The organism is Gimesia aquarii, assembly GCF_007748195.1.
Lineage (GTDB): Bacteria > Planctomycetota > Planctomycetia > Planctomycetales > Planctomycetaceae > Gimesia > Gimesia aquarii.
Map to the genome: position 1 here is coordinate 2141200 of NZ_CP037920.1, position 115343 is coordinate 2256542.

At 44.6% G+C, this 115343-nt stretch carries 90 protein-coding genes and 1 tRNA gene (2 of these 91 only partly in view); 54 read left to right on the plus strand and 37 right to left on the minus strand.

Going from position 1 to position 115343, the window contains the following annotated elements; translation table 11 throughout:
- Nucleotides 1–1821, minus strand: partial view of a choice-of-anchor Q domain-containing protein gene (locus V144x_RS08540; RefSeq protein WP_144984222.1) — the 5' portion only. 2928 nt of this gene lie to the left of the window's left edge; 1821 of the gene's 4749 nt are visible here — the first part of the coding sequence; it begins with the start codon at nucleotides 1819–1821; the stop codon falls past the left edge of the window.
- 651 nt (nucleotides 1822–2472) lie between these two features.
- Here V144x_RS08540 and V144x_RS08545 point away from each other — a divergent pair.
- Nucleotides 2473–4413: a preprotein translocase subunit SecA gene (locus tag V144x_RS08545; protein WP_144984225.1), complete on the plus strand. Its 1941-nt coding sequence runs from the start codon at nucleotides 2473–2475 to the stop codon at nucleotides 4411–4413.
- An 8-nt stretch (nucleotides 4414–4421) separates the two neighbouring features.
- Here V144x_RS08545 and V144x_RS08550 read toward each other — a convergent pair whose 3' ends face one another.
- The 5 genes from V144x_RS08550 to V144x_RS08570 form a co-directional block, all read right to left on the minus strand.
- Nucleotides 4422–5201, minus strand: a complete 780-nt coding sequence (locus tag V144x_RS08550) for an amidohydrolase family protein (protein ID WP_144984228.1) — start codon at nucleotides 5199–5201, stop codon at nucleotides 4422–4424.
- Complete coding sequence (locus tag V144x_RS08555) at nucleotides 5198–5980, minus strand: amidohydrolase family protein (protein ID WP_144984230.1); 783 nt, start codon at nucleotides 5978–5980, stop codon at nucleotides 5198–5200. The genes V144x_RS08550 and V144x_RS08555 overlap by 4 nt, the downstream gene beginning before the upstream one ends.
- Before the next feature lie 19 nt (nucleotides 5981–5999).
- Nucleotides 6000–7271, minus strand: coding sequence for a DUF6807 domain-containing protein (locus V144x_RS08560; RefSeq protein WP_197998828.1), 1272 nt, complete (start codon nucleotides 7269–7271; stop codon nucleotides 6000–6002).
- Between the two features lie 136 nt (nucleotides 7272–7407).
- A complete protein-coding gene (locus tag V144x_RS08565) occupies nucleotides 7408–8886 on the minus strand; it encodes an alkaline phosphatase D family protein (RefSeq protein ID WP_232102765.1) in 1479 nt (492 codons plus the stop codon).
- A gap of 101 nt (nucleotides 8887–8987) precedes the next feature.
- Nucleotides 8988–10679, minus strand: a complete 1692-nt coding sequence (locus tag V144x_RS08570) for a DUF11 domain-containing protein (protein ID WP_144984236.1) — start codon at nucleotides 10677–10679, stop codon at nucleotides 8988–8990.
- A gap of 261 nt (nucleotides 10680–10940) precedes the next feature.
- Here V144x_RS08570 and V144x_RS08575 point away from each other — a divergent pair, with 261 nt between their 5' ends.
- Nucleotides 10941–11912, plus strand: a complete 972-nt coding sequence (locus V144x_RS08575; RefSeq protein ID WP_144984239.1) for an amidohydrolase family protein — start codon at nucleotides 10941–10943, stop codon at nucleotides 11910–11912.
- Between the two features lie 14 nt (nucleotides 11913–11926).
- Here V144x_RS08575 and V144x_RS08580 read toward each other — a convergent pair whose 3' ends face one another.
- Entirely contained in the window at nucleotides 11927–13363 is a 1437-nt protein-coding gene (locus V144x_RS08580; protein ID WP_144984242.1) for an APC family permease, read from the minus strand.
- A 55-nt stretch (nucleotides 13364–13418) separates the two neighbouring features.
- Complete coding sequence (locus V144x_RS08585) at nucleotides 13419–14081, minus strand: class I SAM-dependent methyltransferase (protein WP_144984245.1); 663 nt, start codon at nucleotides 14079–14081, stop codon at nucleotides 13419–13421.
- Between the two features lie 267 nt (nucleotides 14082–14348).
- Here V144x_RS08585 and glgC point away from each other — a divergent pair, with 267 nt between their 5' ends.
- Nucleotides 14349–15635 carry a glucose-1-phosphate adenylyltransferase gene (glgC, locus tag V144x_RS08590; protein ID WP_144984248.1) on the plus strand — a complete coding sequence of 429 codons (1287 nt, stop codon included), beginning with the start codon at nucleotides 14349–14351 and terminating at the stop codon, nucleotides 15633–15635.
- A 495-nt stretch (nucleotides 15636–16130) separates the two neighbouring features.
- Nucleotides 16131–17552, plus strand: coding sequence for an arylsulfatase (locus V144x_RS08595; protein WP_144984251.1), 1422 nt, complete (start codon nucleotides 16131–16133; stop codon nucleotides 17550–17552).
- 80 nt (nucleotides 17553–17632) lie between these two features.
- Here the strand turns inward: V144x_RS08595 and V144x_RS08600 are convergent, their stop codons facing one another.
- A complete protein-coding gene (locus V144x_RS08600; RefSeq protein ID WP_144984254.1) occupies nucleotides 17633–19519 on the minus strand; it encodes a DUF1598 domain-containing protein in 1887 nt (628 codons plus the stop codon).
- A gap of 266 nt (nucleotides 19520–19785) precedes the next feature.
- On the opposite strand from V144x_RS08600, the gene mutM reads away from it, so the two are divergent.
- The 5 genes from mutM (at nucleotide 19786) to V144x_RS08625 (ending at nucleotide 27234) form a co-directional block, all read left to right on the plus strand.
- The gene (gene mutM / locus V144x_RS08605; protein WP_144984257.1) at nucleotides 19786–20634 is read left to right on the plus strand and encodes a bifunctional DNA-formamidopyrimidine glycosylase/DNA-(apurinic or apyrimidinic site) lyase; all 849 of its coding nucleotides are present in this window, start codon (nucleotides 19786–19788) and stop codon (nucleotides 20632–20634) included.
- A gap of 187 nt (nucleotides 20635–20821) precedes the next feature.
- Nucleotides 20822–22549, plus strand: coding sequence for an ATP-binding protein (locus tag V144x_RS08610; RefSeq protein ID WP_144984260.1), 1728 nt, complete (start codon nucleotides 20822–20824; stop codon nucleotides 22547–22549).
- A 92-nt stretch (nucleotides 22550–22641) separates the two neighbouring features.
- Nucleotides 22642–23400, plus strand: a complete 759-nt coding sequence (gene rlmB, locus V144x_RS08615) for a 23S rRNA (guanosine(2251)-2'-O)-methyltransferase RlmB (protein WP_144984263.1) — start codon at nucleotides 22642–22644, stop codon at nucleotides 23398–23400.
- A gap of 389 nt (nucleotides 23401–23789) precedes the next feature.
- Nucleotides 23790–24764, plus strand: coding sequence for an SDR family oxidoreductase (locus tag V144x_RS08620; protein WP_144984266.1), 975 nt, complete (start codon nucleotides 23790–23792; stop codon nucleotides 24762–24764).
- A 91-nt stretch (nucleotides 24765–24855) separates the two neighbouring features.
- Nucleotides 24856–27234, plus strand: coding sequence for a polysaccharide biosynthesis tyrosine autokinase (locus V144x_RS08625; protein WP_144984269.1), 2379 nt, complete (start codon nucleotides 24856–24858; stop codon nucleotides 27232–27234).
- A gap of 12 nt (nucleotides 27235–27246) precedes the next feature.
- Here V144x_RS08625 and V144x_RS08630 read toward each other — a convergent pair whose 3' ends face one another.
- The gene (locus V144x_RS08630) at nucleotides 27247–28602 is read right to left on the minus strand and encodes a sigma-54-dependent transcriptional regulator (protein WP_144984272.1); all 1356 of its coding nucleotides are present in this window, start codon (nucleotides 28600–28602) and stop codon (nucleotides 27247–27249) included.
- 24 nt (nucleotides 28603–28626) lie between these two features.
- Nucleotides 28627–30090: a sensor histidine kinase gene (locus V144x_RS08635; protein ID WP_144984275.1), complete on the minus strand. Its 1464-nt coding sequence runs from the start codon at nucleotides 30088–30090 to the stop codon at nucleotides 28627–28629.
- A 470-nt stretch (nucleotides 30091–30560) separates the two neighbouring features.
- Here V144x_RS08635 and glgA point away from each other — a divergent pair, with 470 nt between their 5' ends.
- The 3 genes from glgA (at nucleotide 30561) to V144x_RS08650 (ending at nucleotide 35706) form a co-directional block, all read left to right on the plus strand.
- Nucleotides 30561–32072, plus strand: coding sequence for a glycogen synthase GlgA (gene glgA / locus V144x_RS08640; RefSeq protein ID WP_144984278.1), 1512 nt, complete (start codon nucleotides 30561–30563; stop codon nucleotides 32070–32072).
- A 51-nt stretch (nucleotides 32073–32123) separates the two neighbouring features.
- Nucleotides 32124–33119, plus strand: coding sequence for a galactose-1-phosphate uridylyltransferase (locus V144x_RS08645; protein ID WP_144984281.1), 996 nt, complete (start codon nucleotides 32124–32126; stop codon nucleotides 33117–33119).
- A 391-nt stretch (nucleotides 33120–33510) separates the two neighbouring features.
- The gene (locus V144x_RS08650; protein WP_144984284.1) at nucleotides 33511–35706 is read left to right on the plus strand and encodes an alpha-amylase/4-alpha-glucanotransferase domain-containing protein; all 2196 of its coding nucleotides are present in this window, start codon (nucleotides 33511–33513) and stop codon (nucleotides 35704–35706) included.
- Between the two features lie 44 nt (nucleotides 35707–35750).
- On the opposite strand, the gene V144x_RS08655 is transcribed toward V144x_RS08650, so the two are convergent.
- Entirely contained in the window at nucleotides 35751–37031 is a 1281-nt protein-coding gene (locus V144x_RS08655; protein ID WP_144984287.1) for a DUF1501 domain-containing protein, read from the minus strand.
- Between the two features lie 77 nt (nucleotides 37032–37108).
- A complete protein-coding gene (locus tag V144x_RS08660) occupies nucleotides 37109–38974 on the minus strand; it encodes a DUF1549 domain-containing protein (RefSeq protein ID WP_144984290.1) in 1866 nt (621 codons plus the stop codon).
- 178 nt (nucleotides 38975–39152) lie between these two features.
- Here V144x_RS08660 and V144x_RS08665 point away from each other — a divergent pair, with 178 nt between their 5' ends.
- The 11 genes from V144x_RS08665 to V144x_RS08715 all read left to right on the plus strand — a co-directional run bounded on the left by V144x_RS08665 (nucleotide 39153) and on the right by V144x_RS08715 (nucleotide 48384).
- Nucleotides 39153–40856 carry a GntP family permease gene (locus V144x_RS08665; protein WP_144984293.1) on the plus strand — a complete coding sequence of 568 codons (1704 nt, stop codon included), beginning with the start codon at nucleotides 39153–39155 and terminating at the stop codon, nucleotides 40854–40856.
- 75 nt (nucleotides 40857–40931) lie between these two features.
- Nucleotides 40932–42377, plus strand: a complete 1446-nt coding sequence (locus V144x_RS08670; RefSeq protein WP_144984296.1) for a hypothetical protein — start codon at nucleotides 40932–40934, stop codon at nucleotides 42375–42377.
- Between the two features lie 47 nt (nucleotides 42378–42424).
- Nucleotides 42425–42802 (plus strand): iron chaperone, encoded by a 378-nt coding sequence (locus tag V144x_RS08675; protein WP_144984299.1) that lies wholly within the window; start codon nucleotides 42425–42427, stop codon nucleotides 42800–42802.
- 67 nt (nucleotides 42803–42869) lie between these two features.
- Nucleotides 42870–43415: a DUF5946 family protein gene (locus V144x_RS08680; protein WP_144984302.1), complete on the plus strand. Its 546-nt coding sequence runs from the start codon at nucleotides 42870–42872 to the stop codon at nucleotides 43413–43415.
- A gap of 74 nt (nucleotides 43416–43489) precedes the next feature.
- On the plus strand, nucleotides 43490–44233 hold the full coding sequence (locus V144x_RS08685; protein ID WP_144984305.1) for a GNAT family N-acetyltransferase: 744 nt from the start codon (nucleotides 43490–43492) through the stop codon (nucleotides 44231–44233).
- A gap of 34 nt (nucleotides 44234–44267) precedes the next feature.
- Nucleotides 44268–44654: a VOC family protein gene (locus tag V144x_RS08690; protein WP_144984308.1), complete on the plus strand. Its 387-nt coding sequence runs from the start codon at nucleotides 44268–44270 to the stop codon at nucleotides 44652–44654.
- A 79-nt stretch (nucleotides 44655–44733) separates the two neighbouring features.
- Nucleotides 44734–45255, plus strand: a complete 522-nt coding sequence (locus tag V144x_RS08695) for a hypothetical protein (protein WP_144984311.1) — start codon at nucleotides 44734–44736, stop codon at nucleotides 45253–45255.
- Nucleotides 45256–45667: 412 nt separating this feature from the next.
- Nucleotides 45668–46078 carry a hypothetical protein gene (locus V144x_RS08700; protein ID WP_144984314.1) on the plus strand — a complete coding sequence of 137 codons (411 nt, stop codon included), beginning with the start codon at nucleotides 45668–45670 and terminating at the stop codon, nucleotides 46076–46078.
- Nucleotides 46071–46712, plus strand: coding sequence for a CDP-alcohol phosphatidyltransferase family protein (locus V144x_RS08705; RefSeq protein ID WP_144984317.1), 642 nt, complete (start codon nucleotides 46071–46073; stop codon nucleotides 46710–46712). The genes V144x_RS08700 and V144x_RS08705 overlap by 8 nt, the downstream gene beginning before the upstream one ends.
- Before the next feature lie 2 nt (nucleotides 46713–46714).
- On the plus strand, nucleotides 46715–47647 hold the full coding sequence (locus V144x_RS08710; RefSeq protein ID WP_144984321.1) for a phosphatidate cytidylyltransferase: 933 nt from the start codon (nucleotides 46715–46717) through the stop codon (nucleotides 47645–47647).
- A 95-nt stretch (nucleotides 47648–47742) separates the two neighbouring features.
- Entirely contained in the window at nucleotides 47743–48384 is a 642-nt protein-coding gene (locus V144x_RS08715; RefSeq protein ID WP_144984324.1) for a lysophospholipid acyltransferase family protein, read from the plus strand.
- A 72-nt stretch (nucleotides 48385–48456) separates the two neighbouring features.
- Here V144x_RS08715 and V144x_RS08720 read toward each other — a convergent pair whose 3' ends face one another.
- The 5 genes from V144x_RS08720 to V144x_RS08740 form a co-directional block, all read right to left on the minus strand.
- Nucleotides 48457–48864: a hypothetical protein gene (locus tag V144x_RS08720; protein ID WP_144984327.1), complete on the minus strand. Its 408-nt coding sequence runs from the start codon at nucleotides 48862–48864 to the stop codon at nucleotides 48457–48459.
- A gap of 138 nt (nucleotides 48865–49002) precedes the next feature.
- On the minus strand, nucleotides 49003–49956 hold the full coding sequence (locus V144x_RS08725; protein ID WP_144984330.1) for a DUF1559 domain-containing protein: 954 nt from the start codon (nucleotides 49954–49956) through the stop codon (nucleotides 49003–49005).
- Between the two features lie 694 nt (nucleotides 49957–50650).
- On the minus strand, nucleotides 50651–53794 hold the full coding sequence (locus tag V144x_RS08730; protein WP_144984333.1) for a spermidine synthase: 3144 nt from the start codon (nucleotides 53792–53794) through the stop codon (nucleotides 50651–50653).
- A gap of 388 nt (nucleotides 53795–54182) precedes the next feature.
- Nucleotides 54183–55631 (minus strand): hypothetical protein, encoded by a 1449-nt coding sequence (locus V144x_RS08735; RefSeq protein WP_144984336.1) that lies wholly within the window; start codon nucleotides 55629–55631, stop codon nucleotides 54183–54185.
- Between the two features lie 154 nt (nucleotides 55632–55785).
- The gene (locus V144x_RS08740; protein ID WP_144984339.1) at nucleotides 55786–56754 is read right to left on the minus strand and encodes a C-terminal binding protein; all 969 of its coding nucleotides are present in this window, start codon (nucleotides 56752–56754) and stop codon (nucleotides 55786–55788) included.
- A gap of 344 nt (nucleotides 56755–57098) precedes the next feature.
- Here V144x_RS08740 and V144x_RS08745 point away from each other — a divergent pair, with 344 nt between their 5' ends.
- The 11 genes from V144x_RS08745 to V144x_RS08795 all read left to right on the plus strand — a co-directional run bounded on the left by V144x_RS08745 (nucleotide 57099) and on the right by V144x_RS08795 (nucleotide 72182).
- The gene (locus V144x_RS08745) at nucleotides 57099–57551 is read left to right on the plus strand and encodes a hypothetical protein (RefSeq protein ID WP_144984342.1); all 453 of its coding nucleotides are present in this window, start codon (nucleotides 57099–57101) and stop codon (nucleotides 57549–57551) included.
- A 151-nt stretch (nucleotides 57552–57702) separates the two neighbouring features.
- Nucleotides 57703–59181, plus strand: coding sequence for an efflux RND transporter periplasmic adaptor subunit (locus tag V144x_RS08750; protein ID WP_232102766.1), 1479 nt, complete (start codon nucleotides 57703–57705; stop codon nucleotides 59179–59181).
- A 71-nt stretch (nucleotides 59182–59252) separates the two neighbouring features.
- A complete protein-coding gene (locus V144x_RS08755) occupies nucleotides 59253–62477 on the plus strand; it encodes an efflux RND transporter permease subunit (protein WP_144984345.1) in 3225 nt (1074 codons plus the stop codon).
- Nucleotides 62478–62560: 83 nt separating this feature from the next.
- Nucleotides 62561–63091, plus strand: a complete 531-nt coding sequence (locus V144x_RS08760) for a hypothetical protein (protein WP_144984348.1) — start codon at nucleotides 62561–62563, stop codon at nucleotides 63089–63091.
- Between the two features lie 237 nt (nucleotides 63092–63328).
- Nucleotides 63329–63763, plus strand: a complete 435-nt coding sequence (locus V144x_RS08765; protein WP_144984351.1) for a hypothetical protein — start codon at nucleotides 63329–63331, stop codon at nucleotides 63761–63763.
- Between the two features lie 144 nt (nucleotides 63764–63907).
- The gene (locus tag V144x_RS08770; RefSeq protein ID WP_144984354.1) at nucleotides 63908–64669 is read left to right on the plus strand and encodes an RNA polymerase sigma factor; all 762 of its coding nucleotides are present in this window, start codon (nucleotides 63908–63910) and stop codon (nucleotides 64667–64669) included.
- Nucleotides 64666–66822, plus strand: a complete 2157-nt coding sequence (locus V144x_RS08775) for a hypothetical protein (protein ID WP_144984357.1) — start codon at nucleotides 64666–64668, stop codon at nucleotides 66820–66822. Before V144x_RS08770 ends, V144x_RS08775 begins: the two co-directional genes overlap by 4 nt.
- 352 nt (nucleotides 66823–67174) lie before the next feature.
- Nucleotides 67175–68497 (plus strand): tetratricopeptide repeat protein, encoded by a 1323-nt coding sequence (locus tag V144x_RS08780; RefSeq protein ID WP_144984360.1) that lies wholly within the window; start codon nucleotides 67175–67177, stop codon nucleotides 68495–68497.
- A 115-nt stretch (nucleotides 68498–68612) separates the two neighbouring features.
- A complete protein-coding gene (locus tag V144x_RS08785) occupies nucleotides 68613–70226 on the plus strand; it encodes a CRTAC1 family protein (protein WP_197998829.1) in 1614 nt (537 codons plus the stop codon).
- Nucleotides 70227–70663: 437 nt separating this feature from the next.
- On the plus strand, nucleotides 70664–71665 hold the full coding sequence (locus V144x_RS08790) for a DUF1559 domain-containing protein (protein ID WP_144984365.1): 1002 nt from the start codon (nucleotides 70664–70666) through the stop codon (nucleotides 71663–71665).
- A 187-nt stretch (nucleotides 71666–71852) separates the two neighbouring features.
- Complete coding sequence (locus tag V144x_RS08795) at nucleotides 71853–72182, plus strand: hypothetical protein (protein ID WP_144984368.1); 330 nt, start codon at nucleotides 71853–71855, stop codon at nucleotides 72180–72182.
- Between the two features lie 165 nt (nucleotides 72183–72347).
- On the opposite strand, the gene V144x_RS08800 is transcribed toward V144x_RS08795, so the two are convergent.
- A complete protein-coding gene (locus V144x_RS08800) occupies nucleotides 72348–73637 on the minus strand; it encodes an outer membrane protein assembly factor BamB family protein (protein ID WP_144984371.1) in 1290 nt (429 codons plus the stop codon).
- A 68-nt stretch (nucleotides 73638–73705) separates the two neighbouring features.
- A complete protein-coding gene (locus V144x_RS08805; protein ID WP_144984374.1) occupies nucleotides 73706–74701 on the minus strand; it encodes an NAD(P)H-dependent glycerol-3-phosphate dehydrogenase in 996 nt (331 codons plus the stop codon).
- A gap of 390 nt (nucleotides 74702–75091) precedes the next feature.
- On the opposite strand from V144x_RS08805, the gene V144x_RS08810 reads away from it, so the two are divergent.
- From V144x_RS08810 to V144x_RS08855, 10 genes are all read left to right on the plus strand, one after another.
- The gene (locus tag V144x_RS08810) at nucleotides 75092–75331 is read left to right on the plus strand and encodes a hypothetical protein (RefSeq protein WP_144984377.1); all 240 of its coding nucleotides are present in this window, start codon (nucleotides 75092–75094) and stop codon (nucleotides 75329–75331) included.
- Between the two features lie 617 nt (nucleotides 75332–75948).
- Nucleotides 75949–77088 carry a hypothetical protein gene (locus tag V144x_RS08815; RefSeq protein WP_144984380.1) on the plus strand — a complete coding sequence of 380 codons (1140 nt, stop codon included), beginning with the start codon at nucleotides 75949–75951 and terminating at the stop codon, nucleotides 77086–77088.
- A gap of 56 nt (nucleotides 77089–77144) precedes the next feature.
- A complete protein-coding gene (locus V144x_RS08820) occupies nucleotides 77145–77891 on the plus strand; it encodes an NTP transferase domain-containing protein (protein WP_144984382.1) in 747 nt (248 codons plus the stop codon).
- A gap of 218 nt (nucleotides 77892–78109) precedes the next feature.
- Nucleotides 78110–79057, plus strand: coding sequence for a ribose-phosphate diphosphokinase (locus V144x_RS08825; RefSeq protein WP_144984384.1), 948 nt, complete (start codon nucleotides 78110–78112; stop codon nucleotides 79055–79057).
- A gap of 65 nt (nucleotides 79058–79122) precedes the next feature.
- A complete protein-coding gene (locus V144x_RS08830; RefSeq protein ID WP_144984388.1) occupies nucleotides 79123–79623 on the plus strand; it encodes a hypothetical protein in 501 nt (166 codons plus the stop codon).
- Between the two features lie 50 nt (nucleotides 79624–79673).
- Nucleotides 79674–80597 carry an SDR family oxidoreductase gene (locus V144x_RS08835; protein WP_144984391.1) on the plus strand — a complete coding sequence of 308 codons (924 nt, stop codon included), beginning with the start codon at nucleotides 79674–79676 and terminating at the stop codon, nucleotides 80595–80597.
- 124 nt (nucleotides 80598–80721) lie between these two features.
- Nucleotides 80722–82008 (plus strand): 3-phosphoshikimate 1-carboxyvinyltransferase, encoded by a 1287-nt coding sequence (aroA, locus tag V144x_RS08840; RefSeq protein WP_144984394.1) that lies wholly within the window; start codon nucleotides 80722–80724, stop codon nucleotides 82006–82008.
- Nucleotides 81990–83423 carry a 16S rRNA (cytosine(967)-C(5))-methyltransferase RsmB gene (rsmB, locus tag V144x_RS08845; protein WP_144984397.1) on the plus strand — a complete coding sequence of 478 codons (1434 nt, stop codon included), beginning with the start codon at nucleotides 81990–81992 and terminating at the stop codon, nucleotides 83421–83423. The genes aroA and rsmB overlap by 19 nt, the downstream gene beginning before the upstream one ends.
- 215 nt (nucleotides 83424–83638) lie before the next feature.
- Nucleotides 83639–84964, plus strand: coding sequence for a DNA-directed RNA polymerase subunit alpha C-terminal domain-containing protein (locus tag V144x_RS08850; RefSeq protein ID WP_232102767.1), 1326 nt, complete (start codon nucleotides 83639–83641; stop codon nucleotides 84962–84964).
- A 143-nt stretch (nucleotides 84965–85107) separates the two neighbouring features.
- A tRNA-Gln gene (locus V144x_RS08855) sits at nucleotides 85108–85178 on the plus strand.
- Between the two features lie 86 nt (nucleotides 85179–85264).
- On the opposite strand, the gene argS is transcribed toward V144x_RS08855, so the two are convergent.
- The 9 genes from argS to V144x_RS08900 all read right to left on the minus strand — a co-directional run bounded on the left by argS (nucleotide 85265) and on the right by V144x_RS08900 (nucleotide 95311).
- Entirely contained in the window at nucleotides 85265–87229 is a 1965-nt protein-coding gene (argS, locus tag V144x_RS08860) for an arginine--tRNA ligase (protein ID WP_144984400.1), read from the minus strand.
- Between the two features lie 117 nt (nucleotides 87230–87346).
- Entirely contained in the window at nucleotides 87347–87739 is a 393-nt protein-coding gene (rsfS, locus tag V144x_RS08865) for a ribosome silencing factor (RefSeq protein WP_315852422.1), read from the minus strand.
- 29 nt (nucleotides 87740–87768) lie between these two features.
- Nucleotides 87769–90381 (minus strand): sodium-translocating pyrophosphatase, encoded by a 2613-nt coding sequence (locus V144x_RS08870; protein WP_232102768.1) that lies wholly within the window; start codon nucleotides 90379–90381, stop codon nucleotides 87769–87771.
- 271 nt (nucleotides 90382–90652) lie between these two features.
- Entirely contained in the window at nucleotides 90653–91069 is a 417-nt protein-coding gene (locus V144x_RS08875; protein WP_232102769.1) for a Minf_1886 family protein, read from the minus strand.
- Nucleotides 91070–91266: 197 nt separating this feature from the next.
- On the minus strand, nucleotides 91267–92118 hold the full coding sequence (locus V144x_RS08880; protein ID WP_144984409.1) for a PSP1 domain-containing protein: 852 nt from the start codon (nucleotides 92116–92118) through the stop codon (nucleotides 91267–91269).
- Between the two features lie 198 nt (nucleotides 92119–92316).
- Nucleotides 92317–93372: a DNA polymerase III subunit delta' gene (gene holB, locus V144x_RS08885; RefSeq protein WP_144984412.1), complete on the minus strand. Its 1056-nt coding sequence runs from the start codon at nucleotides 93370–93372 to the stop codon at nucleotides 92317–92319.
- A gap of 39 nt (nucleotides 93373–93411) precedes the next feature.
- The gene (locus tag V144x_RS08890; RefSeq protein ID WP_144984415.1) at nucleotides 93412–93678 is read right to left on the minus strand and encodes a lipoyl domain-containing protein; all 267 of its coding nucleotides are present in this window, start codon (nucleotides 93676–93678) and stop codon (nucleotides 93412–93414) included.
- A complete protein-coding gene (lipA, locus tag V144x_RS08895) occupies nucleotides 93679–94578 on the minus strand; it encodes a lipoyl synthase (protein ID WP_144984418.1) in 900 nt (299 codons plus the stop codon).
- Nucleotides 94565–95311 carry a lipoyl(octanoyl) transferase LipB gene (locus tag V144x_RS08900; protein WP_144984421.1) on the minus strand — a complete coding sequence of 249 codons (747 nt, stop codon included), beginning with the start codon at nucleotides 95309–95311 and terminating at the stop codon, nucleotides 94565–94567. The genes lipA and V144x_RS08900 overlap by 14 nt, the downstream gene beginning before the upstream one ends.
- Nucleotides 95312–95816: 505 nt before the next feature.
- Here V144x_RS08900 and V144x_RS08905 point away from each other — a divergent pair.
- On the plus strand, nucleotides 95817–97940 hold the full coding sequence (locus V144x_RS08905) for a DUF11 domain-containing protein (RefSeq protein WP_197998830.1): 2124 nt from the start codon (nucleotides 95817–95819) through the stop codon (nucleotides 97938–97940).
- 103 nt (nucleotides 97941–98043) lie between these two features.
- On the opposite strand, the gene V144x_RS08910 is transcribed toward V144x_RS08905, so the two are convergent.
- Together V144x_RS08910 and V144x_RS08915 are read right to left on the minus strand one after the other, a co-directional pair.
- The gene (locus tag V144x_RS08910; protein ID WP_144984427.1) at nucleotides 98044–99585 is read right to left on the minus strand and encodes a trypsin-like peptidase domain-containing protein; all 1542 of its coding nucleotides are present in this window, start codon (nucleotides 99583–99585) and stop codon (nucleotides 98044–98046) included.
- 287 nt (nucleotides 99586–99872) lie between these two features.
- A complete protein-coding gene (locus tag V144x_RS08915; protein WP_144984430.1) occupies nucleotides 99873–100325 on the minus strand; it encodes a TraR/DksA family transcriptional regulator in 453 nt (150 codons plus the stop codon).
- Between the two features lie 448 nt (nucleotides 100326–100773).
- On the opposite strand from V144x_RS08915, the gene V144x_RS08920 reads away from it, so the two are divergent.
- On the plus strand, nucleotides 100774–101892 hold the full coding sequence (locus tag V144x_RS08920; RefSeq protein WP_144984433.1) for an LptF/LptG family permease: 1119 nt from the start codon (nucleotides 100774–100776) through the stop codon (nucleotides 101890–101892).
- 19 nt (nucleotides 101893–101911) lie between these two features.
- On the opposite strand, the gene recG is transcribed toward V144x_RS08920, so the two are convergent.
- From recG to infA, 3 genes are all read right to left on the minus strand, one after another.
- A complete protein-coding gene (gene recG, locus V144x_RS08925) occupies nucleotides 101912–103987 on the minus strand; it encodes an ATP-dependent DNA helicase RecG (protein WP_144984436.1) in 2076 nt (691 codons plus the stop codon).
- Between the two features lie 20 nt (nucleotides 103988–104007).
- Complete coding sequence (gene rnhA / locus V144x_RS08930; RefSeq protein ID WP_144984439.1) at nucleotides 104008–104502, minus strand: ribonuclease HI; 495 nt, start codon at nucleotides 104500–104502, stop codon at nucleotides 104008–104010.
- 140 nt (nucleotides 104503–104642) lie between these two features.
- A complete protein-coding gene (infA, locus tag V144x_RS08935) occupies nucleotides 104643–104861 on the minus strand; it encodes a translation initiation factor IF-1 (RefSeq protein ID WP_002643979.1) in 219 nt (72 codons plus the stop codon).
- Between the two features lie 385 nt (nucleotides 104862–105246).
- Between infA and V144x_RS08940 the strand changes: the two genes are divergently transcribed.
- The 3 genes from V144x_RS08940 to V144x_RS08950 all read left to right on the plus strand — a co-directional run bounded on the left by V144x_RS08940 (nucleotide 105247) and on the right by V144x_RS08950 (nucleotide 107838).
- On the plus strand, nucleotides 105247–105417 hold the full coding sequence (locus V144x_RS08940; RefSeq protein WP_144984442.1) for a Flp family type IVb pilin: 171 nt from the start codon (nucleotides 105247–105249) through the stop codon (nucleotides 105415–105417).
- Between the two features lie 202 nt (nucleotides 105418–105619).
- Entirely contained in the window at nucleotides 105620–106357 is a 738-nt protein-coding gene (gene folK / locus V144x_RS08945) for a 2-amino-4-hydroxy-6-hydroxymethyldihydropteridine diphosphokinase (RefSeq protein ID WP_144984445.1), read from the plus strand.
- A 137-nt stretch (nucleotides 106358–106494) separates the two neighbouring features.
- Nucleotides 106495–107838 carry a DUF1501 domain-containing protein gene (locus V144x_RS08950; protein WP_144984448.1) on the plus strand — a complete coding sequence of 448 codons (1344 nt, stop codon included), beginning with the start codon at nucleotides 106495–106497 and terminating at the stop codon, nucleotides 107836–107838.
- A gap of 14 nt (nucleotides 107839–107852) precedes the next feature.
- Here the strand turns inward: V144x_RS08950 and V144x_RS08955 are convergent, their stop codons facing one another.
- Complete coding sequence (locus V144x_RS08955) at nucleotides 107853–108284, minus strand: hypothetical protein (protein ID WP_144984451.1); 432 nt, start codon at nucleotides 108282–108284, stop codon at nucleotides 107853–107855.
- Between V144x_RS08955 and V144x_RS08960 the strand changes: the two genes are divergently transcribed.
- Entirely contained in the window at nucleotides 108283–108777 is a 495-nt protein-coding gene (locus tag V144x_RS08960; protein ID WP_144984454.1) for a hypothetical protein, read from the plus strand. The genes V144x_RS08955 and V144x_RS08960 overlap by 2 nt on opposite strands.
- Before the next feature lie 537 nt (nucleotides 108778–109314).
- Here the strand turns inward: V144x_RS08960 and V144x_RS08965 are convergent.
- Nucleotides 109315–109833, minus strand: a complete 519-nt coding sequence (locus V144x_RS08965) for a DUF4269 domain-containing protein (protein ID WP_144984457.1) — start codon at nucleotides 109831–109833, stop codon at nucleotides 109315–109317.
- A gap of 847 nt (nucleotides 109834–110680) precedes the next feature.
- Here V144x_RS08965 and V144x_RS08970 point away from each other — a divergent pair.
- The 4 genes from V144x_RS08970 to V144x_RS08985 all read left to right on the plus strand — a co-directional run bounded on the left by V144x_RS08970 (nucleotide 110681) and on the right by V144x_RS08985 (nucleotide 114240).
- Nucleotides 110681–111748 (plus strand): prepilin peptidase, encoded by a 1068-nt coding sequence (locus V144x_RS08970; RefSeq protein WP_144984460.1) that lies wholly within the window; start codon nucleotides 110681–110683, stop codon nucleotides 111746–111748.
- Nucleotides 111749–111936: 188 nt separating this feature from the next.
- Nucleotides 111937–112143, plus strand: a complete 207-nt coding sequence (locus tag V144x_RS08975; RefSeq protein ID WP_144984463.1) for a CobW C-terminal domain-containing protein — start codon at nucleotides 111937–111939, stop codon at nucleotides 112141–112143.
- Nucleotides 112144–112475: 332 nt separating this feature from the next.
- A complete protein-coding gene (locus tag V144x_RS08980; protein ID WP_144984466.1) occupies nucleotides 112476–113696 on the plus strand; it encodes a DUF1559 domain-containing protein in 1221 nt (406 codons plus the stop codon).
- A 22-nt stretch (nucleotides 113697–113718) separates the two neighbouring features.
- A complete protein-coding gene (locus tag V144x_RS08985; RefSeq protein ID WP_144984469.1) occupies nucleotides 113719–114240 on the plus strand; it encodes a hypothetical protein in 522 nt (173 codons plus the stop codon).
- Nucleotides 114241–114341: 101 nt separating this feature from the next.
- Here V144x_RS08985 and V144x_RS08990 read toward each other — a convergent pair whose 3' ends face one another.
- On the minus strand, nucleotides 114342–115343 hold the 3' portion of the coding sequence (locus tag V144x_RS08990; protein WP_144984472.1) for a dipeptidase. It continues 372 nt past the right edge of the window; 1002 of the gene's 1374 nt are visible here — the last part of the coding sequence; its start codon lies beyond the right edge, outside the window; its stop codon occupies nucleotides 114342–114344.

Sequence of the window (115343 nt, forward strand, 5' to 3'; positions counted from 1 at the left end):
GGCGATATAATTCACAGTACCATCTGCATTTGTAGTGATTGTTCCATGAGCAGGTTGATCTACAATTTCAACAGATGTGAGATCGAGTGTACCATCAGAATCTGTATCATTTGATAGAATATTGATTGGCCCAGGTGTTGCACCTTGTAGTGCAAAAAAATCATCGTTGGCAACCGGAGGATCACCGACTCTGACTGTGATGACTTGATAATCTTGAAGTTCTAAGAACTCTTCAGCTACACCGTTGGGAAACGTTTGATTGATCCCAACAGCAACGGTGATCTCATAAATACCTGGTACCAGATCAACCGAGGGACTAACAGTGAGTAATCCGGTAAATTGGTTAACGTTATAAAAAAGTCCTTGTTGGGCTGGTGCGGGGATAGCCAGAGCAGACTGTTGAAGTCTTGATTGATCAAAGTAAACAAAGTCTTCTGCAAGATTGCCGTTAGGAGCACCAAGATCGATATCAATTGCTTCCAACTGATATTCTACCGAGGAACCTGGGCTGACCTGAATATCCGGGATATCAGCTAAGAAGGGATTAGCGTTTTCAGGTTTAGTATCGTCAGTAATTAGATCCGGAGTGACATTAACTTCGAATTGGCGTTGTTGTGTGTTGCCATCCTGATCTTGTACAGTAACCGTAATCGTCGACGATCCTGTATATCCTTCTGGTGCAGTCAAAACCAGTGTGGCATTTTCTGAATCTGTGAAGACATCTATCGTTTCGATGGTAACGGTATAGTTGGGAATATCGTCGCTTACCGCTATATTGCTAATGGCCTCGCGAACTTCTTCTCCTTCAATGAGGTATCCAAATATCGTATTTTGAAAATCGTTAATTCTTTTTGGTCCGTCGGTGATCATGAATTGAGCATCATTTTCATCATCATGAGTTTCGCCAAGTATAATATTATTAGGATCTGTAATGTCGCCCGGTTTTCCAGTCTGTTTATACATTGTGAGCAAACCAGATTGCACATGTTGTAATTCCGCGTGAAACTGGTCATCAAAAAATCCTAGATTCGTACCTGCTGGTCCATTTTCTCCAACCGCGCCACCTCGAATCAAACCATCAATAATTTGATGAAACTCGACATCGTAGTTTTCATTTTGATCGTAATAATTATTTTCAGCCAGAAAAATAATTCGTTCTGTTGCACGAGAGGCTCTGCCTTCAAACAATTCGAAGACCATATCTCCATAACCTTCCACGGAGATGCGGATACTACGATTGCCAGATAGAATCCGCGCTCCTACATCAGAGTTACTGCTTTCCACGGTATAAGTCAGTGGACCATTTTCAGGATCAAAACCATCTAGCGCGACATGCAAAGCAGTTCCAGAAAGGAGATTTTGATCTGAAATTTCTTTCAGAAAAGGATCTTCGGATACTGGAATGTCGATACCTAATTCTGTAGAGAGTTCCTGGATCGAGTTGATCTGATTCCCTTCAATCAGTGTTCCATCACTGAGCCTCCAGAGGGGGCGTAAGTTGGCTAATGAATCGATTCCTACTATGCTTGCGTTAGCATTTAACACTCGGTTAGCATCAGTGACTTCTTCAAATTGAAGAAATTGTGCGCCATCTTCAAAAAGTGATTTTTGTGCTGTGGTATCTGCGTCCCATGCTGCGCCGTAGAGCTTTACATCTGCAGCTGTTAAGGCTTGTGCGAATGCGATTAGATCCAACCCAGTCAAAAGTGTCCGATCTTCCAGCTTTTCAGTAGCGACGAGTGGAGTTTTGGCCTGTTTTTTTCGACGGTGGTGTCTACTACTTCGAGGATGCCACATGTTGTCCATGAATTTAGAAATCATTGGGTTGGTATCTTTATGTCTTCTACTGGTCTTCAAGGGTGAGAGATTTCAACACTCAAGCACGTCTCAATACCTCTAGGTCAATAAATTGCTGAATGTTCAGCTACCGATTTTAAAGAGGAACACATACCTAAAAAAACAGGTAATTTGGAATGTTTCCAATGTTTAGTAGAATTGAGCGGTTTGCATGATTTGGTTCTATCCAGCATACTCAAAAAACAACCTGCACCAAAAATGACGATTGGTTCAGATTAATCTAACATTTCAGACATTAACTTGCCCAATCATGTTGATTTAAGTCAACACACTGTAACAACTTACTATTGCAGGCTCTTTTTCAGGATCTGAAAGAGAATTCACGATTAAAAAATTGTGATGAATATGGTTGTTAAATTAAAATACTGTGACTTTGTAGACAATCTGAAAGAGCATGGGATGCAAGTCTATTTATTACAATAGTTTATGAGATGTTGTTTTTTGTGGTTTCGCTTTGTGATACCGTACTCTATTCTTTTGTGAATTTTCTTTTCTGCCGTTACATTTCAGATATTTGTCCGTCATAATTATTGAGCTATTGTCACACTGCCTTGAGTAGTTTCATTAATAACCAGATTTCTATTGTATGATTTATTGAGCGTTCCTGGAGGCACTTTGGGCGTCGCATCTCATAGCTATCATTGGATGAAGACCGGTTTTCGTCCCGCGAAATCACGAATTTCTCGTTGGAGAGTTGAAGCCAATCGGATCATTAAGCGTTGCGAATCGCTTAAAAAAATGACCGATGATCGGCTGGAACGGTATTCATTAGAATTGCGCTGGCGTGCAAAATCTGGCGAACCTTTGAAGAAAATTCTTCCCGAAGCATATGCGTTGGCGCGGGAATCTGCATGGCGTACCTTGAAAATGGAGCATTTCCCTGTGCAACTTATGGGGGGGATGGCTCTGTTTGAAGGTGGTATTGCGGAAATGCAGACGGGGGAAGGTAAAACCCTGACTGCCGTGTTGCCTGCCTACCTGCGTGCTCTGATGGGAAAAGGCTGTCACGTGATCACCGTCAATGATTATCTGGCACAACGTGATGCGGAAATTATGTCGCCGGTCTTCAATAAGTTGGGACTCTCCGTGGGGACGATTACTTCAGATTTGGAAGATGAAGATCGTCGTACAGCGTACGCTTGTGACATTACTTATGGCACAGCCAATGAAATGGGATTTGATTTTCTACGCGACCGAATTAGAATTGGTGCCAGTGCACCTGGGCAGTTAGAGCAGGCGATTTCCAATCATAAAACATCGGGCAAAGAACCACTGGTTCAGCGCGGGAACTATTTTGCATTAATCGACGAAGCCGATAGTGTTCTAATTGATGAAGCGCGTACACCTCTGATTATTGGTTTGATCCAGCCGAACGATGCTGCTTCAGTGAATTTGTTTCGTTGGAGTAATCGAGCCACCCACCGGTTGGAGTCAGAAGAAGACTTTGTTTATGAGCCCAAAAAGCGTTCTGCTTATCTGACCGATCAAGGTTGTCGAAAAGTATTGTTAATGCCCAAACCTTCGCTGCTTGATTCTATTGATACCGAACGGATCTATAAACAGGTTGAACAATCTCTAGTTGCGCGTTTTGGATTTCTGAAAGATCGTGATTACGTGGTCGTGGATGAGGAAGTGGTGATCGTCGACGAATCGACGGGTCGCATGATGGATGGACGCAAGTGGCAAGATGGGCTTCATCAATCGATCGAAGCACAGGAGCATGTTCCCGTGACCGCTTCAACAGGACAGGCAGCTCGTATCACGGTGCAAAGTTTCTTTCAAAATTACTCACATCTCGCAGGAATGACTGGTACTGCCGCTCTTGCTGAGAAAGAAATTCGCAAAACATATAAAGTCTCGGTGACTTCAGTTCCCACACATCGTCCCTGTTTAAGAATCGGTGATCCGCCTCGTCTGTTCAAAACAGTGCAAGCCAAACGCATGGCCGTAGTTGAGGAAATAGAACGTATCCGATTAAAACGATGCCCTGTTCTGGTGGGAACGCCTTCTGTAGAAGCCTCCGAAACATTGGGTGATTTGTTGGCGATGAAAGCGATTCCTCACCAGATTCTGAATGCCAAGTATCACGAACAAGAAGCAGCAATTGTGAAGAAAGCCGGTGAGCCATCACGTGTGACGATCGCTACCAATATGGCGGGACGTGGAACCGACATTCTGCTCACCGATGAAGTGCGTGAAAATGGAGGTTTGCATGTCATTGCAACTGAGATGCATACATCCGCACGGATCGACCGCCAATTGATTGGTCGGTCTGCCCGGCAGGGAGACCCCGGGCAGTATCAGTTCTTTCTTTCTCTAGAAGATGAACTCTTACGTTGTCTGGAAACGCATCAACTCGAAAGAATCATCGAGTCTGCCAAAGCAGATGAGAACGGTGAGCTTGCTCCGAGTTGGATTTCCTTCTTCAATAATACTCAGTCATTTCTGGAAAAACTGCACCGAAAACAACGCCGTGATATGTTGAAGCAGGAAAAGCACCGGATCGAAATGTTTCATAAGATGGGGCTCGATCCCTATCTGGAATGGACCGAGTAACGCAGTTACTATGAGTCAGTCACAAAAAATCGCTTTCGTGCATTCTGCCAGATGATTTGCTGTTCGATTTCCATTCCCAGGTTGGATTCTTTCAGTTTATTCAGGCTGGATTCCAAGTAGAAAAAAGGAGCATATGATCCGAAGAGAATCTGCTGATATGGGACTTGTTTCATCAGCTTTTCAATCCCGCCGACTCCCTCCAACATCGCAATTTCAACGGTGAGGTTTGGGCTTTCTGTCAGACTGGTTAATTTCGCACCTCTCAATGATTTCATTCCGTTGAGAATTGTTACCTGCAGTTGATCGTGTTGTTTCATCAGGTCTGGCAGGGCTTCAAATTTGACATCCGGAATTCTCATCAGCGGATGATGCGTGCGATCATCTTCCATTCTCATCGCGATTTGAATGAAGAGCTTTCGTTCTGCAGCCATAGCAAACAGCTTTTTCACTTTATCATCACTCAACTGGTATTGATGATAATTGGGGTGTAGACGCAAGCCAGGCATCGCAAGTTCTTCATGGCAGGTAATCACATCTGCTTCCCAGTTCGGAAGGTTGAGATTAATACTTCCTATGGGGATCAGTGTGCCTGAACCAAAAGACTTACAGTCGTCAGACAGACGTTGATTGACGGATCGGATATCTTTATGCAGGAGCCCGTCAAAACTACCAGCAAAGCCCTGACTGATTTGATTCTGCTTTAACTTCTTAATGAGCGCGGGAGTCTCATCATTCGGCAATCGTCGGAAGGGCCACCGGGAAAGGTACACGTTCGTATCGAAAATCATACATTGATCCCCTTCGTGTTCAAAATGGGAGTCAACAATCGTTTGAGGTTGCCCCCCAGAATTAATCGCTTGGAAACTTCAGGAATGTCGGCACCCTGTACTTTGGCCAGTTGAGACGAAAAACTGCGACCACCAATATCGCTGCCATAAATGATCCGATCTGCTCCCAGAGTGCGGACTGCCATTTCAGTAGCGCCGGCTGTGGGATCAAATCCGCCGAATCCCGCGTACACATTAGGGCTATTCTGAATGGCACGAATTCCCAGTTCCCAGTCACCACCCGTGTGCCCGGCGATAAGAGGAACCTTCGGATGTCGTTTCGCCATGAGCGCCAAGTCGCTGGTTGTCGATTCGCCGACCAGGTTACCACCTGTTTTGAACCAAGTATGTTGATAAATTAACGCGTTTAATGCTCCTGCGCGTTTGATAATCGGATCGATTTTCGGATCGTTACATCTCGTGGCTACCCACAGCTTCACTCCCACCATCGGCCCGTTCTTTACACAACGATCTAATTCTATGAGACTTTCCTCAACATATTTTGCATTGAGATAGACAAAGCCAAATGCCCGGTCATGCCAATGGCTGATCGCTTGCATCACATCATCATTTTGTTTTCGAAATTCTTGGGGAGTTGGATCTGTCAAAAAAGGCCACCCCATAAAAAAGACGAGTCTTTCGACTCCCATGCGGTCGGCATAATCCATCAACTGGGCGATACGTTCATCGACCGTTTTTCCATCCACTCCAGATAGATGACAGTGTAAGTCCCAAATCATTGGTTATTCTCTCAGCGGTTTAATTATTTTTTGTGACTAGCTGTAACGTAGTTTGTGGTGGGTAGGCATAAATATGCCAAATTTGTTCTGTCTCTTGAAGCGTTGGACCATCGTGTACCAGAAAACGATATCGACTGATGTTTGGCTGCTCTGGTGTAATTTTCCAGTCACCCAAAGCACTGGGGGTAAACACCATATATGGCATCGATGGATGAATGCGCACAGGTTCGGGATGACGAAAATTAGTACGATGACTCAGGATTGTAAAACCACTCCAGGGAGTTTCAGCAGTGGGTCTTCCATAGATATCACACCAGTGTGCGCGATCATGATTCCCATCTTTTCGTGTCTTTCCATTGGAAGTCAAAAAGCGGCAATTGTTTTTATCCCAGCCACGCCCTCCACGAATTGCCATACCACCATAATGATATTTGGGAAGGAGTAAAGGACTCTCCGAGGCACAACGTGCTTCTGAGGAAATGTCATACATCCAGAATTTCGGTTGTTTTGCTATCTGATTCCAGACTCGAATCGTCCAGGTTTCCAGTAAAGCAACTTTTTCTTCAGAGCCGGTGAGATCGACGTGTTCCTGTTTCACTTTCAGTTCGGCAAACACAGGCCCTGACTGTTGTGAGACCAGCTTATGAAAACGGACACGCCCTTTATTACTTTTGATTTCCCAGAAATTCGTGACTCGTCCTTCGAATAAACAATTGGTATAAGCCAGAAATTGCCCGCTCTGATGTGCATGATCGGGAGGAAATTCATCGGAAACGATTTTGCCACTGGGCGTCCAGATAGGATGGATATGCGCGCTGCGCCCATAAAGCGGATGCAAAAGTTTAGGTGCCGCTCTATGTTTGTAATTGTAATTTAATACGGGACGATTCCCGATGCGTATCTGGAATGCTTCGCCACTATCTTTTATCGAAACGCCATTTTCGAAAGTCGTTTGTCCTATCTTGATCTCAAATACTCGTGAGGTATCAGCTGTTGTTTTACCCGGTGGAATGAACCAGAGACGGTTGGCTGCATTTTTCCTGTTTTCGATTTGTGCGGGGATCGTTTTTGTGCCAGCAGATGACTTCTCTAGAAGATAAACGGTAGTGTCAGGAAAGCCTGTTTCTGGAAGTAGTACAAAAACCGGTTCGTCGGTAATTACGTGCTTTCCCGACTTAAGTGTGATTTGACCAATGGTTGGATCTGCGGCGTGGATTGCGCTTAGCATCCCGATCCATGGAAAGGTCAATGCTAGAACCAGCCGTTGAAAATAGGGTACGAATCGTTTCATCAGAGTCTTTCTGTAAGGGACAAACATACTTTCGTATGATCATTAAACAGATTCTCTCTATGCTACCGCTTTACTTGAACCTCTTGCAATAATTTGTCTGTTGATTATGAAAGATCGACGAGAATGAAAGTCAGAATCATGGATCAATCGTTCGTTCTTTTTGGACCCGGTGTAACAGCTTTCCTTGCTCATCATAGAACTGAAATGATGCGGTTCCCGTATTTCCGTCTTGAGCGGGTTTCACAGTGACATACAGAAAGCCGCCCGAGGCGGGATTTGACGTATAGGGTTGTCTGATTTGTGCGTCAGGGTCGGTTCCTTTTTTGGCTCCCGGTTTGATCCCTAAACGGGAATTCGCATCGACGAGTGCGCCAGTGGAGAACTCTTCAATACCAGAGGGATCAATCGAGTGGTATTGCCAATGCCGGTCTCCGCAGATCAGATAGAGACCCTGCTGGTCCAGTTTCTCTTGTTTGATCCATTGAAAAAACTCATCTCGTTCCTGTCGAAATCCACCAATGTTGGTGTGGTTATCCTTTTTCGATTTATCATCGGGACCAATCATGGGAGTAGGAGAGATAATCAGTTTGAACGTTGCGTCTGACTTCTTGAGCGTCTCTTTAAGCCAGTTACGTTGTTTGGCTCCCCAGATCGTTTTTTCTGGTCCATCAGGTGAACGATTGGGACTGCGATAATCACGATTTTCTGTAAACCAAACCTGTAATAGTTTTCCCATACGCTGTGTACGATAAGTAATCGGGTTTTGGTCTTTCGGATCAACAATGGGAACCTGCTCGAGAAACATACGCAGTCCAAGTTCGTTCGCAGGAGCTTTGCTGCCAGTCAGATCACAATCATTGTAACGAAAGTCATGATCGTCTTTTTCCCAGTAGGTGGGAACCTGAGCAAAGAGATCGATGAATCGCTGTTGCACAAATTGTTCATGCCATTTCTTTCTGAGCGCTTCTGCTGTTTGCGCTGAGTTTTGGCGTGGGTGATCATAGTAAACGTTATCGCCAGTCCCCACAAAAAAATCGGGTTGCAATTTCAAAATACTTACCAGTGCCGGGAATCCTAATTGTTTGTCCTTTCCCTGGTAAGCAGGACGTTTTTTACCAGCACCATGATGAAAGAAGTGATAGTTCATACCTGTCACCACAGCAAAATTGATTTCTGCGACTCGTCCAGCAGCGGGAAGGGTTTGGAAGGTATTCGTGGGGCCGGTTTGAATGGATGCTTTATCAGATCCGTATTGGAGTCGGTAATAATAACGCGTTCCTGGCTTCAATTCCGAAACCAGTATCTTCACGATATAATCATGCTCGGGTTTTGCGGCGAGCCATTCAGTAAAAAACGCATTCTGAAAATCTTTCCGAGTGGAAAGCTCAAAGCGGGCGATACCGGGTCTTCCTAGAAGGTCTCCGGTTTCATCTAACTCCGGTGCTGTTAGTCTTGATTGGAGAATGACTGAATCAGAGCTGAGTTCTCCTGCTATTTCGCCTTGCCTGCGCTCTGGCTGTTGGGCGAAAGTCAGAGAGGAATAGATGAGTATGCAAACGCTAACCATTGCGTAGTGGAATGAGAAACGTAGATTCATTCGCTGAAACAGTATCATATCAGTTCTCTCTACGGTGATTCAGGGGGCCAGAATTCAAACGAAAAAATACTCGTTCGATGGTAACCGAATGTGGGAGAGTGATTCAACTCAATGGTCCATCAGGGGACCAGATAGATGACCGGGGGAAGATAGACGGGCTGGCACGGGCAGAACTGAGGCGGCGCGGTTGACTTGAGAGGCGTTTTCGACTGGGCAGGCGTTTGTTGAGAGTTCATTGGTTGGGATTCAGTTTTTCTCTCAACAATCTTTTGTTTTAACGAGGTCTGTTCGTGTGAGATGCCTTGTGCTGCCAGCGTAGCTTGTGATGTGACGAGCCCTGATTTCGTGGCTTTTACGCGCGCACGTAATGTACGGGATTCGCGGGCAGCCAATTGGTCGATTTTCAATGTGAGTCGTTGGCCTTCTGCGTGTTCCAGCCCTTCAGGCAGGTCCAGATTTAATGCAACTTCACGTTGGTCATGTCGTCCTTGATTACTGACGATGAAATCGAGTGGAAAGATTTCTCCTTCTGTTACCACGTCAGGACCTGTCATTTGTACTGCCAGTCTAGGGGCAGAGATGTCAGTAGAAGCGGTGACTTTGGACGCGAGTCTGATAATGGAATTGGTTTTCGCATTACCTTCTTGATCAAGGAAGACTTTAATTTTGAGCTCCCGCTCTTCATCAGGATCAAGTCGGGCAATATTCCAATACAGATGATTTTGTTTGACTTCAGCGGAGGGAGAAACATCTACCAGACTCGTGGCAGGCGAGAGTTCTTCATCGATTTGAACATTGTAGGCAGGGCTGGTTCCCTGGTTTTTTACCAGGAGGGAGTAAGTCAGCAGATTTTGTACGGTTCCGTTTTGAGGTATCCGTTTGCGAATTTCAATATTTAACTGGTCTGACTGCTGAGGAGCCGTCACACGTGTCAGTCGGTCGAGTTGGCTACGATCAAGGGGTTGTTCCTGACCCACCTGTAAATGTTCCCCTCCAGGAAACCGCTCGCGATACAGAGTGGGGCGAATTGTTTGTTGAGTTCGAGTTTCCGCTCTGACTAGATCAAAGAGTTTCCAGTTTTGATCGAATAAAAGGAGTTCTGCAGGATCAAGTCGGCTTTCCATTTCGACTGGAGAGGGCTGTGATTTCAGGACAAAGGACTCGTCGATTGCCGGATCCAGAATTTCTCTTTCAATGATTCTGATTTTTTGTACGTCCATGACAATTGCGGGAGCTTTTGCTGTCTCTGGATTCTTATTGAACTCGGGTAGTTTGAATGGTGTCTCCGCTCTTTCTTCGAGGACGACGACTTCGGAGATTGGTTTTTGAAACTCTCCGAAAGAGACATACAGAGGCTCTGATCCTACTTCGACCCAGGCATAAGGCGAGGGAACTTCAACATCAATGCGTGAATCAATGGGTTCAGAGTCGGGCAGTTTTGCGATTTCGGCTTCAGGTGCGGTAATATGATCGGCAACTTGTTTCACTTTATCCTCTGGCATCGCCAGGAGCAAAATGACCGTGAGAATAATGGCAACACATCCAACAGCAGAGGCAAAAGACCATTCAGGATCGCTACTAAAAAACGATCTGAGCTTTTGCAGCCAGACAGGCGCGTAGTCTTCAAATTTGAGTGAGAAATCAAATTCTTCCAGTTCGGCATTGCTGGCATTCAAACCAGACTCTGGTTCAATCCCTTCCTCTGAAAGTGTGCCTTCAAGATCCGTTGGCCAGCCTTCATCCGTTTCGCTCTCAGGAGCGAGTGGTTCATGACGATTCCAACTCGAGTTTTGGTCATCTGACTCGGGCATCACAGTTCAAGTCCGTTGAATTTGCTTGAAGCCTATCCTGGCAACGAGATTGTCATACATATGAAGAATTAAAGTAAAGATACGTAGTACGTGAAAATTAGCAAAAAAGGCAATGAAAAGGAAGTGCGATTCTGATTTCAGCAGAGCAGACAAAATTCATTGTGAAAATAGATAGATATAGCAGACTAAGAGGTCTTTGATATGTTATGATAGGATCACCCATTTAAGAGCAAATTTTGATTACTACAGAGGAACATCAGAATGGAAGCCATCAATCGTCGTACATTTCTCAAATCCGCTTCTGCAAGTGTGGTTGCCGCTCAGTCAGCAATCAGTCTCAGTGCAGACAAAAAATCACCAATCAATCTACCCGCCAAAGTTGTCGATACGCATACGCATTTTTATGATCCCACGCGCCCGGAAGGCGTTCCCTGGCCGAGCAAAGGTTCATCCCTTTATCGCACAGTATTGCCAAAAGATTTTGTTGCGCTAAAAAAGTATCAACCTGTGAATGCGACGGTGGTTGTCGAAGCCAGTAAATTGGTGGAAGACAATCAATGGATATTGGATCTGGTAAAAGAGAACCCCGTAATTATTGGTTTCGTGGGGCGATTGACACCCGGCGAAGCGATGTTTCGAACACATCTCAAACGATTTTCCAAAAACCCAATCTTCAAAGGCATCCGCGTCAATCATCATTTAATTCAGTCTGGGTTATCGCAGCCGCGGTTTGTCGACGATTTAAAAATGCTGGCTGACTTAGGATTGCAAGTTGATCTCAATGGCCCGCCTGCGACGTTAGAGAGTGCACGCCGTGTTACAAAGCTAGTTCCAGACTTACGAATTGTTGTCGATCATATTGGTAACGTGGTCATCAAAGGAGACGAGATCGATCCCAAATGGAAACAGGCCTTGGAATCATTGTCAGACCAAAAGCAGGTCTATATCAAAATCTCTGCGCTGGTCGAAGGGGCGTCACGGCATCGACCGAACAATGTCCCCTCAGATGTTGCATACTACCGTCCCACATTGGACGTCATCTGGAACCAGATCGGAGTCGACCGCATGATCTTCGGCAGCAACTGGCCTGTTTCAGAACGAGCCGCCGACTACGTCACCCTGCAAAAGATTCTTGTCGATTATTTGCAAGACAAAGGCCAGTCAGCGTTAGACAAAGTTTTCTGGAAAAATTCCAAACTGGCTTACCGGTGGGACCGTTATCCTGAAGAGTAATTAGGCTGCGATAATTATTTTGTGTTATGAGAGACACGGCTCATTAAATAAAGAGGGATGCCTATCAATACAGGGATCAATCCCAGTGCGGTCAGACCTCCCGCATAAGTGAGACTGGAATAGAGCATGTATAATGAAGTGATGCAGAATAGAATGGGGGTTAGCGGGTAGAAGGGAACGCGGAAGGGGCGTTCCAGAGAAGGGAGTTTGAACCGTAAGACGATCAGGCTGAGACCTGTCATTAAGAAGAAGATCCAGAACAGGGGCGCCGAGGCGGCGATGAGCGTATCAAAGCCACCGGCGTATTTCTCCCAGTTGATAAATTTATGTTGAATCAATTCAAAGGGTTTTTCCAGTATGTGTTGTCCGGTTTTTGTTCCGATCAATACGATCATGCTCACTGAAATCATTCCCTGTGTGATGAGCGAATAGATTGGCGCATTGACACGATAATTCCAGCGTGCCAGTACAGCGAATAGCGGGTGGTCCATTCCCAGGCGAACGTTGACTCGCGAACCTGTCAGAATCAAGCCATTGATGGCACCTAAGGATGAGATCATGATGACGAGACTGATTGCAGTTTTTCCTGTTGTGCCCCAGACTCGCTCCAGTAAGTCAGCTGCTGGTGCTGGTGAGTTTAGCAGACCTTCATAACCAAGCCCCCACAAGTAGGCACAGTTGATAAGAAGATAGATGACCATGATTCCCACCGTTCCCATGATCAAAGCTTTAGGAATATTCTTTCCTGGCTGTTTCACTTCAGCGGCAACGAAAGCCGCATCGTTCCACCCACCATAGGCATACAGTACAAACACCATTGACAAACCAAAGTTAGCCGTAGAATTTGAGCCACCTGGTATGGCAGATGGGACAGTGGTTGTATTCTTTATACCGAGATAAAATCCAGTCAAAGCGATAGCTACCAAACCGATGACTTTGGCGAGCGTCAGTATATTTTGTGCTCGTTTACCAACCATCAGTCCGAGCAAATTTAAAAAGATCAGAATGCAGACAGATGAAGCAGCAAGCAGTACCGACCAGTCATCTGAGACTCCCAGGAATGAGACCGCGTATTGGGCAAAGACATAGGACATGATCCCGATATTACCTGGATTGATGGCGACAAATTGAGCCCATCCAAAGAGAAAACCGGCGCCCGTTCCATATGTTCGAGAGAGAAACACATAATCTCCCCCGGTTTCAGGCATAGCAGAAGCCAGCTCAGCGTAGCAGAGCGCACCGGCTAACATCAAAAAACCACCGAGGCACCAGACTGCCAAGCCCGCTTCAATCGATCCCGCATTGGCAAACACCAGACTTGGAACCTTAAAAATCGAAACCCCAATCACAATACCAATGATGATGTTCACGGTATCCCAGAGTGTCAGTTTTTTCTGATAACGTTCTGTTTCTTCCTGAACCGCCATTGGTTGCCGTTGATCTGCTGGCATGTAAAATTGATTCCCAATAAAGCGGGTTCCGAAAGAGGAAAATAGTTGATGAGGATCAGGTGGGAGTTGTTCCCACAAGCACTGCCACGGGCATGGTCCAGATATTCAAATCGAGTTCTTCTTTGATTGAAAATCCAGCATTTTTCAGAAAACCAACAGCATCGATCGGCTGACAGTCAACTATATGTGGAAAATGCTGGTGCATCCATTTGTAGGTCTTTTCTAGAAAACTGTCTTTTTCTCCTTCTTTAGGCAAGGCCATCGAAACCACACCCAAACGTCCTCCCGGCTTCAGTACACGTTTGATTTCTTCGAGAACAGCGGGAATCGTTTCCAGGGGGAAGAGTTCCAGTGTAAAGCTCATCGAAACGACATCGAACGTCTGATCCTCAAAAGGCAAAGGAGGAGTGATTGCTACAGACAGGTTCACACGATCGGCAACTCCCGCTTCTGTGACTCGTTTTTCAGAGACTTTCTGCATTCCATCAGAAATGTCGACTCCATAAACAGAGCCTGTTGTTCCCACTGATTCAGCGAGTGCTACAAGTGAATGTCCGGTTCCATAACCTATTTCCAGGACTTTTTCGCCTTCAGCGATACTCAAAGCGGCAAGCCCTTTTTCACGAGCGACATGTTCGTTGGAGTCCGCAATCAGGTCATAAGAATGACTGATACGATCGTAAAATGATTTGGTCAATTTTTCATCAGAGGAATTCATGGATGCGTTCTCCCAACAGATTGATACAAGTCGAATGTTTAGAATTATAAATTGATTAATTCGCCGAGAGAAGTCGGAAGCATAAAAACAATCTGAACTTCATGAATTTGCAAATGGAAATAAAATATGGGTAATTTGTGTTATTAACAAATTACGTAATTTTTAGAAGAAAATGTAAGATCATTAAAACGGATCTAATTTGAATTCCTTTCATGACCAAAGCATGCTAAAACATATAAAGAAAATGAGAGAACATCTTGTTGGTGAATAAAGGGATTATTTCACGAAGATCATGATGTCTATAAGGAGAGAACAATAATGCGAAATGTGTTGGCTTTGATTCTGGCAGGTGGTAAAGGATCTCGTCTGGAACCACTTACCAGAGATCGAGCGAAGCCTGCAGTTCCGTTTGGAGGCGGGTATCGAATTATCGATTTTACACTTTCCAATTGCATCAATAGTGGCTTACGTCGGATTTTGATTCTGACTCAATATAAAGCGGCCAGTCTCGATCGACATATCAATCTTGGTTGGCGATTTCTTTGCCGTGAACTGAATGAATTTGTTGATGTCTTGCCACCACAGCAGCGAATTGACGAACAGTGGTATCAGGGAACCGCGGATGCCGTTTATCAGAATATTTACACGATTGAACGCGCCAGATCAGATTACATTCTGATCCTTTCTGGTGACCATATCTATAAGATGGATTATTCTAAACTGATTCGTGATCATAAGGAATCCGGGGCTGAAGCGACGATTGGATGTATTCCTGTAGATCGAACAGAAGCAAGCCAGTTTGGAGTGATGGCCGTTGATGATGACATGCGCGTCGTGAAATTTGAAGAAAAACCGGCGGCTCCAGCTTCGATGCCTAATCATCCTGATAAAAGTCTGGCGTCGATGGGGATCTATGTGTTTAATACGAACTTTCTGTTTGAACGACTGTGTTACGATGCAACACAGTTAGATAGTTCGCATGACTTCGGAAAAAATATTATCCCTTCTATTATCGATGATCATCTGGTACGCGCTTATCCTTTTCAGGATAAAAATACGGGAGATGGATATTATTGGCGAGATGTAGGAACTATTGATTCCTATTATGAAGCAAATATGGATTTGATCTCGGTTCATCCACAGTTAAATTTGTATGATCAAACCTGGCCGATCAGATCCTATCAGCCACCGGATCCTCCGCCGAAGTTTGTCTTTGCTCAAAGTGAAGGCTCTAAACCTCGTGTGGGGCAGGCTGTGGATAGTACTGTCTGCCCGGGGTCGATCATTTCAGGGGGGCGTGTAAGTCAATCTATCATTTCATCAAATGTCCGGATTAATAGCTGGGCGGAAGTCGATAATTCCATTCTGTTTTCAGGTGTGAATATCGGTAGACACGCGAAAATTCGAAACGCGATCATCGATAAAGGAGTTTCAATCCCCAAGAATTGTGAAATCGGTTATGACCTTGCCAAAGACAAGGGGCGTGGGTTTACTGTTTCCGAATCGGGAATTGTTGTGATTGGCAAAATGGATGGATTTCCCGGAGAGAGCTAATTCTACGACATTCCCAATTTACAAATGATTCAGATCAGCGCATAAAAATTCCCGGAAGCAGTAGCCCAGGGGGGGAAAGGACTTGTACCACTTCCGGGAGGCGATTGTACGCCTGATTGTTCATTACGATTACTATTACGCCTCAGATAAAATCGCTCTATTTCCTTTTTAAAAAGATCGGAGCCGCGGCATCCGTGCGTTGGACACTCGATCTTTCCATTGAGAGAATGAAATCACTCAACGGACACCGGTATGTGTTTGAAGGTTGAAAAAGAGAATGATAACTGTCATTCTGAGGTGTGATGTTACCAGGAATTGTTTTCTTGAATTTTTCACATCAGCTTGATTACTAATGTTGCGGGGAGAATAAAAGTTAAAAGAAATTCGGTCAACCCCAATCTAAAACTATTTCCAAAATGAGTTGAGTGAATCAATTCCTACATGTAAATATTTCAAAAAACTGAAGAAATACAAAAATTGAAAGGTTATGGCATCATGAATCAACGGTTATTTTTTATTCTGGCAGTGCTATGTGGGGTGAGTTTGTTTGCCTCAGATGTTTCACAAGCTTACGCAAAACAAAAACCAAACATTATTTTGATTATGGCCGATGATTTGGGCTACGCTGAGTTGGGGTGTTATGGTCAAACAAAAATCAAAACGCCCCATATAGATCAACTGGCAGCAGAGGGGATGAAATTCACACAGGCTTATGCGGGTTCCATGGTTTGTCAGCCTTCGCGAAGCGTTTTAATGACGGGACAACATACCGGTCATACTGCTGTTCGCGCAAACGACCTGAACCAACTACTTTACGGGCAAGATAAAACCGTCGCAGAAGTACTAAAAGATGCTGGCTATGCAACGGGCATCTTTGGAAAGTGGGGGCTCGGTTACGAAGGGACTCCAGGCCATCCCAATCGTCAGGGATTTGATCAATTCACCGGACAATTACTCCAGGTACATGCTCATTTTTATTACCCCTTTTGGATATGGAGAAATGATAAAAAAGTAATGCTTCCCGAAAACGAAAATAATCAACGGGGAAATTACATTCATGATTTAATCCATGAAGATGCGAAAGATTTTATTCGCAAAAATCAAAATCAACCTTTCTTTGCTTATCTACCCTACATCATCCCGCACGTAGAGCTGGTTGTACCAGAAGAGTCCGAGCATCCTTATCGTGGGAAATTTCCTAAAACACAAATCCTTGATCCACGTCCTGGCTATATTGGATCAGATGATGGGTTGGTAACGTTTGCAGGGATGGTCTCTCGATTAGACGATCATGTGGGTGAGATCGTAGAGATGTTGGAAGAAATGGGAATACGAGATAATACTTTGATTATCTTTACATCAGACAATGGCGGGCAGGGGGGCACCTGGAAGGGCATGACTGACTTCTTTAACGGAAACGCACCACTTAAAGGTTATAAAGGAACAATGTATGAAGGTGGTTTGCGTGTACCTTTTGTTGTCAATTGGCCTGGCAAAGTCGCTCCCGGAACAACCTCAGATCTGCAAATTGCGTTTTGGGATATCCTGCCTACCTTTGCACAGATTGCCGGGACTAATGTTCCAAAAGGAGTCGATATCGATGGGATTTCTTTTCTGCCAACTCTGTTAGGCAAGGGAAATCAGAAAAAACACAAATACCTTTATTGGGAATATACCAAAGGTGAAATGCGTTCGAGAGCACTTCGGATGGGAGATTGGAAGGCTGTTCAAAACCGAATGAAAAATTCGATAGAACTCTATGATTTAGGAAAAGATGTTGGTGAAACAAAAAATCTTGCCAAACAAAATCCAGAAAAATTGAAGGAGATGGAGCAGATTATGCAGCAGGCTCACACGAAGCCTCGCGATTTTCCTCAAACATTGAAACCCGTTGGTATTAAAGGTTACGTGAAATAACCATCTGCTGGTCAAAACAAAAACCGCGGTCAGAGAACTGGCCGCGGTTTTTTTACTTTGTAGTTTACCTTTTTGCTGAGTTAGTTAGCCAAATCCCACCACCATCGGCCAACAGGTAAAGCGGGAGCTTGTGATTTTTTAGAAACAGTTCCCACTTGATCTGAGACTTTGAGATTTTTTTGATTTTTGACAACGGAACCGGTATCAACACGAACGCCACCAGCAACTTGTACAACGACATCTTTTCCATTGTAAACACGATGATTGATAACTGTGTCAACGGTATGGGCCGGATCAAATTCCGCAGGACGATAAGCGCCAGTTGAAGCAAAAGCTCCCATTTCCCAGCCAGCACGGTTTGCCAACTGCTCATTTCGCATCAGAGCAGCAACCAGAGCCAGATCGAAAATATTTTGCAGGTCAGCATAGACCAGATCTTGTTGCGCCAGTTCTTGATAATGCTTTGTGAAGTTAGCAGCGAATTCACGGTTTAATTCCTCTGCTTGACCGGTTTGCAGCCGTTGACCTTCATTCGTGACGATTTGATTTTCTGACTGGCATAAGACTGAAGAACCGACTACTTGATAAGCAGTTCGTTGTGGATTGTGCAGAACAGAGTCATATTTCATCGTTAACCACCAACGAAGTGCTTCCAGGTTTTGAGGGTCTTTTGTATTTTGCTTTGCCAGTAAATCAAAGTAGCTGGGAATATTATCCCCTGCATCCATTTTACCAATACCGATCAGCTTCATACGGTAGTCGGCTTCGATCAGCACACGGGCCACACGCGAAGTTTTGGGAACGCCATACAGTGTGATGTCTTGCACGCCTAATTGATTTTTGAGTTGTTTGGTCCAGTTTCGAACACCGGCTCCTGCACGTAATGGGCCACGTGCATTTGATTTGGCGACGAATTCCTTCACACGAGCCAGACCCTCAGGGCGTGGATCGAAAGAACAACCGAAGATTTCTTCTCCCTGATCAGAGAATGTTCTAAGGACTGTGACTAAGTCGTCTAATTGCAGGACTGGTCGACCACTTTCGATACCGACTGCGAGTCCTTGGTCATTATAAGTCCAAGCTTCCGCAGGACCAGCAATGACGACTTCCTGATCTTCGGGATAGACGAAGACGTATTCGACTTTTGTCAGGCCTGCTAACATCTTCATGGTTTCGACAGGGGAACGTCCTTCTTCTATCAATTGCTGAACTTCTTTTTCGAGTCGCGTCAGTGAGATGAGTCGCATTTGACTGTTTTGTGCGACGTTTTTATTTAAGTCTGCCTGACGAGCTTTGATTCCCAGAGCCGCTAATCGACCATCGAGTTCTGCTTTACTGATGTGGTGTAACAATCCTTGAGGATCAACTCGAACCCCACTATCGAATTGTCGGATAGAGCCTTCCCCTTCTCCGGTATCTTCCCAGAGTCCTGAGGTCTGTGTTTGGATCAGGTCAATCAACTGTGTAAAGTCGGCTAGTTGCCCCCCACCGGCCAGTGAGATTGCTTGTGCCCGTTCACCCATGGCTTTTGTTCGTTCATCTGCCAGCGGGATACGGTTGATGGTTCCCAAAGCGGCTACAAAGTCGCCCGATTTGAGTTGTGCTTCTACGACCATTTTCAACAATAAAGTTCGTTGATGAAGGTCGGCAACGGTTTCGGCGGTTTCGATTGCTTTGCCGAATTCGCCCGCTTCCAAATGAGCTGCCACTTCTTCTTTCGGAGAGATCTGGCGAGTTTCAAGAACTGGTTCTGGAACCACAGCAGGAGCTACTTCTACTGTTTCCTGTTCTTCAAGCACAATCGGTGATTCTATGTGAGCTTGAATTTGTTCTGGTGCTTGTTCAACGGTCACCTCCGGTTGCTGATTTACCAGATAAAATGTGACTGCCAGAACAATGGATAAACAGGCAATGGTTGCAACGACTGAAACAACGCTGGAGCCTACTCGAGGGTATTTAGGGCGCATGGACGCTCTCCGATTGGCACAGATTTTTAACGGATTAAATGTTCGGTTCGCATGTATACATTCCACAAGCTGGGGAATATATGGGCTTTATGGTCTAGGATCGTCCAACTTTGCCCCAACGTCAAGCGTAATCTTAAATTTCTTGGTCTTCCCAATTCAGCTTGTCTCTGACATCCAAAGAACAGGTACAGGTAGTAGAATAGAAACACTGCGTTTAAAGCCAATTACACCTTAAAACAAATATAATTGATATACAAGGAAAATCTGTGCCAGAGCTACCGGAAGTTGAGACTATGGTTCGGGGGATTCGTGAAGTAGTGGAAGGTCAAGTCATAAGCGACTTTCGAAAATGCCCTTGTTCGTGCAAGCCTATTTCGCTGAAGCCTGGATTGAAATCAATTCGATCTCGTGTAATCGACCAGACAATTGTCTCTGTTCGACGGTTGGCCAAACGTGTTGTACTGGACCTTGAGAGTGAAGATTCAATTGTCATTGAGCCTCGTATGACTGGACTAATGTTGCTGTCAAATCCTCCCGACTCAGGTCATTTAAGATTGGAGTGGGTTTTGCAAAAAAGGAGATCCAAAAGATCGCTTTGGTTTTGGGACCGTCGTGGCTTGGGAACGGTCCGACTTTACAGGAAAGCAGAGTTGTTAACTGAATTAGGAGCAAACAAGTTAGGCCCTGATGCCCTTGTGATTTCTCTAACAGATCTGAAGGCACGTTGTTTGAAAACTAGCCGTGCAATCAAGGTCGCGTTGTTGGACCAAAAAATGATTGCAGGTATAGGTAACCTTTATGCCAGTGAAATCCTTCACTTAAGTCAGATCCATCCGGAGCGACAAGCGAATCATTTAAGCATCTCAGAAGTTCAGAAGATGCACAATGCAATGAAACGAATTCTAAAAACCGCAATACGCTATGAAGGCTCAACCCTGGGAGATGGTACTTATCGAAATGCACTCAATCAATCAGGCGGATATCAGAATCATCATCGAGTTTATAATCAGGAAGGAAATGCTTGTAAATCATGTAAGGGAGCACAGATTGTTCGCATTGTACAGGCGCAGCGTTCTACGTTTTATTGTCCGTGTTGTCAGGCATTCAAAGAATAAAAGTTTGTACCAATCAGTACGTAAAGAGGTATGAAGGAATAAGATGGGGAGAAGGATATTTGGGAAAAGTGACTAATTTCAGTTAATTACAGCTAGATTTCTAAAATCTTACTTTTCTACAGAGACTGTTTTGGCTTAATATCACGTTTAAGTCCTTAATCTCATTCTCATCGATTGATGGAACTTTATGTCTTACCGTGCCTTCAAAAAACTGCTGGGGGAAACCAATCTCGAACGAAAGTGTCGCTTTCTGTTTGGTGGCGGTTTGATGGTATTGATTACAGCCAGTTTTTCATTGAACACCTGGTTAAACAATCAAGTTCTTGATGACCAGAATGTCACATCAGCTCGGTTGTTAGTTGCGCCGATCATTCTGGAAAAACACTGGAAGTGGTCAGAAACGAACGATCAATATGTTCTGTTGATCGAAAAAATGGCTCAGTCGGTGAAACCTCAGGACCTGGGGGACTATAGTTGGGCTGTTTTCAAAGCCAATCCTTCCAATACCGATTCTACTGAGCGTCCAATCGACAGCGATGGCTATGCAGCTCTGGAACGGATTGAAGAGGGAGAGTCAGAAGTATTTTATCGGGATGAGGGTGAAGGAAAATTTCAATACTATGGAGCAATTCATGCAACTGAGTCCTGTGTTGCCTGCCATCGTCTGCGAGATGATCCCGATTTAGAGGAAGGGGGATTGATTGGTATTGTGAATATTCGCTTCCCCTTACAAAAAATGGAACAGGCATTGGCCTGGAATAAAGCAATCAATTTAGGTTCTGCATTAATTACTGCGTTTCTTGCCATGCTGGCTGCCTATGCCATCGTACGGTATGTCATTGTGAAACCCGTTCTGCATTTGAAAGATGTCAGTGATGAAATCGCACATGGAAATCTCGACTTACGAGCTGATATCCGTACGGGCGATGAATTTGAAGAGTTGAGTTATGCGTTTAACCGCATGTTGCGGCATCTCGTGACCGTGCAGGAAGAATTGAGAACAGTTAACACCGATTTAGATACGAAGGTCGATGAGTTAGCTCAGGTCAACTTGCGGCTTTATGAAATGAATAAATTGAAAGATGAATTTCTGGCAACGATGAGTCATGAGTTGCGAACTCCATTAAACAGTATTCTTGGATTCAGTGATCTGCTCGCGAATTCCAAAGATTTAGAAGACAAGCAAAAACGATATGTCGGCAATATTCAGATGTCTGGAAAGAACCTGCTGGCACTCATTAATGATGTTCTCGATCTTGCCAAGATTGAAAGTGGCAAAATGGAATTGCAACTTTCGGAAATCGCCATTGCAGATCTAATTGAACGACGTGTCGGCACGATGCAACCGTTAGCTGACAAAAAAAATATTGAAATGACTTCAGAAATCGACCCCAAGATTCCAATTCTCTTTCAGGATTCCATCAAGATTCAGCAAATTCTAAATAACTTACTTTCTAACGCCATCAAATTCACTCCGGAAGGAGGACGAGTTCATATCTCTGCAACGCTTTGCGCCGATGATTCTCAAATGATGGATCTTGTTGTTGAAGATACAGGAATTGGAATCCCGCTAGATGAACAGGAAAACATTTTCGAAAAATTCCGACAGGGCAGGTCTTCTTCAGAATCAAAAGATGCATTGACTCGCTCATTTGAGGGAACTGGTTTAGGACTTTCTATTATTCGCGAACTTTCAAAGTTGCTGGATGGTGAAGTCTTTCTTGAAAGTGAGTTTGGTCGAGGAAGTAAGTTCACAGTCAAACTGCCAGTGAGGATAAGTGTTTCCGATGACCAGTTACTTTCTGATTTAAGTGATACCTCTGTTGGGATCAATCGGATCAAGACTTCTGATTTGGCTGAGTACTCTAAGGAAAAACTTGCAGATAACAAACATTCTGAGACGCAAAGTCCTTGAATGTGTCGAGGGGAATACCTAATCTTTCCATTCGGCCAGCTGATTTTCTATTTGGTTCCTAGTATTTGCAGTTGATTCAGGATTATTGTTCTGTGACTTTGGAGTTAAAAAATCCCCATAGCGTGCTGGCTGCATTGCAGACTCGCCCCATCGATGTCACAGAGATTCGTCTCTCTGCTGGCTCAACTCAAGGAAACTGGAGCGATGTGGCAGATGAAGCGCGCAGTCACAGAATTCCGGTAGTCATCAAAAAATCTGCTCCGCAGAAAATGAAGAGAAAACGGTCCGAAGATCAGGGGCGTCGAACTACCGGTTCATTGGCTCTGGTTAAGCCGCGTATTCCTGCGTCATTAAAGACGATTTGTGCGGCAGAAGAAGGGGACGGACAGAGCGGTCTCTGGTTGGCTTTAGATTGTATTCAAGACCCACATAATATTGGTGCCATCTTTCGGACCGCTGCTTTTTTTGGTGTCAGAGGGATTGTTCTCACCAAAGATCGTTCTGCACCCTTAAATGCCACGGTCTACGATGTTGCTTCCGGTGGCATGGAGGTAGTTCCCTTTGCTGTAGAAACAAATTTGAGTCGAGCGATTACTGAAGCAAAAAAGACCGGTATCTGGATTATGGGAACGTCCGAGCATGCGAAAGATGATGTGTCGGCATTTCAACGGGATCGCCCCTGGATGGTGGTGATCGGCAATGAAGAGAAGGGTTTGCGACGTTTAACACGAGACCAGTGCGATGTGATTTGTCGTCTTTCACCAACTGGAATTGTTGATTCTTTAAATGCTTCGGTTGCTGCCGGGATTATGATTGCGCGTTTTTCTCCTTATGGCCCTGACTCGAAATAAGATTTCGTATTTGGTTTTAAGAAAACGTCGGAGAACAGGTACAATCATCAAAATGTCGATGATCGTTACAACGCTTGATTCATGTATCGATTAAATTGAATTTCCACGTTATCTCTCTACGCATCCATACGACTTGAATGAAATTCCCGCACTCCGGCTGATCATTATTTTGGTTGTGCGGGAAATTCCTGCTTATAATATGGAATAAGGTCATCGGCGCTGAGTGTTCGATAATTTCTAAGAGGAATACTCGGAATTCGTAACTTATTCCTTGTGAATTGAATGCTACATTGAAGGTATTGATACCGGTGACTCCGATCAACAGGCAGAAGTGATTGTTGACTGCTCTGACGAGTCTTGTGAATTCATACCAATGCAGAGGTTTAAACGTGACAAATTATTTAGTAACCGGCGGTGCAGGATTTATTGGTTCTCATCTGGCGACTCGTCTGGTCAATGAAGGCCATAGTGTACGTGTTTTCGATAATCTGAGCACTGGTGCTTTAAAAAATCTGGAGCATATCCAGGACCAAGTGGAATTCGTTCAAGGTGACTTGCGAGATCTCAAGGCAGTAGAGCAAGCTACAAAAGGAATCGATATCGTCTTTCATCAGGCGGCACTGGCTTCCGTACCGCGAAGTGTTGAACATCCTCTTGATACTCATGAGGCTTGTGTGACAGGGACGATTCATGTTTTAGATGCCGCACGTCGTTCAGATGTGAAACGCGTTGTGTATGCAGGTTCCAGTAGTGCCTATGGGAATCAGCAAGAAATGCCAAAGCATGAAGGCCAGGCACCGGAAGTGCTCTCTCCGTATGCGGCAGCGAAGCTGGCGGGAGAATTGTATTGTCAGGCTTTTGCGAATTCCTATGATCTGGAAACGGTTCGTATTCGATACTTCAATGTATTTGGACCGCGACAGGATCCTAACAGCCCCTATTCCGCCGTGATTCCCTTATTTGCTTCTGCGTTACTGGAAGGTCGCCAACCAGTCATATTTGGCGATGGAATACAATCCCGTGATTTTACATATATCGACAATGTCGTTCAGGCCAATATTCTGGCGTCACAGGCAGATGCTGATAAAGTTTCAGGGAATGTTTATAACGTTGCCTGTGGTAGCTCTTTGAATTTAATTGATCTGTTGAAGTTCATTTGTGAACTGTTGGAGAAACCGTACGATCCCGATTTTCAACCCCGGCGAACCGGGGACGTTTTGCATTCATGGGCTGATATTTCAGCTGCTCAGCGGGATCTGGGATATGAGCCTGTCGTTGATATCAAGGAAGGCTTACGAAGAACAATCACTTGGTACGAACAATATATTAAATCAGAGTCAAAGACTTGCCTCGGTGGTTGTTAAACAATTGATAAACACATGAAACACTCTCACAGAGAGTCATAATTGTTTTTGCTCAACAGACTCAGCAGCTTATAGATCGGGACCCGCTGTCGTGAATACAGAATTTCAACCACTGGAAAATCATTCTGATTTCGAATTCGATGGAATGGAAGGTCATACACAAAGTAATACTTCCGGACCAGGCGTTGATATTGTGCGGTTACTGTTTCGCAATAAGTTTCTACTCATTTCAGGGTTGGCTGTGGGCCTCATTTTGGGGCAGGCCGCTTATATGAAATTAGGCCCCATTTATTCTGCCAGCACTAAGGTTCAGGTTTCGCAAAAGAATCCTGTGCCGATCAAAGAAGGGGAAATTCAAACCTTCGGTGAATTAACGGCTCATATTGATGTTATCAAAAGTCCGCGGATTGTAGGTGAAGCTGTTAAGGAAGCAAAACTGTATAACTTACCATCGTTAGCTGGTGAGACTGATCCAACTGAAGAGATCCTTGGTTCTTTGAAAGTAAAACGCATTTCAGGGAACGACCGGGCCTATCTGAATATTTTGAATATCTTATACGAAAATCCGCGGTCTCAAGATGCGAAAATAGTGACTCAGGCAATTGTTGATGCCTATCAACGTTATTTGCATGAAGTCCGACAGGTAAATACGAATGAAATTAGAGAGCAACTCGATCAGGCAAATAAGCAAATACTTAACGATCTTGAACGAAAGAAAAAAGAGTACCGTGAATTTCGAGAAGATGCCCCCTTGTATTGGGAAAATACCCCTGGATCCGACGCAGCGGTGGCTGGTAGTACCAACGTGCATCAGGAGCGTGTGAAAGCCATCGATAATGAACGTCGACTCAATTTATTAAAACTGACAGAATTAAAATCCAAAATCAGTTCTCTAAAAGCTGCCATTGCCAGTGGTGAATCAAAAGAAACTCTTGAGTTGCTTGCTCAACAGTTTCTAATGGGGCAAACCCGCGGAGGGCAACCTGGTAGTACAAGTTCTGCAGGAGCCAGCATTTCAGCGCCAGGTACTTCAAATCTCGATCGAGCACGAACTGCACTCGAAACACATTTAATGCCGTTGTTGATTCAAAAGAATCGTCTGGAAAGAGATTTCGGTGAAAATCATCCCGACCTCGATGCAGTGAACCGTAGCATTAAAACGATCGTGAATCTCTATCGAAAGCAGGGGATTGAAATTTCAGCTGATAATCTCAACTCTGGGGATTTCAAACTATCAAATGTGAAAGAGGCGGATTTCGTTAATATCTATCTTAAGTCGATGGAGCAGCAATTAAAAGAACTTCACAATCGGGAACAGGAATTGACGAAGCTGTTTGATGAAGAAACAGAACTCGCGAAGAAAATCGGAAACTATCAAGTAGTAGATCAGGCTTACAATGAAGAAATTGCACAACTGAAATCACAACGTGACAATATTTTTAAACAGTTGTTAGTCGAAAAAGTTTCCCAAGGAAACAGTGGTTATACATTAACTCAGCTTTCTCCTGTTAAAGATGTATTAGTGATTAAACGCCAGTTGAAATTTCTACTCGCCGGAGGTGCTGTGGGGTTGGGATTGGTCCTGGCGATTTCATTCTTTAGAGAAAAACAGGATACGACATTAAAATCTGTTGATGAAATCAGGAATCAGTTACATTTACCAGTCTTAGGTGAAGTGCCGACGTTTGATGAAAGTGTTAGCATTGATGATAGTGAATGTGAATTTGATCGTGCCTTATGGTATTACTATCGACCATCATCGAAGGAAGCAGAATCATTTCGCTCATTGCGGACATCTTTGCTGCTGAAAACAGACCAGAGTGGTGCCAAAGTATTGCAAATGACGAGTGCACAACCTGGTGATGGTAAAACCACTTCTATTTCCAATTTGGCATTGGCGATTGCTCAGACAGGTCGCAAGGTCTTAATCGTTGATGCTGATTTACGGCGACCCACAATCCACAGTTTATTTGGAATTGTGAATGGAATCGGTTTAGGAGACGTTTTATCTGAGGAGATTGACGCACAGACAGCTATCCGTGAAACTAGAATTAAAGATCTGTCTTTGATGACAGCAGGGACTCTTCCAGAAAATCCATCCGAGATGCTGATGTCTAAACGCTTTACCCATTTGTTAAAGCAAGTGCGTAATGACTTTGATTACGTTTTGGTTGACACCCCACCTTTGGCTGTTGTCAGCGACCCATCTATTGTTGCTTCTTCAGTAGATGGTGTGTTACTTGTTGTTCGTGTCGATAAGAATCGTCGGGGTGTGATTCGGAAAGTTCAGCAGATCATTCAGACCAATGGAATCAACGTCACTGGCATTCTCGCCAATGGTATCTATAACGGAAAATCTGGTAAGTATCGCTATCGAGGAGGTGAAGGGTATCACGATTATTACCTCACTCCTCAGCAAAATAACTCACCAGAACCTACTGTTTCCGTTCACACCGAAGTCCCCGGGTAAGCAGGTGACCTGCTACTCAAGCTCAATCTCCAGTTCTTCGATCTTACGGTAGAGGCTAGATAGTCCGAGTTTTAAGCGTTTGGCTGCTTCACGTTTATCAGTGCTGTCTTTCAATACGCGAGTGATGTGCATTCGCTCGTAATGTCTAAGTGCCAGACGTAAGTCATCAACATCGGGTAAAGGCGGCTCATCCTGATGCAACTCCGGTGGAAGATCATTCAGGCAGATCATGTTGTCGTCACACATCATGACGGCGCGTTCGATTGCATTGTCCAGTTGACGAACATTTCCTTTCCATTCTGCTGACATGAGCGTGCGAATTGTTTCGCTGGTCGCTCCTGTGACCCGCTTTCCCATTTTACTCGAGTGTTTGGAAATGAAATATTCTACTAGTTCTGGAATATCATCCACTCGCTCTCTTAAAGCAGGAACATGAATTTTCATCCCGTCCAGACGATAGAAGAGATCTTCTTCGAATTCACCCTGTTTGACCATTTCTGACAGATCTTGTGTGGTGGAAGCGATTAGACGCACATCCACCTTAACCGGTTCCGCACTACCTAATGGAAGAATTTCGCCATATTCGATGGCACGTAGCAGTTTCCCCTGTGTTCCCAGGGGAAGTTGAGAGATTTCATCCAGATAAACTGTTCCGCCGTCCGCATTTTTAAAAACGCCGGTTTGCTCTGCTTGCGGATACTGCGGTGAACTGGCGGCGGATCCGAATAGTTGTGACTCCAATAATTCAATCGGTCGCATTCCACAATTGACCGCCAGGAAACGTTGCTCCCTATTTGGGCCATTTGAGTGAATCGAGCGTGCGAATAACTCCTTACCCGTTCCTGATTCCCCAAAGAGAACTACGTTCGAATTGGTAGCCGCAATTTTTCGAATCGTGTTTTGTAAATTTTGTAGTGTTTTACTACTGCCGACGATTTCTTCAATTCCGGGACTACGCGCCAGTTCCCGTCTCAGGATCTGGTTTTCATAAAAGATTTTCTGGTATTCAAAGAGTCGATTTAGTTTATGAGACAAATCATCAAAAATGACCGGTTTGACTAAATAATCGAAGGCTCCGGCTTTAAAAGCGGAGATCGTATTTTCGACTGTGGCATAGGCTGTGATGATCAGCACAAAGATACTGGGTTTGATATTTTGTAATCGTCTGAGTAATTCAATGCCATCACCGTCAGGTAATTGAACGTCACATATCGCGACATTGAAATCCTGGCTACGGGCCAGTTCCAGAGCTTTAGTGACAGTGGAAGCCTGCATGGTTTGGTAGCCTTCACTGGTAAGGTATTCAGACAGAGAACTTCGAATTACTTCTTCGTCTTCGACAATCAGTACGGATCGGTTGAGTTGCACGTTGAATTAAGTCCTATTGATATTTCATGTCGTTACAAATTTAATTTCATTCGCCTGACCGGGAGGGATATCTGCCAGACCATTGAGTTCTTCACAATCGAGTGAGACAATAAATCTCGCACCATCTTTTACCGTATCATCAATTTCAATTGAACCTGAGTTTGAATGTTCAAGAATATTTTTACAAACAAACAAACCCAGACCAGTGCCTTTTGCTTTTGTGGTAAAGTAAGGTTGAAACAGTTTCTCTTTATCCTCGTCTCGGATTCCGTGACCATTGTCGTGGACTGAGATCAGAATTTGACCGGATTTCGCTTCGGTGGTAATTTCGATCGATTCGCCCTCTTCAGTGGCATCCATCGCGTTTAAAATTAAATTGAGAATCACTTGGACAAGCTGGTCTCGAACCACTTGGACGATTGGTAAGTTCTCAGCAAAACGGGTAATGATCTTTTTCCCTTTTTTGCGTTTATAATATTTTGAGATATTTAATGACTCTGTAATGAGTTCGTTAATATTACAGCGATTTCGTTCGCTGGTTGCCGGGCGGCTGAAATCGATCAGTTCCCGAAGAATACGTTGGATTCTTTGTAATTGGCCATCCACTTCTTCAAGTCGTTTGTTAGTATATTCATCGTTATTCTGCCGATTCCATAGTTGGACTAAAGAGCTGATACCTGCCAGTGGATTACCAACTTCATGGGCAATTCCGGCTGCCAATAGGCCAAAGGCAGCATGTTTTTCCTGCTGAATAAGAAGTGCCTGCGATTCTTGCAGATCACTGGTGCGGCGTGCAATTCGTTCTTCCAGGAGTTCCTGATTTTGTTTGAGCTGTGCGTTGGCAACAGAAAGCTCCATACTTGCTCGCTTGACCAGTCTGGAAAATGCAATACTGGCCCAGGCGACCCAACCCATCCAGACAATCATCAACATCAATTGTGTAGGCCAGTCCTTGGGAACCGAGGGGCTGGTAAACAGGAGCGTTGTGAAGCTCGCAAGATGAAGAGCTAGCGTAATGTAAGCGATCGATGGAGAATGCCGAATCGAGCAGACGATCAAGGAGAGGAAATAATAAAAGCGGAAAGGACTGTTTAAGCCCGCATCATAATGGCAGAGTAATCCAATAAATAACGCTTCCATCACTGAGATAATGATCGGCCACTCTCCTAGAAAGACACGACCTCGAAAGCTGAAGTAGGTGTCCGCCAAAGCAAAGACAGCGCCTAAGGTCAGTATCCAGTTTAACTGAGAAACTTGAATGGCAGAGTTATTTCCGACTAAATTTACCAGCACATAGCCGACACAAAGGCCAAACCAGCGAATTCTCAGAGTGATTTCTTCCGCCGGTAGTTCCCATGAAAAGGCATCATGATGAATATGGGGTTGAGAATTCGCCACAGTTTTCGAAGCAGAACCTGATTGTGGAGGCTCATTTTGGGTTAAGCCTTCAGTAGTAGATTCATCCTTAAATACCGATGGATCATTCATAATGCAACTTGGGACTCTGTGTTGTGTTCATGATGGGCTATTAGTAAAGTTGCCGTTAAGTTATCGATTTTTTGATCGTGAAACTTATCCTTGAGCAAGAATCAGTAGAGAATCATATCTCTTTGTCGGAGCCAAATCTTATAATATCTCGAATCTGAAATTGATACGCAATTACACATACGTTATTTTGCGAGAGAACTTTCCTAATTTTACTGAACAAAGAGGTAAAATCAGTAACTGATCTTTAGGTAAAGCTGGAGTTTGAATAGTTCTCTCGGGATTTGCACTACAAAATACTTCATAAAAAAAAGTTGGACTTGATCGACTAAAAAAAACTTTACGAAATGGTGTGATACAGACAAGCTTAGGTCTCTTCTTGTGTTTACAGATCCCTTACATTCAGAAGATAATAACGTATAGGATATTGTAGGCTTTTCAGTGGATTATGAATCCAAATAGATTGGGAATTTATGAAAATCGTTTTAGCAAGTTCAGAGGCGATTCCATTTGCAAAGACAGGCGGACTGGCTGATGTCGCTTCTGCCCTGTCAAAAGCACTGGCAGAAGTGGGGCATGAAATCAGCTTGTTTTTGCCTTATTATCCTCAATCAACTGCCAGACGAGGTATCAACTCAGACGATTTCGAAACTTGTCCAGAAAAAGTCATCATTTCTGTAGGTAGTAAGGATGTCGAAGCCTGCTTGTTGAAAGCAAAATTTCCCAATTCCAATGTCTCGGTTTATCTAGTAGATCAACCTCGCTATTTTGATCGTCCCGAATTATATCATGAGGGGGGCTGCGATTATCAGGACAATTGTGAGCGATTTATTTTCTTCAGTCGCTCTGTTCTTGAATTCATAGATAAACTGAACCTGAAGCCGGATGTAATTCATTCCAATGACTGGCAGACCGGATTGATACCCGCGCTTTTGAATATTGAATATCAGGATCGTTCCGATTTTGAAAAGACGGCTTCTGTTTATACCATTCATAATATGGCATTTCAGGGCCAATATTGGCATTGGGACATGTTGTTGACAGGGATTGACTGGAAGTATTTTAATCGCCATCAAATGGAATTCTTCGGTCAACTAAACCTTCTGAAAACCGGTATTGTTTTCTCAGACATGATTACCACAGTCAGTCCGACCTACGCAAATGAAATTCGAACAGAGCGATTCGGCTATGGTTTGCATGGAGTGCTTGACTCACATGCAGATCGCTTGGTAGGCATTTTGAATGGTGTGGATCCGAGTGAGTGGAACCCGGAAATCGACCCGAATATCGAAGCAAATTATAGTGCGAAAACTGTAGAACAAGGCAAGCCCCGATGTAAAGCAGCTTTACAAGCGCGATTGGAATTGCCGCAACGGTCAGATGTGCCTTTGCTAGGCACAATTTCCCGAATGACTGATCAAAAAGGATTTTCGTTGATTCTTGATGCGGCAGAAAATCTATTAACTACTGATGTGCAGATGATTTTTCTGGGAACGGGAGACCCATTGCACGAAGTGGCATTTACGGATCTGGCAAAACGATTTCCAGATAAGGTGGCGACCTATATCGGCTTTGATGAAGCACTGGCCCATCAGATAGAAGCCGGGTTGGATATTTTTCTGATGCCCAGTCAATTTGAGCCATGTGGGTTAAACCAGATGTATAGCCTCATTTATGGAACGGTGCCACTCGTGCATGAAGTAGGGGGACTGGCTGATTCGGTCATCGATGCATCCGGAGAAAATATCGAAAACGGAACAGCAAACGGTTTTTCATTCTGGCACTTTGATGCCACAGTGTTATATCGGCAGATGCGTCGTGCTGTTGAGATGTATTCTGATAAACAAACCTGGAACCAGCTGATACAAACAGGCATGACGAAAGACTGGTCCTGGAACCAGAGTGCTCAAAATTATCTCTCCGTTTATCAGCGCGCCTGCAGTATTCGCGCCCACAAAACGGAATCCGTTTCTTCCTCTCCTTGACTTGTAAGTAATGAATCCTGTTCTCCATCTCACTTAAGTTAACTACATACTATGTCTGTCATCCGCACTGATCCATTAACGGGTTTTACGACGATCTTTGCGCCGGAACGTGCCAAGCGTCCCATTGCTATCGCGAAAACTGCTGCATTCGATGAAGATATTAAAGTGCAAATAGAAACAGATCCTTTCGCTGAAGGGAAAGAATCGGAGACGACTTCCGAAGTCTATGCAGTGCGTACTTCGCAAAGTGAACCGAACCAGCCTGGCTGGAGTTTAAGAGTGGTGGCGAATAAATATCCAGCACTCATTCCCTCTAACGATCCATCTTCAGATCAAAATTCATACGGTGTGCATGAAGTCATTGTCGAATGTCCTCAATTTGAAACTCAAGTGACTCGGCTGGGACTGTCCCAATTTCAGGAGATCTTTCATGCGTATCGCAATCGCGTAGCCGTTCATCGGTGCGACCCTCAATTGAATTATGTGATCATCTTCAAAAATCAGGGAATTCTCGGTGGGGCTTCGTTGGGGCACGCACACTCACAACTCGTCGCCAGTCAGGTTGTTCCCGAATCTTTATCTCAGGAACTTGAAACGGCTCGACGATATCTGGAGCAACATGAGAATTCTCTTTTCAGTACATTCTCTCAGGAGATGCCATCAGGATTTTCGGGGCTGGTGACTTCAACCACACACTTTAATGTCGTTTGTCCCTATGCCAGTCGCTTTGCCTTTGAAACCTGGATTGTGCCTCGTACTCTAAGGACGCATTTTGACGATTCTACTGACCAGGAGCTGGATGATTTGGCTCAGACCAGCCGACGTCTGCTGTTGGCTTTAGAAGAAATCCTGGGAAGTCACGACTTTAATTATGTCATTCAAACACCACCCTTTGACGCGACTGAGGAATCTGGCTATGCGTGGAGTCTGCGAATTTACCCTCGATTAGCGCATCTGGCAGGCTTTGAACTCTCGACGAACATGTTTATCAATCCAGTTTTTCCTGAACAGGCTATCAAACATCTCAAAAAACAGCTCGGACCCTGAGTTGGATGAAATGATTTCCACAATACTAAGTATTGTGGATTACGAACTTCTTTCGACTATAAAATAGAGAATTAGGTGTTACATTCGGAGTCAATCCAGTTAAAAGAACTGGCGAAAAATTACCTGCTTTAACAATTGACCCGAATTCATCTGCATTTCAGGATCGAGAGTATCGATTTTAAGGGGACTTGGATTATATTCTCCTAAAAAGTGCTCTATGATATTTCTGAGATTGAATTTACTATAAGTTATATTCGTAACAAATCTTGCGGGATCAGTATTTGCAATATGATGGAATAGATCTTTCGACTCGGCCTGATTTCGGTAGTCGGTTCCATTATATAGCGTAATTGATATTTCTGTGTTTTACACGGATGAAAGGATGCGGCCCATGGGCTGTCGACTTCGGCTCGTATTAGTCATTCACAACCATCAACCAGTTGGGAATTTTGAAGGGGTTTTCGAAGAATCCTATCAAAACAGCTATCAGCCGTTTCTGGATGTTTTATCAGATTACCCTGATATTCCCTTTTCATTACATACTTCAGGTAGCTTGATAGAATGGCTGGTCGATGTCCATCCTGAATACATCGACCGAGTACGGGGATTAGCTGAATCTGGTCAAGTAGAGATTCTAGGTGGACCGTTTTATGAGCCCATTCTGGCGGGAATTCCTCGACGTGACCGAATTGGGCAAATCCTGGCTTATACTGATTACTTGAAGAAATTGTTTGGAACACCCATCCGGGGAATGTGGGTTCCAGAACGTGTCTGGGAGCAGGCATTTGCTTCGGATCTGGTCGATGCGGGTATGGAATACACTTTGCTCGATGACTCGCATTTTAGTGCTGCCGGAGTTCGTGCTGATGAGATGCATGGCTATTATCTGTCGGAAGACGAAGGCCGTTTACTAAAGATCTTTCCAGACAACGAAACATTGCGTTATCAAATACCGTTTACAGATCCCGTGGAGACCATCCATTATCTGAAACAGATTGCCGACCACCAGCCCAATTCAGTTGTAGTCTTTGGTGACGATGGCGAGAAATTTGGAGCCTGGCCTGGAACTTATGACCATGTTTATCGTGATGGTTGGTTGAAAAAATTTCTAGATCTGCTGCAACAAAACGGTGACTGGTTAAAAGTAACGACGCTTTCCGAAGCCGTCGATTCGGTCTCACCTTTGGGGAGTTGTTATCTTCCCGATGCCAGCTATCGTGAGATGACGGAGTGGGCACTTTCACCGGAACGTCAACTCGAACTGGCAGACTTGAAAGAAAAGTTTGCTTCTGTAGAAGGCTTTGATCGATTGAAGCCTTATCTACGGGGGGGGTTCTGGCGCAATTTTCGTGTGAAATACACCGAACTTAATGAAATGTATGCCAGAATGTTAGAAGTCAGTGATCGATTGCAAGACCTGGAAGAAACAGGAGTCGATGCCGAGAATATCCCTTTGCTGAATGAAGCGCGCGTGGAATTGTATCGGGCACAATGTAATTGCCCATATTGGCATGGAGCCTTTGGAGGCTTGTATTTACCACATCTCAGAAATGCTATCTATAAGCATTTGATTTCAGCAGATTCTTTAATGGAAAAGATCACTCGATCCGAACCAAACTGGATTACTGTTGAAGCAGCGGATTTCAATCTGGATGCCCGTCAAGAAGTTCGACTGGCCAGCAATCGTCTCGTAAGCTACCTCGCACCCGCAGGAGGGGGGCATCTTTATGAATTGGATGTACGGGGGGCAAAACAGAATCTTCTTGCAACATTGAATCGTCGTCCTGAACCCTACCATGAAATTATCCGTAAAGCGGCACAGGAGAAACGGGATGGGAGCCAGAATGGAGAAGAACTCGGGAAGATTCATAATGCAGTGCATTTCAAACAGCCTGATCTGGATAAGAAATTGAAATATGATGACACCCCTCGCAAATCGTTGGTAGATCATTTTTATCAACCTGGCCTCGATATACAGACTGCGATCGATGGTGGAGGAGAAGTGGGGGATTTTGTGCAGGGAGTTTTTCAAAGCTCGATGCGTCGCACTGATGATTACTGCGAAGTACGTATGAAACGTAAGGGACATGTCGGTCCTTATCAAATTGAAATGACTAAGACTGTATCATTGGCAAAAGGAGCAGCAGGTACTCTGGAATTTCATTACGAACTAGAGCAGCTACCCACTGATGTACCACTCCATTTTGGTGTGGAATTTAATTTTGCGGGAATGGCCGCCGGGGCGAGTGATCGTTATTTCTATAACCATCTGGGTAAGCAACTGGGAGAGTTGGGTGCTCAATTGGACCTGGAAAAAATAGATCGAATTGGCTTGGTTGACGAATGGCTGGGGCTAGATGCTGCTTTGGATTTATCCTCGCCTGCTAATATTTGGACCTTTCCCATTGAAACGATCAGTCAGTCGGAGGGGGGATATGAACTGGTGCATCAGAGTTCGGTTGTCATTCCCCGTTGGGATTTTGTTGCTGACGAACAGGGACACTGGTCAGTGAGTATCACCCTGTCACTTGATACCTCAGCCGCTCAAGCCAAAGCGCTTAGTGAAGCAGCCGCTTCCGGAGCATGAAGCGGCTGTCCTTCTTGTTTCACTGGGCAGAGTTATTTCTGCTATCAGGAGAATAACTCTGTGACGACCTTGCCCCCATCGACGATCTTCATTGGGCGTCCCAGTGGGCTCATGTTTTCTTTCTTGGGATCAACTTTTAACGACTGACAAATCGAACAGAACAGATCGGCGACACTCACCGGCCGATCCTGAACAGCCGAGCCATTTGCGGTTGATGAGCCAATGACTTGTCCCCCTTGCACACCGCCTCCGGCCATAGCAGCTGAGAACACGCGTGGATAATGGTCTCTGCCACCACGAGCATTGATTTTAGGTGTACGACCAAATTCACCCATCCATACCACCAGAGTTCGTTCCAGCATGCCTCGTTCTTTGAGATCAGAAATGAGTGCTGCCATCCCGGTATCTACTTGTTGTGAGATCGGTGTAATCACTTCCGAGATGTTGGCATGGTTATCCCAGCCATTCGAACGTACTTCGATAAACGTTGAGCCGGCCTCTACCAGTCTACGTGCCAGCAGACAGCCTTTTCCAAACGTGTTATCGCCATACTGCTCACGCAATGACTCTGGCTCTGAACTAAAATCAAAAACTTTTGTTTCAGGACTCAGTACGAGGGAAGATGCTTTGTTATAGATTTTACTATGGTTCTTCACTACAACTTCGCCACCCCGTCCGGCAAACTCGGAATCCAGACGGTTTAATAATCCTAATCGTTTTTGATATCGTTGGTTCGGTACGGTAGCGGCCACATTATTGGGAGTATTTCCCGGGTTAGAAACGTTGAACGGTTCATAATCAACCCCCAGGAACCCTGCGCCATTGGTTGTTCCCACAGAAACAATCGAGGGGATATCCAGTTCTCGGTTACCGATTTCGCGTGCGATATTCGAGCCTAGACTGGGGTGCTTCACACTGCCTGACGGAATATAGCCCGTATGCATCTGATAGGAGGCACGTTGATGATTCCCTTCTTTGTTGGTCATCGAACGGATGAGGGCGATATCCTGCATCACCTTAGCAGTATTCTTCCAATTTTCAGAAATCTCAATTCCTGAAACAGAAGTAGAGATCGCTTTTTTATCTCCTGCACCTGATGACTTTGGTTTGGGGTCAAACGTTTCAAGCTGGCTGGGGCCTCCTGCCATCCAAAGCAGAATCATGGCGCGCCCTTCTTTACGCAATTCTTCGGCGGAAACACTCATTAAGTCGTGAAAACTCAGCGTTCCCGCGGCCATAGCCCCCATAGAGAATTTTTTCAGAAAACTACGACGTGAAAAGCCTTTGCGATGAGTTTGAATATGCTGATGGTGATAAAGACTCATTGTAAACTCCTCAAAATGAGGTTAGGGACTGATTCAAAAGTAACTTTAAAAGACGGTCAGTCAGTCAGTCTGTCTGCTTAACGTTTTGTGATAAATTCACTGGAATTGAGCAGGCTCCACATAAGATCTTCGAGTGCTTCGTTCCGGTTATCAGTTGATTTAAAATAATCCTGACAAACTTTCATTTCGGTTTTGCTCGGTTCTCTGGAAAGTATCAGTAAATAGAGTTCATGAATCGCATCTGAATTCTTCGGGTAATCTCTGGCTATCTGAGCGAGCTTCGTGTTCTGGTTACTTCTCAGAAATCCATTGATGGTTGTGGAGTTCATCATAAACAGTGCCTGAGGAACATCACCGGTGATTTCATCCTGCGCGGTTGAAGGATCAAAAGTAAACAAATTACTGAATTGACTACGGGCGGTGCGATTTCCTCTGTTATATCGATCTCTCAGATTACGGTTTGCCTGAAGGTCATCCACGCCGAATACCTGAGTGATCGCTGTGAATACTTGATCGCCTCGTAATCGTGTGGGAGACTGGGCAGCAAAGGGAGCTTGGATTTCTTCTGGTTTTTTGGCTTGCATTTGCCTCTGATAGGCACGCGTGTTTGCGATCGTACGATAAAGCCATTTCAGGTCGTATCGGCTCGCCGTGAATCCGTCAGCCAGAGTCTCTAACACTTTGGGATAAACGGCACTACGTTCCGGTCCAATATCATCAATAGGCATATAAAACCCTTCACCCAGCATTTCGGCCCACATACGATTTACTATGGCACGGGAAAACCAGGGATTCGATTTGGATGTGAGATATTTTGAAAGTGTTTCCCGTCGTTCCAGGTCTTTGAGCCCTTTAGGAGAGGCTTTTGTTCCGACAAATAACACAGGATGAACAACTTTACCGGAAGCAGTAGGATCGTTTAAGTCGGGCATCAGATATTCGGGTGTGGCACGTCGTGTATTGGGGGGTAGAGCAATGCTTTTAATTTCTTTGATCGTCAGTGCTTTATCCGAGTTTGAATCTCCACGATCAAGCATTTGCTCGAAATTTCTGGCTAAACGGGATCGTTTGACTTCTGCCTCTGTCAATTTGCCATCCCGGTTACGATCGAATGCTCTAAATAGTGGTGAGGGATCTTTGAACATTTGCAAGCGTCGATCATATTGGCTACCTTGATCCACCGAAACAACTTGGAAGGAGCGGCGTTGAGCATCTCGAACCGGACGCACCCGGACACGGGGGAAGAAAGCTGCCAGCTCATGGAAACTGTCTCGTTTCCATTTGTCGGTGGGATGATCGTGACAGTTCGCACATTGAATCTGGATACCCAAAAAGATGCGTGAAGTTTCAGCAGCCAATTCTGCGGGATCACCTTGATGGGCGAAAATCAATGCGGTACTCCCATTTTCCCGAACATCCCCAGTTGCCGTAAGCAAGTCGGTAGCAATTTGATCCCAGCTTTTATTTTCGTCGAGTTGAGTTGTCATCCAGGCTACGAACTCAGACTGATTGATCCGGGAACGAATGTCTGTCGCACGGAGGTAAATGACATCGCGCCAATACCGCGCCCAGTTAACGGCATAACTTTCCGAATTAAGTAAATCATTAATAATCGTTTTTCGTTTATCAGGACTCGCATCCAGGCCGAACAGGATCACTTCAGAAGAAGTTGGTTTTCTTCCAGCCAAATCGAAGGTCACACGGCGGAGAAAATCTTCATCATTGGCCAGTTTCGCTGGCTGAATATTTGTTTTTTTGAGTTCTGCTTCAATCAGCTCGTCAACCTGCTGTGCCGTCGCGATTTCATCAACTCTTTGGTGTTTGATCGATTGTGAGCCACTCTTTGTTGCTGCGAAAGTAGAAGAGTGGCATAATGGGACCGACAATGTAAATAGAAAAAGGCAAACAATTTGTGTCGTTCGATTTACGGAAAAACTCGTCATGACTTTTCACCTGATTAGAAGTGTAAGAAGCTTGTTCTCTAGTCGATCCAGGAGTCAGACTGACTCAAATGACTGGCTGATGGGAATTTAACCCTCTTCATTTCTAGACGTATCGAAAAAAAAGACGTTTTTTCGGGAAATAAAATAATCTGAAGCAGAAACGCAGGCAGGTACGGCAATGGAACAGAGCACTTTGGTATTACTTATCATTTTTTCAGGAGTGGCCATTGTCATTGGTGGTGTGCTCTTTTTTCGTTTACACGCATTTCTGGCCTTGTTAGCCGCGGCGATTTGTGTGGGATTTTTAACCCCTGCTTCACAAATTGAAGAGACATCACTGCGAAAAAATAAACTGAAATTGATTGAGGTCGATGGAGAGAATCAGAGGCTCCAGATTGAGATTAACAAACTGGGTTCTATCCAACCTGGAATGCTTCTGCTCATCATGGGGCGTGACCAACCGAAATTTCCGCTGATTCCGATTGCGGAAACTGAAGTCAAACGTGTTACTGCGAAATTTACTGAAACAGGCAAGCGAATTGCGATTGCCGACTTACAAATTCGTGAAGGTAGTGCAAGCCGTCTCATTAAGCTGGATGATTTTGCTATTACGCCTGCTAATTATCAGGCAGCGATTATGCAGGGGAAACAATCGGTAGGTGAGCGTGTGGCTGCTGGCTTTGGTTCCACGTGTACGAAAATTGGAATCTTAATAGCATTGGCTGCCATCATCGGAATGTGTTTATTGGAAAGTGGTGCTGCAGAACGTATTGTTCGTTCGTCAGTCAACTTTGTGGGAGAAAAACTGGCCCCACTCGCGTTTATGGCCAGTGGGTTTTTACTAGCGATTCCAGTCTTCTTCGACACGGTTTTTTATCTATTGATACCATTGGGAAAGGCGATGCGTTTTCGAACTGGCAAGAACTATCTCCTCTATGTCCTGGCAATTGTAACCGGTGGCACGATGGCTCATTCGCTGGTACCGCCTACACCCGGACCGTTGTTTGTGGCAGAACAGTTAGGTGTGGATATTGCAACAATGATGATCGGTGGGATGATCGTCGGTAGCGTCGCGGCGTTATTTGGCCTGGGGTATGCCGTAATGATCAACAAACGTTGTGTCTTACCCTTCCGTGATTCTGCCGATGTGACTAAGGAAGATTTGACCAAACTGGCCGCAAGTCGACTGGAAGATTTACCTGCTCTGTGGTTGTCGCTCACCCCCATTCTGCTTCCCGTAATACTAATTGCTGGTTCCACGATGTTGAAATTCGAATCGATCAAAAATATATGTTCTCCCGAGATACAATCACTGATCTTGACATTGGGAAATAAAAATATGGCGCTCGGCATCGCTACTGTGATCGCACTCGCGACTCTGATTCGTCAGAAAAAGTCATCACTGTCAGAACTTTCGACCTCAATTCAGGCATCGTTGTCCACAGGAGGGGTGATTATTTTGATCACGGCTGCCGGTGGTGCGTTTGGTGGTGTGCTGCAACAAACGGGGGTCAGTGACCTGATCGAATCCCTGCCACAAGTTTCTCCCTTGACGCTGGTGACTTTGGCGTTTTTGATTACAACCGCCATTCGCAGTGCGCAGGGGTCGTCCACTGTCGCCATGATCACCACGGTTGGTATCTTAGGTGGTATTGCTGAATCTACGACTCTTGGGTTTCATCCGGTTTATCTGGCACTGGCGATAGGCTGTGGTTCCAAGCCGATCTCCTGGATGAATGACAGCGGATTCTGGGTCATCGGGAAAATGAGCGGTATGACCGAAGGAGAAACATTAAAATACGTCACTCCCATGACGGCGCTCATGGGCATTGTCGGGTTTATCATCGTCTTATTGGGAGTACAGTTTTTCCCGATGGTTTGAATACTCAGAAATGGATTCTGCCATGACATTGTTCCTACTAATTGAAATCTGTGTTTGATAGGGAATTCAGTTCGAATGAAAAATCGTCTCGCAGGTAACACGTTTTTTTGTATTGCAATTCTCTTAGTGCTCATGGTCAATGTCTCTGTCTGTGGAGAACCAATTGAAATTGGAAGCAGGAGAGAGCTTTTTGTTGATAAACATTTGATTGACAAGATGCACCAAACAAAACTCAAACTACATAAACCCGTTAAAACACCACGGCCCAAGTCTCCGCTGCCTGTGCGTCATATGGTAACGGTCATCAAGGATGGTGACCTTTATCGAGCGTATTGGCGTGGGTCTGACAAGAGTTTTCAAGGAAAAATCCACACCGGGCATGCTGGTGAAACCGTGCATTACGCAGAAAGTCGTGATGGACATGAATGGGAGTTTCCGAGTTTGGGATTACATGTAGTAAATGGGACGCGCGAGAATAATGTGATTCTCGCAAAGCAGCCTCCTTTTCTGACAAATTTCATCCCTTTTCTTGATACACATCCTGGTGTCAAGCCAAGTGAGCGTTTCAAGGCGTTAGCCGGCTATCCGGGACCTGGAGACAAGCGAGGGCTCAAAGAAGCGGGCAGGGGACTATTTGCTTTTGTATCTGCAGATGGCATCCATTGGACGAGGAAAAACGAAGTCATTCCCTATCAACCAGAGTGGCGTCATGCATTTGATTCAGCGAATGTCGCTTTCTGGTCGGAAGCAGAACAGTCATATGTTTGTTATTTTCGGACTTGGACGGATCCCGAGCGATTAAGAAGTATCAGCCGGTCTACATCCCCAGACTTTGAGAACTGGAGTAAACCGGTTGCGATGAATCCCAACTTACCGGGAGAGCATCTTTATACAAATCAGACGCAACCTTACTTCCGCGCTCCGCATATCTATATTGCATTGCCTACACGATTCGTTCCTGGGAGAGGCGATGCTCCTGAGTACGACAAGCAAGATGTCAATGCTACCGATATTCTTTTCATGGCAGCACGTGCGGGGGCTACAAAATATGACCGGCTTTTCACACATGCTTTTATTCGACCTGGACTCGATCCCAAACAGTGGCAAAATCGAGCGAATTATGTGGCGTTGAATGTTGTTCCCACAGGTTTTGCCGAGATGTCAATCTATCATCGGAGCGGTGATCGTTATGTTTTGCGAACGGATGGATTTGTCTCGGTCAGCGCCGGCTCAGATGAAGGTGAATTATTAACGAAACCATTCATTTTTTCAGGTCGCCAACTGTTTCTCAATTTTAGTACTAGTGCAGCGGGCAGTATACGACTTGAGATTCAGCAAGTCGATGGAACGCCAATTCCAGGATTCACGCTCCAAGATTGCTTACCTGTGATTGGCGATGAGATCGAAGGTGCAGTAGGCTGGAACGGAGATCGAAACCTGGCATCACTTGCCGGTCGGCCGGTTCGCCTGCGGCTCGTGATGAAGGAATGTGATTTGTACTCGTTTCGCTTTCAGAAATAAACTGGTCTTTATATTCGATTTTCATTCGTATGTCGAGGTAATCCAACATGCAATATGATGCAAAAACGCCTGCTGAATACATGGAAATGCTGGATGATGATTGGCGGCGAGAAACACTTTCGAACCTCCGAGCAATCATACAATTAAAAGCCCCAATTTTTGATGAGGGGATCCAACATAAAATGCTGAGTTACGGTGATCGCAGAGGTCCTCTGTTTCATCTTAATGCACAGAAACATTATGTCAGCCTTTATGTAGGAGATGCGAAAAAAATCGACCCTGACGGTAGCTTGCTCGAAGGGATTGATGTGGGAAAAGGGTGCATCCGATTCAAAAAATCGGTGTCTCTCTCTGAGACGCGTATTGATGAATTTGTGGAGCGCGCGGTCGAATTGTGGAATCAAGGTGAAAACCTGGGATGTTAGTACAGAGTCTTAATAAGATCGAAATTCAGCAAGTATTTAATATTATTGACTTTAGAATGATCATGAGATGGCAAAACAGAAAGGGCTCTTAGTTCCAAAATCTACTAAGACGCCTTACAAAGAGCGTCAGTGCCCCGGTTGCCGACTTCGAATGCCTGCCAATACAGCGGCAGCCTATGACGGATATTACCACTGTTCTCCCGAGTGCTGGAGTATTTATAGCGAAGTTCTGGGAACTCAATTCAGTAACGCGATTATCTTTGGACAGATTCATCAGATGACGGTTGATGCCTATGCACTTCAGCATGCAGGTGGTTCCCATAAGAATAAGTCGATAACGATTCATCTTGCTGGTCTGCATGCAGCATACAATCTCGGAATACCTCAGACACAGATTCCCCGTTTACTTCAACGGCTTGCAAATCATATTCAACACTGGCCCTATTATGTACCTCCACAATCCACTGGTCCGTTGACAGCTTTCGATATTGCGCTGGCAAGTACGATGGAAGAACACATCTTGCGAGTCAAGAAGTGGGCCGATTTCGTTTGGGATGCCTGGTCGGATCACCATACAAAAATTGCGTCTCTCGTTTCGTCACATTTGCATTAGTGCAGATTCATAGAAATCAATCAGAGTCAGTTCTGTTAAATAGAATCAAAATTTAGAAATTACGTAGTCCTCTTATGAACTATAAAATTGTTTCATTAACAGAACGGTATGATTTATTTGAAACACAGGATAAAGTCTGTTGTGAAGTCTGGCCTGAATTTATGCTGCATAGTCCTGTCGCAGATGCTTATTGGATGCAATTTATCGAAGCATTTAAGGATTATCAATTATTAATGATGGAGAGAGATGATATCCTTGCGGTCATAAACACTGTTCCAATTCACTTTGATAAGAGTATGCATGAGCTTCCGGACGAAGGATGGGACTGGGGTGTCAAGAATTCGATTACCACATTTCAGGAGGGGCTCAAGCCGAATCTCTTGATGGGAGTGCAGATTGTTGTCAATAAAAATTATCAGGGGAAAGGTTTGAGCGCTCTCGCCGTAAAAGAAATGGCGAACTTAGCACGCAAAAAAGAATTCAACAATTTAATCATTGCGGTTCGGCCTAGCGACAAACATCATTATCCACTCATACAGATGGAAAATTATATTAAATGGCAAAATGAAAACAATTTACCATTTGATAACTGGCTGAGAGTGCACGCGAAAGCGGGGGGAGAAATCATTAAAACGTGCTCTAAGTCTATGACAATTCCAGGAACAATTTCCGAATGGAAAGCATGGACAAATTTGGATTTTCCCGGCTCGGGGTCCTTCATCATTCCGGGAGCACTCAATCCGGTATCCATTGATCTGGAAAAAGAGCAGGGACTCTATATCGAACCCAATGTATGGATACGTCATAAAATTTTTTAACTGAGTTACTACCTATTACAAAACGGGAGACGTCATGGAAGTTGATCATCTGGACCATCTGGTTTTAACCGTCAAAGATATCGAAGCCACAATTCAATTTTATGAATCAGTGATGGGAATGCAAAAAATCTCGTTTGGGGATGGACGATTTGCTCTGACATTTGGCAATCAGAAAATCAACCTGCACGAACTAGGTAACGAATTCGAACCCAAGGCCGGAAATGTAAAGGAAGGGAGTGCTGATCTCTGCTTTATCATCAATACCCCAGTTGAAGATGCCATCATGCATGTGCAAAGCCTAGATGTGAATATTATTGAAGGTCCTGTGACGCGTACCGGCGCGGTCGGGAAAATTGTCTCGGCCTACTTTCGCGATCCTGATGGGAATCTGATCGAAGTGTCGAATTATGAGGACTCTTAATTGTCTGCTGATTTATAATTTCGTGGTTTCCGGGCTCTTAGGATAGATGATAAGTGTTCAATTTCACCGAGAAATATTCATGAATTATGAAGCTAGAGAGTATGAGCGGATGGAATACATCGTTGCCGACTCTCATACATTCCTATTGAAGACTTGGCTACCGCTCTCCGCCCTCATCTTTTGGATTTTGATATTCAATTTGACCATGGTTCCTTTGGATTTGAAAAAAGTGGGGCTAGTAATTCTAGGAGTATGTTCAGGATTAGTTCTATATTTTTTATTCCGTTATTTTGTAGCAAGCTTTGCCGATAGTGTCTGGGTTGATGACAAAAGCATACTGTTTAAGGTTAACGGCAAAACAGAAAAAATCGCTCTGAGAACCATCGAAGAACTGAAAAGTTTCTATATTCCAATAAACTCTTGGTTCTTTAACAATCAGTACATCGTCAAATTCAAATATTCCGAGTCGATTGGAACAGATAAAACGATTTGTTTTTTTATTCGAACTCCTGTTAGAGGAGATAATTTCGGGCAATCTGCAGTAGGTTTATTAGTTGAAAGAATTAAGATATCTCATACTGAAGTTTCCAATGAGCGATAGATTGAACGATTAGAAACAAATCAATATTATTTCGATCATAAGTCCGATTTAAATAAAAGGTGTTTGGATTTGTTTGTCTTTTCCCAGTGAAGATTCGCCAAGATGCAAAACTACGATTTTTTCCATTCTGTTGTGTCTGTTTTTCTCTCGGTATTCTTATTATATATCTGGGGACGGTATTGGTATCTCGTTGTAAATGATGGGAAATTATTTGAGTTCAAAGGTTTCCCCAAAAGTGATGAGAAAACGATTTTGGGGGTGGGGATTGTTTTTATGACGATTCCAGTTATTGTTTTGATAATTCTTTATTTAAAACAAATGACTACAGGATTATGAATCTGTGTCGATGGTAGCAATAGTGCTATTTGTGCCATAAATCTAGTTACAAAACTTGTTAAACTCCCAAGAACCAATGAAACAGAGCGTTCGAACTTCTCGGATTTTTAATTTGTTCTCGGCTTTGCTCGCGTTTGTGCTGTGGGGTGGTTGGGCTTACTATATTAACTCAGCCAGTTCTGCAAAATCAGGAGTGGTCTCGGCGTTAACTCAGGGAACAGCCAGTTTTTTGATTACCTTATTTATGGTGCATGCAGTTACGTTTCTGTTTCACCAGTTTCGAAATCCGGTAACCAAGGTTTTATTGCCTGCCATTGTAGTGATCAGTTTTACCAGTCTGTGTTTGGTAAATTTGCATCTATTAATGGGAACTCCACGTGTGTTTTATACGATATTTCCCGCATTGACCGTCGCTTTTTCTTTTTGTTTCTACACGTCCTTTAAGTTACTCAAGATTCATCAGCAGAGAAATCAACAATATGAGTGATCTGAATGCCAGACGTCCACTCAAGGTGCGGGATGTCAAAATTGTGAATACGTTTGCGCGCTATTTAAGCGGCAAAAAAATTACTCCTAATCAAATTTCCGTCACCAGTGTTGTCTTCGCCGCGTTTTCTGCCGGTTGCTTTTTACTTTTTGCTCGATATCAGTATTGGTGGTTATTGATTCTGGCCGGTTTGTTTATTCAATGTCGATTACTCTGTAATCTATTTGATGGGATGGTTGCCGTTGAAGGTGGAAAGAGCACTAAATCGGGGGAATTGTTTAACGATATTCCCGACCGCGTGGCCGACCCTTTGATTTTGGTTTGTGCTGGCTACGCAATACATGTCGTCAGCTATGGTGGTGAGCTGGGCTGGTGTGCCGGTCTTTTGGCTGTGATGACAGCTTACATTCGGACTTTAAGTGCCAGTATTGGGGCTCCCGTTGATTTCAAAGGGCCGATGGCCAAACAACATCGTATGGCCGTGCTGACATTTGCCTGTATCTTTGCGGCATTGGAAATCGTGTTCCGGCAGACCGATTATACATTATTGATTGCTCTCACCTTAATTTCCCTCGGTTGTGTGATCACCTGCATTCGCCGAACGATTTCTGCCTATCGATTTCTGGAAGCATAACCATGTGGGATATTCCAAAACATTCGTTGTATGCAATGCTGTTTGTCTTGGGGTTACTGTTGATCGCAACAATCTGCCGCTTAATTCTTGCCCGAATCAAGGCTGAGAAAGATTTTACGGAATTACGACAACGCATTCAGTCCTGGTGGTGGATGATTGGTATTTTATTTGTCTGCTTGGTCGTAAGTCAAACAACGACGATTATTCTATTTGCCTTTATCAGTTTCCTGGCATTAAAAGAATTTTTCTCAATCGTACCGACACGGCAGGCAGATAGACGCGTTCTGTTTTGGGCATACCTTTCGATTCCGATTCAATATTATCTCGTCAGTATTGGCTGGTATGGAATGTTTATTGTCTTTATCCCGGTCTATATCTTTTTGTTGTTACCAATGAGAATGGTATTGATTGGAGAAACCAAGGGATTTATCCATTCCGCAGGTATCATTCACTGGGCTGTGATGCTGACAGTCTTCTGTCTCAGTCATATCGCCTATTTGCTGGTGTTACCGGTGAAAAATATTGAAGCGGGCAGCATGGGGCTCGTGATCTTTTTACTCTTCATGACACAGTTTAATGATGTCTGCCAATACATCTGGGGCAAGCTGCTAGGTAAACACAAGATTATTCCCAAAGTCAGTCCCAACAAGACCTGGGAAGGTTTTTTAGGTGGAGTGCTAACGATTGGACTCGTTTCTGGTTTTGTCGGTCCATTCCTGACACCAATGACATTTCGATTCAGTCTACTGGCGGGTTTACTTATCAGCGTCTCTGGTTTTATCGGGGATGTTGTGATCTCTTCTATCAAACGTGATCTGGAAATCAAAGATAGTGGGAGCCTGATACCCGGTCATGGTGGGATCTTGGATCGCTGTGATAGTTTGATTTTTACCTCTCCCTTATTTTTTCATTTCCTTTACTATGTGAACTACTAGAATGCGTCTAAATTAACCATAACGGTTTCAACATTATTATGCTGGATTCAAATGGTTCTGGAGACGTTACAATAAACCTGGATACAGGCTAGAAAATGGATCGAGTTCTCAAAATCCTGTTTTTTGCTGTCATTGTCAGGCCGATCGTGATTATCGTGCTTGGCTTGAACCTGAGAGGAAAACAGAATTTGCCTCAGCGTGGGCCGGCAATGATTGCGGCAAACCATAACAGCCATCTCGATACACTGGTTTTGATGAGTCTTTATCCTTTAGCCAAATTACATAAAGTCCGACCTGTGGCAGCCGCAGATTATTTTCTCAAGAATCGATTTCTTGCTTGGTTTGCGCTTAAGTGTATTGGCATCATTCCAATTAATCGAACGGGTCGACAGCGAAAAAGTGAATTGTTTGCTGGCTGCCATAAAGCGATGGATAATGGTGATATCCTCATTCTGTTTCCGGAAGGGAGTCGTGGAAATCCCGAAGAATTGAGTGAAATCAAAAGAGGCATCTACCATATTGTGCATGGCAGGACCGATACCAAAGTAACACCGGTAATGATGCATGGACTTGGCAGGGCTTTACCTCGAGGAGAGGCCCTGTTAGTTCCTTTTAATTGTGATGTGATAATAGGGGAACAGTTAGCTGAGGCTAAGTCGGCTGAGAATCTGGTGAATGAGATTAAGGCTTCGTTTCTGGAACTTCAAAAATATTGCATCACATGCAATCAAGCATAAAACATCTGTCTGAAGTGAAAAGTAAAACAGCCTCGTAATCTGAAGAACGAGGCTGTTTTACTGAATCGTTACTTATTTCGATTTGAGCGCGAATTCGAATTTGTTTTCACCATCCGGTTTCACTTCGGCTATTAATGTCGTTTCTGAGTTATATTGTTTTGGAATATAGGATTCTGTAACGGGCTCGTCGTACTGGTCTTTTTCTCCAGTCTCACGTGTTGCTGAGATAAGTACTTTTTTCTTGCCAAGCTGGCTGTCGAATTGAAATTTACCATTTTCAATGCCACCGGCAGAAGAGCCTCCCTTTCCATCACTGGGATCAAAAACAATGCTACCTGTAGACAGTGGTTCTCCATCGAAGGTTACGGTTCCTTCTACCTTGACTTGCTGAGGAGCATCTGATGTACCGCCACACCCCGTGATTATGAGAAGAAGAATTGTGTAACAGATTAGTTGTAATCCGAAAGTAGGCCCTCGCATGATCGCTCCTTTGAATTATGAGGCAAGCGCGCCTCGATCAGTCTTTTGATATAGTTCATGAATTAAAATGGAGATACAGACACTGCCTGAGGTCACAATCAGAACTGGACCACAGGCAGCTCTTGAATTAAGAAGAGATTAGAATTCTCCGATCGTCTCTTTTCCTTCACGAGTTCCCAGTGCCTGGAAGAGAGTCGTATCGATGTTTTCAGAAACAAAGCGAACAGCACCATCGCCCATCAGAGCATGAACACCTCCTTCATGGCGGCTTCGTGCATGAATTTCATTATTTTCACCTGAACAGGCACGGCAGGGGGCGTCTTCAGTACCGTTGCAATATTGTGCAACATCGCCTGTAGGTGTATTCGGGGGTCGGATCGTCGTAAATGTCAAACCACCGTTGTGGTAACTGTTGTGATAACGTCCACGTAGATCATGTGTACCACCGCAGACTACATTGCCTGGTCCTGAAGCTGGAAGTGAGTCTTCGGCGATATTGATTTCGCTTCCCATAATCGTCGTTGACATACCGTCAACAACATCACGCATTTTTGTACTGGAGAGATTATAGAACATGCCATTCAATCTCGGATAAGTGCTTTGTGCTCCTTGTGCGGTTGAGCCTGAACAGAGTAAATAATTTCCATGAAATCCCTGTTGTCCGATTTTCCCGGCTTTAGGATCGGAAGGACAGCTGAACATTGCAACGCGTGTCGTGGCTTCTGGCCAGCCTCCGGGAAACTGGTTTGCCTGAATACGGGGAGTAATTTGATTATAGAGCGGGGCCTGATCGACAAACGGAAGAATCATATGGAACCATCCCTGTCTTGAGCCACTTGTGCTTCCTGGAGCTGTCGCAGCTGCATTCACACGGCAGACAGTTGAAAATGGAAATACACGATGCGTTTCATGATAGTTGTGTAATGCCAGTCCAAGTTGTTTCAGATTATTTTTACAGCTTGAACGTCTGGCCGCTTCACGTGCCTGTTGCACCGCAGGTAGTAGTAATGCGATCAGAATTGCAATGATGGCAATGACCACTAGTAGTTCGATAAGAGTAAACCCTCGTTTCCGCTGATGCTTCAGATTCATGTCTCTTTTCCTTTTTAAAAAATAAATGAGAAAAGTCCGTATCGATAGCAAAAAAATTGCCCTAAATGGCAAATCAATATTTAAGAAGTACTTTATATGTAAGCCGATAATGAATCAGAGATGTGATCTGTCACTCTGTAGGTAATACAGATTAGATTTTCTGTTGGTAAACGGAATATCTTAATAATATTAATACATGAGTTCATTAATATACACATGATTAATTACTGAGTTTACAGAGAGTTATGCAAAAATGTCAACTGATTTCTAGAGAAAATCAAAATACGCGAATTGAATCATTTCTAAGAGAGGCAGAAATACAGGGGAAAGAGTCCAAGGTATTTATGTCCTCGTTAAACGTTAAATGAGAAATGACTTTGCACAAAAGAAGATGGAACTATTTGTGTAAGAAGTAAATATTCTCACATCAAACCTAAGTAGCAACAATGAGGTTATGAGATAAAATACTAAGGTTATTTCACACGCCTTTTTTTCTCGCTCTACATTTTCTCAGGCCAGGAGAGAGGGAATTGGAGCTTAAAACAACTTGGTGGAAGATGTACTCCAAAAAATCCAGAGCGGCAGGTAGCGAGCATTAGTGTGAAGAATGAATTCACTGAACTTAGCTTGAAATCGTAATGTTTGACTGCTCATTCTCATTAACAGTTTCATTAACTGTGTCCCAAACCGACATTTAATTGTTCCAGTTGCGAAACTGTTTCAACTCCTTTTTAGCCTGCTTAACGAGTGGGTGCTGTTCGGCGGCGTAGGCTTTGGCTCGAGTTTCGAGTAACCATCCCTTCCATGGAACATGTGGTTCCAGTGCTTTTAGTGATTCTATGATATGCTCTGCCTCTAGCTTCTCTGAGATAATGTAGCGCACAATGAGTCGTTTGTTTTCGAGGCGATACATAGAAAACGGTTGATTTAGATGTTGGTAGATTGGTAAAGCTGTTCTGTCATCGATATCGGATAAAGCCACCGCTTTCCTCAGAACGGAATCTAACAGTAACGGACTTCCCCAAGGATTCGTTTGTAATCTCTGAAAAGCAGCCAAAATCATTTGAAGAGCAAGATCGAACTGGCGTTGTTGAAAGTATGCGATGGCATTTATTGCAGCGGCTTCCGTTTTGTTATTTTGATTGAGTATCTCCATAATGTCCTCAGGGATTGGGAGCCCTGCTTCGGCAAGTGAGTGTGCATATACCATTAACTCAATGGAACAGCTTTTATCGATTTCGACTTCCTTAAATCGTTCGGCAGCTTCTGAGTAGCGTTTCATCAAATACAGATTATAAGCTCCAGCTCGATTCCGTTGAGTTTCTGAAAGATGTTTTACTATTGGAATCGATCCACCTAAATGCAAATGCATGGCTAGCCTGCGTTGTGCAATGGTTTCACTATTTAATTCATCTGAGGAAACAGGAGAGTTATCATCAAGTTTCATTGCCAGTAGATGCAGATCTTCTATCGAAAATCGTGTTGTCTTGCCGACTGTCTTTGCAAATGCATATTCGAGAAAATTTTGATCATCTTGATTAAGCAGATCAGCACGTTCCTTCAAAAGCTTGTCAATCGTAGTATCACCGCAGACATAGTGCGCGAGGATGCCCTCAATGTCACTAACACGCCAACCAAGCTTGAGGCCCTCTCGTATTGTTTTTTCAGTGAACCGCTTCCGAAGTACTTCGATGTCTTGCTGGAATGCTGATTCTGATTTACCACAAACGACAACCATATCTCTCGCCTTCGTTCGCCAGATTTGAATGTTCGGAAATACTGATCGTATTGTCTGGAGTACGATCATCACGGTGTGGTCATCAACTTCATACCCCTGGACCCATTGCAGAAATAATCCATTCTCGTTGAGCTTTGATGAAACAGATTCGTAAAATTCGCGCGTATAAAGATTCGCGATTCCCGCTCGGTACGGGTTTGAAGGTTCAGATACAATGATGTCGTATTGTGCTTTCACAGTCAGTAAATATTCGCGGGCGTCGTTAAAGTGCACCTGAAGCTTTGGGTTTTCCAAAGCATTGCGATTGACCTGGGCACAACGTTCGGACATTTGCAAAACTGCTGGTTCCAGTTCAACAACATCGACCGTATTGATCTCTTCTACATCAGCCATCCAGCCCGCAGACTCACCCGTTCCCAGACCTATAACCAATCCCCTCTTTGGAGATTTATGTAAAAGCGGGCCAATCAGCCCGAGTCCAATTTGTGTGCCTGCGTCGCCATAGGCATTGCCATCACTTTTTCCATTCACGATAAAGGCAAGGCTGTCCGTGGCCGTTATGGCGACACTCGATTCCCGCCCTTCGGCCTGCCAAATACATTGGCGTTTTTTGGTATTTGCGAAATTTTGTTCTGCATTGCGCCCGGTACCATCGATTTTTGCTCGGTTTGCCCCGATACCGGAATGACGCCAGACCGCGGATGGACCTGTTCCAGCAATTCCGAGGATCGCAAAGAGAGATGCAGTACCTGTGATTATCACAAAGGGACTTTTCCATCGATGGCTGAAAACAGTTATCACTACAGCCAAGCAAATCAGTAAACAGATGGCGAATCGCCAAAGACCCGGTGCAGTCATGATCGGGAGTAGAAAAAAACCACCGGCAATGGAACCAGAAATCGCGCCTAATGTATTAGAAGCAAAAGTCCAGCCGACATGTTTTCCTATGTTCTCTCGTCCTTTTCCAGCGATTGCAATCAGTAAGGGAAATTGAAAACCAGCCACCAGTGACGCTGGAAAAATGACAAAGGCACCTACTTGAAACCAATTCCAAATCTGATCTCCAAAAGATGCGACGAATTCACTTTGCTGGTGTAATACCCAGAACGCAATTTGATCTCCATACCAGAAGGGGATCGCAATTAACAAAGCTTCCACGGCACAGATTGCTGCTAAAAACGGGAGTGATGGTTTCAGATAACGTGCTACAATTCCATACAGTGCCCCGCCGACCCCGATACCCAACAGTGCGATACAAAGAATCAGACCGAAGGTATATGTTGTTCCGCCAAGTAAAGGGCCCAGCATCCGATACCAGACAATTTCCATAAGAAAGAATACAAATCCAACGATTCCAGCTGAAACACAGACGACTCCGATTCGACTTGGTTCTTGTTTGAGGGGGGACGACTGTGAGAGTTCCTTTGTTTGCTGTTTGGTCTGCTTATGTGGAACCGATGACAAATTTTTAGATAACCGTAATGCGGTGGCTGCAAGCAGAAGGTTTAATCCGCAAGCTGACCATAATACGGTGCGATTTCCAAATGCTTCCAAGAGCATAAAATTTGCCAGACCTGCCCCAATAACGGCACCGAACGTATTCAATCCATAAAGAAAGGCAACGCTGCGTCGGTTCTGATCTGCATCAATTGACACAGCACGCGCTGCAGCAGGTAGCGTACCTCCCATCATGATAGTGGGAATGGAAAGTATGAGGGCCGCTGCCAGGAGTCGAAGTAGAGTGGCCAGTTCGGGGCCGAGGACCGATTGTCCACCGACTTCGACATAAAAGTATCGAACGAAATCAATTAGAAATGGACTGAGTCCCGCAGACAATGCGATTCCCACTTCAAGCAACCCGTAGAGTCGAAGAGGAAGCAGTGAATTATCAATACGCCTGCCAAAGAGCCAATTTCCTAAACCTAATCCTGCCATGAAAATCGCCAGGACGGCAGCAGAAGAAGCGGTTGTGGCTCCGAATACAAGACGTAGCTCACGTATCCAAACCACTTGAAAAACCAGCGCGCAACTACCCGAAACAAGGAGCATCAGCGATAACATCAATGGGGGGGCTGGTTGCTCAGGCAACGGATCGTTCAAAAGAAGTCTCCTGCAAATCGTTTAAAAAATGAGCTGAATAATTATAAATGGAATCTTTATTGGATCGATTAAATTTTTGACGCAGGCCTACTTCTGTTTCATGGAACGTCATCATGACTGACATTCCATAATTTATCAAGAATCGAAGAGAATCGTCTGCTTACAAATATCAATTGAACAGGAAGAGATAAGCTTCAATACGCTGAATAGTGAGATCGAGCAAGATTATTTTCAAGCTGTGTGGGAGTGAGGATAGAAATATATAGTGTTCAGAGCACTATGTTTGAATTACAGAAATGTAATAGAACTGATACGAATGCTAAGATTACCAGCTTATTTTTGTCCGAGCCAGGAGAGAAGTGTTATGTTAAGATTTGATGAAGTTGCTTTAGTTGAGAAAGCCGAGCCAACTTTTTTTCCGGTCGTCGTCCATCTCGTCATCGTCAATTTTTTCTTCTTCTCGTTCTAAATTCAGACCCATTTGTTTTTCTTTTTTGCGTATTTGTTCTTCACGATTTTGAAGCATTGATTCTGTTCGGGATAGCCGGGCACGCTCAATTGAGATTTCCACTTCAGCCAATCCGAGGTTATGTTCCAGATCGTGGTGTAAAACTTGAAGCTTTTCAAGTAACTCTGTGGGAGCATTATTGAGTTGTTCCCAATTCACTGGAATGACTGCTGTTTCTGCTTCTCTTACCCTCTTGATCAATTGACTGATATATTGGTCTCGCTCTTTAATGGCTTGAATCAATTGATCGTTAGAAGCCTGTTCATATTGGATTTCAGCAGGAGCCTGAGGCAACGGAGGCTTATAACTACTAAGAGTGCGTTGGCTGGAGTCAGCTATATTTGCGCTCAGGCTTTGTGTCGTTGATTCTATTGGTGTTTCCTGAGGCGGTTCAGGGGGCGTTGATGGTACGATCGTTTTTTTCGCGAGATCAGTATCGACATCGACACCTTGGCCGGCGAGTAATTTTGCCTTCATCGCTTCCCAGCCACTAGCGTCTTCACTATCGGCTATGGGGGAGTTTTCAGTGTTAGATTCATCTTCAACCGGTACACGGGCAGTTTGGTCTTCTGGTTGAAGTTGCTCAGAAGGTAGTTCTTCTACTTGACTCACAGTCGCTTCTGGAGAACTTTCAATGGTCGGTGATGATAAGTAATCGACCAGAGTTGACGGTTTGGCAGCAACAGGCCCCGCTTCAAATCCTTTTTCAACGATTTGCTTGAGTTCAGAGATTTGCAGTTCAATTCTTGACAGGGACGCATCCGTTTCCATGCCCTGCCATAGCTCTAAGACAGCATGTAAATCTTGCGAGATTTTTTGCTGTTCTTCAATCACTTCCTGCGGAACACCACCGGATATCGTCATGCCACGATCGGCACCGGTGCGGTGTCTGCGGTCCAACTGTTCCGCGACTTGCTCCAGGCGTTCGGTAAGAGCCACAATCACTTGCTCTTTTTCTTCGAGAGCTAATTCCAATTCTGTGACTTGTTCTTTTGCTCGGAGATTTTCCGCCGAGATTGATTCAAAATTTTTAGAGATCGAATCGAATTCTTGGTCGTTGTGATGTCTGTGTCCTAGTTCTTCAGCAACTTGCCAGAGCCGTTCGGTGAGGACGGCAATTAACTGCTCTTTTTCTTGCAGTGTTGCTTCCAGTTCTTTGATTCGTTTTTGATCCTCGGAAGCGGCCATGTTCTGGGGTGGAGAGTTCTCTTTTGGGGGAGGTGATGGCGTACGCTCTTCGTGACGGATCGCATCAGAATCTGTGCCAGATTGTGATGCGAGCGCCTTCCCATCTACTTCAGATTGGGGAGCGTTACGATTGGGGTCCATCCATTCTTACCTGAATCATTAACCTTTCAAACTGGTTTTTTAAGCTAAAAATAAACGAGGACTACATTTAGCCTAGCTTATTTTCGGGCAGTTTTACTTGGTTTCACTGATTCAATGATGCACTTTTTCAACATCTTTGTAGGGATGGTAGCGATTATTCAACTGCTGTTGCATTTACGACATTAGTGGTTTCCCTCCCCACAAGGATATCTGCCACCTGACGGGCCGCTTGTTGTCGGAGTTCATCCAGTGATTCTTGTGAAATAAATGCAGCATGGGGAGAGGCAATCACTCTTTCATCCTTGAAAAAAGGATCATTCAGATCAGGTGGTTCCGGGTCAAACACATCCAGTGCTGCTCCAGCGATTTGCTCATTTTGAATAGCAAATTTCAAAGCAGAAAAGTCAATGAGCCCTCCTCTGGAAGTATTGATGATTAAAGCGGTTGACTTCATTTGTTCGAAGGCACTTTCATCAAATTGATGATGGGTGGCATCTGTTAGTGGTGCGTGAATGGAAATGACATCACTTTGCTCTAGCAGATCTGAAAACGAAACCATAGTGGTTCCCGTTCCATAGTCGTTTCCAGATGAATTGTTCGCAATTACGTTCATACCAAAAGCACGTGCACGCTCTATAACAGCTTGTCCCGTCAGGCCGAAGCCAAAGACTCCTATTGTCAATGTACTGACTCGACGCGGTATTGGTGCAGCCGCAAGATTATAGGTCCCCTGTTTCGTCTGGTGATGAAAAAAGGCAACATTTCGTAAACTTGCTAACATCAACGCAATTGTATGATCGGCGACTTCCGGGATACAGTAATCGGGAACATTGGTGACCGGAATCTTTTTGGAAGAGGCGTATTTTACATCAATATTATCCAATCCAATTCCCAAACGCGCAATCGTTTTACAATGGGGTGCCGCTGCAATCACTGCTTCTGTAACGGGAGCCCAACATGTGGCGATGGCATCAACTCCGGTAGCGTATTCGATGAGGGTCTGTTCGTCTGCTCCTGGAGGGGCTTCGATAACTTCTGCATCGACGAGTGCTAATTGTTTGCGTTCCACTTCGCAATCCGGCCAGGCACGATCAGTAATTAATACACTAAATTTCGCAGACACAAATCACTCCTTTAGCTAGTTTTGAACTGTAGATCTTTGCAGGATCGTACTTTTCTTACGTATTTACAAGTCAAGCTCTCAGGAAAATTTTAAGAGACCAATGATTCCAAAATCAAAGAGTCTGTTTGAGCAGAATGTATTCAAAATCACAACAGCTTTGGCAGGAACGCTAATTAAATCTTTGGTAGAGCCCCCTATAAAACAAAGATCTAAAACCACTTATGGATGAAATTCCAATTCTGTGTTCTGTGGCCCTCATTTTGCTCGATTAAAGAGATATCTTGACAGATTCTCTGTTTAGTGACATTATTTGAACCAGAGTTCTATTTTTCCTAAGGGTTTTTATGTACCAACCTCTCACCATCATTCTAATGTTGCTTTCGATGCTGACACATACCCTACTGGGGTGTGGATGGCATCATGCGCACGAGTGTCATGCGGGACAACAGAGCTCCTGCCAGTCTGTCGCATTATGTGAACATTCAGAATTAGAACACGTTCATCACGACCATGAGCATGCCGCAGATCATCAAGAAACTAATGGTACGACGGATGAGGCTCCCACCAGCCCGGAATCGGATCCCTGTCAGGAAGGTCGCTGTTCTTATTTAGCATCAGCGCCTGCTAAAGTTCTTGAAGAAGCTCCTCAAATGGTGGACCTGTTACCTCCCACGGATCTTTTATGCTCCTCTCAGGAGAAACAGTACATTCATTCTATGCTCGAGATCAGCGCTCTTTCTTCATTCACAGCGCCGGGAGTGCGCGCGCAGGCGCAAACCACAGTCTGGTTATTATAGAGCCTCTCTTCTCTGATCTTCATATTGGTTGAATGTTGCGCTGGTATTGTACTTATCAAGGCGCAAGCCCTTTTCAACCAGATCCTGATCTTTACGATTCCCATGACACACTTTTTTATTCAAAGTATGCGCTGTCTGATTGAGGCCTGATATGAATAATTCAACGCTAACACAAAATTGGAAATGGATTCTGTCTCTGGTTGTCCTGATTCCAGTGGGGTTTCTGTTATGGAATTCTCAGCAGCAGTGGTTACCCGCAATAAAAAACGGGTTAGAAAATAACCAAACGAAAAATGAGAAATCAGCAGAAAATCATGCAGATGAAGATTCGCATGACCATGATCATCCAGGACATGACGAAACCAGCTCGCTGGAATTATCTGATCAGGCTCGAAAGAATATTGGGCTGACCTCAGACAAACTGATTCCAGTGAAACTGCAATCTTTCACACGGACGATTTCAATTCCTGCGATTGTGGTAGAACGCCCAGGAAAAACCAGAGTTACCATTGTAGCTCCCATGACAGGAATCGTAACGAATGTGAATGTGATTGCGGGTGAAGCCGTTCAACCTGGTCGCGAACTCTTCAAAATTCGATTGACGCATGAAGACCTGGTGCAAGCACAGACGGCTTTTCTCAAGACACTCGGCGAACTTGATGTGGAAAACAAGGAAATTGTTCGGATTCGGAAAATCACGAATCAGGGAGTGATCGCTGGTAAAGTATTACTCGAACGAGAATACGCGAAAGAAAAACTGGAAGCCATCTTAAAAGCACAAAGGGAAGCGTTGCTGTTACACGGATTTAGTAATGCACAAGTTGATCAAATTGTGAAAACACGACATCTGATCAAATCCCATCAGATTTACGTCCCTATTTTGCATGATCAATCCGGCGAAGTACAACTTCCTAATCAGGAGATTCGACGAATCTCGGTGAATCCTCTCTCAAAGAAAGATCAATCGTCTGTGTCGACAAAGTCACAATTCATTGTACAAGCATTGAATGTCAGTAAAGGTGATTTTGTTCAGGCGGGTGATACGCTGTGTGTTTTAGCTGACTACAGTGATTTGTATCTCAAAGGACAGGCGTTTGAGCAAGAAGAGTCTGAGTTGACCCGTTGTATGGTCAATCAATGGTCGGTAGAAGCAATCCAGGAAGGGAAAGACAAAGAGAAAAAACAGATCAACAATCTCAAAATCAGGTATCTTGACAATCAAATCGAAACCGATGCACGCACATTTTCTGTATTTGTCAATCTTCCTAATCAGATAGAGCATGAAAATATCAGAGACAACGGAAACCGTTTTATCACATGGCAATTCAAGCCAGGTCAACGAATGCAATTACGAGTTCCTGTTGAAGAATGGAAGAAACAAATTGTATTACCGGTTGAAGCTATTGCCAACGAAGGGGCTGAACATTTTGTGTTTCAAGAAAATGGAGATCACTTTGATCGACGTCCGGTACATATTCTCTATCAGGATCAATTGTGGGCTGTGATTCAGAATGATGGTTCTATTTTTCCGGGTGATAAAATCGCGCTCGCTGGTGCACATCAACTGCAAATGGCTTTGAAAAATAAAGCTGGTGGCGGTGCTGACCCGCATGCCGGGCATTCTCATTAATCAAAAATCAAACAATACTTCTGTGCTGGTGATCCATTTTTGAAATTTCTTCCCAAGTCCGGAATAGAAATATGTTGAATGCAATTATTCGATTCTCACTGAAACAGCGTCATTTGACGCTTGCCTTTTCGCTATTCCTGATTGGTTTTGGAATCTGGCAGGCGTTAAGCATGGGGATCGACGTCTTCCCTAATCTGAATCGTCCGCGTGTTGTGGTGATGACAGAAGCGCCGGGTATGGCTCCTGAAGAAGTGGAAGCGTTAATTACGTTTCCGCTGGAGACCACATTGAATGGTGCAACCGGAGTTCAAACGGTTCGCAGTTCTTCTGGTGTTGGCATTTCTATCATTTATGTCGAATTTGAATGGGGAACCGACATTTACAATGACCGGCAAGTTGTCAATGAACGTTTGCAAATTGTCACCGAACAATTACCTGATGGTATTAAACCTCAGCTGGCTCCGATTTCGTCAATCATGGGACAAATCATGATGATCGGAATGTGGAGCGAGGATGAGAAAACTTCGCCTTTGGAAGTCCGTACTTTGGCGGACTGGGTAGTGCGACAGCGACTGTTGACGATTCCTGGTGTATCTCAAGTATTTACAATGGGAGGTGGTCGCAAGCAATTTCAAGTGCTTATCAATCCGGAAGCATTAGTGAAATACGGAATCACTTTGCATGATGTTAGGCAGGCTTGTGAACAGAGTAATGAGAACGCGACAGGCGGCTATCTGGATGAGCAAGGTCCCAATGAGTTTCTGGTGCGCGCACTGGGACGAATTCAGACGCTAAAAGATCTGGAAAAAGTTGTGATTGCAACGCGCAAGGGGCGTCCGATTTTACTTTCTCAGGTTGCAAAAGTCAGAGAAGGAGCTCAGGTCAAGCGGGGGGATAGCTCTGCGTTCGTCAAACAGGAAGATGGCACCTTTGCTGGCGGACCAGCTGTAGTGCTGACGGTAAATAAACAACCTGACGCTGATACACGACGCGTTGCCCAGGATGTGTTACGGGCTTTGAAAGAATTAAAACCGTCTTTGCCTGCTGATATTCGCATTCAGCCGGAACTCTATTCGCAGAAATCATTTATCGATCGTTCGATTGAGAATGTAATCGACGCTCTGGTGGATGGGGGAATTCTGGTCGTCATTATTCTGTTTCTATTCTTAATGAATTTTCGAACTACATTCATCACATTGACCGCCATTCCGCTTTCTATCGCGATTACGGCGATCATATTTTCCGTCTTTGGATTTTCGATTAATACAATGACGCTAGGAGGACTAGCAGTTGCTATTGGTGAGCTCGTGGATGATGCGATTGTTGATGTGGAAAATATCTTTCGCAGACTACAGGAAAATCGTTTTCAGGAGAATCCGAAACCACCCCTGCTGATTGTGTTCCAGGCAAGTTGTGAAATTCGAAATTCAATTGTATTTGGTACCGTGATTGTAGTTTTAGTGTTTTTACCTCTGTTTGCTCTATCCGGGATGGAAGGCCGTTTGTTTGCTCCCTTAGGCGTTGCCTATATTGTTTCGATTCTTTCTTCACTTGTAGTTTCACTCACATTAACGCCCGTACTTTCGTATTGGTTACTTGGCAAAAAGTTTGGTTCTCCGATCAATTCTGATTCTCTCCAAATAGACCAGGCTCATCCGAAAGATGGACCTCTGTTGCGTTTATTAAAATGGATTGCAGGTTTTGTAATCAGTTTCAGCATTCGTTTTGCTAAACCGCTGTTGTTGGCAGGAATCGTTTGTGTTTTTGTTGCCTCTTTACTGCTTGCTCAGCTGGAACGAGATTTTTTGCCTCCTTTTAATGAAGGAGTTGTGCAGCTGAACGTCGTTTTGCCTCCAGGGACATCGTTACGAAAATCGAACGAAATTTCAGAAACCGTTATGGATCGGCTGAAAAAAATTGAAGGTGTTGCTGCTTTCTCCCGGAGAACGGGGCGTGCGGAACTTGATGAACACGCAGAAGGTGTGAATATTTCAGAATTCATCATCACTTTTGATCCGAAGTCGGATCGCAGTCGCGAAGTGGTTCTTGATGATATTCGTACTTCAATGGAAAACATTCCAGGAATTGTGATTTCTGTCGAGCAACCATTGGCGCATCTCATTTCACATATGATTTCAGGAGTGAAAGCTCAAGTTGGTATCAAAATCTATGGCGAAGATCTTACGGTCTTGCGTAACACAGCCAGTGAAATGGCGGCAAATATGAGATCCGTACCGGGGGTGACTGATGTGCTTGTGGAACCGCAGGTTGAAATTCCTCAGCTTCAAATTAAATTGAATCGAGACAAGTTGGAACTGTATGGCTTAACCAGTGCGTATGTGAATGAATATATCGAAACAGCGATGAATGGTTTAGTCGTTTCTCAAGTATTGCAAGGTCAGCGTACCTTCGATTTGTTAATTCGCATGGATGAGAAATACCGCGAAGACCTACAGAAACTGAAACGACTTTCGATAGAGTTACCAGATGGTAGCACAACGCCTCTGTCTTCTGTCGCAGATATTTCGTTTTCTTCAGGGCCTAATACGATCAACCGTGAGAAGGTGCAAAAACGAATTATTGTGCAATGTAATGTGAGTGGTCGCGGTCTGGTTGATGTCGTTAAGGACATTCAAGCAAAAGAAGTTCCGATCATTGAAGCATTGCCGGCTGGTTATTTTGTGGAATACAGCGGTCAATTTGAGAGTCAGCAAACAGCATCCCGTATGATCTCAGCGCTCTTTCTGGTATCGATGCTGGGGGTTTTTCTAGTTCTGTTTACGATGTTCCGTTCCGTGAATTTTTCGTTTCAGGTGATGGCAGCGCTACCAATGGCCTTTATTGGTTCCGTTATTGCGCTGGTCATCACGGGTCAAACACTTACAATCGCGGCGATGGTGGGATTTATTTCTCTGGGAGGAATTGCATCCCGTAACGGAATTCTCTTGTTAAATCATTATTTGCATCTGGTGAAGTATGAAGGCGAAACCTGGACGCGTGAGATGATTGCCAGAGCCGGTCAAGAGCGACTGGCGCCCGTACTCATGACGGCACTCACCTCAGGAATTGGTTTGGTTCCGTTGGCATTATCGCAAGGGGAAGCGGGGAAAGAGATATTGTACCCGGTGGCAACCGTGATCATTGGAGGTTTACTCAGTAGTACGATTCTGGAATTTTTTATTCGTCCGGCGTTGTTCTGGACTTTTGGACGAGGAGCGGGAGCCAAAATTGTAGCCCAAAGTGCGGATGATATTCCATTGATAGAAGAACAGGAAGAAGTTCTCACATCTGCTTAGCAGGAAGCATACTGACCATAATATACAAAGAGTTTTATGACAAACAAAAACGAAATTACATTTTTGAAAAAAGGATTTGACTGATGAAAAATAAATTTGCAGCTCTCTCAATTGTGCTACTTACTCTGGTGAATCTTACGTTGGCAGGTTGCAATACCAACATAGATCAAGGGAAAACATTTGATGAAGCGGCGCCAGAAGACGTGACAATGAAAGAGGACGATCACGGGCACGATCATCCCAGTGAGGGACCACATCACGGTTCTTTGATTGAATTAGGAAAGGAAGCCTACCATGCTGAGTTGGTGCACGATGAAAAAAATGGTTCTGTCACGATTTATATTTTAGATGGCACTGCCAAAAAGAGTGTATCTATTAAAGCCGAAAGGCTTTTAATCAATGCTAAGCATGATGGCAAAGGGCAACAGTTTACTCTAGCTGCTTCTCCAGAGTCGACAGATCCTGAGGGGCAATCTTCTCGGTTCAGCACGCAAGAGAAAGCCCTCGAAAAACTTTTACATGAAGACGATGCGACGGCACGACTCGTGTTAGAAATCGATGGTAAGTCTTATAACGGAGAAATTCATGCACACGATCATGACCATGATCACTAGCCGGTTGATTTAGAAAGAATACGGAAGGTAATGCCGTTCAATCCTGGTTGAGCGGCATTTTTTATTAGTTGATCATCGATTCAGGGTGAAGGCTTTCTTTTTAAAATAATTCGCAAATATACGATTTTAGCTGCACGGAATGTCGTGTTCTTCCCACAAATAGTGCTGACAATAGAGACAAACAGGCCTGTAATTTTACTCATTTCAAACAAATCGAACCTCATGGAGATAAATTTAATGTATCGTTTATTTGCTTTATGTTTTGCTGTGGGCCTGATGTTTTTAACTGATACTGCGTTTGCTGATACCTCACCTGAAGATCTTGCTTCCCGTTGTGTCAGCAAAGTCAATGGTATTGTTGATCGTTGTCAGAATGCGGCAGCTGAAGAAACGGTAGAGTGCGTCAGAAAAATCCGTCAATTGTTGGCTGCGGGACGAGAAGATGCGGCTCACGATGTGGCTCGGAAATGTATTCGGTCCGCGACTACACGCACAGAAAACTGTGCGAAACGTGTGAATCGAATTTGTAATGCTTGTATTGATGAACTATTGGAACTGGGGGTACCACAACTTGCTCGCCGACTCAATAACGTTTGTGAAGATGCCATTTCGGATTTACGTACTACTTTGCAACGCGAGAAAAATGCGATACGAATTGCGTTAGGAGGCTAAGCGAAGAGATACAATTTCTTGTGAATCGTCCGTGAACCACATATGATGAATAATGTGGTTCACGGTTTTTATTCATTTCAATTTTGGAACTCAGATAGATTTGAAGAATTTTGCTGTTTTGATGGCAAATGAAAAAATCACTTTATGACATCAACTGATTTTCCTCTTTTAAACGATCCACCCAGTGATGTGCCAGTCAGGCAAGCGTCGAAGGAACGTCGAAGCGTCAGGCAGCAAGAGGCCATTGGAAATCAGCAAGTGCCTCAGAAGAAAGTAAATAAAAACGCACAATCCGAAGCTCATTCCGAATCAGTTATTCAGGAAGAGCATCATTTTATCTTGCAATTACTCAAGCGTGATCCGTGTGCCTGGCGCGATTTTGTGAGCCGCTATGATAAGCTGATTATAAGTCGAATTCTTTCTACCTGTCGTGAGTTTGGAATGAATCCGCTACCAGATCTCGTTGAAGATTGTGGAGCGGAAGTCATGGCGGCGTTGTTTCAAGGTGATATGCGGGGACTGCGTCAGTTTCAAGGACGCAGTAAACTATCCACCTGGCTGGGAGTGATTACGCGACGGACGACATTGAATTTTTTGCGTCATCATCAGCAGACTGCAAAGAAAATACAGCCGAATGACAGTCAATTTGATATTGCTACGATTCCTGATAAGCCTTTGCAGGAGACTCATCCAGTTGAGGCAGATGAGCGTGTGCAAATTCAGAGTTGTATGAATCAATTGAAGCAAACAGATCGTCAGGTTTTAGTGTTGTACTTTGATCAGAAGTTGAGTTATGCGGAGATTGGCCAGGTGCTTGGGATTTCAGAAAATGCAGTTGGTCCTAAACTGCATCGTGCACAACAAAGATTGAAAAAGTTAGTGAGAACAAGAAACAAACAGATATGAATCAGCAAAACACTCACATCCTGACATTAATCAAGCTACTGGAAGGCCACCTTTCCGTAGCAGAAGGGATGTCAGTGCGTGAACAATTGGCTTCCGATTCTGTTTTATTGCAACATTGGAAAACGCTTTCGAGTCTTTATAAAAAACCAATGTCTCCCACAGGGTCTTCGGAAACAGAATTTGATTTAGTTGATTCTGAACTCGTTGCCGCATTTGTAGAAGAAAGAATGAGTTTTGAAGAACAGCACTCATTCGAATCATCTTGTTGGAATGATACAGCGGTTCTCCGTGAAGTGATTTCAGCATATCAGTCAGCACATTTAGACTCTACTTATCCTGACATTACAAACAAGTTTTCAAAGCATTCTTTGCAGGCTTCAAAACGTATGCTTGATTTTGCTTTGGAGCAATGTAATCACATTGATTTCGAACATCCTGACGGGGACTATTTACAGGAAATAGAAACACCTCAGCAGTCGGTTCAGAATTTAGCTTTAATTGATCCTGTCGAACTTGAAGTAAAAGAGGAATTTATAAATGCACCTCAGCGATATCCACATTCAAAACGTCGCTTTCAAATAGAATATGTGAAGCTAAAGCCAAGTCAACGCTGGCTCTATGTGGTTGTGGCTATTGTAGTGGTTGTCATTGCTCTTCCAGCATATTTGCTATTTGTTGATCACGACGAGAGCACGTCAATTACTAAGAACCCTACTCCCGAAAATTCCGTTCCTGTACGAGATCATCGCTCTCTTAGCACAGATCAAAATCCTAACCTTGTACCAGTCCCTGAGCCGACTCCTCAACTGACAAAAGGTCCTGAAACAAAGAAATCCCTTGACTCTCCACAAAATTCACCAGACTCAATTGTCAAAACTCCTTCAATGGACAAGGAAGACATCGAAGAACCGATCATGGCAAGAAAATATTTGCCTGATGAGACGATTGTTAAAGTTGATTTGCAAGTTGCCTGGACCCGACTTGCTGGTATTTCCGGTTATCGAACCGATGCCACCTTACCCTGGAAAGGAATTCTGTCTGGTGTTTCTAAAAAAAACCAGAATACACAAAAAGGTGTTTTAAACGTGGTTGATGCTAATAAGAAGTTCATGGTACGCACATTGCCATTCAGCTGGCTACAAGGGAAAGTGGAACTGAGATCAAATGAATCAGTGGCTAATCATTCAAGCCGGGAGATTGTAGCAGACGCCAATTCGGAAATTCAGCTAGCCATTCAAGGAGTTCGGCAACCGAATACAGCAAATCAATCTGATAACGAATCTGGTCCAATGCGCGCGTTGATTGATTTGGAATTACACTCTGGCAAAGTTGCTTTCACACAACTTCAAGCAGGTGATACATTGCGATACCGAGAGGGGCAACTGGAATGGACCGTTCAAGCCAAACAAGAAGGTACTTCGTTCGGACTCATTCAAAGCGACGAGCATGGTAAAGATTTAATTATTTTCTCAGGAGAAGTTCATGTTATATCGGTTTCAGAACAGCAAGAGATTCTATTGAAGGCAGACCAGATGGTTGTATTGAGCGGTCAGGGTTTTAGTACACCTTCAAAAGCGACACAAAAACAGCGTTGGCTGAAAGGTCCAGTAAAATCATTGAGGTTAAGTAAAGCGTTTATCGAACGCATGAATCAAAGTGATGATCTAATGACAGCACTCTTATCTGCTTCTCCGATTGGATCTGGTAGCAACATTCTGATTAGTACCAATCTCGGTTTCTCACTTGATCCGATTGATTCGGTTCCTCGGGCAGCATTTTCAAAGTCAGAAGTTCAACGGGTTGCAGCCATCAATTGGTTAGTTGCTGCGCAAGATAATCAGACGACGCGGACAGTCTGGAATAAAATTGGTATGACTGGTAATGTTACTCAATCAACGCTTTCAGTGCGTACCTGGTTTCGAGTTGCACAGGGGAAAGCCCCAAGAGACCAAAAGTTTTTGCGAGAGCTTTCTACAGGTTTAGAGGCGACTCAGCCTCTATTCGTACGGCAATGTTCGATTTATTTTCTACGACAGATCACTCGACAACGTCTTGCAGAATATGATCCGAACCGACCAACCAAAGCGGCCATTAACAGCGTTCGACAGAAAGCCCGCCGCGCAACTGGTAACAACAATCGGCGTCGGCCATGATTTCTGTGAAAAGAAAAGTGAAATCCGAGTCATAGGTGAGAAATTACACGAATATTCAAACGTGTTAGACACTGAGTCGTTCATCAGGTTATAATTACCGCTCTGTAGGTCAAGATCTGCTTCAAACTCAGTCTAAATCGACGATATCAGGTAGAATTAATTGTTGCTGTGACTAGTATCAAGCGTAATACAATAAGCTGATCAACTGTCACATGTTTTTGTGAATCTGATTCGACGTGAGCATTCTGCCACTCACCCTTTACAAAACAGTCAGAAATACCTGATATTCTTCAAGAGCCACGGTCTTGTTATAAACAGTTATTATTGTATCGCTATAAGTTATGATTGATTGATGGGTGTTCGATTGACATCACAAACGGAAAACACTGAAACCAGCAGCCAGCAGACTAAAAGACGCCACACAAAAACCGTCTTGGGGATTGTTTGTCTTTGTATTATTGCCTTCGGACTGATTTGGGGAAAATCGAGCTGGATTCAATTTTGTCAGTGGCAAGCTGAAAGAAGTCTACTGGATCGTAAAGTCGATCTCGCATTGAGTTGGGGCTTAAGAGCCTACCAGACTGACTCTCAGAACGCTGATACTTTGTTGATCTTAGCACGTGCTCATCGACGAGCTCGCGAAATTGACAATTCAATCGAATATTTAAAGAAGTTACATCAGATCACCGGCCCTTCTGAAGATTTAAAACGAGAGCAGTGGCTTGTAGAAGCCCAAGTGGGAGACATCAATAATCTGGAGCAAAATCTGGCAGACTTGCTGATCGATCCGAAAGGGAATGCTCAAGACATTTGCGAAACGTTTGTAAATAGTTGTATTTTGAATTATCGATTTCCGGAAGCCTTAAAAGTTTTAGAACTCTGGCAAGCAGATTTTCCCGACGATCCACTCCCCCACTACTATCGTGGTCGCATATTAGAGCACAAAGGCTCTTGGGACGGAGCTGAAAAGGAATTCATATCAGCCTTAAAAATTGCACCTGACAATGTTCCTGCTGCCTATAATTTAGCGCGTGTGAAATTATCACAGAATCAAGTTGATCAAGCGCTCGAGAATTATCGAATCTGCACGCAAAATCAAAAAGGACACACAGCGGCCCTAGTGGGGATTGCTCGTTGTTTACGGATGAAACAAAATATTGATGGAGCAAGACTGATATTGCAGGAAGCACAGGGAATTCCAGAAAAGCAAAGACTCAAAGATTTTCGAGATGTCGGAGATCCAGCTCATGTTGCCAGAAATGCAGTCCTTTTGGAGCTGGGGCAATTGGAACTATCGTCTGGAAATTACGAAAAAGCGGCAACATATTTAGAAAAATCGCTTGAGCTCAATTCGAAAGATCGAAAATCACGGCTGGCATTAGCGAATGCCTATCGAGGGCTGGGCGATCTTGAGAAAGCGGAACAGCAAATCCAGATTGTCGAAACAACACAAAAGGCGATCAAGCGTATGGACGAATGCTTTGACCTGCTTCAAAAAGACTCAAAAAATGCCGATCTGCGAGCAGAAATCGGCCAGATATTCTTAGAACACATTTCTGAAAATCAGGGAATCGTATGGTTAAAAAATGCTTTGTACTATGATCCAAAACATCAACAAGCCAAACAGGCTTTGGAAAAGTATTATGCAGAGCAAGGTTCTGAACCGAATAGGTAAATTTATTCGGAACGCGTTTTTTATTGGGATCAATTCTAGAGGTGCCTCCATCCAATTTTCCGTTATTATTCTTGTTTTGTTATGCGTTTTGAGCGGTTGTACTTCCAAAACACCGATGAGTCAGCCAACTGATGGGAAGCGGGCAGGAACGAGACGTTCGGAACCAGCTACCATTGATTTTGTGGATGTTACAGACTCCCTGGGTGTTGATTTCAAATACCAGAATGACGAACAAGCAAAGCACTATACGATTTTAGAATCAATCGGAGGCGGAGTTGCCATCTGGGACTTTGATCTCAATGGGCACGAAGATCTTTTTTTTCCTGGCGGTGGTACTTTTCTCAAAGGAAAGAAAATAGTTGGATCTCCGTCCGTTCTGTTTAGTCAGATGTCTGCGGGCAGGTTTGAGAATGCAAGCCTTAATTCCAAGATCGCACCAAGTCGATTTTACTCACATGGATGTACGGTCGCAGATTTTGATAATGATGGTTTTCCTGACATTGTTGTCACTGGCTATGGTGGAATTCTCTGTTGGCATAACTCTGGTGACGGAACCTTCGAGGAAATTTCGCAGCAATCAGGTCTGATTGACCCAAGTTGGAGTACCTCTGCCGGGTGGGGAGATTTGAACGGTGATGGTTATTTAGATTTGTATCTGGCCCATTATGTCGATTGGACGTTCGAAAATCATCCGTTGTGTGCTGATTCTTCCGGACGGAAGGACGTATGCCCTCCTCGCCGATTTACAGGTCTCGATGATCGTGTTTTTTTTAGCAACGCAGATGGTACATTTCGCGATGCGACTCAAGAGGCAGGCTTAGTGTCCAATGGCAAAGGTCTGGGGGTAGTCCTCGGAGATGTTGACAATGATTCGGATCTGGATGTCTACGTAGCCAATGATACGACGAATAACTTTCTTTATCTTAATGATGGTGAAGGGAAGTTTCAGGAAGCCGCTCTCGTCCGGGGGGTTGCCGTCGATGACGAAGCGACGGCGAATGGAAGTATGGGGGTTGATCTCGGAGACTTCAACCAGGACGGCTTACCTGATATATGGGTGGCCAACTATGAGTCGGAAGCATTTGCCCTTTATAAGAATATAGGAAACGGACAGTTTCTCTATGCAAGTCGCGAAACGGGAGTGAGCGCAATTGGAGATATCTTTGTGGGGTTTGGTACTCAATTTGGAGATTTTGACTCAGATGGTGATGAAGATCTTGTTGTCGCCAATGGCCACGTGATTCATTTTCCAAAGCACACGACCGTTCGACAGCAGCCACTCATTCTCGAAAACCGTTCTAGTCAATTTTCCCGGCTGAAGTTTGAAGAAGCAAACTACTTAAGCCAATTGCACTATGGTCGAGGTGTTGCTATTGGAGATTTAGATAATGATGGAGATTTGGATTTGGTTTTCGCAAATTGCAATGAGAGATCAGCCATTCTAGAGAACCAATCAAAAGCTCGTTCTCAATGGGTTAAGATTCGGCTGATTGGAACAGAATCGAATCGAGATGCGATAGGTGCCCGCCTTGTGTTCCATACGGACCAAGGTGATATTTCTCGGTTTATTAAAGGGGGAGGTAGCTATTTATCACAGAGTAGCTATGTCGTGCATTGCGGGTTTCCCAAAGAAGCCAGGGTTAATGGTGTAACGATTTTCTGGCCATCTGGAAGAACGCAAACACACAGTCCAATTCAGCAAAATCACTCGTTTACTTTAATCGAGTAAACCTGTCCAGTCTTAACGATTCTCTATAAGAAATGCTGGTCCAGATTGCTCCGTTAGTGAGTTGAGTTTGGATTAGACCATAAGTGTTGATTATACGCATTATCGCTGATTACGATTTACGTAAAGAATGGTTATTAACTAATGTTAATAAAACGGCTTGTCTTAATTAGCAGAGAGAAATCGATTGACATTTTTATTAAAACCTTATTAAGATCATTTTAGTCAGCTGTATATTAATGCGATAGTCTATATTGATAAGTGTTTTAGTTTATCTGTGTCGTGTTATGTTTCATTGATGCTAGTTTGATTTCCCCTATTCTATGGTGTTTAACATCACTTCATCTCTAAATTTTTTGTCATATCCATCATTTCTTGAATTGGTTTGCGTTAAGTATTTTTTAGTGACTATTTTTTATTTTTTCCAAAGGAACTGAAACATGAAGCTGAAACGTTCGCAGAAGAGTGGTTTTACTTTGATTGAATTGCTAGTGGTGATTGCCATTATTGCAATTTTGATCGCATTACTGCTGCCGGCAGTTCAACAGGCCCGTGAGGCGGCCCGACGTTCCACATGTAAGAATAACCTTAAGCAGTTTGGTTTAGCGATGCATAATTACCATGAAGCACATGGAATGTTTCCTATCGCTAATGCACCATCTATTACAGACTCTTGTACCGGAACTTGTGCTTGGCGTGCAATGAGTGCCCATGCTTTGCTTTTACCTTATATGGATCAGGCAAATATATACAATCAGATCGATTGGAATTTGATGTATAATACCGGAGTGAATGCTCCTCTGAATAATGAAGTTATTCCAGCTTTCTTGTGCCCTTCTGACTTAAAGTGGGCTGGTGCTGATACGGGTAATAATTATGCGGTGAGTGCGGGTCCTTCTGGTTGGTGGAGAGTTGGTACTGGAGATCAAGTCGGAATTTTTAATTTTAGCAAGCCGACCCGTATCAGTGACGTTCTTGACGGAACTTCAAATACGATCGCCGCCGGTGAACGAACCATTGGTGATAATAACGGTGGTAAGTTTAATGTCAAAACAGACTTAGTTCGAGCACAGGCATTTCCCAGTGGATGGACAAACTCTTTTGCAACAAAGGCAGTACTTGATGCATATGGAACTCAAGCGCTTGCAGGAACCTCAAATACACACAGCCATGTCGGCCGAGAATGGATGAATGGTATCGGTGGTCAAACTGTATTCAATACCTTGAATCCTCCCAACTCACCTAATCCGGATGCTCATCCTTGTGGCGGTTGTGGCTGGTATGATTCGGCAGGAGTCTGGTCTGCTAGAAGTCGGCATACAGGTGGCGCTCATGTTTTAATGGGTGATGGTGCTGTAAGATTTGCCAGCGATAATATTGACATCACTCTCTGGCAGGGGCTTGGTTCCGCTGCGGGTGAAGAAGTGACCGGTGAATGGTAAGCCACAAAGTTACTTGAGTTAATATAGCTTTCCATGAGGGCGATTCTCACAAAAATGAGTTTCGCTCTCTTTTCATTCCTTACCTGTCGGTTTCACACCGTGAGCTGCACTGCATCATAGCCAGTGTTCTGATAGTAATTCTAACCTCCATCAATAAACGATTTCTAAAAATAAAGGGCCTTAAAAGATGAAAATAGCTTCAACCGTTCTATTGCTTGTATTATTTATCTCGATTACGGGATGTGGCGGTGCTACTAATGACACGGCTGGTGATAGTGATGGATCTGCCACAAACAATATCACTTCAACTGCTGATATGAAGACGGCCTTAGAATCAATCGCTAAAACAGGTGAGATGGGGAGTGCGGCAATGGGATTTCGAGAGACACTTGAAGGCTTGAAGCAATCTGATGCAGCAAAGGCTGATAAATTGCTAGCCGATTTAGATAAACTGGAGGCTGCCTCGAGTCCGGCAGCAGTCAAAAAAATTGCCAAACAAATGGTAGATAAACTCTAAGGCTAAATCAGAAAAACATAAAGTCCCTGGTAGATCACACTACCAGGGACTTTTTTAGTTTATTCACTTAGGCTTTTCCGATACGGTTTGTCTTCTTGTATCCAAAGGAAATCTTCGAACTCACCCTAATTAAATATGCTAGAATGAGAAACTTGTGATCCTTTTTTATTTACCTTTGATGGCATATAAACGGTCAAAGGCTCTCAAATAAAGTACTCCCTCGCTGATTGCCGGAGTGGAATAGAACGTACCGGGTAATTGATTCTCAGCAATAACGTTGCCTGTCTCAGGGCTAATGACTGTGCAAAGTCCATCGGTGTTGAGAAAATAAACTTTTCCATCACCGGCCACCAATGCTGAAAAATATTCTCCTTTCATGCGCTTTTTCCAGAGTGGGTTTCCATTTTTTAGATCTACACAAGTGGCAATACCATTTTGACTCACCATGTAAAGTTTGCCATTCAGAATTAGGGGAGTCGAAGAATCTGGAGTTGCGACATCATACTTCCATAAAAGGCCTGATTTTGTGAGATCCCCTGTTAGACCCTGTTTGAAAGCCTTAATGTATCCAAGTCCTCCACCTCCCGGATTACCCGACGTCGCAATTACCGTTTGAGAATCAGCCACGGGTGCTGCAATGATGCGCCCAAAGGGACTGGGGATATCCAGACCGCCGGCGATCCAGAGTTGTTTTCCTGTTTGGGGATCGTATGAATTTACATGTTCTGAACCAGAGACAAGTAACTCGGTTCTGGTTCCGTTTTGAAAAATAGTGGGGGTAGAATAGGCGTCGGCTCCATCTTTATGGGCTGGCAGTTTTCGGTTCACTTTCCAGACTTCTTTCCCGCTTCTCTTATCAAAGGCCACAACATAAGAGGGGCCTTTGGTGATGCAGGTGACAAATAGTAAATCTCCCCATAAGCGGGGTGTTGAACCCATGCCGAACGTAATATTGTAGGGACCATAATCTTTCACAAGATCACGTTTCCACTGAATTTCTCCCGATTTTGCATCAAGACATACCAGAAGCCCTGTACCAAAGAAAGCCCAGATATTCTGGTTATCAGCAATCGGTGAAGGAGTTGCCGCATTGTGTCGGTGTACCCAGAGGTTACGTGGGCCGGGAGCTGACAATGAGCCGGACCCTACTTTGACTCTACGAAATTCCTGACCACTTTCGCGATCAAAAGAAATAACCCAGAGCGAATCATCATTGGTTTTTGTAGTGATATCAATTCGGTTGGCCGTGATTGCAGGAGAAGAGTTTGCTCGTCCTGGTAAAGCGGCAGACCAGAAAACTCCTTGATCCTGCGACCACTTTGCAGGTAAGTTTTTCTCTGTGGAAATTCCGCTTCCGGTTGCTCCGCGAAACTGAGGCCAGATTTCTGCAGCAGAGATTGTAGGCATCAGCAGGCAAAAAACGAGGACTGAAAAAATACGTTCTGAAAATCGCATGAAATAACTCCCGGATTGATTCAAAGGATCTCGAGCATCTTTTTTGATTTGAGAAAGACGACAACAAATTATTCTTCTCTTTGAGGACGTGTCATTAGTGTTTGAGTCGCATCATCCGGTGATTTGCCTTCAAATAGAACACGATATATTTCTGTGGTAATAGGCATCTCCAGGCCTTTGTCCTCAGCCAGGTCATACACACTTCGAGTGGTATTGACGCCTTCTGCAACAGCATCCATCTTCGAAAGAATCTGTTCCAGCGATTCGCCTTGTCCCAACTGTTCTCCCAGTTTTCGGTTTCGGCCAAAGGGGCTCATACAAGTTGTAATTAAATCGCCCACACCCGCCAATCCAGAGAATGTCGCGGGTTCAGCTCCCAATGCAGAACCGAAGCGATTCATTTCTACCAGACCGCGAGTCATGATCGCCGACTTTGCATTGTCGCCATACTTGCCGCCATCACAAATGCCTGCGGCGATGGCAATCACATTTTTTAACGCTCCCGCTAATTCCACACCGACGATATCTACATTCGTGTATACACGAAAACGGTCCGTGCTGAAGAGTTGCTGGGTTTGTTTGGCGAGTTGAATATCACCACTGGCTGCGACTACACTTGCCGGCAGACGACGGGCAATTTCTTCAGCATGGCTGGGGCCGCCCAGAGCGACAACAGGGCGAGGTCCCAAAGCATCGGCAATGATTTCGCTGGGACGAAAAAAGGTCTCTTTTTCAATGCCTTTGATAACACTGATGACTGGCAAACCTTTTTTCAGATGCGGTGCTAATGGCGTGAGTGCTGTTCTAAGGAACTCTGTTGGAATGGCTACAACGAGATAATCAGCATCCTTAACTGCTTCGTCGATGTCGGAAGTGACATTGACTGATTCCGGAAGCGGAACACCAGGGAGCAATCTTTTATTCTCTCGATGTTTTCTCAAATCTTCAGCGACCTCAGCTTTGCGAACCCACATGGAAACGGCAACATCTGATGATTCTGTAAGTAATGTCGTACAGGCAGTCGCCATCCCGCCTCCGCCCAAAATTGCAACTTTTGTATTCATAAAACATCAATCTTTCATTTTTAAGCCAGAGACGTCTTGATTCTTTTCACCAGTAATAGAGATCCCTCCCTCAGTCAACAGCATGACAGGCAGAATACGCAGGATCGTAATACTTGTAATATAACGAGAATTGCCACGTAAGCCAAAGAAGGCAGAAATAACTGTCGATGGTATTTTTTGATGGTTCTGTTTTAAGGCAAAATTGACGCACTCTGCACCTACGAAGAGTCAATTTAAGTTGATTTTCTTGTATAACTGCCATAAGCAGAACATTGAAAACGATCCGCAGCAAAAGACAGCAATAATCGTTGCAGATAGCAAAATTTCCCACATTACCAAAAAATGTAAGCTACGTTTTGCTTGGTAAATACTTAATTGAGGAGCAATCGTATGAAACAGGTTACCGAGCCACAATCTGCCACGTTCCAGGATCGTCGCCAGAATCGAAATGACAATCCTTTGCAAGAGATGGGCGAAAGACGTCAGTTCAGCAATTCTTACAATTCAGACAACTCAGATGTCAATGAACTGGCCCAAGCAATTGACCAGTATAAACTGCGTCATCGCCGACGGTTCATTACTTTTGAAGAATTACATTCTGTAGTGACTAGTCTGGGTTACCATAAATAAGCCACCACAGTTTCTCAATTCTTCTCGATAATTGAGAACATATTAAGCGAATGCGATGTGAGCTACTCTGACAGACTTCATCGGACGTCTCAACTGTCCTGATTGATCGGTGACAGCGATATTTACATACTTTTCTCAGAGTGATTAAGTAGTGTATTCGCCATCGTTCATAGTGCAGGAATTTTAAGCTTCGATCCTCGTTTAGATACAAATTCAAATCTCCTTCAAGACGGGACATTTCATACTCTCGATCCAGCTTTCTTAGTTTCGAAGATTATAAATTTACTGTCAAATTGTCTATTTATAAGATGTCTTATCGTTCTGTCTTTCGGGTTTAAAATTCTACCTGGTAATTCTTTATCAATCATTTCTCAGTTCCTTCTTGTTGGATCGCAGTCTGGAACTTTTTCTGATCAATTTCCAAAAAATTCGAACTTTTCCTCAAGTTTGCTTCCGATTGTCTTCAGATTGCTGTTGACCTAATCGTCTACATTTGGAAAATTCCCTCACTAAACCACCCCCAAATATGAGTCAAGCTACATTGTGTCGCTAACTCCCCATTCAGATAGAGCGTTTCCGCTCATAAACTGATTAATCCTATATTTGCAGGTTGAACATTGAACGCTTCCCTTCTTTGTCTTGCCACCGTATTGTCAGCGGGACTGAATCCCGCTGAATTAACAACTGTCTACACTCCAGCAGAGGACTTTGAAGCAGTGATTCGCGCTCAAAGCCCTCAGCCAACTTATGAGGAACAAGTTCCATTTGGTAACAATACGAACCCTCCCAGTGGTTCTTACACTGTTCCTGAAGGACAGACTTTTGATCCTAACGGAGGAGGTAACTTGTATGGTGCTCCCGCTGCTGGATACGATCCATTTCTCACTCCAGGGGTTGGTCCAGGCCAGTTTGGAAACCAGCCGCCGTCTGGTTATGCAAGTGGGATGAATGGCCCACAGCCTTATCGCTTTGGTTGGACATCTCGATTTGAGATTGGATTTTTGCCTAAATCACGCACTTACGTTCCTCCAACAGGAGCTGACGGTGGAAACTTTGGAGTTTTTGAAACAGACGTGGATCTGACGTATACAACACCGACCCGTAATGGTTGGATTTTTGCGGTGACACCAGAATTCGATTACCGAGGATGGGAAGGTCCGCAAAATATTTCCTTGCCAGGAAAAGGTTTTCGCTTTGGTTCAGATTTGCAATTATCAACACCCGGCAATGGGCTCTGGAGTGTTCAGTTAGGATTCACCCCTTCTTTGGGTTCTGATTTCGGAAAAAGTCTCAGTTCCAGAGCCTGGATGTTCGACGCACGCGTCGTTCTGTTCTTCCGTCCCTCTGACACCTGGATGTTTGCCGTTGGTGCAGGTTATTGGGATCGAGTACGCGACTATGTGATTCCTTATGCGGGAATCGTTTGGACGCCTAATGATATTTGGGAAGTGCGTGCAATGTTTCCCAAAGCACGCGTCAGTCGTTTCATGGGTAATGTCGGAGATAAAAGTGTCTGGTTGTATGGTAGCTTTGAATACGACATTGAAGCCTTTCAGGTCGAACGAACTGGTGTAGCAAACCGCGATCAAGTAGAATTTAAGGATTACGTCATGATGCTCGGTGTCAGAGGCGACAATGGATTGGTGTCTCTCTTCCTCGAAGCAGGTGGTGCCTTAAAACGAGAAGCTGACTTCAAAAGCGGTGGTGGATTTGATATCAAAGATGGTTTCATTGCCCGATTTGGTGTGCAATATTAAGCCGCGCTTTACTTAAGAATCTATCACACCATGATACCTGATAAAGGAATTCATCAGTGAATCCTCCTGCAGCAATCATCCTTGCCGCTGGCAAGAGCACAAGGATGAAGTCAGAGCTTCCCAAAGTGTTACACCCCATATTGGGGCGTCCCATGATCGAATACGTTTTGGACGCCGCGCGTTCTGCAAATTGCCAGAAATTAGTTGTGATCGTGGGACATAAAGCAGAGGAAGTCAAAGCAGCACTGACTCACCATTCCGATGTGGAATTTGCACTGCAAGCAGAACAAAACGGCACGGGGCATGCGGTTATGATGTGTGCAGATCATCTGGCCAACCATAATGGACCTGTTTTGGTTTTAGCCGGTGATACCCCATTGTTGAAAGGGGCTTCGTTAGCGCGCTTGCTCAAGACTCAAAAAGAGAATCAGGCAGCCTGTGTTGTGGGAACAGCAATAACGAAGGCGAATGCAGGTCTCGGACGAATTGTTCGCGATGCAGAAGGTCAATTCTTGCGAATTGTGGAACAAAAAGATGCGACTCCCGAAGAAGCCGCCATTGAGGAAATTAATACAGGTTGTTTTGCATTTGACGGTCAGCAATTATTTCATGCTCTGGAACAAGTGAAGCCTGATAATAGCCAGGCAGAGTACTACCTGACAGATTGTGCAGAGATTCTATTGAAGGAAGGACAGCCTGTTTTTGCCAGTTCTGTGTTTGACATTCAGGAAGCTAAAGGTGTGAATACGCAGGATCAACTGGCTGAAATCGCTGAGATTATTCAAAGTGCTGCGACTGAATAATCGAACGAAATTGTCTACCTTTTTCTTTCGTCAATGTTCTTAGAATTTGTCCAGATAACTGCATTTTGGCACTTTCGCACGAAAATGAAAGCTCATACTTGACTTCTTTCTCGCGATAAGCGTGAATAGGGAGAATTGCCAGACAGATTCGTTCGGCGCTGACTGTTTTGGCTCCCGCATCATAATGTTCCGCACTACAACTGCAGGCATCGCATTTAATGTATGATCATCTGACTCTTCTCAGTGGACGAGCACACCCGCAATTAGCTGGAGAAATTGCGGATTATCTCGGCATTCGACTGGCTTCGGTAGAGTTGTCAAATTTCCCTGATGGTGAAATTAGTTTAAAACTCAATCAAAATGTTCGAGGACGAGATGTGTTTATCGTTCAACCGACTTCGCCGCCCGTGAACGATAATCTGATGGAGCTGTTGATTCTGATGGATGCCTGTCGACGTGCCAGCGCAGAACGGATCACCGCTGTAATTCCCTATTTTGGCTACGCTCGACAAGACCGAAAAGATTCAGGTCGCGTTCCCATCACTTCGAAACTGGTTGCTAACCTGATTAATGAATCAGGAGCAGATCGGGTTCTGGCTATGGATCTTCACGCTGCACAGATTCAAGGTTTTTTTGATACGCCCGTTGATCACTTATATGCAGCACCCATTCTTGACCGTTATTTTCGATCTCTGAATATTCCTGACAAAGAGCTCGTTGTGGTTAGCCCTGATGAAGGCAGCATTAAACGTACTTTGCAGCATAATAATCATATTGGTGGCACACTTGCGATTGTCGATAAGCGTCGTAAGAATGCTCTGGAAACACAGCAGGCAAATATCATTGGTGGTCCGATAGAAGGTAAAATCGCCTTGATTTTTGATGATATGATTTCAACGGCAGGATCAATTGTCGGAGCGGCTAATGTTGTCAAAGAACATGGTGCCAAAGAAATTTATCTCGGAGCATCCCATGCTGTCTTCTGTGGTTCTGCAATCAAACGTTTGAGTGAAGCACCGATCAAAGAGATTGTTGTCACAAATAGCCTGCCGATTCCTGATCAGGATAAACTATCTAATTTAAGATCGATTTCAATTGCTCCTTTATTAGGAGAAGCCATTCGTCGGATTCACCGAAACGAATCCGTAAGCCATCTGTTTGATTAAGTCGTATTGGTGAGCCCAAACAGAAATGTACAATCGGGATCGCATTCTGAAAAAGTGAGATGTCGATGGCGCGAAATGAACAAGACCGCGAAGACCTGATGCGTGAAGCGACAGCCTTCTTTCCTCGCGCTGAAATACAAGTCGAACATGAAGCGGATCCTGTATTCTGGGGACAAAAGAAAAACGGTCATTTTTCTTTTTATTTTGGCAGTGATCCCGTTTATCAGTTTGATCAGAACGGTCTCTTAAGGCGGGCATTTATTGCGGGGCAGCTTTATCGAACCCAGAAAAATACACTTGCGCGATTAACACGTGAAAGAAATTCTACTGAAACAGTTCTAAAACGAGACGACTTGACTATAACACAAGTAGAAGTCTTTTTGCAGATGATGGCAGACCGATTTCAAAAACTGGACTCCGATTTTGTCAACAAGCAGCATGTAAGATTGATCCGATCCCTGTCTGACAATTCCGAATTGGAATTACAGAATTTAATTCAAGATAAAATCAAACAGGTATTACAAAATTCACATCAGCTTGCCCCGAGAATTCGGGGGAAACGTTAATAAGGCCAAACAGTTATTTCTCATTTATTAATGTAAATTGTTCTCGAAAGATGACTAAACTTATTATTGGCTGTGGATATGTTGGTTTACCAGTGGCTCAGAAATGGCTAGAGCAGGGGCATACTGTCTATGCGCTAACACGATCAGAAAAGCGCGCCAGTGAATTCAAAAATCTTGGACTCAAGCCAATCGAAGGAGATATCACCCAACCGGAATCACTCAAGAGTTTGCCCAGTACAGATACGGTCTTGTATGCGGTGGGATTTGACCGTTCAGCAAATCAGACTCGTCATGATATCTATGTCACGGGATTGAATCATGTACTCTCTGAAATCAAAAATCGGACGAGGAAAATTATTTACCTTTCCAGTACCAGTGTTTATGGTCAGACTATGGGAGAATGGGTTGACGAAACAAGCCCTTGTGAACCGGAGCGGGAAAACGGAAAAATTTGTTTGGAAGCGGAACGGCTTTTTGAAAAACAGAGACTTATCTCGAAACGGGAAGATCACAACTCCGCGTCAGCCGTGATTCTCAGGTTAGCCGGGATTTATGGTCCGGGACGACTACTTGCCAGGATGGAACAAATTAAAGCTGGCGAACCATTACTGGGTAGACCAGATGCTTATTTAAATCTGATTCATGTCACAGATATCGTCAATACAATCCTCCGATGTGATGCCGACATTCCTCTCGAGTCTCATTATCTGGTCAGTGACAATTATCCAATGACTCGTCAGGAATACTATGAAACTTTGGCACAAATGATAGATGCTCCTCTTCCACAATTTGCAGTGAAGGAGTCAGATCAGCCTGAATTGAAGTCAAAACGCAACCACAGTACTGAACGGGCGGCAGGATTGAATAAGCGGTGTAGTAATAAAAGGTTACGCGAAGGTTTGGGGATCGAATTAGTTTATCCGACCATTAGGGAAGGTCTTCCAGATGCGACTCAAACTCTCGGAGACACTTGAAGACACGGATCTACTCACTTTAGGTTTGGATACCAAGTGTGTATGCTGTGACGAATTAACGACTCATTTACTATTAGCTTGAGACAGTTACCAGATCTCAACACATCTTTCATTTAATTATTCCATGCTCAAAACTTATCAAGTCAAACCCGTTACCGGTTCCATTGAAGGGACAATTCGTCCACCTGGCTCAAAAAGCATTACTAATCGTGCATTAATTATTGCCGCACTCGCTGAAGGTACGACACAGTTAACTGGAGTTCTGGATAGCCAGGACACTCAAGTCATGATTGAAAGCCTGAATCGATTAGGTATCAAGGTCAAGCATGATCCGGAAAAGTGTACGATTCTGGTTGAAGGCTGTGATGGAAAAATTCCACAAACATCAGCCTCCCTGTGGTTGGAGAACAGTGGCACCAGTATCCGGTTCTTGACGGCACTTTGTGCAACTGGGACTGGAGAATATATTCTAGATGGCAATGCGCGCATGCGAGAACGCCCCATTCAGCATTTAGTGGAAGCGTTAAAGCAATTAGGAGTCGATCTTGCCTGTGAAAATGACACAGGTTGCCCGCCAGTCAGAGTCAAGGCGAATGGGTTATCAGGTGGTGAAACTGCGATTTCTGGTAGCGTATCCAGCCAATATTTAAGTGCCTTGTTGATGGTTGCTGCGACTGCAGATAATCCCATTACTATATCCATCCAGGGTAATATGGTTTCAAAGCCGTATTTGGAGATTACGTTAGGAGTTATGGCACAATTTGGTGTGACCATAGATCGAATACAACCCTCAGTATGGAGAATTCACCCGCAAACCTATCGGCGATCTGTAGCTTATGATATTGAACCTGACGCTTCTGCAGCCAGTTACTTTTTTGCTGCTGCTGCGATTACAGGAGGGAGTGTGACAGTAGAGGGATTGAATCAAGATGCGTTGCAAGGTGACATCAATTTTATACGGGTCCTGGAGGACATGGGATGCAACATAGAACAAGGTCGCAATAGTATCACTGTGCATGGTTGCCCTTTAAAAGGCATCGATGTGGACATGAATGATATTAGTGATACCGCTCAGACATTGGCCGCGGTTGCATTGTTCGCAGAGGGGCCTACCTGTATCAGGAATGTGGGACATATTCGCCATAAAGAAACTGATCGTCTGACCGCAATTGCAAATGAATTGAAGCGAATGGGAATCAAAGTTGAAGAAACAGAGGATTCGATCACGATTCATCCAGGTGAAATTCATCCGGCAACAATCGAGACATATGACGATCATCGTATGGCCATGAGTTTTGCATTGGTCGGATTGAAAATCCCCGGAATCGTAATTGCAGATCCAGATTGTACCATTAAGACTTATCCGCATTTCTTTACCGATCTGGAAAAGTTGTGTGGTCAGTCATCGTGAAAAAGAAAAACGTCTGGCATCAAAAGAAGCCATCTTCAAATTCGCATGACATACAACTCCCCCAATGTTTTCGCTCCGCGCGAGAACTCGCATTTTTTCTGCTTGAAGAATTTCGTATTCGTGAGCAGTTTGTAAGTGATTCGCTTCAACGCTGGGATCGTCGTATTGAACTTTCCTCGCAGGATCGCCGATTAGCAATGGAAATCAGTATTGGCGTGATTCGACGACAGCTGACTCTCGATACGCTGATTGAGCACCAATTGACGCGTCCACGGGAAAAGTTGGAGCCTTCCTTGTGGACGCTGCTGCAAATCGGTGTGTATCAATTGGTCATGCTCGATCAAATTCCCGATCACGCTGCCGTTTCTGAAACAGTAGAACTTGCTGCGAAGCTTAAGCGTGTGCGTTGGAAAAAAATGGTGAATGCGATTTTGCGTTCTATAAGTCGACAACTCATTGAAGATGTTGCTACTGCTCCTAAAGCGAATGCGATTCCTTTGAGCTTCGAGCGCTATCGCTGTTTTGCATCAGATTATTTTGATGATCCTGAATCAAATATTTCCAGGTATGTTTCCAAAGCATTTAGTTTTCCTGAGTCACTCATTTCTGATTGGATCACTCGATATGGTATCGATCAAACACTTCAGATTGCTCAATGGTTTAATCAACGCAATAAGCTCTATTTGCGCGTTAACCTTTTAAAAACCAATCGGGACTTTTTACTCACGGAACTTCTGGATTCGGGTATCCAGGCTAGCTTGGGAACAGAGCTTCAATCGATCAGGTTGGACCAGGCGGTTCCTCTAGAATCTCTTGTTGGATTTGATTCTGGAAAATTTACGATCCAGGATGAATCTGCGATTGCCGCCGGAAATCTCTTGAATCCACAGCCGGGTGAAACGGTTTTGGATTTGTGTGCGGCTCCCGGAACGAAAACGACTCATCTTGCAGAACTCATGCAAAATCAGGGGACGATTATTGCCACTGATGTTGGAGAGGACCGACTCGACAAAATTAAACAGAACACGTCCAGGCTGGGACTCAATATCGTTCAACCTCGACTGATTAAGTTGCATGAAACTGATTTACCTGGCGCTCCCTTCGATGCGATTTTAGTCGATGCCCCTTGTTCGAACTCGGGGGTGCTTGGGAAACGTCCTGAAGCACGTTGGCGCATTGATAATTCCTCAATCAATGAACTGGTTGAAATTCAGCGTCACTTGGTGCGACTTGCTTTAGACCATTTGAAGCCAAGAGGCCGCTTGGTCTATTCCACCTGTTCCTTCGATCCCAGAGAGAATGGAGAGCTGCTGAAACGCGTTTTGAAAGACTATCCAGGCAGAGCAATCGTCCAGGAAAATATTCATTTACCAGGATCTCCCTCTGACGGTGGTTATCAGGGGCTTGTTTGTTGAAGAGACTTGGGGGTATTCATTAGGTCACTATTTTTGTTGTGTTTATGCATAAGGTACATAGATACAGCGAGAAAACAGAGTAAACGAGCCTTGATGGTTGCTGTTTCCCTAACCAGATTGTAAGATTCGAGTTTAAGAAATTTGGTAATAGTTGGTTGCGATGATATCTATTACCTGCTTCCACCTGCGCGCTAGCTGCAATAAAGGAAATTAGTGTGAGTGTAGACGAATTAATTGATGTAAAAGGTGTGTTACAAAGTTCTGGTAGTGTCGGATATTCAGATGTAGAACAGTTGAGCGAAATTGTCTGCTCTGATCAGGTTGCCGAGCTACGTAATGAAGTGCAGGCTCTCGTCAAGAACATAGCTGATGGTCAGGCCTCTGCTGGGCTTTCTGCGAAGGCTGGTATCGCCTTGCATTTGTTAGGTCAACACAGTGATGCGGTTGAGCAACTTGAAAAAGTTCAAGATAATGCAACGGCCAGCTTTTTTCATGCTGTTTCTTTAATCGCACTAAAGCGATATCCAGACGCTGGCAAACAACTAGAGGCAGCAGCAAAGTTGGGCTACGATGCAATTGAGTGCTCACTGAGAAGAGCAGAAACTTTTCGCCTGGTGGGTAATTTGGATGAATCAGAAACGATTCTATCTTCCATCGCTAAAGATGCGGCTGGTCGAGCCGAATATTCATTCCAGATGGGATGTATTCGCTCAGACCGTGGAGACTTATACGGAGCGATTGAATATTTTGAACGAGCCGTCGATATGGACCCCCGTCACTCTCGCGCGATATTTCGTCTCGCAGGAGAAAACGCTTCGCGTGGAAATGATGAAGATGCGATCCGTCTCTATGAGCAGTCTCTCTCCAGTCCGCCTTTCTATCTGGGAGCGATTCTGAATTTGGGATTACTTTATGAGGATATGGAAAACTATCCGGCTGCTGCGTTTTGTTTCCGACGTATCTTGGAAGCAGATCCACAAAATGAAATGGCTGCGATGTATCTGAAAGATATCGAAGCGGCTGACAGCATGTACTACGACGAAGAGACTGCTCGTAACGAAGCCCGCATGAAACAATTGTTGGATCGACCAGTGACTGATTTTGAGCTTTCTGTTCGCAGTCGCAACTGTCTGCATGCGATGGATATTCATACGTTGGGTGATCTGACACGTGTCAGCGAAAACGACCTATTAGCCGGAAAGAATTTTGGCCAGACGTCACTCGATGAAATCCGAGAGATGCTTACTTCATTCGGCTTACATATCGGTCAAAATCTGCATGAATCGTTGGGACAAGAAGGGGGTTATGCCGCCTTGCCTCCTGAATTGGCTGACAACCCTGTTACAGAGAAACCCATTTCCGACCTCGGACTTTCCGTGCGTTCACGAAAATGTATGTCTCGGCTTGGAATTGGAACTATGGGCGAACTTCTTCGACGTAGCCCGGATGAGTTATTAGCCAGTCGCAACTTCGGCGTGACTTCACTTAATGAAATCCGTGAAAAATTGGGTGAAATGAATCTCAAATTGCGTAACGATTAGTGAATTTGAAAGATGCTGATTTTCTCTGAGACAACTCTTGCCAGATTATCAGAGATTCAATAAACTCCGTTCGATTAGAATTTTTCTACTTCAGAAATGAAACTGGACGCAGCTACCGCGTCTTGAACAGGTAAATACAACGTTACCCGATAGTGTAATGGTAGCACAACAGATTTTGATTCTGTTAGTCAAGGTTCAAATCCTTGTCGGGTAATATTTATAAAAAAAGCATTCCATTTTGGAATGCTTTTTTATTTCCCTTGGCGCAAGCAATTTGATTGTCGTGATTGTCATCTATGTTTACATTCGTTCGCAGGTACGGATTCCCAATAGAGACAACCCATGCTCAATGACACGGGCCGTTAAATCACATAACAATAAACGGCTCGTCTTCACATTCTTGTCTTCTGCCTTGAGGACATGGCAGTTGTTATAAAACGTACTGAATAAATTTGACAACTCGAAAAGGTAGTTGGTCAGGTAATTCGGCCGCGCTTCGATAGCCACGCTCTCAAGAATTTCGGAATATCGATTGATTTGTAACGCCAAAGCTCTTTCACTTTCCTCAGCAAGATCGAGCATTGTGTGGTCATTCCTTAGGGCATTGCGGTCGACATTCCCTTTACGAAAGATTCCGCAAATACGTGCATAAGCGTATTGCATGTAAGTAGCAGTATCGCCTCGGTTCGCCAGCATTTTGTCCCAGTCAAATACGTAGTCACTATCGCGGTTGTGCTTCAGATCGGCGTATTTGATTCCTCCCAAGCCTACCGTTTCGGCGATTTGAGTCCGTTCCTCTTTACTTAGTTCTGGTCCATCAGGTTTGGCATCATCATTTTCTGCAACGATCGCATATGCTCTTTGAATTGATTCATCAAGCAGGCTTTCTAAACCAACAGTATCGCCAGATCTTGTCTTATAAGGGCGTTTATTCTTTCCCAAAATGGTTCCAAAACTGACATGCTGTAATTCAAGATTGGTGAATCCCCACTCTTTAACCGTGGCAAACAATAATTGAAAATGCTCGCTCTGCCTTGAATCGACGACATACAGTAACCTATCTGCTTTGAGTTCTTCAACCCGATACTTGATCGTAGCCAGGTCGGTCGTGGCATAGGTAAACGCACCATCCTGCTTTTGTACAATAAAGGGGGCTTTGAAACCTTCTATGAAGACACAAGTCGCCCCTTCGCTTTCAGTCGCTAATCCTTTTTCTTTGAGATCAGCTACCACATCTGCCAGCATGGGTTGATAATAACTTTCCCCCAAAGTCATGTCGAATTGAATATCGAGGCGATCATAAACAACTTGAATGGCTTCGAGACACTCTGGAAGAAATTGTTTCCAGAGGTCAAGGTTCTCAGGGTCTCCCGCATGGAGCTTTGCGGTTTCCTGACGAGCCTGTCTCGCGATTTCAGGAAAGGTATCAGCTTTGCTTTGCAAGTCTTTGTCTTGCTCGAATGTAGTCAGTTTTTCCTGCATCGATCTTAGTTCTGACTTACGTTCCCCGATGTTTGAATTTAATTTCCTGATCTGTTTCTGGGCTTTTTTGTCTGATGGATTGTTAGCCGCTTCCATTGTTTTCAGCTTTGATTCCAGTTGCTCAACTTCGTTCTGTACTGTAGGAATGGTATTCCTGGTTGCATGGTAATCAGACAGTTGGTTTACCAGTCGATAAAGTCGTGCCAGTTCCTCCACAGGACTTTCCTGGAATGCAGCTTCGTTGAGGAAGTGCTTATATCCAAAAATGATCATACCAAACTGTGTTCCCCAGTCGCCGATGTGATTATCGCCGACAACATCGTGCCCCAGGAACTGCAGAACACGATAGTTGGCATCGCCAATCACCGAACTTCTTAAATGTCCTACGTGCATTGGTTTGGCAACATTGGGGGCTGAAAAATCAACGACCACTTTCTGTGGAGACTTAGCAGTAGCGACCCCCAGTCGGTCATCGGTAACTAATTGTTTGGTTTGATCCTCTAACCAGTCTTGTTTTAGCTTGATGTTGATAAACCCGGGACCAGCCACTTCCAGGGGTTCACAGACATCTGATAGATCAACTTGTTCAACAATTTGGGCGGCAAGATCTCGTGGTTTTAACTCTTTAGAACGATTCGCTAAAGGCATTGCAAAATTTGCCTGATAATCACCAAACTTGGCATCTTGAGATGCTTTCAGCATTTCAATTACGGTAGATGGATCTTCCGTCCATGCCAATAAAGCTGGCGTGAATCGAGTTCTGAGTTCATCAAGAATATTCATGTCAAATTTCCAATCGCAGGACTCTAGTCTCTCGCTTCATGAAAAGATGTTCTGGCGAGAGTATTGATGCCCAGAATACACGCTGATAAGGGAGAAAGCTAGAAACTACGGTTTCTGTTAAGCTGAATCCGTTTTGAACGACTGCCAATCCACTTTTTTGGCATCTGCCCAGAGGCGTTCCAGGTCGTAGGTCTCGCGTGCTTCTTCAGTGAATATATGCAGAACGATATCTCCATAGTCACCTAGAATCCACTCACTATCTTTGCCTTCAATGTTGCGTCGATGCGAGGGATCGCGTTTCATTAGAACACGAACCTCTTCAGCAATCGCATGGCTTTGTCTTTGGTTGGCAGCCGTTGTGATAATAAAATAGTCAAACAAAGGAGTAATATCGTAGACATCCAGTACGATGATGTCTTTCCCTTTGAGTCCATCACAGGTTTGAGCACAGAGACAGGCGCGTTCTAAACTGGAGGCACCTTCAATTGAATTAGATTGTTCAGTATTGATTTTCGTAACCTCTAGCCTGTTTCAATCACTTAAAATAACTCTAATGCGTATTGAATAATAAACCCGGCCATGACAACAGAAACCATACTCATCAATTTAATCAGAATATTCAGGCTGGGGCCACTGGTATCTTTAAAAGGGTCACCAACGGTATCGCCTACTACTGTGGCTTTGTGCGCATCAGTTCCTTTTCCGCCATGCGCACCAGCTTCAATGTACTTTTTCGCATTGTCCCAGGCGCCACCGGCATTAGCCATCATAATGGCAACTGCAAACCCACTCGTCAAGGCACCAACTAGAAGACCGACTACGCCGGGAACTCCCAGGAGAAGGCCTACAATGATCGGTGAAAGTAATCCGAGCATCGCAGGCAGAATCATCTCGCGCTGAGCGGCCGCAGTACTGATTTCGACACACGCAGCATAATCGGGTTCGGCTTTATTCTCCATAATGCCTGTGATTTCACGGAACTGACGGCGCACTTCATCTACCATCGCACCCGCGGCCCGTCCGACTGCTTTCATAGTCATAGCACAAAAGACAAAGGCGACCATCACACCAAAGAAGACTCCAACAAGCACTTTAGGATTCAACAGAGAGAAATTATAGAAACGTGAAAAGTCAGGTACTGTTGCTTTCTTGACGTCAACAATTTCCCCTCTCTCTAATAGTTTGGAAATGTTAAGCCCATTAATGACGGAGCCAACTTTTGCATTCACAATTTTTTCACGACCGGGAGTGATCTGGGTCAGATTCAGAGCCGGGAATAATAAGAATCCCTGATTGTTATGTTCTGAATCTTGTCCCTCTTTGTTTGCAGTTCGTAATGCAATGCAGTTACTACTCAATTTAAGTGCTGATGCATTTGCCATATCGTCAGAGATGGTTTCAACAACAGCCGAATGTTCGATCCAGCGTTCATATCCGATGCGAACTTCTTCGACATAAGCGGCCAGTAGAGCCAATGCTGTTAACGCAGCAGAGCCAATGGCAAAACCCTTACCGGTGGCAGCAGTTGTATTCCCGAGGCTGTCTAGAGCATCGGTTCTCTCTCGAACAAATGGCTCTTGCCCACTCATTTCTGCATTTCCGCCTGCGTTGTCAGCAATCGGACCATAGGCATCTGTCGCGAGAGTGACTCCCAATGTACTTAGCATCCCCACAGCGGCGATAGCCACGCCATACAAGCCCATGGCAAAGATCTGAGCATTTGCAAAATCAAATCCGGTACATAGCCCAAAAGCCAGAAGAATGGCGACCCCGATTACGACAATCGGAACCCAAACGCTATAAAAACCTTCGGCGATTCCAGCGATAATCACTGTTGCCGGACCCGTCGAAGATTGATCTGCAATAAAACGCGTTGGCCTGAACTCATCGCTTGTTGAATATTCAGTCCATTTTCCGACCAACCAGCCTGCAACGAGACCACAAACAATAGAGCCAAATACACCAAATAAAGAATTGCCAACAACCAGAGGCGAATCAGCGGGAATCCCTGATGACTGAGAGGGAATCACCAGCATCAACCAGACAAGTACAAATGCTGCGATACATACTCCTATCGCACTACTGTCGATTCCCTTAGCCAAAGCTTTCAGTAGATTCTTCTGTGAGGCTCCTTCTTTTGTCTTGACCATAAAGATTCCGGTGACGGAAAGAAAAATTCCCACAGCGGCAAGACACATTGGAAGCAACAAGCACATCATTTGCATTTTGGGATAACCATGATAGGCGGCAACTCCAAGCGCACCACTGGCGAGAATAGAACCACAGTATGACTCATACAGGTCTGCTCCCATCCCTGCAACATCACCTACATTATCGCCAACGTTGTCGGCAATTGTAGCGGGATTACGTGGGTCATCTTCGGGAATACCAGCTTCCACCTTACCAACCAGGTCGGCACCAACGTCTGCCGCTTTGGTAAAGATACCACCACCAACACGCGCAAACAAAGCCTGGCTACTCGCACCCATACCAAAACAGAGCATGGTCACGGTAATGTCAGCCAGACTCATTCCGACTACCCAATGTAATACACCAAACCAGAGGCAGATATCGAGTAAACCCAGTCCAACGACAACAAGTCCCATCACAGCGCCACTTCGGAAGGCAACTTGTAAGCCGCTGTTTAATGAATCTTTGGCAGCGTGAGCGGTGCGTGCACTGGCGAGTGTAGCGGTTCGCATTCCAAACCAGCCTGCCAGAGCAGAAAAGAAGCCGCCCGTTAAAAATGCAAAGGGAACCCACTCTGATTGAGTCTTCAAACCGAAGGCCATATAAGCCAACAGTGCACACACGACTGCGAAAAAGATGGTGACTACTTTGAATTGCCGATCCAGATAAGCGCGAGCACCATCTCGCACATGTCCGGCAATTTTTTTCATACTTGCATCGCCTTCGCTTTGATTGACCATCCAGCTGAAGAAGCGGTAAGCAGTAAAGAGTGCAAAGATTGCTCCTGCTATGGCAACAAGCCAACTAATCACGACTGTTGCCGATTCGGCATCAGGTGGAGCACTCGTCGAACCTTCTGCAGCAAGCAGAGGTGCTGAGCAGAAAAAAGCGATGATCGTTAAGGTGAGGAGTGTTGTGAGAAGACGAACGGGAGGGAAGCAAGCGCGACAAAGAAATCTCATCCTTAGAGTTAACCCCATTTAAATAAGCCGTTGTAAGTCTTGTTGTAAAACCACAAAACCTGAGTCGATTTCGGGCAACAGTGATCAAAAAATTTTGAATACTCAAAAAATACAGCTGGAACTCAAGCAAAAGTCTCTATTCGGAGGAGTGTAGCACGTGCAATTAATTTTGCAATAACAGCAACTTAACAAAGTTAGCTAAATGCAAAACTTAGAGGCGTTGAGAGAGACGAGAAAAGAAGAGGGTTGAAAGGAAGGCTGCTCAGCAGAATCAAGATTGTTCCGCTGTACTACGACTGAAGACCTGACTTGTGTCAATGGTATAATCCAAGTCAAATACCTGATCAAAATCGTAGAGATCGACAAAATCTTCCAGGCGATCGTTTTCTGTTTTTCGCATTCTGCCGTGTTCAATCATTTCAAAGACGATTTTTCCAAAATCTTTGGTCGCCGTGATACCCCACTGTTTGAACACGGTTGTGGTCATTAATCCCAGTTGCTTTAACGCAAGGATTTTGACGCCTTCCAGAAGTTCCTGTCCTGAAACATGGGCTTCTTCCTGCTCACTCTCGTTGGTGACAGGACGCGCATAGAGTTCTTGCGCTTGTTGTAAGGCTTCAAATACAAAGTCGTATGCGTTGGGGTGATATTGTAGTTTCGGTTGGGAAAGATTTGTTGTCGATGTCATTTTTTCACCCATACCTTAGTATGATTCTTAATAAACGCCTTTGTCTACATTCTAGTGTTTCGATCTTGGAGACTTTGGTCAAGTCTTTCTTTGAGGATATCAGATCAGATATTAAAAAATATCATTGTAAAAAAACGAAATTCCACTTGTTTCCCTAAAAGGACTTGACTTAGTAAATTCGGGATTTCCCTCTTATTTTACTCACTCGGAGGCGATTCACTTTTCTTCTTTTTGATCACTTCCAGAATATTCTTTCTATGAACAATTGTCTTTTTTGAATCCGCATAAATGACTTGCACACACTCTGAAAGGATTTCCTGATTTGTCACTTTTGCTTCTCCCTGTTTGGTAATAATAGTTGAGCCAATTGGAGGGAGGTCTTTTTTATAACTCTTATAGGTATCATATTCATATCGCAAACAACATTTCAGCCGACCGCATCTTCCAGAAAGCTTATTCGGATCAAGGGATGTTTTTTGTAGCTTAGCCATTTTCATGGAAACGGGTGGCATTTCAGTCAGGTGAGATCCACAACAAACCGGTTTGCCGCAATCACCAAAATCGGCGAGGAGTTTTGCTTCGTCACGAACTCCAATTTGCCGCATTTCAATTCGCGAGCGATATTTTCGGGCCAATGATTTTACCAGTTCGCGAAAGTCGACACGTTTCTCTGCAAGATAATAAAAGATAACCCGTTCACCACCAAAGAGATGCTCGACATCTACTAATTGCATTTGTAGTTTGTGCTCGTTGACCAATTCCTGGCATCCCAGGAATTCTGCTCGTTCTTCATGGCGACTCTGGTCACGTTGGCGATAATCGTCGTCCGTAACCAGCCTGACGATACGTCCTGCTGATGTAGTTTCTTTCATAAAAGAACGGACTCGCTCAGTCGCCGGAGAAAGCACTTCCCCCCATTCGTGTCCCCGTTCACTTTTAATGATGACAGCCGCGTTCCGGTTTAATTCTGCAGCTCCCTTCCAGGTGAATTCTGCAATCAATCGGGTGACACCGTATCGAACGATATAGCCTGTAACTTCGTTGTTCATTTATTTATTACAATTTCATTGAAGCAAGATTCAGTGAGGTAGCCGTGGCACTACAGAAATGATCATGATAAAAAATGACGACTACCAACAAGAGTTTATTATACCTAATCTGCACCAATCAATACCTAGTTGTTTAAGAGAAAATGACATTTTTTTGAAAAGCCCACAATCTCATGCAAGATCCTCTTTTAAATAAGCTTACAGTTTCTGAATCTTTCTCAGATCTTCACTTAAACTTTCGATACACAAAGTGATCGTTGCATTTTGGCTTATTTGTTCTTCCGTCAGGATCATACGGTCGAGCAAATTTCCAATTTTTTCGACCCGGTCTTCGGGTTCATCTGAAAAACCAGCGATAAATTGTCCAATTTGCTCCGAGTGAGAACTCAAGTCGTAATTGGCTGCATACTGGATTGCCTGATGATAAAAATCAGCACAAAATTTGATGATCCATTTGGCTGTTTTCCGTTGCGTCGCTGTTTCACCTCCGATGTCGTCAATGGCTTGTATCACGGATTGAGCGAAGACCTGTGGCTGAAACGGTTTTTTGATCAGCTGTCGCGTGATGTTGACGCGAAGTTCCTCTAAGCTTTCATCCAGTAATTGTCTGGCAGTGTTCAAAGATCCCTCGGCTAATCGTGCCACTTGGGTTGCCCGATCATCGGAATCAACTAACTGCTGCTCGATTAATAGTTCTGCCACATCTTCATCCGACAAAGGTCTGAACCGAATTGATTGACAGCGAGAACGAATGGTGGGCAATATCGCATCCAATTCGTTCGCGATCAAAATCATTAAATAATTTGCAGAGGGTTCCTCAAGTGTCTTGAGCAGGGCGTTTGCGCTTTCTGCGTTCATTTTATCTGCATCATCGATGATCGCAATTCTTCGATCTCCAAGCATTGGACGCAACGACATTTCATAACAAATACCTTCTCGCCCACGCTGTTCATCCTTGCCGATGATCAGGTTTAAAGGCAGAACAGCTTTGTCTGGAGGACATTCGACACTGATTAAGTCTGGATGAGTACCAGCGGCCATTTGCTTACATGAATTGCACACATTGCAACAGACTAATTGATCGGCTGGAGTTTGTTGGCAAAAAAGACATTGGGCAAGATGTTGAGCCACTCGTTTTTTCCCAATGCCAGCATCTCCCACAAATAACAGGGCGTGAGGCAGCCGGCTTCTTGACAAGCTGCGATCTAGCATTTCAAGAATCAGCTGATGACCACGTATTTGATTGGCTATCATTCTTCATCTCATTTCTTTTCAAACGCTGAACGATTTATTCTATTCCAGTTCTTCCGATGGATCGGGTTTCATTTCATCGATCCAGCCCAACACACTTCCTTCACAAACTTCTGCACCGGGTTGACAATCACAGGAAACAACAGTTCCAGAGCAGGGAGCTTCGACGTCAAATGTAATACCTGGTATCAGCAGTTCGACGACTCGGTCTCCTATCAGAACCTGTTCCCCGACTCGACTCAACCACAAACTGACTTTCAATTTTTGGTCTGCACTACCCAGATGAGGAACAAGAATTGGTGTTGCCATTCAGGAATCAGTTCCCAGAACCGCAGCCATTTCGCCTGCGTTGTAACTGGAACGCACAAAGGGACCGCTGGCTACCAGCTTGAAACCCATGGCTCGAACCTGATCTCCTACCTCATCAAATTCTTCAGGTGGGAGAAATCGTTCAACCGGTAAATTTTCGGGAGTTGGTTGCAGATATTGACCAATGGTGATCATATCACAGCCTGCGGCCCGTAGATCAGCACAGACTTCCAGGACTTCTTCCCTGGTTTCTCCCAATCCCAACATCAGACCACTTTTTGTTGCAATCGAAGGATCTGTTTCTTTGACCTGAATCAATAAATCGAGTGTTCTCTGGTATACGGCATTCCGTCGAACTCGATGATAGAGTCGTGGTACAGTTTCCGTATTATGATTGAAGACATCTGGGCGTGCTTCAATGACTCGATGGATCGCTTTACGATCGCCTCGGAAATCCGGTGTTAAAACCTCAATGTCGGCTCCCGTACGTTCGCGGACAGCCAGGATACAATTATAGAAATGGTCCGCTCCGCCGTCGGGTAGGTCATCGCGAGTGACCGAAGTAATCACAACATGCTTGAGTCCCAAACGCTCTGCTGCTTCAGCGACACGTTCAGGCTCATCAATTTGAACTGTTTCTGTCTTTCCCTTTGCGATAGAACAGAATCCACACGGCCGCGTGCAGACATTTCCCAGAATCATGAGCGTCGCCGTTTTGTGGGACCAGCATTCCGTTCGATTAGGACACTTTGCACTTTCACAAACGGTAACAAGATTTAAATCATCAATCACATGACTCGTATATGACATCCCCGGTTTGGGTAGAGGTCTTTTCAGCCATTTGGGTAGTCGCTGTCTTGGGGCAGGTTCTGGATCTGACAATATATTAAGCGTGGACATAAACGTTTTTCTTCACTTTATGTAATAAGGGGTGTTTTGTAAAAAAGTGGGTTTCCCGATATCCGAATTTCGTCACAAGCTGTCTCACAATGCTTTCGCGAACAGAACTCATACTGGCTTCCCGTGTGAGAATTGCAGACAGTGATGTAAGCCTGTGGTCGTACTGATTAGAATCGATTAAGCGTAGTAATTTCATATCCGGTGAAACATTGATATAGAAACCATAGTAAGAAATCCAAGATTGAATCGCAGCCCCCACGCTGGCAAACTGCCCACAACGGCTAAAAATTCCGGTCGATTCAGGGTGGGTTTCTGTTTCGATTCGTTGTTCTGCTGCCATATCAATAATTGCTTGTTCCACTCCGCTTTGGTAGTCGTGAACACACATTCCAATCTGGTTCAGAGGGAATAAGGGGTAAACGGCCAACTGGCCTGGTGCGTGCATCAGGGCTCCTCCACCCCGATTGAGCCAGCGAACGTCAATCTGACCAGATTGAAATTCCTGATAGTATCTTGTTAGCTGATTGCGGCTACCCTCTCGTCCTACTGTGACAATCGGAGGATGTTCACAAACAAACAGGACTGCCTGGTCTGTTTGTTGCTGACTCATCTCCTCCAATGCGTGTTTTTGTAGGACGAGTAATGAATCGAAATCAACACACCCCAGCATGTAGATCTTGATCGCTCGGTTTTGATTTCGCAAAAGATCACAATCAGGAGGATGAGATTTCATAGCCATTAAAACCAGTAGAAAATATTGATCAAGCAAGAGAAATTACTGCACACAGACATTTTCGAAGATTCAACTCACGAGTCAATCACAGGCGGCCTGGATTTCATAACCCGCAATTTCAGGGAAATGGAATCGAGATAAATGTATACTTTTATAAGAAGCTATTAAGCTAAGTAATATCTGTATTTTAGTGCTAAAAATGGTAAATCCAACTACGTAATACCTTATGAAATATAATCTTATGGTACTCTGAATCCTATTGATTAAGTAGAAACTGAAAAATCGTCATAATCAGGAAATCTTATTATTTCCGTTTATTTTAAAAAATTGGAATATCTCATTCAATTTTGAGAATCCCTACATCCGATTAAGAGAGATGGATAAGAGCCATACCGCAGTTTGTAATTTATTTGAACTCACCTGCTCACACCAAACTCGTCACGTCAATCCAAATCAACGCTCAATCCTATCCAGCAGTAAATTCCAATCGGTAAGGAGAAACAAAATGCGACGCGGAAAAAAGATGCTCGCGATATTTTCAACTATGGTAATGAGTGCGAGTATCGCTGCCGCCGATGACCGCATTTTCGAATCGAAGTCCCCCTTCGATGCGATTCCCCCTTCAAAATCGTCAAACCAATTTTTCTCGAATCAGAATGATAAAGTGAACTCCTCTGAGGGAAGAATTACGATTTCTCGACCGAATCAGAAATCATCCACGACGAAGCAACTTCCACCTGCAAAGCAATCAGCGAAAGTCAAACTTTCAAAGGTTCCCAACTATTACAAGGAACTCTTCGGTCAGGAACGTCCTTATCGTCGATTGGAAGACAAGAAGCTGACACCACAGAGTAATCGCTCAACATTCCAACAAGTTGGCCATGCTGAATCTACTGCCAAACAGAAAAAATATCGCTTTGAAGAATTTTCTTCTCAACAGGCTGACCAGAAAAAAATTGTGCATGCTGAATTTCAACGTGGCAATAATCAGTCCCGTAATGGTAGGATTCAACAGGTCAGTGCAGGACCAAAAAATAATCAGCAATTCCGCTTGCCTACTGATTTTAATCAGACAACTTCTCAAAAACCAAATGTTACGATTCCACGAATTCCGAACCGGAAAGGTAGTGAAAAGAAGCATCAGTTAACATTTGGAAACGCTCAAACCAAGGACAATTCGACTCGGCCTACTGGGATTACGATTTCAGCGCCCATTCAAAATCGTAGTGTGATTCAAAGAACTCCAGAGCCTGTTGGTGTTTCTTCTAAAGTCTCTACCTCTAAAGTTTCGCACAAGTGGACTAAGAAGACTGAGATCAATGTCGGCCAGGAATGTAAGTTTGAACTTGAAATCAAGAACGAAGGCCAGCAAACTGCCAGCGATGTGCTCGTGGAAGCCTTCTTCCCCGTTTCAGTTCGATTGACAAACGCTGTGCCTCAGCCATCTTCAAGTCGTGATCACCTGGAATGGAAATTCGGATCATTGAAAGCGGGGGAAACAAAAATCATCCAGATTTCTATGATTCCCAGTCAACGTGGTGCGATCTCAGCGAGTGCCAATGTTCGGTTTACAAATTCATCATCTGAGTCATTTACGGTTGCAGAGCCTCTACTGCAAGTTGCTGTGAAAGGGCCAACGAATGTCATGATCGGAGAACCTGCTTCTCAATCAGTGACGATTTCCAACCCAGGAACAGGTACCTTACATAATGTGGTTTTGGAAGCTGAAATTCCACCAGGACTGGAGCATGTCACCGCTGAATTTCTGCAGATGCAGGTCGGCTCACTCAACCCTGGTGAGACACGAACAATTCGTCTTGCTTTGGCTGCTGTGCAGGGTGGTGAGCAGAATGTGCGAATTCGAGCCAAAGCAGAGGGTGGCTTAACGCAATCCACTCAAGCACGTGTGAATGTGATTGCTCCCAAAGTACAAGTTGCCATTGATGGTCCTGGACTTCGTTATAAAGGTCGCAATGCACAGTACGTCATTACGACTATCAATGACGGAGCCGCTGCGACAAACAATGTGAGAGTTTTACACAGAGTTCCTGATGGCTTTGAATTTGTCAGTGCCGATCATGGCGGGCAGTTTAATCCAGAAGACTCAACCATCAGCTGGTTCCTTGGTCGTATGGAGCCAGGTCAGTCTTCAAATGTGAAACTAAAGTTGAAAACAAAGACAATTGGTAACTACGTTCATCATGTCCGGGCTGTCTCCGAGCATAATGTCAAATCTGATGCTCAGCTACAAACCCGAATTGAAGGAACGGCACAACTCGTTCTGGAAATTTCCGATCTGGATGATCCCGTCGAAATTGGTGCTGAAACAGGTTACAAACTGAACGTCAAGAATGATGGTAGCAAATCTGCTTCGAACGTTGCGATCTCATGCGAACTTCCACCAGGAGTCCAATTGATCTCAGCAACCGGTCCTACACAGCATATCGCAGAAAACGGTGTTGTCGTCTTCAAGTCTTTGGGAGACCTGGCACCAGGCGACTCGGTTGAGTTTCAAGTGATTGTGCGAGGGACTGTCGAAGGGAATCAACGCTTTAGAGCACGTCTTGCCAGTGACTCCATTCGTGATCCACTCATCTTTGAAGAGTTGACTCGATTCTATCGAGACTAGTAAGAAACACTCCGTGATACTAAAAACGAAACCAGGTCAGTCTTTAACTGACCTGGTTTTTTCGTTGTTTCAAAGCCGGTTTGATTTTAGAACTGGCACACTCTTAAGGTTGCTCATTTCTCTGCCAGACCACTAATTGATGATGTGGTTTCCCTTTTTTCCCATTGGATACTTTCAGTATCAGTGAATTGAGTGCCCGGTTCTGTTTGAGAACTTGTTGGAACTCACTCAGATTGTGCACTGGGGTACCTGCTACTTCTTCAATCACATCATACAGGTTGACAACTCCGTGCAGAGAGCTTTCTTCAGCGACATCCATCACAAGTAATCCTGATTGTGATGTTTCAAATCCCAATTGAATCGCAAGCTCTGCATTCATGGTATAGAGTTGTAAGTCTGTCGCTACTGCTTGATGGTTTTCGTTATCGTTCTTGATACGCTGAAAGCTGGTGGGTTCAGCAGTTGGTCCAATTCGAATCGAAGACTGTTCAGATTCTCTTTTCTGCTTTCGTTCCAATTCATCCAGAATTTTTCGGTTTGCCAGTTCCACCATGACATTGATTTTTCGACCATTCCTGAGCAGCACAACATTAGCACGTTTATCAATCGGCGTTAGACTCACTAAATTGATTAAGTGATTTTGATCCAGGACATCGATTCCAGCAAAACTGAGAATGATATCATCATATTTCAAATTAGCTCGGGAAGCGGGAGTATTCGAAATGACTTTCACCACACGGGCACCACGTACCCGGTCCATTTTCAATCGATTCGCGGTCGCAATGCTAAACTCAGGATCAAGTTGCACTCCCAGGTAAGCGCGATAGACTTGCCCATACTTGACAAGCTGGTTGAATACATGACGCACAAGTTTACTGGGGATACTGAAACCAATGCCATCATTGCCTCCACTGTTAGATGCAATCGCTGTGTTGATGCCGATGATTTTCCCCTCGAGGTCGATTAAAGGGCCTCCACTGTTTCCGGGATTGATGGCAGCGTCTGTTTGCAAAAAGTTCTGGTTGAGAACTTCGGAACCACTGCCCAGCTGGAGGGAGCGACGGCCCTTCGCACTGATGATTCCTAAAGTGACTGACTCACTTAATCCAAAGGGACTTCCCATCGCCAATACCATATGTCCGATATCCAGGTTGTCACTGTCTCCCCAATCTGCGGGCGAAAGACCAGTCGCGTTTATCTTTAATACGGCAAGGTCGGTATCTTTGTCTTCCCATTTGCGGAGTGGGTGAATGATCCGCCCATCGTGCAATTGAATCGAAATGGACCGCCCATTTGAACCACGGACAACATGTCGATTCGTGACGATAAACAAACCGGAAGTATCTTCGCCTCGTACGATAACACCTGAACCGGTTTCTTCCACCGCACCACGTGGCGTTTGTCTTTCACATTGAATATGAACGACACTCGGGGTTGCCAGTTTCGCAATTTTTGCGAGATGCTTACTGCCTTCGTGTAACGATGAGAGAGGGATAGAAGTCGAGATCTGCTGTCGAGCGACTCCCTGTGCAGGAACCTTTGCTTCCAAATGTTTTGAGTTTAAGGGAGACTCAAAGCAGGTGCTCCATAATGAAGCAGAGAGAGTAAACGCAAGCACGAAAACGAGCGTGAATCGATTTTTCATTTTGCAAGTCTTTCAGCGGGACCCAGGACCGATATTTTTGCATTCCAGCTATTTCTAGCTACGGCAAAATAAGGCATTCCTTCGCCAACTGCCGGACGATTTTGCTTACAGGAAATCAGCAATTTTTAGCTAAAGCGATTTCCTTTATCGCTAAGGATCACACTTCTGATTGCAATAAACGTTTTAAAAACCAAACTATTGATGGAAAATGGAATGGCTTTTGAAGAGAACGGTAGACTCGCAATCAAGTCGTTGAGAACCTCTTTCCCTGATATCGGAAAGAGAGTTTATTTTTCCATATCCAAATCACGGATTCTGACATCTTGATCGTTAAGCCGACCTTCAAATTCGTAGGCATTCTCCCAATCGTTACCAACATCATTACTGGGTAAGCCCATTGATTCGCGCTTTTGCGCACAATCGACGCAGAACATGGTATACGGAACTGCCTTAAGTCGAGCAATGGGGATATTTTTCTTACAGGACTCGCAATGACCGTAGCGCCCTTCTTGTATCAGTGAAATTGCGCGGCGGATCTGGACTAATTCTTGAGATTCAATTTCTGCTAAATGTGATTCTAATCCCTGACGGGTTTCGCGAATCGCTGCATCGCCAATGTCTTCTACAATTGCACGGCTTGCAGAGGAACCTTCTGAACTACCAGACACCAGTTTTTTGAGTACATCTCGTCTATTTAACAGTTGCTTATGCAACTTGACTATTGCGTCTTTTCGTACCACGTTCTCTTCCCCTCATAATAATCAATTTCGGCAAGTAGATTCAAAAGCTGCTATTTTAAAAGCATAGCTTTTAAAAATGCTCAAGTGATGAGAAACCTCTTCAATCAAATTGCATTTTGAGGAAACCCATCTATTCGTATTATTCTCTACGCGAATTAAATGTCGATAGTTGGAAACTTTCTGAACGATCATCTATTACACAAGTTCAATATCAAAAATGACTTATGGAATATTATTTTGTCATGAGGCAGAAAAATCATCTCTTTGGTCACCTGCGAGATCTAAATAATCGGCGATTAAGAGATAGGGTTCGTATGTTTATGTTTGGGTGATGGCTTAGCTCTCCTGATATTGACCCATTTTAAGGATTGCGATGTAATACGCGGCCTGCTTTTCTGAGCCACTCTTCTGGTTCAATTCCTCTGACGATAATCAGCGATTGGGAAACGTGTTCACAACCTTCGACCGTTATTTGTTAAAACGATATTTCCATGTCTTCATTATTGGCTTCATGGCAACATATGGTTTGTATGTGGTTTTTGATGGTTTTACCAATATCGATGGTTTTCAAATGGCTGTGAAGGATGATTCTTCAGCCAGTTTGCTCTGGACGATGTTTGAATACTATTTGTATCAATCCTGTATTTTCTTTGACATGGTCAGTCCGATCTTAACAGTCCTTGCCGGGGTCGTTGTCTTTTCTTTAATGGTTCGTCACGGCGAACTCAACCCCATTCTTTCTGCAGGAATTCCCACGTACCGGCTGGCTATTCCTTTGGCATTTGCCACGATTACAGTCAACTGCTTCATTGTCGCCAACCAGGAGCTTTTAATCCCCAATATTGCCGACAAAGTTCAGGCGGATCGCGGTGATCAGGGCAACAGTTCTCAGTTTGTGGAACCCGTTTATGATTTCAGTACCAGAATTATGATTAATGGGTTAGAGCTGTTTCTGACCGAAAAGAAAATGCTGAATGCAGAATTCGTGCTTTCTAAACCGACCGTACATGACTTTGTGACTGTGAAATCGGGAACCGCCTATTACCACACGGAAACACAAAACTCTCCGGGAGGCTGGTTACTTAAAAATGCCTCTCCGCGTTATGCTGAACTGGAAATCGCAGAATTTGCGAAAGAAATGATTCTTCCCGGTGAAGACCCGAACGATGTTTTTATTGTAACAGACGTAGGTTGTGATCAACTTTGTAACCGCAATTCAAGTGCTTTAATCTCGACTCCCGAATTGATTGCGCGAATCAATAACCCGTCTTTCAGCGACCTTTCCATCCGAAAACAGACGATGGACTTGCATTCCCGGTTAACTCGCCCTTTCATGAATCTCATTGCGGTTCTAGTGTCGATTCCGTTTGTGCTACGCAAAGAGAGTCGTAGTCAGATTTTGAACATTGCGGTTTGTGCTTGTGTTATGGGTGGCTTGTTCGCAATTACCCAGTTCTTCTTTTACATGGGAAGTACGAAGCTGATCACACCCGATCAAGCCGCCTGGTTTCCGGTCATTACCAGTGGGACGCTGGCTGCCTGGTTTTCCAATCGTGTCTGGACCTAGTTGGCATCAGTTTCCATCCCTAGCCACTCTGCCCCAGATCCATCAATTGACCAAATCGATCCAGCACGCGAATTTTTAAAGGAGCAAACCGGGGTTGGTCGAACTCTCCTTTTTCTACCAGACGCAAGGCTACTTCACGCGTTTCGTGCAATATTGCCTCATCTCTACGCAGGTCAGCCACGCGTAAGGGCAATTCTCCATGCTGTCTCGTTCCAAAAATATCGCCGGGACCACGCGTTTGAAAATCGGCTTCGGCGATCTTGAATCCATCGTTTGTCTCTTCCATCGCGGAAAGTCGTTTCAGTGCATCCTCACTTTCGGTATAAGAAAAGAGAAAACAGTTTCCCTGATGCGTCCCGCGTCCTACCCGTCCTCGTAATTGATGCAGTTGCGATAAACCAAAGCGGTCGGCTTGTAGAATCACCATCAGCGTGGCGTTAGGAACATCAACCCCCACCTCGACAACCGTTGTGGAAACCAGAACCTGGATGTCTCCCTGATGAAACTGGCTCATAAGTTCCGCCCGTTCTTCACGGTCGATCTGACCGTGCACTAATCCGATTGAAACCGAAGCGAGTTCGCTTTTCTGAAGTCTACGATAAACTTCTTCTGCACTAAAACGACGATTTTGTTCATCACCCGATTCAATACTCGGACATACAATATAAGCTTGTCTGCCCGTTGCAATTTGGGCTCGTAAAAAGTCCCAGGCTTTTTTGCGTTGTGGTGTGGTTGAGACCTTGCCTGTGACCACTGGTTGCCGACCGGGGGGAAGTTCTGTAACGACGGAGATATCCAGTTCACCAAACTGAGTCATGCAGAGGCTGCGTGGAATCGGTGTCGCCGTCATCACCAGCATGTGAGGTGTCTTTTGATCGCTCGTAAAGTGAGCGCGCTGCATCACACCAAATTTATGCTGCTCATCAATAATGACCAGCCCGAGATCTTGGTAGTTCACATCTTTTTGCACAACGGCCTGCGTGCCGATAATCAATTGTTGCTCACCGGATTCAATCTGTTCCAATGTCGCTTTACGTTCTGAAGCTGATAAGCTGCCCGTGAGCAGGCATCGTTTCACGCGGCTCTCTTTTAAAATTTCGTTGATCGTTTCCCAGTGCTGCACAGCCAGTAATTCCGTCGGTGCCATGAGTACCGCTTGATAGCCACCGGCGATCGTTGACAGCATCGCATAAATCGCGATTGCGGTTTTTCCTGCACCCACATCGGCTTGAAGCATGCGATGCATGGCCCGGCCCGATCCCAAATCATCGCTCACTTCTTGAATCGCCTGGTTTTGTCCATCTGTTAAGTCATAAGGAAAGAGCCGACGGATTCGAGCGTCGACCTTGGCGGTCACCTTCAGGAGTGGTGCATTATCCACACAGGTCCAGAGTCGGCGGCGCATCGCCAGTGCCAACTGAAATTCTAAAAGATCATCATAAATCAGCCGATGCACGCCAGCGTGATATTCTTCCATAGTTTGAGGTTTGTGCATTTGAATCACCGCTTGAGAGAGCGGAGTCAGTGATTGTTCCTTTAGAAACGCTTCCGGTAAATAATCGGGGATCAGATGAGCGTATTCCTCGACGACCGCGCGGATCAGTCGTCTGATCTGGTACATCTTGAGTCCCTCGGTCAGACTGTATTTGGGTAAAATTAAGCCTTGAGGATTATCCAGATCTTCTTCCAATACCTGATATTGAGGATGCGACATCTCCCATTTTCCGGAACGCTTTTTGGCTTTACCGGAAAACATCAATAACTGACCCTGGAAGAAACGTTTGATAACCCAGGGTTGATTAAACCAGGTTCCCTTCAAGAAACCGTCACCACAATCCAGGAGGATTGAAGTAATCGTGCGGCCTCGGGAAATCGTGCGGGCATCAAGGTCGACCACTTTTCCGCAGACCGATGCAACCTGATCATTTTCCAGTTCGTTCACGGGACGAACGTCCGTCAGGTCGAGTACACTTCGTGGCAAATGCCAGAGCAGGTCTTCAACCGTTTGAATTCCAATTCTGTGCAATAGCTCTGCGCGTTCTGGCCCTACTCCATTAAGAAATTGAACAGGAGTTTCCAGAGGGGATTCGCTCATCGTTTTCCGGAACCATATGGTTACAAATCAGACTGATTCTGCAGTTTCAACGCGTAGTCAACCGCCAGTTCATCGCAACGTTCGTTCTCCGGATGACCACTGTGGCCTTTAATCGTGGTGAACTTGACTTCATGCTGCTCCAGCAGTGCATCCAGTTTTCGCCAGAGTTCTTCATTTTTCACTGGTTTCCAACTCTTGCCTTCGCGGCGTCTCCAATTATTTTTTTTCCAGTTAGGCATCCATTCCTGAGATCCTTTTGCCACGTAAACGCTGTCCGTAATAATTTCGACTCTCGAAGTGCGCGTCAGTAATTCCAGGCCAGAAATCACCGCCTGCAATTCCATTTGGTTATTGGTGGTAACAGCTTCTCCCCCGGAAAACTCTTTCTCGGTTCCGGTAGAAGGATGTCGCAGAATAATTCCCCAACCTCCTGGTCCCGGGTTCCCTCGGCAGGCACCATCGGTATAGATTTGCACAAAGGGAAGCGGCTCCGTATTCGCTGACTGATCTGGCATAATATTACGGCGCAGGTTTCACAAGGAGATTATAACGAATGTCACACGACTACAGAATTAATTAAGCAAAGAATCACATCGAACGAGTGAATGAACCTGCACTTCGTATGGGAAAAGAACGGATGGCAGATGCGTGCCGACTATCGTTCTCGATAGACAATACGTCCACGGTTCAGATCGTAAGGCGAGACTTCAACAACCACTTTATCTCCGGGAACAATCCGGATAAAGTGTTTTCGCATCTTACCTGCCACGTGAGCCAGAACCTGGTGACCGTTTTCCAGTTCTACTCGAAATTGAGTATTTGCCAGTGCTTCTGTCACTGTACCTTCGACTTCAATGGCCTCTTCTTTGGCCATAACAATTGTATCCTATCCAATAGAGTTCATAAAATGGGGAGAAACGAAACGACTCCTACAGACCTAACTCCTGTCTGTTTCTGATCATTCAGAAAATGGGAGCCACGCTGTGCCGCTTATTGTGACAGGGAATCGACGATTATGCCAGTCTGAAGAGAGTCCCAACAGATAATCCCGGAAATTCCCCCTGGAAAAATCGGAATTCGATCCGGAATTCCATAATTTTATAACAACTTTTCCAAATTTTACCGAGACCGATTTCAAACATGAGGTAGATTTAATGTATAGCGAAAGCACTTTGACAGAGAAATTACGCCAGCGTCGTGCTCATGATATCGACTGGCGATGAAACACCATACTCCAGTTTGTTTGAGAGGGCGTAGATATGAAATTTCTGAAACGTTTTTTTCGTGAAGAAGATGGTCCGACCTCTGTAGAGTATGCTGTCATGTTGGCCGCGATATTGATGGCTTGTATCGCTGGTATCGCCGCTGTCGGAAATCAAACGAATTCCATGTTTGAAAATGCCAAGACAGAACTGGAAAATCACGGCTAAATCAAACGGACGACGTTCTGCCTGCCATCTTGTTTCGATCGAAAAATGTTTGTCTCACCTCTCAGTGTGAGTTCTGTGCTATCTCTTTTTAATTGCGCAGAGCTTGTTGAAACCCGTGTTTTCTGGAATTACACTGATCCGTTGACTGACGAAACATCTATCGTAGAACAAAACCACTCATTTCCAGGTTCAGAGAACTGGTATGCCTGACTGCTTTATCGCTCTAGGAGGAAATCAGGGAAACGTGCGGGAAACCTTTGCGCGTGCGCTGGATCGACTTAATCAACATCCTGAAATCTCACTGATCAAGACCAGTCAATGGATTGAGACAGCACCTGTAGGCGATCAAACCAAAGACACCTTTTTGAACGGGGCCGCACATCTGAAGACGATGCTTTCACCCGAGGCGATGCTGGCAGAATTACAGACCGTGGAAACAGAAATGGGCCGCACTCGGGAAGTTCGTTGGAGTGCGCGTACGCTCGATCTGGATCTCCTCCTCTACGATCAGGTTGTTTTAGAAACCGCAGGCTTGCTCATTCCTCATCCCGCTTTCTGGTATCGTCGTTTTGTGCTCGATCCACTTACAGAAATCGCTCCTGAAGTTGTACACCCCATTAAAAAAGTGACGATCAAAAAACTACAACAACGTTTGCTGAAACGGCCCTTCGAGTTCTCGCTTGCTGGCTTGCCTGCTTCAGAAATCGAACCCATTATTCAAGAATTAATACAACATTATCCTGATGTGGTTTTTTCTCATTGGGAAGCCTCAGAAACAGCTTCCGAATCGATGACCCCCACCTTGATTGCCTGGTTCGACTCTGAGAACTCAGAGACCAGCTTTGAATCGCTGCCTGAGATACCCCGCATCGACGTTTCCGAATATAGGAATAATACTGGACAAATTATACATATCTTACAATCTGCGCTGGATTTCTAATCAAAATCGTCTATACTAATCCATAAAGGTTCGCCGATATTTTTATATGGCTAACTGGTTTGATTGAGATGGATCCCAAATAGCTAGTCATCCCTACCTTTAACATCCCACCGTGTCGAATTTGGAGACCTGAAACCATGCTGAAGATCTTGGGTTCTCAGAAAAGTCAATTTTGTGATCGGATCACACGTAGAAACTTTCTGCAGATTGGTGGTCTTGCTTTAGGTGGAATGTCTCTTCCACAGTTGCTGCAAGCAGAATCAGCAGCACCGCAAAAGAAACAACACAAGGGGATCATTATGATCTTCTTGCCCGGTGGCCCTCCTCATCAGGATATGTGGGATATTAAAGTTGACGCGCCCAGTGAAATCCGTGGCGAATTCAACGCGATTCAAACCAACGTCTCCGGCATTGAAATCGGCGATCAGTTTCCGCGCATGGCACAAATGGCCGACAAGTTTGCTTTCATTCGTTCCATAGTTGGTTCGGACGGACGGCACGATGCATTCCAATGTCTCTCCGGCCAACGTTTCAATAACCAGCCACTCGGCGGTTGGCCTTGTCTGGGATCTGTACTTTCACATAAATATGGAGCCGTTGATCCTGCGGTACCTGCGTTCCTCGGGCTGTCTCCCAAAATGGGACATATGCCTTGGTCACGTGCCGGCGAGCCTGGGTTCCTCGGCTTGTCACACGCCCCCTTCCGTCCGAACGGCGAAGGCATGGCAGACATGACGCTTAACGGCATTACCCTGGATCGTCTCGACAATCGGAAACAAGTGCTCGGTTCACTCGATCGTTTCCGTAGCCAGGTCGATGCTTCGGGCATGATGAAAGGTCTCGATTCATTTACAGAGCAGGCGTTCGGCATCTTAACCTCCAGTAAGTTGGCGGATGCATTGGACATCTCAAAAGAAGATCAGAAGCTCCGCGATCGCTATGGCAGAGGAACATCGAAAAAAGCCGCCGACGGTGGCCCGAAACTGCTCGATGATTTTCTGACAGCCCGTCGCTTGATCGAAGCGGGTGCCCGCTGCGTGACGCTTGCCTTCAGTCGCTGGGACTGGCATGGCGGCGCGTTCAAACGGGGACGCGAAGATATGCCGATGCTGGATCAGGGCGTCACCGCGTTGATCGAAGATCTCGAAAACCGAGGCATGCTCGATGATGTGACCGTTGTCGTCTGGGGTGAATTCGGACGGACTCCGAAAATCAATCCAAACTCGGGTCGCGATCACTGGCCCCGTGTCTCGACCGCGCTTCTGGCCGGTGGAGGCATGAAGACGGGACAGGTCATTGGTTCGACCAACAGATTGGGCGAATATGCAGAAGACCGTCCGGTCCATTTCCAGGAAGTCTTTGCCACGCTGTATCACAACCTGGGAATCAACGTGGAAACGACCACCGTCACCGATCTGCAAGGACGGCCTCGTTATCTGGTTGACAATAATGCCTATAAGGTTATGCGTGAACTGGTTTAATAAGTTCATAAAGATCACCACCAGACTAAGGTCCACTTGACAGACTTGCAACGAGTTTTCCTCTTCCCTTTCGCGCGGCACCCCGGTGAACTTTTCGCACTTGACACCATCGCGCCGTTCTCGAAACTCCCTGATTCTGCGTCGCGCGCGCGAGGCACCTTTTTCTGAGCACTGCTCACCGCGCACCACCTCAGTTTATGCATCCAAAAAAGCGTCCTTTTTTCCACATCTTCACCTGAAGCACCAGAACCAGTTCCCCATGTCTCGTATCGAGTCACTCCTTTTGAGCACGCTTTCCGAAACCAAAAGCGAAACCAAACCGCGATTTCGTACCACATCTCAGACAAAACTGCGCAAATCTTTCTGTTGACCCGTGTGTGCCGTTGAGCATGATGAGACCCACTCAACAAAGCAAGCTCGCGTTTAAATAAAGGAATGGCGAACATGATCAATCTCACCTCTCAAGGGAAAACAAAACTCACCAGAGAACAACAAATTCAATTAGTGCAACTTGTAAAACATTTACTCAGCCTCGGAAAACATCCTTTAGAGATCAAACGAGCCGTCAATCTGGAATTTAATCTTTCCACACGTTCGATTGATCGTTACATCACTCGTGCTCGCCGCGAAATGGTAGAACGTCTGGAAGTTCCGATTGAACAGTTACGTGCTGAATCGTTTTTCTTCTATGTCAGTGTGATCAACGATGCCAAATCCACCCAACGCGAACGCCTCCGTGCCCGCGAACGCATCGATAAGCTGTTAGGCCTCGACAAACCGATCCAATCCCGCGGCAACGTCTGGCAACTCAATCTGACCCCGGACGACATCCAAAACATGTCCGACGAAGAACTGGAAACCGCCTACCAGAGCCTGCTGAAAGAAGCCAACGAGCAACAACCCACACCATACCGAATAGCGCCCATCACCCCTAGCTGAAAATGGAGAAGTGCATTGAGTATATGTAGGGGCGGGACCCATGTGTCCGCCCGTCAGGGTTATTGTGATGAGTCATGCGGAAGTTTTGCAAGGTTCCATTTTGGGAGTGAATCGATGGAACGCCGTGAGGCGGGGCAACACATGGGTCGCCCCCTACGAGTGTGATGTTTGTTGGGCGATATCAGTTTCTGGTTATCTTTTTAATGTCACACCAATGACGTCGGCAGCGTCGTAGTTTTTCGTGCTTTTAGTGAATTTCGCGGTAGTAAAAAGCCGAATCGTCATGACAGTGACATTCAATAGTGCGCAATTTTCAAAGCGATCAAACAGTCCCATGAGCGACAGTGCGCTAGCACTCGGTAATTCGAAAGACCAATTTCACTCACAACAGTGATATAAAGCCCGGACTGTTGATCTTCCAATCTAAATGTACCAGCAACCCAGACTTCAGTTCACCAAATTCTGGTCCCATGATTTATTAGGATCTGGAAATTGTACCAGCGTTTTATTGGTGGTTTTTTGTGTGGGGGGGAATCGTTACGACCTGTTGCCAATCAGATGTGCTAATTCGGTGTCATTCATATTCTCAAGGTTTAGAATCGACGCATAAGGGTCTCCCGGTAATCCAAGCGCACGCGCAAATGCTGGTTCGGTTTTCAGTCCTTCTTGTTTGAGTTGCATTACAATGCTTCTTAACTTTGGTTCGAGATTGAGGAGTCGTTGTTCGATGTTGAAATGCCGAACACCCCACTGTTGATTTACGGGAATTGTTTGGCAGAACAGCTCAATCTCCCAATCATATGCCTGGAATTGAACGATGACCGAGTGTTGGTTCTGCAAATAAGAATTGCGGCATTGAAAATTTTTAAATGTGCTGAATTCGGTTGATGTTACATCTTTGAAACGCGCAAGATTATTGGCTGAGCAGGCAATGTCTATGTCGCTGGTTTCAAGTTCGATCCCGAGTGGTGGAGTACCAATAATTTGAGGATCGAATTCGCGGAGTCTGGCCAGTATTGAAAGCTTTTGGATCACTTGTTCAAAATCAAGACGCATTAAACTGGATCACTGACTGCATGAGGGTTAAGAGTCCGTGGAAATCCCTGATTTGAGATTACTGCGATACGCTTCTGACTTGGCAGTGCTAACGCATTACCCGATTCTCCACTCCAAATTTAATGGAATGAATCATGTAGAGTTTTGCAATCGAACTCGATAAATACAACTCGACGTGCATCTATTTCGATCCAGAAAGCCTAGCGGTCATGAAGGTCTCAGTGATAAACGGCAGTATCATTACAGTTTGGTAAGTCTCTAAAACTAATCTGGTTGAGTTCTTTTTTTATTACATGAATTCACACAATAAATACACATGCAAAATAATTGCAATTAATGTCAATGTTTATTATGATCAGTTTTAGTATCGTACAAATGAAATCAAATACAGATAACAGTTGAAGAGCTTTCTTAAGGTGATTCAAACGTGGTACGGCAGCTGTTTAATAGACATTCTGCATTTCCTCAAGCTGGACTCCCCTTGGCAAAGTAGATCACGAGATGTTCATCGAATATACAAATATGATATTGATGATGAGCGCGATCCTGGGATGTCTATTCTGGGCACTGCAGATAACGGAACCCTATTTTGCAGTAGTGCTATTTATAAGCAACTTATGGATCGTCTTAAAAACAGCTGTTAACTCTCAGAATCGTTCTCAGAATATGGTATTTCATTTACTGGTTCTGATTCTGTTGTGTTTTACATTCTTTTATGCAGAAAAAACTTCAGAAACAAACTTGTTTTATCATGGACCATTTTCTGCTCCTGTTGTCGCAGTAATGCTTTTGATCCTGCTTCTATTAGATCTATTCAAATTAGCTCCAGAAAACTAACGATATCAAAATGCATAACAGACCATCATTTCCGATGTTTAAGCTGTTAATATGGTCGTTATCTGTGTTATTGATCGTTTTTTTTCTGTTTCTTCCTACGATTGAATTTTTCTCTGAGGACTCGACACTACAAAGCACGGCCTCGTCAAACGAGCTGGAAGATCAGTTTCTTTACGACCTGATTTTGTTGTATGTAACAAGTCTGTTTGCAACGGTCTCATTTTTTGCGCTCGGTGCAGCGGTTGGCAGCTATCTGAATGTCATTGTTTATCGCGTACCCAGGAACCTCCCTCTCACATTCAGTCGATCTTCATGTCCAGTATGTGGCTCACCCATAAAACTCTCTGACAATATTCCCATCATAAGCTGGCTTCGTCTCAAGGGGCGATGCCGTGACTGCCAGGCGCCCATTAATATCCGATATCCATTGGTTGAGTTTTCTGTAGCAGCTATTTTTTTGATACTCTACTTTCGAGAACTCATTTCAGGTGGTGCGAATATTCCCTTTCGAGATCCTAATCTTTACAACGGTGTGCTTTGGATTCTGTTTTATACCAAATGGGATCTGGTCCGGCTGTACCTCTTGCACTGTTTCATGCTGACTTCCATCTTGGGCTGGGGGTTAATTAATGCGGATGGCTTTCGCATCCCGATTTCTTCACTGCTGACATGTTTATGTATCGTATTCATCGCAATTCTGATCTGGCCGGACTTGATCCCCCTCAAATCGAATCTTCATGCTGCGCAAGCTCCTCACCGAAGCGTTGTGCTGATTTCATCATTCTGCGGTGCCGTTTCCGGAGCGCTGATTGCTCCTGTACTCGTTTGGATCATCAGAAAAACCGGGTTGTCAGATTTTACATACTCAAACTGTATCAACTATGCGTTCATTTTATGTGGAATGATCTATGGCTGGCAGGCAATGCTTACGATTTCCCTCATGACTTTCATTTTGATTTTGCTGCAACAAATAAGCACGCGCCATTTTGAAATTCAGATCATGCGTTCTCCCGGCTACGCTGTTTTTCTGTCCGTCTTTGCCTTCCACTATTTCTGGCGATCTCTCACCTGGTTCTAAGTGCTTTTATTCATGTTCGTTTCGATTGTTGTTTATTGAGGGCACTGTTTAAGTTGGATTTGCTATTGGCAATCACAATTTTAGTACGACTCATTTATAGATTCCTGATCAATACGACGGTCCTTTGAATTGCAGCAACACTAGCGAAGATCATTCTAGAAGACTGCAGTGTCATTGGTGAATAAAATGTGGACGCAGAGCATGCGAGGGAAATACTTTTAAAATACGAGGGCCACTATGGAGATTGTCGTCAGGAACTCGTATTTATTGGAACTAAAATGGATGAGACAGAGATTCGAAAAGTATTGAATCAATGTCTACTTCAGGATTTGGAATGGATACAGGGGCCCGACGTCTGGTCGACCTACACGGATCCATTTCAGATCAACGAATAGATGAATTCTGTCCTTTCGATCAAACAACTTGATTACTGGACTATCTCGAATAGTTCACAAATCTTACTATAATTTTATTGCAATTCATTTGCTATATACTGTACTATACTGATGCATTAATTATGTGATTTGATCGATAAAGTAGAAATGGTGTCGCTATTTTATATTGAGCGTCTATCAAATGTGTTCTCTATCAGGCTCTTCTTCGGATGAGGTGATGGTGAAAATTACTAGATGGTGACACTCTTCATCTGCATGGAGTCGAGATCCTTTCATAATCTCGACACGTGCGAGAAAAACTTTGATTTTTTATCTAACGCGGGCATAAAGAAATGCAGACAAATCGACCTGAAACTAAAACAGGCTGCCGTGGATTAACCGTAGTCGAGTTGCTTGTTGCCATAACCATCATGTCAATCTTAATTGCATTACTGTTACCGGCTGTGCAACAGGCGAGAGAAGCTGCGCGTAGAGCAAGTTGTGCAAATCATTTGAAGCAGCTGGGGCTGGGCATGCATTTGTATTCGAAATCTCACGGGTGTTTTCCACCTGGATACACAGCAGAGTTAAGTCAGGATCAATATACCAAAAGCTGGGCATGGGGTGCGTTCCTGTTACCTTATCTGGAAAAACAATCTCTTTACGATACCATCAATCTTGAGAAGCAATCCCTGACTGAATCGGTTGTAGACCCAAATATGATACGCTTCTACCAGACGGAGTTATCGATTTTCTTGTGTCCCTCCGATTCCGGTTCTTTTCTTTCTCATTCCTATCGGCAATTGTTGGTTCCACAATATCTCACGCAGACAAAGCCAGAATCAATGAAAGGTCCAAACGTTGATGTTTCTTCCCAATTCATGTGGGTATTTCTTACCCCTTCTGTAGTCCGTGGATTTTCTGGAATGTCAGTAATTGCTCATGCCCGTCCACCCATACCTTTTCCTATACCAAAACCAAGACGAAAGCCAAAACCATCCCCTTTTCCAGTTCCTGACCCAACAGATGATACAGAACCGGAACCGACTCCCGATCCTCCCCCTGTGACGACTATGCCGATCAAAATTGGTAAATCAAGTTATGTCGGTTCGCTGGGAAGCGCCTGGAAACCAAATCAAAGTGACTGGTCTGACGAAGACTTTAAAGGAAACGGTGTGTTGGGTCGTAACACTCGAGTGACCTGGAAACATATCACCGATGGAACCAGTAATACGTTTGTTCTAGGTGAGCGAAGCTGGAAAAATTATGCCGCTGTCTGGCCAGGAGTCAACTCAGTCAATGATTGTGGCTTTATTGATAATCAGATGGTGTTAGGCACGGCATTTTATCCCCTCAATCAACGAAGCGTGTCGGTCAATATTGACTGTGATGGAACGGGGTCTGCCAATTTCAGCAGTCATCACCCGGGGGGAGCAAATTTTCTGTTCGCTGACGGCTCGGTTCATTTCCTGTCTGACAAAGTAGATTTTCGAAACTCAGATTCTTCTCACCAGTCAGGGCTGTTTCAACGGCTGGCCCACCGTAGTGACGGAGAAATTACTGGTGAATTCTAAATATACTATCTTGAAAACGATCATGAAAAAAATTCATTCAATGCAAACAGTTCCAACAAATTGGGTCTATTTGCTGGTGTTGACATGTATCACTACCGCCTGTAGCCAGGAATTGGAAGAGACGAGTTCGCTTAAACCTCACACAGATCATAAACATCACACACATCACGAACACCATAGACACATCATCCAGCTACCTAAAAACAGTGGTGTTGAGTTAGAATTTTTATCCAGCGGTAAGAGAAATCAAATTGAAATTCATGTCATTGATGCGAAAACCCACAAGCCTTATTCGATAGACTCTGAAAACATTCAGGCAACCTTTCATACCGGTGACCAGGATATTCCTGTCATTTTTGTTGCATCTCCATTGGAAGGAGATCCAGATTCCCAATCCTCAAGATTTGTGCTTCCTTTTGAAGAACTGCCTCAGCAACTCAAATTACTCAATGATTTTCAGGTCACTTTAACTCTTGAACTTGACGGTAAGTCGGTTACAGGAACGTTGGATCATAAAAACGACCATCAACATCACCACGAGTAAACATGAGTAAAGAGAAAAAAGCCTGAGCACAAGTGATGGTTACGATCTCGGCAGCGTCACTGTAGTTCGTGCTTTTCGTGAATTTCGTGGTAGTAAAAACCTCAAACAGTTACACCCGCCAGTTCATGCCAGAGCAGGGCACTGGCTAACGTTCCCTGGCGGAAAGCTTCGAGGGCAAAGCGTTCGTTCGGGCTATGCAGGTTGTCCGTGTTCTGGCCCCAGCCGAGTAACAGAGTTTCCACGCCGACAACGGTTTGGAACGTTTCGACAACGGGAATCGAACCCCCTTCGCGGATCATTACTGGAGCCGCGCCGAACGATTGCTCAATCGCCGTTTTGGCGGCGCTCATATACGGGCTGTTGAAGTCGAAGACCAGCGCGTTACATCCATGGAAATCAACAAACTCCATCGTCAAGCCGGTCGGTAACTGCGCTCGCAAGTATTGCTCCAGCGCTTTGGTGAGTGCCACCGGATCCTGACCGGGAACCAGACGGCAACTGATTTTGACCCGCGATTCCGCAGGCACAATGGTTTTCGGGCCTTCTCCCGTGTAACCGGAGATCATGCCGTTCACATCACAGGTTGGCCGGGCCCAGCGACGCTCTAACGTGGAAAAGTCTGCTTCTCCGCTGACGGCATTCACACCGAGGTCGCTCATGAACTTTGCTTCATCAAAGGGCAGAGCCGCAAACTGCGCACGTTCTTCCGGTTGTAATTCGATCACGCCGTCATAAAAGCCAGGAATCTGTACTCGCCCCTCATTATCATGCAGGGCGGCGATCATTTTAGCTAAGCCGTTTCCGGGGTTCATCACCGCCCCACCAAACACACCGCTATGCAAGTCCTGACTTGGACCCTGCACAATCACTTCGCAAGCCAGAATGCCACGCAAGCCATACGTAATCGCGGGAATGCCCGGTGCATACTGACTGGTATCACTGACGACAGCGATATCGCAGGTGACCAGATCCTTGTTCTCTTCCAGAAAGCGATCCAGATTGTCGCTGCCCACTTCTTCTTCGCCTTCAATGACAAAGACGACATTCACCGGCAGTTCGCCGTGGGTTTTCATCCACGCTTCGACCGATTTAATGTGTGTATA

What these genes read in the sequence shown, in the direction of transcription:
- V144x_RS08675 (WP_144984299.1), top strand. Translation starts at nt 42,425, where the DNA reads ATGCAATATGATGCAAAAACGCCTGCTGAATACATGGAAATGCTGGAT.
- V144x_RS08965 (WP_144984457.1), bottom strand. Translation starts at nt 109,833, where the DNA reads ATGCGTCTTGATTTTGAACAAGTGATCCAAAAGCTTTCAATACTGGCC.
- V144x_RS08880 (WP_144984409.1), bottom strand. Translation starts at nt 92,118, where the DNA reads ATGAACAACGAAGTTACAGGCTATATCGTTCGATACGGTGTCACCCGA.
- V144x_RS08705 (WP_144984317.1), top strand. Translation starts at nt 46,071, where the DNA reads ATGAGTGATCTGAATGCCAGACGTCCACTCAAGGTGCGGGATGTCAAA.
- V144x_RS08660 (WP_144984290.1), bottom strand. Translation starts at nt 38,974, where the DNA reads ATGACGAGTTTTTCCGTAAATCGAACGACACAAATTGTTTGCCTTTTT.
- argS (WP_144984400.1), bottom strand. Translation starts at nt 87,229, where the DNA reads ATGAATATTCTTGATGAACTCAGAACTCGATTCACGCCAGCTTTATTG.
- V144x_RS08890 (WP_144984415.1), bottom strand. Translation starts at nt 93,678, where the DNA reads ATGGCAACACCAATTCTTGTTCCTCATCTGGGTAGTGCAGACCAAAAA.
- V144x_RS08595 (WP_144984251.1), top strand. Translation starts at nt 16,131, where the DNA reads ATGAATCAACGGTTATTTTTTATTCTGGCAGTGCTATGTGGGGTGAGT.
- V144x_RS08665 (WP_144984293.1), top strand. Translation starts at nt 39,153, where the DNA reads ATGGAACAGAGCACTTTGGTATTACTTATCATTTTTTCAGGAGTGGCC.
- V144x_RS08610 (WP_144984260.1), top strand. Translation starts at nt 20,822, where the DNA reads ATGTCTTACCGTGCCTTCAAAAAACTGCTGGGGGAAACCAATCTCGAA.
- V144x_RS08870 (WP_232102768.1), bottom strand. Translation starts at nt 90,381, where the DNA reads ATGAGATTTCTTTGTCGCGCTTGCTTCCCTCCCGTTCGTCTTCTCACA.
- V144x_RS08770 (WP_144984354.1), top strand. Translation starts at nt 63,908, where the DNA reads ATGACATCAACTGATTTTCCTCTTTTAAACGATCCACCCAGTGATGTG.
- V144x_RS08680 (WP_144984302.1), top strand. Translation starts at nt 42,870, where the DNA reads ATGGCAAAACAGAAAGGGCTCTTAGTTCCAAAATCTACTAAGACGCCT.
- holB (WP_144984412.1), bottom strand. Translation starts at nt 93,372, where the DNA reads ATGATAGCCAATCAAATACGTGGTCATCAGCTGATTCTTGAAATGCTA.
- V144x_RS08760 (WP_144984348.1), top strand. Translation starts at nt 62,561, where the DNA reads ATGAAAAATAAATTTGCAGCTCTCTCAATTGTGCTACTTACTCTGGTG.
- V144x_RS08645 (WP_144984281.1), top strand. Translation starts at nt 32,124, where the DNA reads ATGTCTGTCATCCGCACTGATCCATTAACGGGTTTTACGACGATCTTT.
- V144x_RS08685 (WP_144984305.1), top strand. Translation starts at nt 43,490, where the DNA reads ATGAACTATAAAATTGTTTCATTAACAGAACGGTATGATTTATTTGAA.
- V144x_RS08790 (WP_144984365.1), top strand. Translation starts at nt 70,664, where the DNA reads ATGAAGCTGAAACGTTCGCAGAAGAGTGGTTTTACTTTGATTGAATTG.
- V144x_RS08635 (WP_144984275.1), bottom strand. Translation starts at nt 30,090, where the DNA reads ATGAATGATCCATCGGTATTTAAGGATGAATCTACTACTGAAGGCTTA.
- V144x_RS08700 (WP_144984314.1), top strand. Translation starts at nt 45,668, where the DNA reads ATGAAACAGAGCGTTCGAACTTCTCGGATTTTTAATTTGTTCTCGGCT.
- lipA (WP_144984418.1), bottom strand. Translation starts at nt 94,578, where the DNA reads ATGTCCACGCTTAATATATTGTCAGATCCAGAACCTGCCCCAAGACAG.
- V144x_RS08875 (WP_232102769.1), bottom strand. Translation starts at nt 91,069, where the DNA reads ATGACATCGACAACAAATCTTTCCCAACCGAAACTACAATATCACCCC.
- V144x_RS08765 (WP_144984351.1), top strand. Translation starts at nt 63,329, where the DNA reads ATGTATCGTTTATTTGCTTTATGTTTTGCTGTGGGCCTGATGTTTTTA.
- V144x_RS08575 (WP_144984239.1), top strand. Translation starts at nt 10,941, where the DNA reads ATGGAAGCCATCAATCGTCGTACATTTCTCAAATCCGCTTCTGCAAGT.
- V144x_RS08830 (WP_144984388.1), top strand. Translation starts at nt 79,123, where the DNA reads ATGGCGCGAAATGAACAAGACCGCGAAGACCTGATGCGTGAAGCGACA.
- V144x_RS08715 (WP_144984324.1), top strand. Translation starts at nt 47,743, where the DNA reads ATGGATCGAGTTCTCAAAATCCTGTTTTTTGCTGTCATTGTCAGGCCG.
- V144x_RS08970 (WP_144984460.1), top strand. Translation starts at nt 110,681, where the DNA reads ATGCATAACAGACCATCATTTCCGATGTTTAAGCTGTTAATATGGTCG.
- V144x_RS08670 (WP_144984296.1), top strand. Translation starts at nt 40,932, where the DNA reads ATGAAAAATCGTCTCGCAGGTAACACGTTTTTTTGTATTGCAATTCTC.
- V144x_RS08950 (WP_144984448.1), top strand. Translation starts at nt 106,495, where the DNA reads ATGCTGAAGATCTTGGGTTCTCAGAAAAGTCAATTTTGTGATCGGATC.
- V144x_RS08585 (WP_144984245.1), bottom strand. Translation starts at nt 14,081, where the DNA reads ATGAATTCCTCTGATGAAAAATTGACCAAATCATTTTACGATCGTATC.
- V144x_RS08560 (WP_197998828.1), bottom strand. Translation starts at nt 7,271, where the DNA reads ATGAAACGATTCGTACCCTATTTTCAACGGCTGGTTCTAGCATTGACC.
- V144x_RS08985 (WP_144984469.1), top strand. Translation starts at nt 113,719, where the DNA reads ATGAAAAAAATTCATTCAATGCAAACAGTTCCAACAAATTGGGTCTAT.
- V144x_RS08650 (WP_144984284.1), top strand. Translation starts at nt 33,511, where the DNA reads ATGGGCTGTCGACTTCGGCTCGTATTAGTCATTCACAACCATCAACCA.
- V144x_RS08780 (WP_144984360.1), top strand. Translation starts at nt 67,175, where the DNA reads ATGGGTGTTCGATTGACATCACAAACGGAAAACACTGAAACCAGCAGC.
- V144x_RS08555 (WP_144984230.1), bottom strand. Translation starts at nt 5,980, where the DNA reads ATGATTTGGGACTTACACTGTCATCTATCTGGAGTGGATGGAAAAACG.
- V144x_RS08960 (WP_144984454.1), top strand. Translation starts at nt 108,283, where the DNA reads ATGATCAATCTCACCTCTCAAGGGAAAACAAAACTCACCAGAGAACAA.
- V144x_RS08905 (WP_197998830.1), top strand. Translation starts at nt 95,817, where the DNA reads ATGCGACGCGGAAAAAAGATGCTCGCGATATTTTCAACTATGGTAATG.
- V144x_RS08955 (WP_144984451.1), bottom strand. Translation starts at nt 108,284, where the DNA reads ATGTTCGCCATTCCTTTATTTAAACGCGAGCTTGCTTTGTTGAGTGGG.
- V144x_RS08725 (WP_144984330.1), bottom strand. Translation starts at nt 49,956, where the DNA reads ATGAATCTGAAGCATCAGCGGAAACGAGGGTTTACTCTTATCGAACTA.
- V144x_RS08580 (WP_144984242.1), bottom strand. Translation starts at nt 13,363, where the DNA reads ATGCCAGCAGATCAACGGCAACCAATGGCGGTTCAGGAAGAAACAGAA.
- V144x_RS08570 (WP_144984236.1), bottom strand. Translation starts at nt 10,679, where the DNA reads ATGCCCGAGTCAGATGACCAAAACTCGAGTTGGAATCGTCATGAACCA.
- rnhA (WP_144984439.1), bottom strand. Translation starts at nt 104,502, where the DNA reads ATGCCAGATCAGTCAGCGAATACGGAGCCGCTTCCCTTTGTGCAAATC.
- V144x_RS08800 (WP_144984371.1), bottom strand. Translation starts at nt 73,637, where the DNA reads ATGCGATTTTCAGAACGTATTTTTTCAGTCCTCGTTTTTTGCCTGCTG.
- glgA (WP_144984278.1), top strand. Translation starts at nt 30,561, where the DNA reads ATGAAAATCGTTTTAGCAAGTTCAGAGGCGATTCCATTTGCAAAGACA.
- recG (WP_144984436.1), bottom strand. Translation starts at nt 103,987, where the DNA reads ATGAGCGAATCCCCTCTGGAAACTCCTGTTCAATTTCTTAATGGAGTA.
- V144x_RS08745 (WP_144984342.1), top strand. Translation starts at nt 57,099, where the DNA reads ATGTACCAACCTCTCACCATCATTCTAATGTTGCTTTCGATGCTGACA.
- V144x_RS08690 (WP_144984308.1), top strand. Translation starts at nt 44,268, where the DNA reads ATGGAAGTTGATCATCTGGACCATCTGGTTTTAACCGTCAAAGATATC.
- V144x_RS08695 (WP_144984311.1), top strand. Translation starts at nt 44,734, where the DNA reads ATGAATTATGAAGCTAGAGAGTATGAGCGGATGGAATACATCGTTGCC.
- V144x_RS08900 (WP_144984421.1), bottom strand. Translation starts at nt 95,311, where the DNA reads ATGAAATCTCATCCTCCTGATTGTGATCTTTTGCGAAATCAAAACCGA.
- infA (WP_002643979.1), bottom strand. Translation starts at nt 104,861, where the DNA reads ATGGCCAAAGAAGAGGCCATTGAAGTCGAAGGTACAGTGACAGAAGCA.
- V144x_RS08775 (WP_144984357.1), top strand. Translation starts at nt 64,666, where the DNA reads ATGAATCAGCAAAACACTCACATCCTGACATTAATCAAGCTACTGGAA.
- V144x_RS08795 (WP_144984368.1), top strand. Translation starts at nt 71,853, where the DNA reads ATGAAAATAGCTTCAACCGTTCTATTGCTTGTATTATTTATCTCGATT.
- V144x_RS08720 (WP_144984327.1), bottom strand. Translation starts at nt 48,864, where the DNA reads ATGCGAGGGCCTACTTTCGGATTACAACTAATCTGTTACACAATTCTT.
- V144x_RS08600 (WP_144984254.1), bottom strand. Translation starts at nt 19,519, where the DNA reads ATGCGCCCTAAATACCCTCGAGTAGGCTCCAGCGTTGTTTCAGTCGTT.
- V144x_RS08940 (WP_144984442.1), top strand. Translation starts at nt 105,247, where the DNA reads ATGAAATTTCTGAAACGTTTTTTTCGTGAAGAAGATGGTCCGACCTCT.
- folK (WP_144984445.1), top strand. Translation starts at nt 105,620, where the DNA reads ATGCCTGACTGCTTTATCGCTCTAGGAGGAAATCAGGGAAACGTGCGG.
- V144x_RS08910 (WP_144984427.1), bottom strand. Translation starts at nt 99,585, where the DNA reads ATGAAAAATCGATTCACGCTCGTTTTCGTGCTTGCGTTTACTCTCTCT.
- V144x_RS08980 (WP_144984466.1), top strand. Translation starts at nt 112,476, where the DNA reads ATGCAGACAAATCGACCTGAAACTAAAACAGGCTGCCGTGGATTAACC.
- aroA (WP_144984394.1), top strand. Translation starts at nt 80,722, where the DNA reads ATGCTCAAAACTTATCAAGTCAAACCCGTTACCGGTTCCATTGAAGGG.
- V144x_RS08825 (WP_144984384.1), top strand. Translation starts at nt 78,110, where the DNA reads ATGTATGATCATCTGACTCTTCTCAGTGGACGAGCACACCCGCAATTA.
- V144x_RS08565 (WP_232102765.1), bottom strand. Translation starts at nt 8,886, where the DNA reads ATGATACTGTTTCAGCGAATGAATCTACGTTTCTCATTCCACTACGCA.
- V144x_RS08785 (WP_197998829.1), top strand. Translation starts at nt 68,613, where the DNA reads ATGAGTCAGCCAACTGATGGGAAGCGGGCAGGAACGAGACGTTCGGAA.
- V144x_RS08835 (WP_144984391.1), top strand. Translation starts at nt 79,674, where the DNA reads ATGACTAAACTTATTATTGGCTGTGGATATGTTGGTTTACCAGTGGCT.
- V144x_RS08735 (WP_144984336.1), bottom strand. Translation starts at nt 55,631, where the DNA reads ATGGACCCCAATCGTAACGCTCCCCAATCTGAAGTAGATGGGAAGGCG.
- V144x_RS08710 (WP_144984321.1), top strand. Translation starts at nt 46,715, where the DNA reads ATGTGGGATATTCCAAAACATTCGTTGTATGCAATGCTGTTTGTCTTG.
- V144x_RS08810 (WP_144984377.1), top strand. Translation starts at nt 75,092, where the DNA reads ATGAAACAGGTTACCGAGCCACAATCTGCCACGTTCCAGGATCGTCGC.
- V144x_RS08750 (WP_232102766.1), top strand. Translation starts at nt 57,703, where the DNA reads ATGAATAATTCAACGCTAACACAAAATTGGAAATGGATTCTGTCTCTG.
- V144x_RS08805 (WP_144984374.1), bottom strand. Translation starts at nt 74,701, where the DNA reads ATGAATACAAAAGTTGCAATTTTGGGCGGAGGCGGGATGGCGACTGCC.
- V144x_RS08550 (WP_144984228.1), bottom strand. Translation starts at nt 5,201, where the DNA reads ATGATTTTCGATACGAACGTGTACCTTTCCCGGTGGCCCTTCCGACGA.
- V144x_RS08755 (WP_144984345.1), top strand. Translation starts at nt 59,253, where the DNA reads ATGTTGAATGCAATTATTCGATTCTCACTGAAACAGCGTCATTTGACG.
- V144x_RS08655 (WP_144984287.1), bottom strand. Translation starts at nt 37,031, where the DNA reads ATGAGTCTTTATCACCATCAGCATATTCAAACTCATCGCAAAGGCTTT.